The sequence below is a fragment of the Bradyrhizobium sp. 1200_D9_N1_1 genome (assembly GCF_052075915.1).
Lineage (GTDB): Bacteria > Pseudomonadota > Alphaproteobacteria > Rhizobiales > Xanthobacteraceae > Bradyrhizobium > Bradyrhizobium diazoefficiens.
The window spans coordinates 7178707-7290843 of sequence record NZ_CP197226.1 but is presented as its reverse complement, the minus strand read 5'-3'; the positions used below and the strand labels follow the sequence as shown (position 1 = coordinate 7290843).

The window sequence follows — 112137 nt, the reverse complement described above, 5'->3', positions numbered from 1 at the left end:
AGCTCGTGGCCCAGTACCGCCTCGATCTCCTTGTCGTTCAGGGCGTTGAGGAGGCCGGTGGTGACGGTGATCGAATATTGCCGCGGGTTGAGGCCGGTCGCGAACGCGTTCAGCGCCGGGCTTTCCATGATCTTCAGCTTCGGCATGGTGATGCCGCGCGAGATGCAGAGGTTTTCGAGCAGATTGTAGAGCCGCGGCTCCTCCTTCCGGGTGACGTCGTGTCCGCCGGTCACGGCATCGATCATCGACTGGTGGAAGAAATAGGCGATCACGACCCAGACCGCCGTCACGACCGTCGCAACCGGCGCGGCGACTTTCAGGTCTAGGAAGGCGTGGCTCAGGTAGAAGGCGACGGTCTCATTGCCGTTGATGACGACTTCGGCGACCAGCGCGCCGGCATAGACCAGCACATAGACCAGCGCGAACAGGCCGGCGAGCAGCAGCATCGAACGTAACTTGTTCGAGGCGATGTGCGTGTAGAGACCATACGCGGCCATGGCTGCTTCCGTTAGCTCCCGTCATTCCGGGGCAGGCCGCAGGCCTGAACCCGGAATCCAGAGCTTAGTGTCTCAGGCGAGGTTCCGGGTTCGCGTCTTCGACGCGCCCCGGAACGACAAAGATGAGAAACCGGTCACGCGACAATCAGAACTTCACCTGAGGCGCGGCCTCGACCTCGGTGCGGCTGGCGCCGAGATCGAAGAAGTCCTTCTTGGTGAAGCCGAACATGCCGGCGAACAATGCGGCCGGCATCTGCTGGATGCCGGTGTTGTATTCCTGGACCGCGCTGTTGAAGAAGCGGCGGCTCGCCGCGATCTTGTTCTCGAGGTCGGAGAGCTCGCTGGCGAGCTGCTGGAAGTTGGCGTTGGCCTTGAGGTCGGGATAGGCCTCCGACAGCGCGATCAGCCGGCCGAGCGCGCCGGAGAGCTGGTTCTCGGCGGCGGACACCTGCGCCGGGCCTTGCGCCGACATCGCCGAATTGCGTGCCTTGATGACGTCGTCGAGGGTGCCGCGCTCATGCGAGGCGTAGCCCTTCACCGTCTCGACTAGGTTCGGGACCAGGTCGTGGCGTTGCTTGAGCTGCACGTCGATATCGGCAAAGGCCTGGCCCACGCGCTGGCCCAGCGCCACCAGGCGGTTGTAGGCGCTGAAGGCCAAGAACACGAGGACGACGATGACGCCGAGAACGATCCAGCCGGTCGACATGGAGAACTCCTGAAGGGGATTTAAGGCGGGCGCAGCCTAGACCAAAATGGCGCAGGGCGAGAGCCCCGGCGCAGAGGGGAGGTAAGGCTTGGTCGGATCAGGAACCATCCGAGTTCAAGGCAAAAGCGCCGATCGAGGTTAACTTTCGGCAATGACGGCGTCGCCCCAGCGCCAGCGCCGGGCACTTGCATAGGCGGCCTTGTCGCGCCGTGGGATCTTGGCGAGTCCGACATCGTCCCCGGTGCAAAGCTTCGCCGTGATTTCGGCCTTGCCGACATCCGGCGGCGCCAGCACGCGGGCGGCGCGCGTCGCGGGCGGCGTGCGGGTCAGGGCGACGTAGATGAAGCGCTCGTCCTCGAACGGCACGTCGGCGCCCTTGATCTGGCGGTGGGCCTGGGAGCGCGGCAGGCGCTGGGAGAAATGGCACCAGTCGGGCGCAATCAGCGGGCATGGCCTTTCGTGCGGGCAGGGCGCGGCGACGTAAGCGCCGGCTGCGATCATCTGCTGGCGCAGCGCGAGGATGCGCGCGTAGCCGGCCGGCGTGCCGGGCTCGATCACGACCAGCGCATGGCGCGCTTTCGCCCACATCGTTTCCGCGAGTTTGCGTTGATCGGCCTCACCGAGCTCGCCGATGATGTAGCTTGCGACGACGAGATCGGCTGGCGAGACCTCGGCAAGGTTGCCGCCGGCATCGCCGGGCAAATAGCGGCAGCCCGCCAGACGCGTGCTGTCATGCGCGAGTTCGAGGGCAAGCCGGCTCAGGGTGGCGTTGGCGTCGAGCAGGGTGAAGTCCTGCAGCGAGGGAAACGCCTCCGCGGCGGCCCAGCTTGCGGTGCCTGGACCTGCGCCGACGTCGAGCAGCGTCACCGGGGCGAAGTCCGGCGCGATCTCGGTCAGCGCATTCAGGCTCGCCGCCACCGCCGCGTAGGTGGCCGGCATCCGCGCCAGCGCATAGGCGAGCGCATCGGCTTCGGACTTGATCGTGCCGGAGCCGCCGCCGGCGCGATAGGTGTTCGAGATCTTCTGGGAGCGCTGTGCCGCGTCGCTGCGCGAAAAGCCCTGGAGCTTGCCGTCGAGGGCGGCCTTTAGCTCAGCGGGAAGCGTGGGCGAGATCATTTTCATTCGCCGTCATTCCGGGGCGCGCGGAGCGCGAACCCGGAATCTAGAGATGGTGGCGCCAGATTCCGGGTTGCTGCGCAGCGCCCCGGAATGACGGCCAAAAACGTCACGCCACGTTCTGGTCGAGAATGTCCACCGCCTCTGAGAGGCTCACCGACACGAGTTGCGAGACGCCGCGCTCGGCCATGGTGACGCCGAACAGGCGGTTCATCCGCGCCATCGTGATCGGGTTGTGCGTGATGATGATGAAGCGCGTGTCGGTCGAGCCGGTCATCTCGTGCAGCAGGTTGCAGTACCGTTCGACGTTGTGGTCGTCGAGCGGTGCGTCGACTTCGTCCAGCACGCAGATCGGCGAAGGATTGGTGAGGAACACGGCGAAGATCAGCGCCATCGCGGTCAGTGCCTGCTCGCCGCCCGAGAGCAGCGACAGTGTCTGCGGCTTCTTGCCCGGGGGCTTGGCGATGATTTCGAGGCCGGCCTCCAGCGGGTCGTCGCTCTCGATCAGGTGCAGTGCGGCCTCGCCGCCGCCGAACAGCTCGACGAACAGGCGCTTGAAGTGGTTGTTGACGACCTCGAACGAGGTCAGGAGGCGCTCGCGCGCTTCCTTGTTGAGGCTCTGGATGCCCTGGCGCAGCCGCTTGATGGCTTCGACGAGGTCGTCGCGCTCGGTGACGAGGCCGGTGTGCTGGGTCTCGACCTCGCGCAGCTCTTCCTCGGCGCGCAGGTTGACTGCGCCGAGGCGCTCGCGGTCGCGGCGCATCTTTTCGAGGTCTTCCTCGATGTCGTGCAGCGGCGGCAGCTCCGCGCCGGGCTCGATCTCGGCAAGGCCGGCGACGGCCTGCGGCTCGACCTCCAGCATGTCGCGGATCTCGCGCTCGATGTCCTCGAGCCGGCGCCGCGCGCCTTCCATGCGCTCCTCGGCGCGGGCGGTGGCCTCGCGGGAGCTGGAGAGCGCCTCGAGCGTCAGCTTCGCGACGCGGTCGGTCTCCGCCATCGCGCTTTCCGCGGTGGCGAGCGCGTCGGCGGCCATGCGGCGGTCGTTTTCCGCGTATTCGATCTCGGTGATCAGTGCGCTGCGCTTCTCTGCGAACACGGCGGGGGCGTTTTCGAGCTCGCTGCGCTCGATCGTGAGTTCGGCGATGCGGGCCTGGATGGTGTCGATGTGGGAGGCCGCGCTCTCCTTGCGGTTCTGCCACTCGGTGCGCTCGGCGAGGATTGCCTGCACGCGGCGGTCGGCCAGCTCGGCCTCGCGCGCCAGCGCCTGCGCCTCGGCGCGGACCTGGGCGGCCATGCGGCGATGGGCTTCGATGTCGCTGCGGACGGCGGCGAGACGGGTCTCGGTGTCTTCGCTCGACGGCAGCTCGCTGATGCCGGCCTCGGCGTATTCGTAGGCGGCTTCGGCCTCGGCGCGGTCGGCGGCGAGACGGCTGTGCGCTTCCGACAGCGTCGCCTTGCGCGCGGCGTGGCGGCTGATCTCGCGCTCGGCCGTGGCATGGCGCTCGCGCGCGACGTTCAGCTCGCGCTGCGCGGCGCGCCAGGCTTCGCGGCTCGCGCCTTCGGTGCTGGCCGCAATCTGCAGTTCGGACTCGGCATTCTCCAGCGCCTGGCGCTTGATCTGCGCGTCGATGCGGGCCTGCTCCAGCTCGTTCTCGATGTCGACGAGGCGCGCGCGCTCGGCAAGGCGGCGTGCGGCGCCGGTCGGGGCGTGGGCCGCCGCGACGAAGCCGTCCCAGCGCCAGACGTCGCCCTCGGGCGAGACCAGCCGCTGGCCGGTCTTGAGCTGCGAGACCAGCTCGGCGCCGCGCTCGCGCGGCACCACGCCGATCTGCGCCAGGCGGCGGGCCAGCTCGGCCGGGGCCTGCACATGGTTCGCGAGCGGCACCACGCCTTCGGGCAGCTCCGGATCGCCGTCGGTCTCGCCGACATTGGTCCAGCGCATCGGCGCCGACGGGTCGATCGGCGCATCGAGATCGTCGCCGAGCGCGGCGCCGATGGCCTTTTCAAACCCCTTGTCGACGGTGATGCCGTCGATGATCGGCGGCCACAGGTTCTTGGTTTCGCCGTTGACGATCTTGGAGATCGTGCGCGCCTCGGTCTCGAGCCGCTGCACGCGCTTGTCGGCTTCGTTCAGCGGCGAGCGCGAGGATTCCAGCGTCTGGCGCGCGGCGACGTGCGCGGCTTCGCTCGCCTGCGCCGCGGCCTCCGAGGCCGCCAGCGTCTGCTCGGCGGTCTCGACCGTCGCGGTCAGCTCGTCGAGGTCGCCGAAGCCGCCCGTTTCATCGGCAAGCTTCTGCTCCTCGGCGGTGACGTTCGCGATCTCCTGGTCGAGCCGGGCGAGCTTGTCGCGGTGGGTGCGGACATTGGCTTCGAGCTGGTTGCGCTTGGCGGTGAGGTCGGCGAGCGCCGTGGTGAGCTCGGCGAACTGCTGCTCGGTTTCGGTCAGCACCGCCTCGGCTTCGCCGACGCGCTCGTCGACGCCGGAGCGCTTCTCGACGCGCGACTTGATCTCTTCCTTCAGCTCGGCGTCTTCGCTGTCGAGGCGCTGGAGCGCGACGTCGGCGTCCATGGTTTGTTGCTGAGCACGGGAAATGTCGCCTTCGAACTGGGCGAGGCGGCGTTCGAGCTCGGCGACGCGCTCCTTGGCGCGCTCTTCCTCGCGGTCGAGCAGTTCGCGGGCATTGGTCAGGCGCTGGAGCCCGGCCGCGGCGCGCGCCTCGGCATCGCGCAGCGCCGGCATCTCGGCGGCGCGGATCGCCTGGATGCGGGCGGCTTCGGCCTGGTGCTGGGTGCGCTCGGCCATCTCGCGCACGGCAAGATCGTGGGTCTGGCCGGATTCGTTGACGTCGGCATGGGCGCCGATCCAGCGCAGATGGAACAGGGTGGCTTCGGCCTTGCGGACCTTGGCGGCGACCTCGCGATAGCGCACGGCCTGGCGGGCCTGCTTCTTCAGGCCTTCCATCTGGCCGGAGAGCTGGCCGATCACGTCCTCGACGCGGGTGAGGTTGGTTTCGGCGGCCTTCAGCCGCAGCTCGGCTTCGTGGCGGCGGGCATGGAGACCCGCGACACCGGCGGCGTCTTCCAGCACGCGGCGGCGCTGCTCCGGCTTGGCCTGGATGATCTCGCCGATCTTGCCCTGGTGGACGAGGGCGGGCGAGCGCGCGCCGGTGGCGGCGTCGGCGAACAGGATCTGCACGTCGCGGGCGCGCACGTCGCGGCCGTTGATGCGATAGACCGAGCCGGCCTCGCGCTCGATGCGGCGGGAGATCTCCAGAAGCTGGCTGTCGTTCATCGCCGCCGGCGCGGTGCGATCGGCGTTGTCGATCGTCATCGTCACTTCGGCGTGGTTGCGCGCCGGACGGTTGCCGGATCCGGCGAAGATCACCGCGTCCATGTCGGCGGCGCGCAGCGATTTGTACGAGGTCTCACCCATCGCCCAGCGCAGCGCTTCGACGAGATTCGACTTGCCGCAACCGTTGGGTCCGACCACGCCGGTCAGGCCGGGCTCGATGACGAAGTCCGTGGGCTCAACGAAGGACTTGAAGCCGTGAAGGCGCAGGCGGGTGATTTTCATAAGCACGCATCTCTGTTGGCAGGCGCGAATCCCCCTGCCGGGACAATACCATGGAAGGCAATGTCGCTATCCGGGCGAGTCGCGCGAGGCGCCTCATGCGGCTGGACAATGGCCGCGGTGCGCCGCGAGGGCAACCGGCGAAAGCCGCTTTTCCCAAGGGATTTATCCCGGGAATGATACGGCTTTCGAGATGCGAATCAGGCGTTGAGGGCGAAGAATCAGCTCTTCAGCAGCGGATTGATCTTCTTGGCGAATTCCTCGAACGAGGCCTCGCCCTTGATCTTCTCGCCGTTGATAAAGAAGGTCGGCGTCGAATCCACCTTCAAAACGTCGCTGGCGTATTTCTGGTCGGCGGCGATCTTGTCGAGCAGCGCCTGGTCCTTCAGGCAGGCTTCGACCTGCTGCTGGGTGAGGCCGGCCTGCTTGCCGATCCGCGTCAGGGTCTCGGTGGTGTTCTTCATCACCCAGTCGTTCTGCTGCCGGAACAGCATGTCGGTGACAGCGAAGTATTTCGGCGCATCGCCATTGGCGATGCAGCGCGACAGCATCGAGCCGGCGGCGGCTTTGATGTCGAGCGGGAACTCGCGGAAGACGTAACGGATCTTGCCGGTGTCGATGTATTCCGCCTTGATCTTGGGGAACACCTGCTCGTTGAAGGCCGCGCAATGCGGGCAGGTCATCGAGGCGAATTCGGTGATGGTGACGGCGGCGTCCTTCGGGCCGAGCGCCATGTCGGGCAGCGACACGGGCTTGGCCACGTCACCGGCGGCCTGCGCCATGGCGTCGGAGATGAACCGCAATGGGGAGAACCCGGCGACCGCGGCAAGCCCGGTCAGCGACAGCATCGTGGTGAAGGCGCGGCGGGTGATGATCAAGGTCGGCTCCCGGATTGGCGTGGTCTTGCCCGAAGTTCCCATTTGGGCGGCCTGTCGCTAGCTTGAAACGTCGTTTGAGGCAATGGCGGGCCGCGGGAACGGGTCCAGATTGACCGCGAAATGAGGCTCAATTTCGCTTGATGGCCGCCCCGAGCCGCGCCAGCGCCGACTTGAGCTGTTCATCTTCGATGTCCCCGAGGGTCTCCTCCACCTTGGCGACACTCTTGGGGTCCGGCGGGCCCGGCCGGACCGGCCGCTTGGCGCGCGACAGGGGGGCCTGGCGGAAGGCGAGCTTGCCGACCGCGCTCCAGCCGAAGAAGCGGTTGACCCGTTCCAGGATCACATCCGCGGAATGCTGGATCTCCAGCGCCATCGGCCCCTCGACCCGCAGCACGAGCGTGGCCGGCTCCTGCGGCTGGCCCTCGACCGGTCGCGGCCATTGCATCTTGAGGGGCTCGGCATGCGCCGCGATCTCCGCCCCGGCAATCTGCGCCCACCGCGTCACCAACTCGCGCGCGGCAAAGCCCTGTTTGGCGTACGCCTCGGCAAAGACGTCGTTGAGCAGCAGCGAGAGCGGCTTGGCGCTGATGGGGCCCGGCTTGGGCGGGAATTTGGACATGGACCCTTATAGCACTGCGGCGTGAGAGCCACAGGCTCTTCGCCGTCATGGCCGGGGCTCGCCCCGGCCATCCACGTTCTCTTGCGAAGAAAGACGTGGATGCCCGCGACAAGCGCGGGCATGGCGTGGAGAGGTCGGTGCGTTGTCGTTACAGTGGGAGCATGAGCCCCAAATCCGCCCTGAAGGCGAAATCGGAACCCAGTCAGCCGGAGACCGCATCGCGCCCCTTGGCGCTGCTCGCCTGGTATGACCGCCACCGCCGCCACCTGCCGTGGCGGGCGGCGTCTGGTGAGGCATCGGACCCTTACCGCGTGTGGTTGTCCGAGATCATGCTCCAGCAGACCACGGTAAAGGCGGTCGGCCCTTACTTCGAAAAATTCGTCGCGCGCTGGCCGGATGTCACCGCGTTGGGACAGGCTTCGCAGGACGACGTGCTGCGGATGTGGGCGGGGCTCGGCTATTATTCCCGTGCGCGCAATCTCCATGCCTGCGCGGTCGCGGTGACGCGCGAGCATGGCGGCGTCTTTCCCGACACGGAGGAGAGGCTGCGCGCGCTGCCGGGCATCGGGCCTTACACTGCGGCCGCGATCGCCGCGATCGCCTTCGATCGCCGCACCATGCCGGTCGACGGCAATATCGAGCGGGTGGTGTCGCGCTTGTTCGCGGTCGAGGAGGAACTGCCGCAATCAAAACCGCTGATCCAGCAACTGGCGGCGACGCTCCTTGCCGACGCCCGCGCCGGTGATAGCGCACAGGCATTGATGGATCTCGGCTCTTCGATTTGCACGCCGAAGAAGCCGGCCTGCTCGCTGTGTCCGCTGAACGATGATTGCATCGCACGCGCGCAAGGCACGCAGGAGAGTTTTCCGCGCAAGACGCCGAAGAAGAGCGGGACGCTGCGGCGCGGCGCTGCCTTCGTCGTGACGCGCGGCGACGAACTGCTGGTCCGCAGCCGGCCCGAAAAGGGCCTGCTCGGGGGCATGACGGAGGTGCCGGGCTCGGACTGGCTCGCCGGTCAGGAGGACGCGACGGCGAAGCAGCAGGCGCCTGCGCTGAAGGGCCTGTCGCGCTGGCAACGCAGGGTGGGCGTCGTCACCCACGTCTTCACGCATTTTCCGCTGGAACTGGTGGTCTATACCGCCAAGGCAGAAGCTCGCACGCGGGCACCCGCGGGCATGCGCTGGGTGCCGATCGCGACGCTGGCCGGCGAAGCGCTGCCCAACGTCATGCGCAAGGTGATCGCGCACGGATTGCGCCTCCCGCCGGCCCCATCCTCCTGACACCACGCTGGCAGCAGGGCCGCGTTAACAGGGGCGACACGGAGGCTCCCCAATGGTCAAGACCGCGCTCGACAACTTTCCCAGGCCGCCCTGTGCCGAGCTGCTGGGATGGCGCCTGCTCGATGCCCGTCCGGAGGACGGCTGGATCAAGCTCGGCTTCGAGGGCAAGCCCGAATTCTGCAATCCGGCCGGCTTCATCCAGGGCGGAATGCTCTCGGCCATGCTCGACGACACCATGGGCCCGGCCGTGCTGGTGATGAGCGAGGGCCGGCTCTACACCACCACCATCAGCATGACCGTGAACTTCCTGAGCCCCGCAAAGCCCGGCCCGATCATCGGCGAGGCGACGGTGACGCAACTCGGCAAGACCATTGCCTTCGTCGAGGCCAGGCTGATGACCGAGGACGGCACCGTGCTTGCCACCGCGACCGCGAGCGAGCGGCTGCTGGAAGCGGCGAGAGTGGTTCGCTGATCCAGGTGCGGCGGGCCCATTCTGCTCGAATAGGAGGGGATGCCTCGCGCAGCGCGGAAGCGGACAGAGATCTACCCGCGCGTGCAATCGCAGAATTTGCTCGCGAATTCCTTGCGCACGCAATGAGCGTGCGGCTCGTTGTCGGCTCTAGCAACGCGAGCATTTGACTCGCGCATATTGTCGCAGCCCGCAGAGAAAACAGGTGGATCCGCGCAATCCGCAGGCGAATCGCGACGGTCGAGGCGCCATCGACGTGACTTGCGGCAAATTGACCAATTCATATTTTTGGCGGAAACTTTGAATGTTGCTGCCCCGATAAAAATTTCACAAACCTGAACGGGATGATTGTCAAGCTGCGCGTTATTTGAGGCCTTGAGGTGAGTCATGGCGCTTGCGCTTATTGAGACCGGTCACACCAACGTCGATCTTAAACCGTCCCCGATTGAGCCATCCTGGATCATTGAAGGAAATCCGGAAGCGCGCTCGCACCTGCTGTCAACCAGCGCGTGCGGCACCGCCACGACCCTGATCTGGTCCTGCACCATGGGCAAGTTCAACTGGTACTACGATCTCGACGAGACGATCATGATCCTTGAAGGATCAACGGTGATCGAGAGCGATGGCATGCCACCGAAGCGCTACGGTGTCGGCGACGTTGTCTTTTTCCGCGAGGGCGCGCACGCCAAATGGCACATCGAAGACTATGTGAAAAAGGTCGCCTTCCTGCGCCAGACCAATCCCGTCGGGCTCGGTTACGCTATCCGTGCCATCAACAAGCTTAAGCGCATGTCGTCAACCTTGGGCGGTCGTCGCTCCACCTAACTCGCACCCGTCAACGGCATTGCGGAGTGTGAAGCAACGACCTAGGTGCTCGCGCCTCTCGCATCGGCGCGCCGCGGCACGATCGGCGGCTTGGCATTCAGCGCCTCGACCTGGAACCCCGCGACGCGCTTGTAGTTCGCGGCGATGTCTTCCAGCTCGTGCTGCGACAGCACGTCGGTGACGACCTCAAAGCCGTCGGGCGCGCGCTCTTCGACCAGTTGCATCACCTGCTCGGGTCCGTTCTTGCGGTTGAGCAGGACGAGGTCGGTGGTCGCCGGCCTCCGCTCGGCCTCGTAGGCGAGCAGCGCTGCCTGCGTCGGGCCATGCGCCAGGATCTCGCGGGCGATGACGCGGGCATCGAGGATCGCCTGCGAGGCGCCGTTCGATCCGATCGGGTACATCGGATGCGCGGCATCCCCCATCAGCGTGACGCGGCCGAACGTCCACTGTGACACCGGATCGCGGTCGACCAGCGGATATTCGTAGGCGTGCGGGCAGTTCCGGATCAGGCCGGGCACGTCGAGCCAGTCGAACTGCCAGCTCTCGAACCACGGCAAGAACTCCTCCAGCCGCGCGGTGCGGTTATAGTCCTCGCGTCGCCACTGGTAGGTCGGCGGCATGTGGCGCTCGGCGACCCAGTTGATCAGATGGTTGCCCGCCGCATCCGGCACCTTGCTGATCGGATAGCAGACGAATTTCAGGATCTCGTGCCCGGCCATGATCATGGTGCGGCCGGTGAGGAATGCCTTTGCCGGCGTCACGCCGCGCCAGAGGATGCGGCCGTTCCAGATCGGCGGGCCTTCATCGGGATAGAGCTTTTCTCGTGCGGCGGAATGGATGCCGTCGGCGGCGATCATGATCGCGCCTTCGTAGGTGCCTGCGGCCTTGCCGGTCGCCTTGTCGATGAAATCGGCGCGGACGCCGTCCGCTGTCTCGGTCCAGCCGGTCAGATGATGGCTGGTGAGGATGCTGTCGCGGCCGAGCCGCTCGATTGCGGTGTCGAGCAGGAGCTGCTGCAGCGTGCCGCGATGGATCGAGAATTGCGGCCATTTGTAGCCGGCCTCCAGCCCGCGCGGCTCACTCCAGATCGGCTTGCCGTGCTTCGAGAAGTAGGCGAGCTCGCTTGTGCGCACGCCGCTGGCATCGAGCTTGTCGATCAGCCCGAGCTCGATCAGCTCGCGCACGGCATGCGGCAGCACGTTGATGCCGACGCCGAGTGGTTTCAGCTCCGCGACGCTCTCGAACACTTTTACGGGAACGCCGATTCCGTGCAGGCTGAGCGCAAGCGTTAGCCCGCCGATGCCGCCGCCGGCGATGAGTACCGTCATGACAAAGCCCCTCCGATTGCGGGCGTCTTGGCACAGGCGGGCGGATGTGGGCAACTGCGAAGAGGATGTCGTGCTATGGACCTCGGGGCCGACAGTCGTTAATTTCCAATTTTCCCATGAGGTCCGACATGCTCAAGCTCTACTACGCCACCGGCACCTGCGCGCTCGCTACCTACATCACCCTGGAGGAGGCCGGCGCCGACTACACGGCTGAACGGCTGAGCTTCAAGGACAATCAGCAGAACAGCCCGGACTATCTCGCCATCAACCCGAAGGGCCGCGTGCCCGCGCTGGTGACCGACCGCGGCGTCCTGACCGAGACGCCGGCGATGCTGGCCTATATCGCGCAGACCTTTCCCAAGGCGAAGCTCGCGCCGCTCGACGATCCCTTCGACTTCGCCCAGGTGCAGTCGTTCAATTCCTATCTCTGCTCGACCGTGCACATCAACCATGCGCACAAGATGCGCGGCGCGCGCTGGGCGACACAGGAGAGCTCGTTCGCCGACATGAAGGCGATGGTGCCGAAGACCATGGGCGCCTGCTTCGCCCTGATCGAGCAGAAGATGTTTAGGGGGCCGTGGGTGATGGGCGATCAGTTCACGATCTGCGATCCCTATCTTTACACCCTGTCGACCTGGCTCGAAGGCGACAGCGTCGACATCAACGCCACGCCGAAGATCGCCGATCATTTCAAGCGGATGTCGGAACGGCCTGCCGTGCGCAAGGTGATGGACGCGCAGAAGGCGTAAGAACGGCCACATATTCCCCTGTCGTCCCGGGCAAGCGAAGCGCAGACCCGGGACCCATAACCCCAGGGAGAGGTTTCGGCGCGAGCTGACAGCCACGAGTCTTCGCCAAACAGCGCCCTGGGGTTATGGGTCCCGGATCGGCGCGCGCTTGGGGCGCGCTTGTCCGGGACGACACCGTGCTTGTTGAAGCTGCATCCTATCCGGCCCTCCGCTTCTCCAACTCCCGTCCCGTCTCCAGCATCAGCCGCCGCAGCCAGATCGAGCCGGAATCCATCTGCGCGCGGGTCGGATAGAACATGAACTGCTCGTCGATGCCGGGGTCGAGCGGTGGGGTCACGGTGTCGAGGCCGAGCTGCCTCGACAGCGCCGCGATCAGCCGGCGCGGCACGAAGGCGACAAGGTCGGTGCGGGCGGCGACGTGCAGCGCTTCGAGATAGCCTGACACGACGAGTGCAATGTGCCGCTCGATGCCCTTGGCTCGCAGCCAGGTGTCGATCAGATCCTCACTATTGCCCCGGATGATCACGCCGACATGGCGCGCGGCGAGGAACGTCTCGCGCCGCTTCAGCTTGGCTCCCATGGGATGGCCGCGCCGCACCGCCAGCGCGTCGCTGTCGGTGTAGAGCAGCTGGCGGTGAAAGCCCTTGAAGGCGTTGCCGATCGAGATCACGAGGTCGATGGTGCGGGCGAACTCGGCGTGGAAGATCGCAGGCCCCCGCCACGGCACGACATCGACGCGAACGTTGGGCGCGGCCCGCGTCACTTTCTCCATCAAGGGCGGCATCAACAGCTCGACCGCGAGGTCCGGCATCATCAGGCGGAATTGCCGTTCGCTGCGCGCGGCGTCGAATTCATCCGGCACGAACAGCCCGCGCACCTGATCGAGCGCCTGTGCCAGCGGCGCGCGCAGGGCCTGTGCCCGCGGCGTCAGCTCCATGCGCGCGCCGGTGCGCACCAGCAGCGGGGCGCCGAAGATGTCGCGCAGGCGTTGCAACGCGTGGCTCGTCGCCGGCTGTGACAGGCCGATCCTCATGGCCGCGCGGCTGACATTGGCTTCGCGCAGCAGCGCGTCGAGTGCGGTCAAGAGGTTCAGGTCAAGCGAATTCAAATTCATGAGGCGAATAGATATCATATTGGCTATCGATTTGAAGAATGCTGATCGGCGGACGATGATCTCCCCGACGCCACCACACGGAGATGCCGCCATGAGCGCTGCCGCCAACAAGAAACTGATGCAGGATATTTTCGCCGCCGCCGCCAACCCCGATCCGGGCGCGCGCGACCGCGCCCTGTTCACCGCAAGCCTCGCCGACGATGCCAGATGGGTCGTGACCGGCCAGTATTCCTGGTCGCGCACCTTCACCGGCAAGGAAGCGATCCTCAACGATCTGCACGGCTATGTGCGCACCCGCCTGCGCGACCGGACGCGCACCGTTGCCCACCGCTTTATCGCCGATGGCGACATCGTCGTGGTCGAAGCCAAGGGCGACAACGTCACGCCGGAAGGCGTGCGCTACGACAACGATTACTGCCTGGTGTTTCGCCTGGAGGGCGGCAGGATCAAGGAGATCCGGGAATATTGCGACTCGGTCCTGACCGAGAAGGCGCTCGGCCCGTTTCCGCAAACACCCGCGAGGGCCGCGAGCTGACCGGATTGATCGACGTCGCGCCGACCGACCGACCCGGTCCGTTACGGCCGTCAATGGTCGTGCGGGCCTGGCGGACGCTGGTGGAGATCATGCGGATCGGGCGGGAGCGGTCCCGGGCCCGGTGCCAGCTCGCTGCCATGACCGAGCGGGAGCTGCAGGACTGCGGGATGACCCGGTCGGAGATTGCGTACGAGCTGCATAAGCCCCGCCGGCGAAGTTAAGATCGGAAGGCGTTGCCTCGCCCCCGCTGGAAGCGGTCGAGAACGCGCTTGGCAAAATGACGCAGGGGCGGCCTGACGAACGTCCATCGGGACGCTCCATGCAGCGATCTGCATGCGCCTGCGGGCCTTGCGCCAAAACCTTGCGCAACTGCCGATAAAATCAGCAGTTCTGCTGCGATCCTTCGCGCGCACGCGCGAAGGATTAGAAGGTTCAATTAACGAGTGTCCCCCATTGTGTCGCGGTGCAGCGTGGGTCGCCGAGCAACGACCCACGGCTGCCAGGGTGGCCGGTGACGATCGCCGGACGTTCGGCCGCTCGAATTCACATGCATCTGGGTGGACAGTGGGAATGCCGAAATTTCGTTTGCGGATCAGGGGACGCCTGTACGCAGGCTTCATGGCCTTGGTGGCGGTCGGTCTCGTGATGGCGGTGGTCGCCATCTGGAACTTGCGGGCCGTGCAGGATCAGGTCGCAAAACTCTCGGCGTTCTCGGACAGCACGGCGCGGGTTCTGGAGATCTCGACCCATCTCCAGGCGATCCAGCGGGCCAATCTGCGCTACATCTACGACGCCAGCGAACCTGCGATGAAGGAAGCTTCTGAACGGGAAGCCGCGGCGACCGAGCTGTTGAAGGTCGGAGCGCAGGGGACGGCCTCCGAGGAGCGGCGTAAGCTCTACGAAGATCTCATCACCGACATCGCCAGGATGCGGAGCCTGCGTGACAATCTCGGCGACGCCGTCAACGAGGCGCGAACCGGCAAGGCGACGCTGTTGCCGAGCGGCGACGAACTGACCGTCAAGATGGGCAAGCTGGTCGATACGGCGCGCGCAGCCGTTGACGAAGACACCGCGGCCCTCGTTGCGGACCTCGAATCCAGGCTCCTTCTCGTCCAGATCGCGAACTGGCGTTTCTTGGCCCTGCGCGACACCAAGGGGCCGGCCAACTTCAGGACGAATGTCGACAGGGCCATGCAGCGGCTCACGGCGCTCGAAAAGAGCCCGCAGGCGACGGAATTGCGCGCCACGCTCGCGCCGGTGAAGACCTCGCTCGGAATCTACAAATCCGCGTTCGAGACGACGTCGGCCGCGATGCTCCAGGCCGACGAGATCTATCACAAGAACCTCGCCCCGCTCATCGTCGAGAGCATCGGCAAGCTCAAGGTCGCCGAAACCACCCTGAAGAAGGACTACAAGGATTCGCGTACCACCGCCGAAGCCGTGATCGAGGGCACGACGTCCGTGCAGGCGATCGCGGGCGGCCTCGCCGTTCTGTTCGGGTTGATCGTCGCCTTCCTGATCGCCCGCAGCATCGTCGGTCCCCTGACCTCGATGACGCGCGCGATGGGGCTGCTCGCCGGTGGCAATCTCGAGGTCGAGATTCCCGGCCGCGGCAAGGCCGACGAGATCGGCGACATGGCCAAGGCGATCGAGGTGTTCAAGAACAACATGGTCGACACCGAGCGCATGCGCGCGGAGCAGGTGGAGGTCGAGGCGCGGCAGGCCGAGGGCCGCAAGAAAGACATGGTCCGGCTCGCCGACCAGTTCGAGCAGGCGGTCGGCGAGATCGTCGACACCGTGTCGTCGGCATCGAACGAGTTGGAGGCCTCGGCCGGCACGTTGACCACGACCGCCTCGCGGGCCCAGGACCTGTCCACGGAAGTCGCCAGCGCCTCACAAGAGGCCTCGGCCAACGTACAGGCGGTTGCCTCCGCGACCGAGGAGCTGTCCTCCTCGGTTTCGGAGATCGCCCGCCAGGTGCAGGAATCCGCCCGCATCGCCAGCGAGGCGGTGGGGCAGGCGAGCAGGACCAACGACCGGGTCGGCGAGCTCTCCAAGGCCGCCGCCCGCATCGGCGACGTGGTCGAGCTGATCAGCACCATCGCCGGCCAGACCAATCTGCTGGCGCTGAACGCCACCATCGAGGCGGCGCGCGCGGGCGAGGCCGGCCGCGGCTTTGCCGTGGTTGCCTCCGAGGTCAAGGCGCTGGCCGAGCAGACCGCGAAAGCGACCGGTGAGATCGGCCAGCAGATTTCCAACATCCAGGCCGCTACCGAGCAATCCGTCGGCGCCATCAGGGAGATCAGCGGCACGATCGAGCGGCTGTCGGAGATCTCGTCGACGGTCGCGGCGGCCGTGGAGCAGCAGGGCGCGGCGACGCAGGAAATCTCCCGCAACGTCCAGCAGGCGGCCCACGGCACCCAGCGCGTCTCGACCAATATCGGCGACGTGCAGCGCGGCGCCTCCGAGACCGGTTCGGCCTCCTCGCAGGTGCTCTCGGCGGCGCGCTCGCTGTCGGCCGACAGCAACCGGCTGAAGCAGGAAGTCGCGAGGTTCCTGAACTCGGTCCACGCCGCCTGATCGGCGCGGGCGTCTCAAGAGCAAAGGTCCACGCGCATGCGCGTGGACCTGCGCGGCGCGGGTGGATCCTTCAGCTCGATCGCGCGGGCAGCTGCTCGATGCCCGGATAAATTCGTCGATACAATTTTGCTGGGCGTGCGACTCGCACTGCGCCCTGGCGCAAACCGCGTCGGACAGTTTCGATTGCCACATTCCTGTTCAGATGATTGCAGACCTGGCGGTGCCCGCCATCTCCGCGGGCATTCTTTCGTGCGATCCTCCGTAGTCGACGCGTGGCAAATGCAGCATTGAATTAAGAAGTATTCTTCATGGTGTCGCGGTGCAGCGCGAATCTCCGAAAGGTGATTGCGGCTGGGCGGGGGGCCGCTGCGACGTCGGGGAGTCGTTCGGTTACTCCATCTCTCTTGCTATGGATGGACGGTGCAGATGCCGAGCTTGCGTTTCAGAATCCGGGGGCGTCTCTACGCCGGATTTTCGGTTCTCGTTGTCGTTGGCTTGATCATGGCCGCGGTCGCGATCTGGAATTTGTGGGCGGTCCAGGGCCAGATGGCGCGGCTATCCGCACTCTCGGACAACACGGCCCGCGTCCAGGAAATCTCGATCAACCTCCAGGCGCTGCGGCGCGCCAATCTCCGCTACATCTATGACGCCAACGAGCCGGCCTTCAAGGAGGCTGCGGAGCGGGAGGGGGCGACGGTGGAGCTGCTGAAGGACGCGGCCAAGTCGACGGTCTCCGAGGAGCGGCTCAAGATCTACAATGGCCTGATCGGTGACGTCGAAAAGATGAAGTCCCTGCGCGAGAGCATGGGCACCGCCGTCAACGAGACGGCGAAAGGCAAGGCTGTTCTGCTCGCCGGCGGGGATGAGCTGACCGCCAATAGCGGCAAGCTCGTCGACGCCGCGCGTGAAACTGGCGATACCAGCGTGACCGCCCCTGTCGCCGATCTCGAATCCAAGATCCTGCTGGTTCGTGTCGCAAACTGGCGCTTCCTCGCCGTCCGGGACGCAAAGGGGCCGGCGACCTTCAGGACCAATGTCGATCGGGCGCAGCAAGCGCTCAAGTCACTGCAGGAGGCCGGTCTGCCGGACGAGGTCAAGGTCGCGTTCGGACCGATCAAGAGCTCGCTTTCGGCCTACAAGGCGGCGTTCGAGACGACCTCCGCCGCAATCCTCCAGGCCGATGAAATCTACCGCAACAGTATCGCTCCCCTGATCGGCGAAAGCGTCGACAAGCTCAAGATGGCGGAGACCGGATTGAAGGCCGACTACCAGAAGTCGCGCGCGGCCGCCGATGGCGTCATTGCCAATACGACCTGGATCCAGGAAGTCGCCGGCGGCCTTGCGATCCTGTTCGGCAGCCTCGTCGCCTTCCTGATCGCGCGCAGCATCGTCGGACCGCTGACCACGATGACCCGGGCGATGGGAGCCCTCGCCGGTGGCGATCTCAAGGTCGAGATTCCGGGCCGTGGCAATCGCGACGAGATCGGCGACATGGCCAAGGCGATCCAGGTGTTCAAGGAGAGCATGGTCGAGACCGAGCGCCTGCGTCACGAGCAGGTCGAGGTCGAGGCGCGGCAGGCCGAGGGCCGCAAGAAAGACATGGTCCGGCTCGCCGACCAGTTCGAGCAGGCGGTCGGCGAGATCGTCGACACCGTGTCGTCGGCATCGAACGAGTTGGAGGCCTCGGCCGGCACGTTGACCACGACCGCCTCGCGGGCCCAGGACCTGTCCACGGAAGTCGCCAGCGCCTCACAAGAGGCCTCGGCCAACGTACAGGCGGTTGCCTCCGCGACCGAGGAGCTGTCCTCCTCGGTTTCGGAGATCGCCCGCCAGGTGCAGGAATCCGCCCGCATCGCCAGCGAGGCGGTGGGGCAGGCGAGCAGGACCAACGACCGGGTCGGCGAGCTCTCCAAGGCGGCCGCCCGCATCGGCGACGTGGTCGAGCTGATCAGCACCATCGCGGGCCAGACCAATCTGCTGGCGCTGAACGCCACCATCGAGGCGGCGCGCGCGGGCGAGGCCGGCCGCGGCTTTGCCGTGGTCGCCTCCGAGGTCAAGGCGCTGGCCGAGCAGACCGCGAAAGCGACCGGTGAGATCGGCCAGCAGATTTCCAACATCCAGGCCGCTACCGAGCAATCCGTCGGCGCCATCAGGGAGATCAGCGGCACCATCGAGCGGCTGTCGGAGATTTCCTCGACGGTCGCGGCGGCCGTGGAGCAGCAGGGCGCGGCGACGCAGGAGATCTCCCGCAACGTCCAGCAGGCGGCCCACGGCACCCAGCGCGTTTCCACCAATATCGGCGACGTGCAGCGCGGTGCCTCCGAGACCGGTTCGGCCTCCTCGCAGGTGCTCTCGGCGGCGCGCTCGCTGTCGGCCGACAGCAACCGGCTGAAGCAGGAGGTCGCCAGGTTCCTGAACTCGGTCCACGCCGCCTGATCGGCGCTGGCGTTTCAAAAGCAAAGGTCCACGCGCATGCGCGTGGACCCGGGTTGAAGGCGTGGCGCGATCAGGCGACCTTGGTCATCATGTGCTTGAACATGTTGGCGCGCGCTTCGTCGTCCATCTCGGCCTTGAAGGTGAACTTGTCCTTCAGCCCGATCGCGCGCACAGCCGCAGGGCGCGCCGAGATCTCGTCGACCAGGCGCTTTACGTTCGGATATCGTGCAAAGGCGTCGTCGCCGAGCTTGAATGGCACCATCCGCGCCCAGCCCCACAGCGCCATGTCGACGATCGAATAGCTGTCGCCGACCATGTAGCGGTGGTCTTTGAGGTGGCCGTGGAGAATCTTGTAGTGGCGATCGGTCTCGTACTGATAGCGGTTATGGGCGTAGTCGTGGTTCTGATCCTTCGGCGCGAAATGCTTGAAGTGCACGGCCTGGCCCGAATACGGGCCGACGCCGGTGGCGATGAACATCAGCCATGACAGCGTCTCGCCGCGCAACGACGCGGCGGGCAGGAATTTTCCGGTCTTCTCGGCGAGATAGAGCAGGATGGCGTTCGAGTCGAACACGATCGTGCCGCCGTCGTCGATCGCCGGCACCTTGCCGTTCGGATTGATCTTGAGGAAATCCGGCGTGAACTGCTCGCCCTTGCGGGTGTCGATCTTCACCGGCTCGAAAGGAAGGCCGGACTCTTCGAGATAAAGCGCGACCTTGGTCGGGTTCGGCGAACCGTTGAAATAGAATTTGAGCATCACACATCTCCCCAGTGTTTCTTGCCGAGAGTGAACGCAGCGTCATCGCCGCGGGGTCGGCCTGTCTTGCCTGAAGCTCGTCGGGGAGGGCAACCGGCGAGTTTGCCGGGCGGTACCTGCGCGCCGCGCAGATCAGCCGGCGTAACAAAGGCCGATCGCCGCCGTAATAATCATCCCGGCGCCGACGGCTTCCAGCCGCAGCCCGAGCCGCGCGGCAAGATGCATGTCGGAGGCCCGTGCCGATCGCTCCGATCCGCGCGAGTAGCCGTGCACGATGACGTCGTGATTGAAATCGTCGTGCGCCTCGTTGCTGCTGGCGAGCCCGACGCAGACCACGAGCACGCCGAACAGAGCGAGGCCGAAAAATCCCAGCAGCGCGATCAGGAACATCGGAAACATGCCGAGCAGGAAGATCGGCAGCAGCGGCACCAGCAGCAAGGTCTCGGACTGTCGTCGCATGAGAGCCAACCGGTCAGGACGGGGCTGATCGGTCGAATCTAGTCCTGGTTCCGCTGGCTTTCAACCACCGCTGTCACTCCGGGCGCGCCTCTTGGCGCGAGCTATGATGCGCAATTGCGCATCTGAGAGTCCATTGGGCGGCGTGTGCTTGGGTTCGATGGATTCCGGTTCTCGCTTCGCGAGCCCCGGAATGACGGAGGAGAGGGAGGACTACTCCGCCGCCATGCCGGAGCGGATCTCGGCGCGGAGCTCGTCGATCAGCTTGAGACCCTTCTTGGTCTCGACGTGCCAGAAGGTCCAGCCGTTGCAGGCCTGCGCGCCCTGCGCCACCGCGCCGATGCGGTGGATCGAGCCGACCTTGTCGCCGAACATGATGGCGCCGTCGGCGCGGACCAGTGCGCCGAGCTTCTTCTTGGCGTCGAACAGCTTCGTGCCGGGCATGATCATGCCGCGCTCGATCAGCTCGGAGAACGCGACCCGCGGCGCCTCGCGCGCGGTCATGAACGGGGCAAGGCTTGCCTCCGGCAGCGGCTCGACCGCGGCGATGCGGGCCTCGGCGGCCTTGGCGTAGGTCTTGTCGCGCTCGAAGCCGATATAGGAGCGGCCGAGACGTTTGGCGACGGCGCCGGTGGTGCCGGTGCCGTTGAAGGGGTCGATCACGAGATCGCCGGGCTTCGATGACGACAGCAGCACGCGCGCGAGCAGGCCTTCCGGCTTCTGCGTCGGATGCACTTTCTTGCCGTCGGCGCCCTTGAGGCGCTCCTCGCCGGTGCAGAGCGGGATCAGCCAGTCGGAACGTGCCTGCACGTCCTCGTTGGCGGCCTTCAGCGCTTCGTAGTTGAAGGTGTAGCCCTTGGCCTTCTCGTCGCGCGCGGCCCAGATCATGGTCTCGTGCGCGTTGGTGAAGCGGCGGCCGCGGAAGTTCGGCATCGGGTTGGTCTTGCGCCAGACGATGTCGTTCAGGAGCCAGAAACCGAGGTCCTGCATGATCGCGCCGACGCGGAAGATGTTGTGATAGGAGCCGATCACCCAGATCGTCGCCGACGGCTTCATCGCGCGGCGGGCGGCAAGCAGCCAGGCGCGGGTGAAATCGTCATAGGCGGAGAATGAATCGAACTTGTCCCAGTCGTCGTTGACGGCATCGACATGGGATTCGTCGGGGCGCTTCAGATCGCCCTTGAGCTGGAGATTGTACGGCGGATCTGCGAACACCAGATCGACCGAACCAGCCTGAAGCTTCGACATCTCGGCGACGCAATCACCGAGGATGATGCGATGCGACGAAGACTCAAAATTTGTGCGGGGCGCCCTTGCAGACGCCCCGCGACGCGACTCTACCATGACTCAAGAACTCTGACTCAGGCGACGCTGTCGGCGACGCGGGACCAAACAACCGACTGACCGTTACATTGAAGGGGCAAAGTAAAAATCGACTTAATCCGCCGCTTTCGTGTGCAGGCCTCGCATCGCGCGTCGTGCGTGGTTCGCTGTTCGCATTCGCCGAGTTTTACAGTGTATTTCTCGTTTCTTCGCGCTGCGGGAGCCGCTGGAGCTGCGAAACGACTCCAAATTTCTCTCGGAAAAAATTGCTCAACCCTCGGAAAAAATTGCTGGCATCGGCATGCTGTCGCACTAGGCAATAATTGCCGAGCGGGATATTGATAAAGGCAACGGAAATTTTACGTATGTGGCGCGTTGAGCTTTGTCGCATTTGCGCCCAATTGACGCCATCAAGGACTTAAGGGAAGCCCGCCATGCGCTACGATGATTTCCGCCGCAGCGACGACATCGAGGATCGTCGCGACGAAGGCGGCGGCGGGTTTGGCGGCGGCGGAGGCGGCGGGTTTGGCCTGCCCATGGGCGGCGGCGGGCTCGGCATCGGCACCATCATCGTGCTCGGCCTGATCGGCTACGCCTTCGGCATCGATCCGCGCATCCTGATCGGCGGCGCCGAGATCCTCACCGGCGGCGGCCAGGCGCCGAGCTACCAGACCGATCGCCAGTCGACGTCGGCCAAGCGCGGCGCGCCGACCGACGAGATGGGCAGCATGATCTCCGGCATCCTCGGCGAGATCGACGACCGCTGGAGCGAGATCTTCCAGGCCAGCGGCCAGTCCTACACCGGTCCGAAGATCGTGCTGTTCCGCAACGCCACCAATGGCGGCCGCTGCGGCATGGCGCAGTCGGCGATGGGCCCCTTCTACTGTCCGCCGGATCGCACCATCTTCCTCGACACCGGCTTCTTCCGCGAGGTCGAGACGCGCTTCCGCGGCTGCTCCGGCAAGTCGGCCTGCAATTTCACCACCGCCTACATCATCGCGCATGAAGCCGGCCACCACATCCAGAACCTGCTCGGCATCATTCCGCGCGTGACGCGGCTTCAGCAGCAGGCCGGCAGCAAGGCCGAGGCCAACGCGCTCCAGGTCAAGGTGGAGTTGCAGGCGGACTGTCTGTCCGGCGTCTGGGTCAACCGCGAGGCGAAGAAGCGTCCGAACTTCCTGGAAGCCGGCGACATCGACGCCGCGCTGACCACGGCCAGTGCGATCGGCGACGACACGCTCCAGCGTCAGGCCACCGGACGCGTCGTGCCCGATTCCTTCACCCATGGCTCGGCCGCGCAGCGCAAGCAATGGTTCATGACCGGCTACCAGCAGGGCACGGTCCAGGCCTGCAACACGTTCGGCGGCGGGTCGTAGTACACTGGACTTCGTGCCCCGGACGTAGCGCAGCACGAACTATGATGCCCAATTGCGCATCCGGGAATGCAGGAGTAGTGGCGTCATCCTGAGGTGCTCGCCTCTTCGGCGAGCCTCGAAGGATGGCGAGCTCCCGGCCCATCCTTCGAGGTGCGCCCTTGCGGTGCGCTTGCGCCGCAAGAGCGCGCACCTCCCGAGCGAACGCAAATGCGTTCGTCCGGGGATGACGGCGGTGGCCGGGGAAACAGGAGTGAAGTCGTGGCCTCGATCGACGAAGCAAAACAGTTCATCCCGCTCAACATCGCGGTGCTGACCGTCTCCGACACGCGCGCGCTCGCCGACGACAAGTCCGGCCAGACGCTGGCCGACCGCCTCACCGGCGCGGGCCATCATCTTGCCGCGCGCGAGATCGTCACCGACGACGTCGAGGCGATCCGCGCCGTCATCCGCCGCTGGATTGCGGATAGCGGCGTCGACGTCGTCATCACCACCGGCGGCACCGGCTTCACCGGGCGCGACGTCACGCCGGAGGCGATCGAGCCCTTGTTCGAGAAACGCATGGACGGTTTCTCGATCGCATTCCACATGCTGAGCCACGCCAAGATCGGCACCTCGACGATCCAGAGCCGCGCCACCGCGGGCGTTGCCGGGGCAACCTACATCTTCTGCCTGCCCGGCTCTCCCGGCGCCTGCCGCGACGGCTGGGACGGCATTCTCGCCGCTCAGCTCGACTACCGCACGCGCCCCTGCAATTTCGTCGAGATCATGCCGCGCCTCGACGAGCATCTGCGCCGGCCGAAGGCGCAAGGCGCGACTGCGTAGTTGCCGGCGTTGACGCTTTCTTCCCTTCTCCCCCTTGTGGGAGAAGGTGGCGCGAAGCGCCGGATGAGGGGTTCCCTCCGCGGAGACCTGTGCTCGCGGAGACATACCCCTCACCCAACTGAGCCCGCGTCTACCGGCGTCGCTGCCCTCTCCCACAAGGGGCGAGGGCATCGCGATGCGCATCTCGCTCTTTGCGACACTCGTTCTCGACTAGAATTTGTTGGTCAGCGAACTCCACACCATCAGCCACATCTGCCGGCACGCCTCCGCGTGCAGGCGTCGCGCCCGGCGCTTGTAGAGATCGACGAGCTCTCCGGTGATGCGGTGCGCGGATTGGTGCCGCTGGTGCATCAGAGATCGCGCTCCCAGGTTTCGCCGACGAGGTTCTGGCCGAAGCTGCGGTGCGGCTCGGTGGCGACCAGCTTGAAGCCGGCATCCTGATAGATTTTTCGCGCGGCTGTGAGATTGCTCTGCGTCCACAGTGTCATCCGCCGATAGCCGCAGGCCCGTGCGAACGAGACGCATTCGGCGACCAGCCGCTGGCCGAGACCCTGTCCGCGTGCGGCGGGGTCGAGCAGCAGCAGCCGCAGCTTGGCGACGTCGTCGCTGGCCTTCACCAGGAACACCGAGCCGACCGGGCGGCCCTCGATGTCGGCGATCCAGCAGCGCTCGCGCGAGGCATCGTAGGAGGTCATGTATTTGGCGACGATCTCGGCCACCAGCGCCTCGAAGCCGGAATCGAAGCCGTATTCGCCGGCATAGAGCGCGCCGTGGCTCTGCACCACCCAGCCCATGTCGCCGGGGCGGGGATCGCGCAGGATCGCGCGCGGCGCCGGCGCGCGCGGCAAAGCGAGCAGCCGCTCGATCGTCTCCATCGCTCCGGTGAGCCGCCTGCGCTCCTCGTCCGGCAGCGGCCGCAGCATCGCGGCGACGTCCTCCTGGGACGAGCGCTCCAGCTTGGCGAAGGCCTGGCGGCCCTTTGCGGTCAGGCTGAGCTGAACCTGCCGGCGGTCGCTGGCAAGCGGCTTGCGCGCGATCAGGCCGCTCTCGTCGAAATTCTGCACGATGCGGCTGAGATAGCCGGCGTCGAGCCCGAGCGCGATGCCGATCTCCTTGGCCGATTGCTCGCCTCCATGGGCGAGCTCGTAGAGCACGCGGGCCTCGCTCAGCGAGAACGGGCTCTTCAGGAGCTGCTGGTCGAGAACGCCGAGCTTGTGGGTGTAGAAGCGGTTGAAGGCGCGGACCGCCTGAACCTGGTCGTCGGCGACCTGTCCGGCCGCAGCGCTTGATGACGACGAGCTTGATGGCAGAGGGCTTGACGGCATGGGTCACCTCAATATTTGCCATTGTCAAACAATTATTTGACGTTGGCAAGTATCAAGGGCGAGTCTAAAAAGTGACTTCAGCCGACCATGACGATCCGGCTGCGCAGCATGGTTCGGGACGAGCGGCCGAGCCGGCGCAGCAGCCGCGCCTCGGAGCGGCGGGCCTGGGGCGGGTAGCCGCCGATCCGGTCGTAATGGTCACGCGCGATCAAAAGTCCCTGATCGCCGAGCGGGCCGACCAGCTTGCGGGCCACGGCGCGGAGCATGTCGCGGAATCCGGTGTCGGCGTAGGGCGAGCGGGCGTAGCGGAACACCGCCGCGCGGTCCCGGCCGCTGCTCGCGACGGCCTGGATGAATTGGGTGGTCTCCTCGATCCAGCCGGTTTCCAGCACCGCGCCTGCGGGCAGGAACATCAGCCAGGCCGACCGGGCCTGGAGCGCACCGGCGGCCAGCGCCGCGCCCTGCGAGGATCCCTCGAAGCCGATGAAACGGCAGCCGGCGACGTCGGCCACGCGCTCGATGACGCCGTTGCGGGTGCCGTCGACCAGGAGCACTTCCCGGACGATGCCCGCGGCGGCGCCGGGGACCAGCGCGGCCAGAGTTGCGACCGCCGTCTGCTCGACGCCCTCGGTCGGAATGATGACGCTCAGCATGGTTGAGGCTTCGATGTCCGCACTTCGGGAGAAGCGTAACTTGTTATGATGTTGTCATAAACACGCGGCAATGCCGAGTGCAACTTTTCGGCGGGGGCTCCGCCGTTCGATGGTAAACTGCCAGAGCCATCGCATCCAAAGATGTCCCGCGCGGGATGGCAATGTTGCTGAATATTTCGGCGCAGCTTTGTCTTGACCGTATTAACCCGGAGTTTCGTTCCGATCTTGCGCGCCACGCAGGCGGATCGCAATCCTACGAGAGGAGGATGCGAGCGGAACGACGCCCGGGAACGGGAAAAGCAGGCAATCCATTGTGCTGAAGAGGGCTTCGTATGACTGCCGATCAACTTGCTGTTAGCGCGCCGTCGACATCTCCCAGGCCGGCCGCCGCGCCGACCTTGCGGATCCGGGCGCTGATGCTGGGCGACCGCATCAATGCTTCGGGCCTCGAGCTCGGCGCGCTGGTGTCGTCGACGCCGGCCGCCTTCCGCGTCCATGCCGGCCTTGCCGTGATCTTCCGCTACGGCGTCGTGGTGCTGATCGGCCTGTTGCCTTCGGAGGAGAAGGTGCTGATCGACAGCCTGAAGCCGCGCGTGATCGGCGAGCTCAGCCCCTATGAGGAAGAGACCGCGCAGGCGCAGCTCTGCAACGACGAGAACGCCGAGGTGATCCAGCCGGGCGGGCCGATCTGCCTCGCCAAATTCTCCGACGACCGGTTGCTTCTGGTTGCCGACGCGCTCGCCAAGAGCACGTCGCTGGCGCGCGACGAACGGCGTGTCGCGGCCGTGTTCGACGTCATCGAGCCGTTCGCGCGCGAGCTCGCCGAGCGCGGCCGCACGCCGCGCCGGCGCAGGGCCATTCTGCAACTGATCGGCAACGCGCTGCTGGTGCAGCAGCGCGTCGCCGGCCGCGTCGCCGTCGCCGAGAAGCCCGACGTGCTCTGGGAGAAGCCCGAGCTCGACCGGCTCTATGCCCGCCTCGAAGACGAGTACGAATTGAAGGAGCGCCTCGACACGCTCGAGCGCAAGCTCACCGCCGTGTCCGAGACGGCCAATGCGCTGACAGACATCATCGACACCGAGCGCTCGTTGCGTCTCGAGATCGCCGTGGTGGTGCTGATCCTGATCGAGGTCGCGATCGGGTGTATCCAGATCTTCGCCGGCATTCACTGAGCCGCGGCGGCGCGTGCCGGCGGATCGAGGTCGCCGGCCTGCGATTGCCATTTCGCGATCTCGGCGAGTTCGGCGTCGGGGCGCGTCTCCACCGTGCGGCAGCGTCCGAGATAGAGTTGTCCCGCATCGCCCTCGATCGTGATCCAGTCGCCCTCCGACAATGTCGCGTCGGCAAGCTGGGCCTGCCGCGAGACAGGATCGATCTTCAGCGCGTGACAGCCGACCACGCAGGGCTTGCCCATCTGCCGCGCCACCAGCGCCGCATGCGAGGTCCGCGCGCCGACCGCCGTGACGATGCCGGCCGCCACCGCGAAGCCTGCGACGTCCGCGGTGCTGGTGTCGGGACGCAGCAGGATGACCGGATCGCCTGTGGCCGACAGGCGCTGGGCGCTTTCGGCGTCGAAGACCGCGCGGCCGACGCCGATGCCCCCGGACGCGCCGATGCCGATCGCCGCCGGCTCGCCCGCGCAGACCAGTGCGGTCGCGGCGAGCGAGGCGAGGTCGATCCCGGCGATCCGCTCCAGCGCCTCGTCCTGCGTGATCAGCCCCTCATGCACGAGGTCGATCGCGATCCTGACCGCCGCACGCGGCGTTCGCTTGGCCGCGCGCGTCTGGAGGATCCACAGCCTGCCATCTTCGACGGTGAACTCGACGTCCTGCACGTCGCAAAATTCACGCTCGAGCCGCTTCAGGATATCGCCAAGCTCGGCTTCGGTCCGCGGCAGTGCGCGCACGATCGCATCCTCGGCGTCGGGGGAGCGGCGCCCGGACACGACGTCCTCGCCCTGCGCATCGAGCACGAGATCGATCATCGGGCGCGGTGCGCCGGTCGAAGGATCGCGCGAGAAGGCCACCCCGGCACCCGATGCCAGCCCGCCATTGCCGAACACCATCGCCTGCACCGTGACGGCGGTGCCCTGGAGCCCTTCGAGTTGCTGGAGTTTCCGATAGGTCTTCGCCCGCTCGCTCGTCCAGGACCGGTAGACGGCTTGCGCCGCGGCCTCGAGCTGCGCGACCGCATCCTCGAGCCACCCATCGGCGTGATCCTCGACCAGCGCCTGTTCGTCGCCGGCAAGCCGCTCCAGCGCTTCGCTGTCGAGCGCACGATCGTTCTCGGCACCTTCGGCCTCGACCAGTTCCGAGATGCGGGCCGCGAATGCGGCGGCGTCCAGCCCGAGCACCGTCTCGCCAAAACTCTCCAGGAAGCGCCGCCGGCAGTCCCAGGCGAGCCGCGGCCGGCCGGTCGCACGGATCAGGCCGTGCACGGCATCCGACGTGCAGCCGACATTGAGCACGGTGTCGAGCATGCCCGGCATCGATCGGGCGGCGCCCGAGCGCACCGAGACCAGCAGCGGCAGCCGCCGGTCGCCGAACCGCCTTCCGGTCGCGCTCTCCAGGAAGGCAATTCCTTCCTTGAGCCCGTCGCTCAGATGACGCTCCGCATGCGCGTGCCCCGCGATGATGTCGGCGCAGAGCTTGACCGGCAGCACGAAAGCCGGCGGCACCGGCAGGCCCAGCGCCGCCATCCGGGCGAGGTTGGCGGCCTTGGCGCCGATCTCCTCGGCGGGACGCAATTCGGTCGCCTCGGCGCCGATACGCACGATATGCATGGTGCTTCCCCCTAGGCTGCGAGATCGATCATGATGTGCCGGCGCAACAGATGCCCGAAGCCGGCGAAACGGTCGGTGGCGCGCTCGATGGCGCGGGCAAGCTCGAGCACCGAGAGCGAGGTCGCGACGTCGAAGCCGCCGCCGAAGACCAGCGCGGTCGTCGCACGCTCGTGGCCGTCCGCGGCATGTTCGGCATCGATCAGGCGGCTCACGGCGGACAGCGCATCCTCGGAATCGGCGCGCCGCCCTTCCGGCACGTCGGTGGCCGCGGCGACGCCGCTGGCCGCGACCTCGGTCGCGGTCATCGCCACCACACAGAGTTCGGCGAGTGCGGTCAGCAGCGACGGATCGGTTCGCTCCGGCATCAGCGAGGCGATGAAGGCCGCCTGCTCCAGTTCGTCGACGGCCTCTTCGGCGCGATCGATCAACTGGGCGATCGTTGGCCGGGCGTTGAGCCGGTCGACTTCCTTGCGCGTTTCGAGCGCAATGCGATCGGCCTTCTGTTCGATCGCGCCGCAGCGTACCGCCAGCAGCTTGCGATCGGCCGGCTGGCCGGCCCGAAGCGTTGCAATATGGCGGGAGATCGCCGCAACGAGATCATGGGCAAGCCCGATCTGGCGCAGCACCGCGGCGAGCAGGGTGCCGTCAACGCGCTCCAGATGCCGCACCAGGTCGGCTTCGATCTGGTCGCGGACCGTCCTGACGGAGCGACCTGCGAGCAGCGCCTCGGTGGAGGCGCGCAGTGCCGCCTTCAGAAAATCGATCGCGGCGGCGCGGCCGAGCGCCTGGTCGAGCGCGCTCGCCGAAGCCGATGCGCGCGGGGGCGGCGTTGCGCACCGCCGACCCCAACAGCTCGTTGCCGCCGAGCTCGAGAAAGCCGCGATGGCCGATCCGCTGTCGCGCCGCCCATTCCAGGATTCGTGTGGCGTCGTCCTTGGCAACCCAGGTCCGCAGCAGCTTGCGCGCCTTGTTCCAGTCGATCAGGAACACCAGCGCGGCGCCCACGGCCGCGAGGAATTCGTTGCGATCCGCGGCGTGAGCCGGCTGATACTGGCCGGTGACGAGATAGAATGAATTGTCTTCGCCGAGGCCCGCGGCGGTGTGACGGTCGAGCCCGCTCCAACTCGCCTCGAACTTGTCGAACAGCGAGATGAAGAATTTTGCCCGCGCCAGGTGTACGTCGGTGTAGGTGACAGTGACCGCGTTCTTCTTGACCGCGATCACCACCACATGGGCGTCCGTGGTGCCGATGTCGTTCTGGATCAGCAGCCGGCCGCCCGAGCGGGTCGCCATGGTGTCGAGACCGGGGTGGTTGAACTTCAGCCTTCGCGTCTGGTTCAGGCCTTTCATGAAGGCCTCCACCGCGCCGCGATCTTCGCCGTGCAGGCCGAACACATGGGCACCGTCGAGCGTTTCCTCCGAACAGTTCACCGCAAGCTTGTTCAGCGCCTTGTGCAGATCCATCACCAGCCGATGGAGGCTGTCGCCGGCCGTCTCGGCAACGCCGGTCAGGCGCGCAATGCGGGAAAGATCGATTTCGTTGGTGGCATCGAGCAGACCCGCGCTTCGGACGGCCGTCAGCCGCGCGTTCGCCTTGTCGCCGTCCGACGGCGCGCCGGCGCTGACGGCGCGGATCATGGCCGCAGCGTCGTCCTGGATCTCCTTCATCAGCTTGGCGAGGTTCGGCGCCGCGAGCCGGGACGGTCCGACCAGATGGGCGCCGCCGATCAGCGTTGCGATCGCGGCTGGTGCAATGCCGGCGGCGTGACTCTCGACCGCAAGCTCGCTGGCGGGACGATCGGGATCTTGCGCATGCCGAGCCGCCGCCTGGAGCGCACTCATCCGCACCTTGATGCGGTCATTGGCGGCAAGCCCTTCCGCCACCAGCGCGGGCAACAGGATGTCGCCCTGTCCGAGTTCTTCGATGATCTGGGTTTTCATGGTCTGTCCGCGCAACGGTTGATGCCGTCCTTATGCCGCGAAGTTGCGACGGCCTCATTGCGACAGATCATTCATAAAACCGTCACGCAGCGTGTCGTTCGCGCAGAAGCGCGGCGCAATGGCGCGCGATCGCGATCTCTTCGTTGGTGGGAATGATGAAAATATCGACCGCACTGTCGCCGGTGCCGATCCGCTCGCGTCCCTCGCTATTCGCCGCTGCATCGATGCGCACGCCGAGCCAGGCGAGACGCTCGCCGATCGCGCTGCGGATCTCGCTGGCATGCTCGCCGATGCCGCCAGTGAAGACCAGACAGTCCAGCCCCTGAAGCGTGGTCGCCATCATCGCGATCTCCTGCGCCGCACGGAAGGTGAAGAGATCGATCGCGTCCCGTGCCGCAGCCTCGCGGCTCGCAAGCAGCGTGCGCATGTCCGCGGACATGCCGGAGACGCCGAGCAGGCCCGACTCGTGATAGAGCAGGTGCTGGACGTCTTCGACCGACATCCCCTCGTGCTGCTGCAGATAGAGCAGCACGCCGGGGTCGATCGTGCCGCTTCGCGTCCCCATCACGAGGCCGTCGAGCGGCGTCAGTCCCATCGTGGTGTCGACGCTGCGGCCGTTGCGGAGTGCGCAGAGACTTGCGCCATTGCCGAGATGCGCGATGACGGTGCGCTTCGCAACGAGCTGCGGCGCGATTCCGGCGAGGCGGCCCGCGACATATTCGAACGACAGCCCGTGAAAGCCGTAGCGCCTGACGCCGCGCTCTTCATAGCGCCTCGGAATCGCAAAGCGGCTCGCAGGCGGTGCAAGTCCGTGATGGAAGGCGGTGTCGAAGCAGGCGATCTGGGTCAGCGCGCGACGGATCGCGGAGAGGGTGCGGACCGGCGCGAGGCAGCGCGGCTGGTGCAGCGGCGCCAGCGGCGTCAGGGCCTCCAGCTTCGCGGTGATATCGTCCGTCAATTCGACCGGGCCTGAATGATCCGGCCCGCCGTGGACGATACGGTGGCCAACTGCGCGCAAGCTGTCTTGGCCGAACCGGTCGTCGATGAAGGCGAGCGCGTCGGCGAACAGGTGGCCGCCGTCGGCATCGGCCTCGTCCCGCCGCTTCTCGAACAGGTCTTCGCCCGCGGGGCCTTTCACGACGAGCCGGGGCCTGGCCTCGTGCTCGTCGAGCAGGCCCTTGCAGAGCAGCGCAGGCTCGGCCGCCGAGATCTCGAACAGGCCGAACTTGATGCTCGACGAGCCCGAGTTGAGGACGAGAACCGCCTCTGGCGCCGGCATGGCGTCAGCCCGGCTTGCCCGGCCAGACCCAGTCGCGGATCTCGGGCATGTCCTCGCCGTGTTCGCGTACGTAACGTGAGTGCTCGAGCAGCTTGTCGCGGAGCTGCTGCTTCACCTGCGCGGCCCTGGTCGCAAGACCCGGCACGCGTTCGATCGCCTCGATCGCGAGGTGGTAGCGGTCGAGCTCGTTGAGCACGACCATGTCGAACGGCGTCGTCGTGGTGCCTTCCTCGGCGAAGCCGCGCACATGCAGGCCGGCATGGTTGGTGCGGTTATAGGTCAGCCGGTGGATCAGATGGGGATAGCCGTGATAGGCGAAGATCACCGGCTTGTCGCGCGTGAACAGGCTGTCGAAGTCGCGGTCGGACAGGCCGTGCGGATGCTGGTCCTGCGGCTGCAGCGTCATCAGGTCGACGACGTTGACGACGCGGATATTCAGATCCGGCAGCGCCTTGCGCAGCAGGTCGACGGCGGCAAGCGTCTCCAATGTCGGCACGTCGCCGGCACAGGCCATCACCACATCGGGCTCGCCACCCGCGTCTTCCGTGCCCGCCCAGGTCCAGATGCCGATGCCGACATCGCAATGCGTGGCGGCGTCCTGCATCGACAGCCATTGCGGCGCCGGCTGCTTGCCGGCGACGATCACGTTGATGCGGTTGTACGTCCGCAGGCAATGGTCGGCGATCCACAGCAGCGTGTTGGCATCGGGCGGGAAGTAGATGCGAACGATGTCGGCCTTCTTGTTGGCGACGAGGTCGACGAAGCCGGGGTCCTGATGACTGAAGCCGTTATGGTCCTGGCGCCAGACATGCGAGGTCAACAGATAATTGAGCGAGGCGATCGGCCGCCGCCACGGCAGATGCCGCGTCACCTTCAGCCATTTGGCGTGCTGGTTGAACATGGAATCCACGATGTGGATGAAGGCCTCGTAGCAGGAGAAGAAGCCGTGGCGTCCGGTGAGCAGATAGCCCTCCAACCAGCCCTGGCAGAGATGCTCGCTCAACACCTCCATCACGCGGCCGTCCTGCGCAAGATGCACGTCGTAAGGCTCGATCGGCTCCATCCAGACACGTTCGGTCGTCTCGAACACCGCATCTAGCCGATTTGATGCCGTCTCGTCCGGGCCCATGATGCGGAAATTGCGCTCTTGCGCGTTGAGGCGAATGACGTCGCGCAAAAATCTGCCGAGCTCGCGCGTCGCTTCTCCCGTGACGGCGCCGGGCTGCGGCACTTCGACGGCAAAGCTGCGGAAGTCCGGCAGCTTCAGCTCCTTCTTCAGCAACCCGCCATTGGCATGCGGATTGGCGCCCATGCGGCGATTGCCCTCGGGTGCCAGCGCCTGGAGCTCGGGGACGAGCGCGCCGCTCGCGTCGAACAGTTTCTCCGGCTCGTAGCTGCGCATCCAGTCTTCGAGCACCTTCAGATGCGCAGGGTTCTCGCGGCAGCTTGCGACCGGCACCTGATGCGCGCGCCAAAAACCTTCGACCTTCTTGCCGTCGACTTCCTTCGGACCGGTCCAGCCCTTCGGGCTGCGCAGCACGATCATCGGCCAGCGTGGCCGCTCGATATTTTTGCGCCCGTCGCGGGCGTGCTGCTGGATCGAGCGGATGCTGGCGAATGCGACGTCGAGCGCATCCGCCATGATCCGGTGCATCAATTTGGGATCGTCGCCCTCGACGAACAGGGGCTCGTGGCCGAACCCGCGGAAGAGATCGCGGATCTCGCTGTCAGACATTCGTCCGAGCACGGTCGGGTTGGCAATCTTGTAGCCGTTCAGGTGCAGGATCGGCAGCACCGCGCCGTCATGCGCCGGGTTCAGGAACTTGTTGGAGTGCCAGGACGCCGCGAGCGGGCCGGTTTCGGCCTCGCCGTCGCCGACGACGCAGGCGACGACCAGGTCGGGATTGTCGAGCGCCGCGCCATAGGCGTGCACCAGCGCGTAGCCGAGCTCGCCGCCTTCGTGGATCGAGCCGGGCGTCTCCGGCGCGGCGTGGCTCGGGATGCCGCCGGGGAAGGAGAACTGCCGGAATAGCTTGCGCAATCCGTCCGCATCGCGCGCGATGTTAGGATAGATCTCGCTGTAGCTGCCTTCGAGATAAGTGTTGGCGACCATGCCCGGGCCGCCATGGCCGGGACCACAGACATAGAGCACGTTGAGGTCCAGCGCTCGGATGACGCGGTTGAGATGGGCGTAGATGAAGTTCAAGCCGGGCGTCGTGCCCCAATGGCCGAGCAAACGCGGCTTGATGTGCTCGGCCCGCAGCGGTTCGCGCAGCAGGGGGTTGTCGAGCAGGTAGATCTGCCCGACGGAGAGGTAGTTGGCGGCGCGCCAGTAGCGATCAAGGAGATCGAGGTCGCTGCTCGCGGCGGCCGATTGTTGTTGATTTGTCATGTTCCTGCCGACCTTCACCCGGGATCGTCACCAACCGAGTTCCGGCGCGATCGATCCTTCGCGGCATCAAACGAGATCGTGGTGACGGCGATGTTGCGTGAGGTCAAAGGCAGGCGCCCGAAGTTTGGGCGCCTCTACTGTGCATGGGGTTGTTTTCACGTTTTTTGTTCTTGTTCTTGATTTGTTCCTTTGGCGTGCTATCTTGGCTTCATGAGTCCAGCATCCTCTCATGCTCTCAAGCACCCGCCGGTCACGGCGCCCTCCGAGCCGGCGGGTGCGCCTTCTGATTTCCCCGAGCTCGCTGTCGCCATCGACAAGCAGCGCAGGCGGGGGCGGGGCGCGCAGTCCAACGCCAGCGGCCGCTATGAGGCCGAGGCGCGCGTCGCCTTCGACGACGGCTGGCAGAGCCTGGAAGAGCTGCCGCCGTTCAAGACCACGGTCGCGGTCGACACCTCGCGCAAGGTGATCACCCGCAACGATTCGCCCGATATCGGCTTCGACCGCTCGATCAACCCCTATCGCGGCTGCGAGCACGGCTGCGTCTACTGCTTCGCGCGGCCGACCCATGCCTATCTCGGCCTGTCGCCCGGGCTCGACTTCGAGTCAAAACTGTTCGTCAAGCCGGAGGCCCCGGCGCTGCTCGAGAAGGAGCTCGCAGCAGCAGGCTATGAGCCGCGGATGATCGCGATCGGCACCAACACCGATCCCTATCAGCCGATCGAGCGCGAGCGCAAAATCATGCGCGGCATCCTGGAGGTGCTGGAGCGCGCTGGTCATCCCGTCGGCATCGTCACCAAATCGGCGCTGGTGGTGCGTGACATCGACATTCTCTCGCGCATGGCCAAGCGCAACCTCGCCAAGGTCGCGATCTCGGTGACTTCGCTCGATCCAAAGCTGGCGCGCACCATGGAGCCGCGGGCCTCGACGCCGCCGAAGCGGTTGGAGGCGCTGAAGCAGCTCTCCGATGCCGGCATTCCCACCACCGTGATGGTCGCGCCAGTGATTCCCGCGCTGAACGATTCCGAGATCGAGCGAATTCTCGATGCGGCCGCCCATGCCGGCGTCAAGGAAGCCTCCTACGTGCTGCTGCGGCTGCCGCTGGAGGTGCGCGACCTCTTCCGCGAATGGCTGATGGCGAACTATCCGGACCGCTATCGCCACGTCTTCACGTTGATCCGCGACATGCGCGGCGGCCGCGACTACGACGCGAAATGGGGCGAGCGCATGAAGGGCACCGGCCCGATGGCCTGGACCATCGGCCGCCGCTTCGAGATCGCCTGCGACAGGCTGGGGCTCAACAAGCGTCGCGCAAAACTGACGATGGATCACTTCGCGCGGCCGAAGCGGAACGGCGATCAGCTCAGCCTGTTCTAGGAGCCGAGGCGAACGAGGTGTGTCATGAGTAAGGAACTGCCGCCCCCGGTGCCGCGGCTCACGGTCATCACGCTGGGTGTGAGCGACATCCGCGCCAGCATCGCGTTCTATGATACCCTCGGCTTTTCGCGCCGGCTGAAGGCGACCGGCGAGGCCGTCGCCTTCTACGATACCGGCGGTCCGGTGCTCGCCCTGTTTCACTGGGGCCAGCTCGCGGCCGACGCGGTCTTGCCGGATAAGCCCAGGCCGACGAATTTCCGCGGCATCACGCTCGCCTGGAACTGCGCCACGCGCGAGGAGGTCGATGCGGTGCTGGCCTTCGCTGTCGACAAGGGCGCCGCGCTGCTGAAAGCGGCGCACGAGACCGACTATGGCGGTTATTCCGGCTATTTCGCCGACCCCGACGGCCATCCCTGGGAGGTCGTGGTCGCGCCGGGCATCGAGGTCGGTGAGGACCGGCGGGTGCATCTGGCCGAGTAGGCGGCTCGCCTGAATAACGGGAATTGCGAGGGGTTCCCGGTTGCGCAAGCAGGGCCGCTTGCGCACGATCCCCGCCATGATTCGGGATAAATCCGCCAAAAGACCGGCCAAGGACGCGCCAAAGAAGGCTGCTGTAAAGGAGGCCGCGCCCGTCAAGGCGAGCTTCCGCCGCGAGCGCGCGCTGATCAAGCGCGGCATCTGGCCGGTTGCGGGCTGCGACGAGGCCGGCCGCGGGCCGCTCGCAGGTCCCGTGGTGGCGGCCGCAGTGATTCTCGACCCCGACCGCATTCCCCGTGGCATCGACGATTCCAAGCGCCTGACGGCGGAGCAGCGCGAAAAGCTGTTCGACAAGATCTGCGCCACCGCGCAGGTCTCGGTCGCGGTCGCCTCGCCCGCGCGGATCGACCGCGACAACATCCTGCGCGCCTCGCTGTGGGCGCTGAAGCGCGCCGTGGTGGCGCTGCCCGAGGCGCCCCGCCACGTCTTCGTCGACGGCCGCGACCGGCTCGATACGGCATGCGACTGCGAGGCCGTGATCGGCGGCGACGGCATCGTCCTGTCGATCGCGGCGGCGTCCATTGTCGCCAAGGTGACGCGCGACCGGCTGATGTGCGCGCTGGCGCAGGACTGCCCGGGCTATGGCTTCGAGCAGCACAAGGGCTACGGCGTCCCCGAGCATCTCGACGCGCTGAACCGCCTCGGCCCGACCGTCCACCACCGCAGCTTCTTCGCCCCCGTCGCCGCCGCCCGCGCCAAGCACATGCCCTGGACAGTCGAGCCGGTGCGCGACTTGTTCGCGGCGACCGAGGTCGAGGTGCAGCTGGAAGCAAGCGTTGAGATCGACGCGTCGGCGAATCTCTAGGGTTTAGTCCCGCAACCTCCACATCGTCATGGCCGGGCCTAGCCGTCCGAAGAATGGCGTCGCTTCCGCTCGCCTATGTCTCGGCCATCCACGTCTTTGCCGAGGTACGAAGAACGTGGATGCCCGGGACAAGCCCGGGCATGACGAGCAGACGGTCGTTGCCACAACGCGTAGCGCCCTTTATCAAAACACTCGTGAGCGAATAGGGCCGGCTGGACGGGTTGGCTGCATCTTTCGGGCGTTGCATGCGGTTTACCTCCCTGGTCATCGAGCTCATTCGCGCCCGGCCGCGGCTGATCGTGTGGATCGTCGTGCTGCTCCAGGCCGCGATGTGGCTGTTCGTGGCGCTGGCGTTCTATCGCAGCCCGCCCGGCACCCTTGCGACCCTCCTGGCCTTCGGCAGGGAATACCAGGTCGGCACCGATCTCGGCCCGCCGCTGCCGGTCTGGCTCGCCGACATCGCCTATCGCGCCGCGGGCGGCCACATGTTCGGCGTCTATGTGCTGGCCGAGGTCTGCGAGATCGCGACCTTCATCGCGCTCTATCATCTCTCCCGCGCCGTGGTCGGCTCGCAGCAGGCGGTGCTGGCCGTGCTGCTGACGATGACGGTGCTGGCCTTCTCCTCGCCCGCGCTCGATTTCGGCCCGCTGGTGCTGGCGCGACCGCTGTGGGCGCTGCTGCTGCTGCATTCCTGGCAGATCATCGGCCAGCGCCGCGGCAACGCCTGGTTCGCCTGGTCGATCGAGGCCGGGCTCTTGCTGCTGACGACGCCCGCGGCGGTCTTCCTGCTCCTGCTGCTCGTCGTCTTCGCGTTTGCGACCGCCGGCGGCCGCCGCACGCTGCTCGCGCTCGACCCGCTGTTCGCGCTGATCGTCGTCGCCGTGCTCGCGCTGCCCTATGCCGTCTGGCTGATGCGCGCCGAGACGCTGGTCCTGCCGGCCCTGCCTGCGGTCGCCGAGCTGAGCACCCGCGCGATCCACGCGGCCTGGCTGCTCGGCGGGCTCGTGCTTGGCGCGGCGGCGATCCCGGCGCTGACTTTCCTCAACACCGGCCTGTTCCTCGCCAAGGGCGAGGAGGCGCCGATCATCTACCGCCCGCCGGTCGAGCCGCTGGCGCGCAACTTCGTCTATTTCTTCGCGCTGGCGCCGGCGCTCGGTGCGGTGCTGATCTCCGGCCTGTTCGGGCTCGAGTCCGTCGTCGGCGGTGCCGGCGTGGTACTGGTGATGTCGGGGCTCGCCGTGGTGGTGGGTGCCGGCGATCTCATCGCGATGCGCCGCGCGCGGATGCTGCGGACGGTGTGGGCCGCCGCCGTCGTGGCGCCCGCCGCCGGCGTCGTGCTCGCCGTCCTGTTCCTGCCCTGGACCGGCGCCAATGAGATCGCGACCTCGATGCCGGCGCGTGCGATCTCGGATTTTTTCGATGACAGCTTTGCCCGCCGCACCAACCATCGCCTGCGTGCGGTGGCCGGCGAGACCCAGCTTGCGAGCCTGATCGCGCTGCATTCCGGCCGCCCACATCTGTTCATCGATGCCGAGCCCGCGCGCACGCCGTGGATCAATCAGGCCAAGTTCAGCGAGACCGGCGGCGTCGTGGTCTGGCGCGCCGCCGACACCGCGGGCACGCCGCCGCCGGACATCCTCAAGCGCTTTCCCGGCATAGTGCCGGAAGTGCCGCGCGCCTTCGAATGGCTGGTGACCGGCCGCCAGCAGCTGCTGCGCATCGGCTGGGCCATCGTGCGGCCGAAGGGGGCCTAACCCGTCATTCCGGGGCGCGGCAAAGCCGCGAACCCGGAATCCATTCATCCACCAACTCTGCCGCTCGATGGATTCCGGGCTCTCGCTTCGCGAGCCCCGGAATGACGGTGTGTGTGGTTACACCGTGCCTTGCCCCAGCACCTTCGCGATCGCCCGCAGATCCTGCCAGGCCAGCCGCTTGTAGGACGGCGAGCGGAGCAGATAGGCCGGGTGGAAGGTCGGCAGCGCGCGGATGGTGCGCCCAGCGGTCTCGTAGTCGAACCAGCGGCCGCGGGTGCGCATGATGCCTTCGCGCGTTCCGAGCAGCGTCTGCGTCGAGGGATTGCCGAGCGTCACCAGCACGTCGGGGTTCACCAGCTCGATCTGGCGCTGGATGAAGGGCAGGCACACTTGCGTTTCCTGCGGCGTCGGCGTGCGGTTGCCGGGCGGCCGCCACGGAATCACGTTGGCGATGTAGGCCGTGGTGCGGTTGAGGCCTATGGCCCCTATCATCAGATCGAGCAGCTTGCCGCTGCGCCCGACGAAGGGCAGTCCCTCGATGTCCTCGTCGCGGCCCGGCGCCTCGCCGACGAACATGATGCGCGCCTGCGGATTGCCGTCGGCGAACACCAGCCTTGTTGCGGTGTGCTTCAGCGCGCAGCCCTCGAAGCCCTGCATCAGCTCGCGTAGCGCCTCGAGCGTCGGCGCGGTGCGCGCAGCCTCGCGTGCCGAGGCGATCGCGACGTCGGGCGCGGGTGCGGCCTCGCCTCGGATCACCGCAGGCGCGGCGACCGGCCGCGGCGCCTCGACCGGCGCTGCTGCGCGCGGGACCGGCGGCGGGGCGGCGATTTCCGCCAGGCGGTCTATCGGCTCCTCCGTAAGCGCGCAGTCGACACCGGCCTCCAGATAGAAGGCGAGAAGCTCTCGGACGGTGGGGGCGGGTTCGGGGATCATGCGAAAGTCAGACTTTTATATCAGTTTGGGGCGCCATGCATCCCACTGGAACGCATTTCCGTGGTTGTCCTATCCGGAAAAATCGGAAACAAGAGGGCGCAAACGACCGAGGACCGTCTCAAGGGCTGAGATCAGATGAGCACCGAAGAACTTCCCCCGCGCGAATCCATGGAATTCGACGTCGTCATTGTCGGCGCCGGCCCCTCGGGCCTGTCGGCCGCGATCCGGCTGAAGCAGCTCAACGCCGATCTCAACGTCGTCGTGGTGGAGAAGGGCTCCGAGGTCGGCGCGCATATTCTCTCCGGCGCCGTGATCGATCCGGCCGGGCTCGACAAGCTTGTTCCCGACTGGCGCGAGGATTCCGACTGTCCGCTGAAGACGCAGGTGAAGGACGACCGCTTCTACTGGATGACGGGCGGCGGCGCGATCAAGCTGCCGAACTTCATGATGCCGCCCCTGATGGACAACCATCACTGCTACATCGGTTCGCTCGGCAATGTCTGCCGCTGGCTGGCGCGCAAGGCCGAGGCGCTCGGCGTCGAGATCTATCCGGGCTTCGCCGCGGCCGAGGTGCTCTATGACGAGGAGGGCAGGGTCAGGGGTATCGCCACCGGCGACATGGGCATCGGCCGCGACGGCAAGCCGAAGGACTCCTTTACCCGCGGCATGGAATTGCTAGGAAAATACACGCTGTTCGCCGAAGGCGCCCGAGGCAGCCTGACCAAGCAGCTGATTGCGAAGTTCGCGCTCGACGCCAAGAGCGAGCCGGCGAAGTTCGGTATCGGGTTGAAGGAAGTCTGGCAGATCGATCCCGCCAAGCACCAGAAGGGTATGATCCAGCATTCATTCGGCTGGCCGCTCGACCTGAAGACCGGCGGTGGTTCGTTCCTCTATCACTACGACGACAATCTCGTCGCCGTCGGCTTCGTCGTGCATCTGAACTACGACGATCCCTATTTGTCGCCGTTCGACGAGTTCCAGCGCTTCAAGACCCATCCGTCGATCCGCGGCACCTTCGAGGGCGGCAAGCGGCTCGCCTATGGCGCGCGCGCCATCACCGAGGGCGGCTATCAGTCAGTGCCGAAACTGAGCTTCCCCGGCGGCGCGCTGATCGGCTGCGCGGCCGGCTTCGTCAACGTCCCGCGCATCAAGGGCGTGCACAATGCGATGGGCACCGGCATGCTGGCCGCCGAGCATGTCGCAGCAGCGCTTGCGGCCGATCGCGCCAATGACGAGATCGTCGAGTACGAGAACGCGTGGCGTTCCTCCTCCGTGGGCAAGGACCTCTTTCTGGTCCGCAACGTCAAACCGCTGTGGTCGAAGTTCGGCACCGTGCTCGGCGTCGCGCTCGGCGGACTCGACATGTGGTGCAACACGCTGTTCGGCGCCTCGCTGTTCGGTACCCAGTCGCATTCCAAGCCCGATCGCGCGACGCTCGATCCGGCCAAGAGCCACGCGCCGAGGAACTACCCGAAGCCGGACGGCAAGATCTCGTTCGACAAGCTGTCGTCGGTATTCCTGTCCAACACCAATCACGAGGAGGACCAGCCGGTCCATCTCCGGGTTGCCGACATGAACCTCCAGAAGACCTCCGAGCACGACGTGTTCGCCGGTCCCTCGAATCGCTATTGCCCGGCCGGCGTCTACGAGTGGGTCGAGGAGGGTGCGAGCCCGCGCTACCAGATCAACGCCCAGAACTGCGTCCACTGCAAAACCTGCGACGTGAAGGACCCCAACGGCAACATCACCTGGGTTCCCCCGGAGGGCGGCGGCGGTCCGAACTACGAGGCGATGTAAGGGCGGTCCAATCAGCGCGGACCTGGTCACAAAGGGTGATCTGCCGCACGTTCGCGTGAGAACCGGGCCGCGGCCACCTGTCGCGGCCACGATAAGGCCATAGTGGCGGCGTCTTGGGGCGCTCTTGTCCGATTTGGGGCGTTCGGAGGCGATCGCCCGGTCCGAATCCTTGCGGTAAACCGCCAAAAGCGGCATTGTCCGACCTGACGGTTCCGGGTCCCGATGCCACCGGCCGCGTTCGCATGCGAGACGGCTTTCTGCTGCAAACCCAGGCACTACCAACTCAAGGCGAGCCCTGATGCTTTCAAATCGTTTCAACCGCTGGACTGTCGCCGCCATCGCCCTCATGGGCACAGCGATCGCGACGGTCCCCGGCAGGGTCCTGGCGCAGACGCCGGATCATCCGTCCGATACGGCGGCGCAGTTTCCGACCCGGAACGATCTGAAGTCGCTCACGACCTCCGGCAGCTATCTCGCCGCCCGCCACGCCAGCGTCGAGCGCGACGCAACCTCGGCCGCCGCATTCTACCGCTCGGCGCTCCGCACCGATCCGAAGAACAACGAGCTGCTCGACCGTGCCTTCATCTCCTCGGTCGCCGACGGCGACATCGACGAAGCGGTCAAGCTCGCCGAGCGTGTCCTCACCATCGACAAGACCAACCGCGTCGCGCGCCTCGTCGTCGGTGTGCACGATCTCAAGATGAAGAAATACGCGACTGCGCAGACCAACATCAACCAGTCGATCCGCGGCCCCATCACCGATCTCGTCGCCACGCTGCTGTCGGGCTGGGCGGCCTATGGCGCCGGCGATTCCAAGGGTGCTGTCGCCACCATCGACAAGCTCGCCGGTCCGGAATGGTATCCGCTGTTCAAGGATCTCCACGCCGGCATGATCCTCGAACTCGCCGGCAAGGAGAAGGACGCCGGCACGCGCTTCGAGCGCGCCTACAAGCTCGACGATTCCATGCTGCGCGTCACCGAGGCCTATGCGCGCTGGCTGTCGCGCAACAAGGATGCGGCCGCCGCGACCACCGTCTACCAGGCCTTCGACAAGAAGCTCGCCCGCCATCCGCTGATCGTGGAAGGGCTGCGCGACACCAAGGCCGGCAAGAAGCTGCCGCCGCTGGTCGATTCCGCGCAGGCCGGCGCTGCCGAGGCCCTCTACGGCATCGGCGCCACGCTGACCCGCCGCGGCGGCGAGGATCTGGCACTGGTCTATCTCCAGCTCTCGCTCTACCTCCAGCCGACCCATCCGCTGGCGCTGCTCTCGCTCGCCGATCTCTATGAATCGGTGAAGCGGCCGCAGATGGCGATCAAGGTCTATGAGCGCGTGCCGTCGACCTCGCCGCTGAAGCGCAACGCGCAGATCCAGCTCGCCATCGATCTGGATTCCGCCGACCGCACCGATGAGGCGATCAAGATCCTCAAGGGCGTCACGTCAGAGGATTCCAAGGATCTCGAAGCCATCATGGCGCTCGGCAACATCGAGCGCGGCCGCAAGAAGTTCGGCGACTGCGGCGCGACCTATTCGCAGGGCGTCGACGTGCTGCCGGCCGGCAACGACAAGGCCAACAGCGTCTGGTACTATTATCGCGGCATCTGCGAGGAGCGCTCCAAGCAGTGGGCCAAGGCCGAAGCCGACATGAAGAAGGCGCTCGAGCTGCAGCCCGACCAGCCGCATGTCCTCAACTATCTCGGCTATTCCTGGATCGACCAGGGCGTGAACCTCGACGAAGGCATGAAGATGATCAAGCGCGCCGTCGAGCAGCGTCCCGACGACGGCTACATCGTCGACTCGCTCGGCTGGGCTTACTACCGCATCGGCAACTACGAAGAGGCGGTGAAGAACCTCGAGCGCGCGATCGATCTCAAGCCCGAGGATCCCACCATCAACGATCACCTTGGCGATGCCTATTGGCGCGTCGGCCGCACGCTGGAAGCCAAATTCCAGTGGTCGCACGCCCGCGATCTCAAGCCCGAGCCGGATGAGCTTCCGAAGATCGAGGCCAAGATCGCCAACGGCCTCACCGAGGACAATTCGAACTCTTCGGCCGCGCAGGCGGAGAAGAAGAAGGACGACGGCAAGGGCGGCTAAGCTGAGTGAAGTTGGGGGCGTGTCGCCGATGCCGGCGTTGATTGAAGAGGGGCGCGCGAAGGTCAATCTGAGCCTTCGCGTGGTCGGCCGTCGTGCCGACGGCTATCATGATCTCGAAAGCGTGGTGGCGTTTGCCGATTGCGCCGACCGGCTCACGTTGGAGCCGGGCGGCGAGCTGAAGCTCGCCACCACCGGGCCGCTGGCCGCAGCATGCGGCGATACTGCCGACAATCTCGTGTTCAAGGCCGCAAAGCTTCTGGCCGAGGCCGTGCCGAACCTGAAGCTGGGCGCCTTTGCGCTCGACAAGGTGCTGCCCGTCGCGGCCGGCATCGGCGGTGGCTCGGCGGATGCAGCGGCAGCGCTGCGGCTGCTGGCGCGTCTCAACAACCTGTCGCTCGATGATCCCCGCCTCCAGAAGGTCGCGCTCGCGACCGGCGCCGACGTGCCGGTGTGCCTGTATTCGCGCGCCTGCGACATGACCGGCGTCGGCGAGCAGCTGCTGCCGCTCGCGCTGCCGAGCATGCCCTGCGTGATGGTCAATCCGCGCGTGCCGGTCGCGACCAAGGACGTGTTCCAGGCGCTGGGCCTGCGCAACGGCGAGCTGCTGGTCGGCGCCACCTCCGTCATCGGAGCCCCGGCCTGGCCGGAGGAGGGCGCCTCGATTGCCGACTGGGTCGAGGTTCTCGAAACCGTCGCCAACGACCTCGAAGCCCCCGCGATGCGCATCGAACCTGTCATCGGCGAGGTGCTGGAGGCGCTACGCGACTCCGCCGGCGTCAAGCTCGCCCGCATGTCCGGCTCGGGCGCGACCTGCTTTGCGATCTATGGCGCGCCGGCCGAGGCACATGCTGCCGCGGAAAAGATCCGGCGCGATCACCCCGGCTGGTGGGTGCATGCGGGGACGTTGAGCTAATTTAGGTATTTCTCCGACGACACTGCCGTAGGGTGGGCAAAGGCGCGATAGCGCCGTGCCCAACATGCATCCAAGTGACGCGATCGAAGTGGTGGGCACGCTTCGCTTTGCCCACCCTACGGCAGTGGAGCTAACCCGCGCCGTCCTCGGCCAGCCCGAGAAACCGCCGGATCTCACCCAACACCTCCTGCGGCTTGTCATGCTGCAGCCAGTGCCCCGCGCCGGCGATGGTCTCGACACGCGCCTGCGGGAAATAGCGCTCCAGGCCTGCGGCCCTGGCACCCGCCAGAAAGCTTTCGCCGGCATTCAGCAACAGCGTCGGGCAGGCGATGCGCGACCAGAGTTCGACGTGATCGTCCGGCCAGAGCCGGTGCGGCGCAGAGGCGCGCTGGTAGGGATCGAACTTCCAGCTATAGGTGCCGTCCTCGTTCCGTCGCGCGCCGTGCGTTGCAAGATGCAGCGCGAGGTCGCGGGAGAGCCGCCTGTTGTGAAGCACCATCTGCGCTGCGGCATCCGCGAGGGTGGAATAGCGGCGCGGCGTGCGGTCGTGCAGCTTGTCGAGCTGGCCGACCCATTTGCTGATGCGCTCGTGCGCCGGCGGCTTCGGCGCGTCCGGCAACATGGTCACGCCGTCGAGCACGACCAGCTTCGCGACCTGCTCGGGGAACGATCCTGTAAAGATCAGGCTCACCATGCCGCCCATCGAATGGCCGACGAGAGTCACTTGAGGCGCTGCGACGCCGCGGACGAGCTGGGCGAGATCGTACACATATTCCGTCAGCGCGTAGCTGCCGCCCTTGGTCCAGTCGGAATCGCCGTGGCCGCGCAGGTCGGGCGCCAGCACGTGAAAATGCGGTTGCAGCGATCTGGCGATGACGTCCCAGCTGCGGCAATGATCGCGGCCGCCGTGGACCAGGATGAGCGGCGGCGCGCCCTCGTTGCCCCAATCGGCATAATGCAGCCGCAGGCCGTGCGATTCATAGAAGCGGCTTTGCGGGGCGCTAGCCATTTGCCGGCCGCCGCGCCAGCGCGAGCGAGAGTCCGAGGCCCGCGATGAAGACGCCGGAGCCCTGGGTGAGGCGCCGCATCAGGTGCGGCCGTCCGATCAGTTGCGTGCGCGTCGCGGACGCCATCAGCACCACGACGACATCGGCGAGCGTGTTTAGCGTCACCGAGATCGCGCCGAGCACGATGAATTGCAGCGTGGGGTTCGATCCCATGGGATCGAGGAATTGCGGAATGAAGGCGAGGAAGAACGCCGCGGTCTTCGGGTTCAGCGCCTCGACCAGCACGCCGTCGCGGAATGCGCGCCTGTCGCCGACGGGCTCGCTTTCGAGCGACAGTGCGCGGCCGGCGCTACGAAACGTCTTGATGCCGAGCCAGACCAGATAGAGCGCGCCGACGAATTTGACGGCGCCAAACAGCTCGGCGCTGGCGAGAATGATGGCGGAGATGCCGAGACTGCCGGCGACGACATGAACCAGCCCGCCCAGCGCCGTGCCTGCGGTCGAGGCAAAGCCGCTGCCGCGCCCCTCGGACAAGGTCCGCGCCGCCACGTAGAAAATGCCGGGGCCGGGAATGGCGGCAATGAGAGATGCCGCGGCAAGGAACAGCCAGAAATTCGTGTCGGTCATCCTGCTGTCGTAGCGATGCTTGGGGCGATTGCAAGGCCCGTCGTTTAGTCCATCCGGCGGAAGATCACGCAGGCATTCACCCCGCCGAAGCCAAATCCGTTGGAGATGGCGTGCCGCATCGGCATCGGCCGCGCGCTACCTGAGACGATGTCGATGCCATCAGCGCTCGCGTCGGGGTTCTCGAAATTGAGCGTCGGCGGCGCGACCTGATCGCGCAAGGCGAGCACGGTGAAGATCGCCTCCAGCCCGCCGGCGGCGCCGAGCAGATGGCCGGTGGCCGATTTGGTCGCGCTCACCGCGATGCTGCGGCTACGGCCGAACAGCGCGCCGATCGCGCCAAGCTCGCTTTCGTCACCGGCGGGCGTCGACGTCGCATGCGCGTTCAGGTGCTGCAATTCGCCGGGCTCAAGCCGCGCCTGCCGCAGTGTGATCTCCATGGCGCGGCGCGCGCCGTCGCCATCGGGCGGCCCCGACGTCATGTGGTAGGCGTCCGCCGTCGTGCCGTATCCGACGATCTCCGCGATCGGTGTCGCGCCGCGCGCCAGCGCATGCTCGAGCGTCTCGATCACCAGGATGCCGGCGCCTTCGCCCATGACGAAGCCGTCGCGGTCGCGATCGAACGGGCGCGAGGCGCGCCTCGGCTCCTCGTTGAAGGAGCTCGACAGCGCGCGCGCCGCGGCGAAGCCGCCGAGGCTGACGATGTCGATGCAGGCCTCCGCGCCGCCGCAGATCGCCACATCGGCCTCGCCGGCGCGGATCATGCGCGCGGCATCGCCGATCGCCTGGACGCTGGCGGCGCAGGCCGTGACCGGCGTTCCCAGCGGTCCCTTGTAGCCGTATTTGATCGAGACGTGGCCGGCGGCGAGATTGGCGAGGAACGAGGGGATCGTGAATGGCGAGAGCCGGCGCACGCCGCGCTGCTCGGTGATGCGCACTGCCTCCGCCATCGCCGGAAAGCCGCCGACGCCGGAGCCGATGACCGTCGCGGTCCGTTCCAGCGCGCTCGCGTCCTGCGGTGTCCATCCGGCCTGTGCGACCGCTTCGGCGGTGGCGAGCAGCGCGAACAGGATGAAGCGGTCCATCTTGCGCTGGTCTTTCGGCGCGGCGGCCTGCGCGGGATCGAAGCCGCCGTCCGCATCGCCGGCCTTGTCGGGCACGAGGCCCGCGATGCGCGCGGGGAGCGCCTGCGCCCATTCGGGCAGGGGACGCAGCCCGCTTTGGCCTGCCAGCAGCCGGCGCCAGGACAGTTCGACACCGCAGGCGAGCGGCGACACCGCGCCCATTCCCGTCACGACGATACGACGCATATCAGTCTCCAGCCGGCGCAATGGCCGGGTTCATGGCCTTGAGCGAAGCGAGCCGTTTGCGCATCCCGCGGCTGGCGCGCGGCCCAGCGATGATGACCGCATTGTCGAGCGTGATCGGCTGCATGTCGGCGGCATCGACCACGACCGGGTCGAACGGACGGCGATCGGCCCGGCTCGCCAGCAGAATGGATTCACCCTTCGGTGCGAGATGCCTGTTGCCCCAGGCGAGCAGCGCGGCGACCACGGGGAAGAAATCCCGCGCCTTGTCCGTCAGCACATATTCGTAACGCGGTGGCCGCTCGCTGTAACGGCGGCGGACGAACATGCCTGACGCGGTGAGATGGGCGAGACGCCGCGACAGGATGTTCGGCGCGATCCCGAGATTTTGCGAGAACTCGTCGAACTTCGTCGCGCCCTGGAACGCATCCCGCAGGATCAATATGCTCCACCATTCGCCGACCGTCTCCACGGCGCGGCCGACCGGGCATTCCAGGATGGAGGGGGATTTGGGCTGCATGGCGGGAGGATAGGAGAGTAACTTGCAAAATGCAAGTTACTAGGTGAGCAGCTTCATCGCGCGCGGGCGAGTTGTGCGATTGCGAACCTGTCTCTGTGATTTGAAAATGCGAATTGGCGAGCAGGGCTTGCGCGCCTTGCTCCGTCGTTGCGAGCGCAGCGAAGCAATCCAGACCGTTTCCGCGGAGGGACTCTGGATTGCTTCGCTGCGCTCGCAATGACGATCTGGGGGCAATGCGCACTGATCGAACACCGTCACCCTGAGGTGCTCGCCTCTTCGGCGAGCCTCGAAGGGCGACGGCCCGGGCCGTGCAGGCTCCCGGCGCGATGCTTCGCATCGCGCCACTCGCGCCTCAGGATGACGGGGTTGATAGCAGAAGCAGAAAGACCCTCAGGCCGCTAATGCGACCGCGCCAGGCAGAACGCCACGACCTGCTCCAGCGCGCTCTTCATCGGCGACGACGGGAACAGCGCCAGCGCGTCCACCGCCATGGCGCCGTAGTGCTGGGCGCGGCTCAGCGTGTCCTCGAGCGCGCGGTGCTTGTTCATCAGGCCGATGGCGTGGTCGAGGTCGGTATCGCCGATCTCGCCGCGCTCCAGCGCCTTGATCCAGAAGGCGCGCTCGGTGTCGTTGCCGCGGCGGAAGGCGAGCACGACCGGCAGCGTGATCTTGCCCTCGCGGAAATCGTCGCCGGTGTTCTTGCCGAGCTTGGCGCTCTTGCCGCCATAGTCGAGCACGTCATCGACGAGCTGGAAGGCGATGCCGAGATTCATGCCGACCGAGCGGCAGGCGGTCTGCTCCGCCTTCGGGCGGTTCGCGATCACGGGGCCGACCTCGCAGGCGGCCGCGAACAGCTCGGCGGTCTTGCCGCGGATCACGGCGAGATATTCGTCCTCGGTGGTCGCGGTGTTCTTGGCGGCCGCAAGCTGCATCACCTCGCCCTCGGCGATGGTGGCGGCCGCCGCGGAAAGAATGTCGAGCGCGCGGAGCGAGCCGACCTCGACCATCATGCGAAACGCCTGGCCGAGCAGGAAGTCGCCGACCAGCACGCTCGCCTCATTGCCCCAGAGCATGCGCGCCGACAGCTTGCCGCGGCGCATCTCGCTCTCGTCCACGACGTCGTCATGGAGCAGGGTGGCGGTGTGCATGAACTCGACGGAGGCCGCCAGCTTGATGTGGCCGTCGCCGGTGTAGCCGGCAAGGTTCGCCATGGCGAGCGTCAGCATCGGCCGCAGGCGTTTGCCCCCGGAGGAGATCAGATGGTTGGCGACCTCCGGGATCATGGTTACGTCGGAACCGGTCCGCGACAGGATCGTGGCGTTGACGCGCTCCATGTCACCGGCGACAAGGGCAACCAGCTCTTCGATCGACGCGCCGGGAGTTTCGAAAGGTACGATGACGGCCACGCCGGTCTCCAATATTTGCCCCGGAAGGGCTATTCTGATGGAAATACAATAGAAACTGGAGGCGGACGCGGCAAGTGCCGCGGAACCATTGACATTTGCCGCTTAACCCCTTTCAGGCAGGAGACCTGCGTTTTGCGTGAACTGGTTCGGACCAACGATATGGTGCTGGTGTCGGCGATCGGCGCGCTGCTCGACGGCGCCAATATCCATCATCTGGTGCTGGACCAGAACATGAGCATCATCGAGGGCTCGCTCGGCATTTTGCCGCGGCGGATCCTGGTCCATGAGGACGACGCCCAGGAGGCCCGGCAGCTCCTGACCGAGGCGGGGCTCAGCCACGAACTGCGCGGCGATGATTGAGGCCGACATCACCGAGGACGCCTTTCTCGGCGGCCAGTTGCGGCTGAAGCAGAAGCGGTCCGGGCATCGCGCCGGGCATGACGCCATCCTGCTCGCGGCGGCGACGGAGGCGAGAGCGGGCGACCGCGTGGTCGATCTCGGCGCCGGCATCGGCACGGCCGGGCTGGCGCTTGGCCGGCGCGTGGCGGGGATCAGGCTCAGCCTGGTCGAGATCGATCCGGAACTGGCGGAGCTCGCGCGCGCCAATGCGGCGGCGAACGCGATTGCCGCCGAGACGATCGTGCTCGACGTCACGGCCGATGCGCAGGCTTTCGTGGCACATGGGCTCGTGCCCGACAGCGTCGATAGTGTGCTGATGAACCCGCCCTTCAACGATCCGGTGCGCCATCGCGGCTCGCCGGACCAGGCGCGCCATATCGCGCATGTGGCGACGGAGGAGACGCTGCATGCGTGGGTGCATGCAGCGCGGCGTATCCTCCGGTCGAACGGTGTGCTGACGTTGATCTGGCGCGCGGATGGAATCGCCGAGATTTTGGCAGCGCTGTCACGCGGCTTCGGCAGCCTTGCGATCCTGCCGGTTCATGGCGAAGCGGGACGGCCCGCGATCCGCGTGCTGGTGCGCGCGATCAAAGGCGGCAGGGCGCCGACGCGCCTGCTGCCGGGCCTCATGCTTAACGAAGAGTCACACGTGCCTAAAAAAGAGGTGACGGATATTCTGGAGGGAAGGGCAGTCTTGCCGCTGGCGGAGCTGTGACGGCCTACTGCGGCAGCGATTCCGACTGCTGTTCTTGCGGGGACGTAAAGCGAATCGCCGTGAAAAGCGCACCGATCAGCATCAACAGCAGATAGATCTTCATGGCGTTTCCTCCGCTGCTTCATTGCAGCTTCCCGACGGGAATTCTGCAAAACACGTTCCAGGCACTTTCAATGACAGTCGCGTGATAAAAAATGGTTAAACAGAGGTAACGGCATGGCCGAACAATTGAACGATCGTGAGAGTTCCGGCCTGGCCGACAAGCTCATGCAATATCTGCCGGCGCGCTTCCGCCCCGGCACGGCGGTGGTGCCGGTGGTGCGGCTGTCAGGCGTGATCGGTGCAGTGACGCCGCTGCGTCCGGGCATGACGCTCGCAGGCGTCGCGCGGGTGCTGGAGCGGGCCTTCTCGATGCGGAACGCCAAGGCGGTGGCGCTGGTGATCAATTCGCCCGGCGGCTCGCCGGTGCAGTCGCGCCAGATCTATCTGCGCATCAAGCAGCTCGCGGCGGAGAAGAAGCTGCCGGTGCTGGTGTTCGTCGAGGACGTCGCGGCGTCGGGCGGCTACATGATCGCCTGTGCGGGCGACGAGATCTTCTGCGATCCGTCCTCGATCCTCGGCTCGATCGGCGTGGTCGGCGGCAGCTTCGGTTTCCAGGACGCGATCAAGCGGCTCGGCATCGAGCGGAGGCTCTATACCGCCGGCGCGCACAAGGCGATGCTCGATCCGTTCCTGCCCGAAAACCCCGACGACGTCGCCAAGCTCAAGGCGCTCCAGCGCGAGATCCACCAGATCTTCATTGCGCTGGTGAGGGAGAGCCGCGGCGCGCGGCTCAAGGGCGAGGACGACACCTTGTTCACCGGCGAATACTGGGCCGGCGCGAGTTCGATCGCGCTGGGGCTGGCCGACGGCATCGGCGATCTCCGCTCAACTCTTCGTGCCCGCTATGGCGAGAAGGTTCTCACCCCCGTGATCGCGCAGCCGACCGGGCTGCTGTCCGGCCTTCTGGGGCGCAAATCGCCCGGCGCAGGCCAGCTTTCGGCCCTGGAATCAATGGCCGGGCTGCCGGACGAGCTGATCTCGGCGGTCGAAACGCGGGCGATTTGGGCGAAATTCGGGTTCTAGGGCGCGGTCTTCCGCGCCATTTGGTCCCAAGGAGACTTGAAGCCGGGCCAATTGCGGCGCGGCCCGGTCTGCGCAAGAATGTGCGTGGGGGCTGAGCACTAGACAAGGATCGACCGATGCCGCCGTTCGTCGCTTTCGCGGGCGTCCTGGGCGGGCTTGCCGTGGTCCGCTGGGCCTACAAGACCGCTGTCCGGATCAACCAGGAGCTGGAGGAGATGCGCCTCGCGCGCGTCGCCGAGGCCGCCCATATGGGGGACATCCAGACGCTGAAGCGTGACCCCGTGACCGGGGCGTATCGCCCGGGTTAGCTGCACCTTCCACACGGCGTCATTCCGGGGCGGTCCGCAGGACCGAACCCGGAATCTCGAGCTTCCGGGTTCGCCCTTCGGGCGCCCCGGAATGACGGCCATTTCCACCCCCTTTGCCTTGATTCCCATCCCTGCCGTCGATACGGTCCCGCGCGATTCAAAACCCCCCGCGAGAGCCTGATCTGACGATGGACGCCTCCTTGCCCGCCCATATGCGCCCGGAACGCTCGTTCCAGGGCTTCATCCTCGCGCTCCAGCGGTTCTGGGCCGAGCAGGGCTGCGTGATCCTGCAGCCCTACGACATGGAGATGGGCGCGGGTACCTTCCATCCGGCGACCACCCTGCGCGCGCTCGGGCCGAAACCCTGGAACGCGGCCTATGTGCAGCCCTCGCGCCGGCCCAAGGACGGCCGCTACGGCGAGAATCCGAACCGGATGCAGCACTACTACCAGTTCCAGGTGATCATGAAGCCGTCGCCGCCGAACCTTCAGGAGCTGTACCTGAAGTCGCTCGCCGCGATCGGCATCGATTCCGCCGTGCACGACATCCGCTTCGTCGAGGACGATTGGGAGAGCCCGACGCTGGGCGCCTGGGGCCTTGGCTGGGAATGCTGGTGCGACGGCATGGAAGTCTCCCAGTTCACCTATTTCCAGCAGGTCGCGGGCTTCGAATGCGCGCCGGTCGCGGGTGAGCTCACCTACGGGCTCGAGCGCCTCGCGATGTATGTGCAGGGCGTCGACCGCGTCTACGACCTCAATTTCAACGGCCGCGATGGCGACGCCAAGGTCACCTATGGCGACGTCTTCCTCCAGGCCGAGCGGGAATATTCGAAGCACAACTTCGAAGTCGCCGACACCGCGATGCTGTTCGAGCAGTTCAAGATGGCGGAAGCGGCCTGCCGGAAATATCTCGACGCGGGCTGGCGCGAGGGAAACCGGAAAGAGCACCTGATGGCGCTGCCGGCCTATGACCAGTGCATCAAGGCGAGCCATGTCTTCAACCTGCTCGACGCGCGCGGCGTGATCTCCGTGACGGAGCGGCAGAGCTACATTCTTCGCGTGCGCGAGCTGGCAAAGGCCTGCGGCGAGGCCTGGATCCATACTGAAGCGGGCGGAGCGGCCTGATGCCCGATCTTTTGCTTGAACTGTTCTCGGAAGAAATCCCCGCGCGCATGCAGGCGAAGGCGGCCGACGATCTGCGCCGCATGGTCACCGACAAGCTGGTCGCCGAAGGCCTCGTCTACGAGGGTGCGAAAGCCTTCGCGACGCCGCGCCGCCTTGCGCTCACCGTGCACGGAATCCCTGCGCGCCAGCCCGACCTGAAGACCGAACGCCGCGGACCGAAAATGGGCGCGCCCGATGCGGCCGTGCAGGGCTTTCTGAAAGCGACAGGTTTGAAGTCGCTGGACGAGGCCAAGATCCAGCGCGATCCGAAGGGCGACTTCTACATCGCGCTGATCGAAAAACCCGGCCGCGACGCGATCGACGTGCTTGCGGAGATCCTGCCCGTCATCATCCGCACCTTCCCCTGGCCGAAATCGATGCGCTGGGGCGCGCGTTCGGGCAAGCCGGGCTCGCTGAACTGGGTGCGTCCGCTGCACGCGATTACCGCGACGTTTGGGCTCGAGACCGAAGAGCCCGATGTCGTGAAGTTTGCGGTGGACGGCATCGAAGCCGGCCAGACCACCTACGGCCATCGCTTCCTGGCGCCCGCCGCGATCAACGTGCGCCGCTTCGAGGACTATGAAGCGAAGCTGCTGGACGCGAAGGTCGTGCTCGATCCCGAGCGCCGCAAGGACGCGATCCTCACCGACGCCAAGCAGCTTGCGTTCGCGCAGGGTTTCGATCTCGTCGAGGACCAGAACCTGCTCGACGAGGTCGCCGGCCTCGTCGAATGGCCGGTCGTGCTGATGGGCTCGTTCGAGGAGGAATTTCTGGCGACGCCCGCGGAAGTAATCCGCGCCACGATTCGCAACAACCAGAAGTGCTTTGTCGTGAGCGATGCCAAGACGGGCAAGCTCGCCAACAAGTTCATCCTGGTCGCCAACATCGAAGCCACCGACGGCGGCAAGACGATCATCGCCGGCAACGAGCGCGTCATCCGCGCGCGGCTCTCCGATGCGAAGTTCTTCTACGAGACGGACCTCAAAACCAAGCTCGAGGACCGCTTGCCGAAGTTCGAGCAGATCGTGTTCCACGAGGAGCTCGGGACGCAGGCCGCGCGCATCACGCGCATCGAGCGGCTCGCCGCCGAGATCGCGCCGCTTGTCGGCGCCGATGTTGCCAAGACGGCGCGTGCCGCGCATCTGGCGAAGGCGGATTTGCTGACCGAAGTCGTCGGCGAATTCCCGGAGGTGCAGGGCCTGATGGGCAAGTACTACGCGCTGGCCCAGGGCGAGGATGCCTCCGTCGCGGCGGCGTGCGAGGAGCACTACAAGCCGCAGGGCCCCGCCGATCGCGTGCCGACCGACCCGGTCAGCGTCGCGGTGGCACTCGCCGACAAGCTCGACACCCTCGTCGGATTCTGGGCGATCGACGAGAAGCCGACGGGCAGCAAGGACCCGTATGCGCTGCGTCGCGCGGCGCTCGGCGTGATCCGGTTGATTGCCGAGAACACGTTGCGGCTGTCGCTCATGAAGGTGGCTGCGTCCGCACTCGCCGGCTTGTCGGTGAAGCCAGCCGATGTGCAGAAGCTTCCGGGTGACCTGCTTACCTTCTTCGCCGACCGCCTGAAGGTCCAGCTCCGCGAGCAGGGCGCGCGGCACGATCTCGTTGACGCCGTGTTCGCCCTCGGTGGCCAGGACGACCTGCTGATGATCGTTCGCCGCGTCGATGCACTCGGCAAATTCCTCGAATCCGACGACGGCAAGAACCTGCTGGCCGGCACCAAGCGCGCCAGCAACATCCTCTCGATCGAGGAGAAGAAGGACAAGCGCACGTTCGATGGTGCGCCGGATGCTGCGCTCTACAGCCTCGGCGAGGAGAAGGCGCTGGCGAAGGCGATCAGTGAGGTGCAGGCGGAAGCAAGCGCCTCCGTCGCCAAGGAAGACTTTGCCGCCGCGATGAGCGCGATGGCGAAGCTGCGTCCGCCGGTCGATGCGTTCTTCGACAAGGTCCGCGTCAATGACGATGATCCAAAGGTGCGCGAGAACCGCCTGAAGCTGCTGAACGAGATCCGCAGCGCCACGCGTGCGGTCGCGGACTTCTCGAAGATCCAGGATTGAGGCGCGGCCGAGCGGCAAACACTACTGTCATTCCGGGGCGCGCGAAGCGCGAACCCGGAATCCATCGTGCCGCGCGTGATGCAGAGAAATGGATTCCGGGCTCGCACCAAATGGCGCGCCCCGGAATGACGAAGCGCAAAAAAGCCCCACCCGGCGGGGGAAACCGGGCGGGGCCTGATGTCCGATTCTAACACTGCACGCGTCAGCCTGATTTGACGCGCCGGACATCGAGTTGAACGATGCGTTTTCGAGCGAAGTGGATACCGGTTCGCTCGAAAGGAACGTGTCCGTCGAGGATCTAGTCCAGCACCTCGACGATGCGCCGCGAGCGCGGCTCGACCAGCACGGTCTCGCCGTTCACGACGGTGTAGCGATAGGTGGTGGCGCCGAAACGTTGCGGCACGTCATAATAGGTCACGCCGCTCTCGGGTAAGGTGGCGCCAACCACCACGCGATCCGGAATGCGAAAGGCCGGTACACGTTGTTCGACCACATAGTCGCGGAATGCTGGCCGCTGCTCGACCGCAATCGTCGGGCCGCCGTCGACCACGACGGGCGCGCGTCCAACCGTAATGCCTGTTTGCGCCTGTGCCGCAATCGGCGCACCGAGCGCGACGCCAAGCGCTGCGAGAGCGAGAATCCTGTTCCGCATGGGCAACTCCTTCGACATGATTTCAGCCGGCGCCAGTGGCGCGACCGGTTGCCAATGCTGCGACGCGCGCGATGTTCCGGAAAATGCCTTGCCGCATTCGCGGCATTTTTGGGCAGTTTTCGCGAAGGGGGGAACTCGTGCGACCCCTAGTGCGTCTCTACCCGCGGAACCGGGTCCGCTATGATCCGCCCGCGATTCGCCCCACCACCACGGAAAGATAATTCATGCACATCACTGTCGCCCACATTTCGCCGATCCTGTCGTTGATTGCGGGCGTGCTCATCCTGATCATGCCGCGGCTTCTCAACCTCATCGTCGCGATCTTTCTCATCATAAATGGTGCGATAGGGCTCGGATTGTTGAAGTGGCTCCATCTCTAGGCCTTCATTTTCCGGAACTCTTCGACTTGCGCGGGCCTGCCCAAAGTGGTGTAAGGCGCGCGATTTCCCTTTCCTCTCGCAGGTTGTGTGCAAGCTATGGCCAAAGCCGCCTCGAAGCCTAAGAAAATACCAGCGAAATCAAAGTCCTCCGTCAAGGCGAAAGCCGCGCCGGCGGCTCGCAAGGCGCTTTCCAAGAGCGCCCCGAAGCCGATTGCCAAGCCCGCGGCCAAGTCGGCTGCGAAGTCCGCCGTCAAGGCGGTTTCAAAGGCTGCGACCAAGCCGGTTGCGCCGAAGGCCGCTGCCAAGGTCGCTCTGAAGCCGACACCGAGCAAGCCTGCGCCAGCTGCGGCCAAGGCCGGCAAATGGGTGTTCACGTTCGGCGACGGCAAGGCCGAGGGCCGGACGGAGATGCGCGACCTGCTCGGCGGCAAGGGCGCCAACCTCGCCGAGATGGCCAATCTCGGCCTGCCGGTGCCTCCCGGCTTCACCATCCCGACCTCGGTCTGCACCTACTTCTACGCACACGGCAAGACCTATCCGAAGGAGTTGCAGTCGCAGGTTGAGAAGGCGCTCGACCATGTCGGCAAGTTGACCGGCAAGGTGTTCGGCGACACCAAGAACCCGCTGCTCGTCTCCGTGCGCTCCGGCGCGCGCGCCTCGATGCCGGGCATGATGGATACCGTGCTCAATCTCGGCCTCAACGACGAGACCGTGGAAGCGCTCTCGGAACTGTCGGGCGACCGCCGCTTCGCCTATGACAGCTACCGCCGCTTCATCACCATGTATTCCGACGTGGTGCTCGGTTTCGAACACCATCACTTCGAGGAAATCCTCGACACCTTCAAGGACAGCCAAGGCTACACGCTCGACACCGACCTGTCGGCTGAGGACTGGGTCGAGCTGGTCGGCAAGTACAAGGACGCGGTCGCGCGCGAGACCGGGAAGAATTTCCCGCAGGATCCGCACGACCAGCTCTGGGGCGCGATTGGAGCGGTGTTTTCATCCTGGATGAACGCACGCGCGGTGACCTATCGCAAGCTGCACGACATTCCGGAATCCTGGGGCACCGCGGTCAACGTGCAGGCCATGGTGTTCGGCAACATGGGCGAGACGTCGGCGACCGGCGTCGCCTTCACCCGCAACCCCTCGACCGGCGAGAGCAAGCTCTACGGCGAGTTCCTGATCAACGCGCAGGGCGAGGACGTGGTGGCGGGCATCCGCACGCCGCAGGACATCACCGAGGAAGCGCGGAAGGAATCCGGCTCCGACAAGGCGTCGATGGAAGCGGCGATGCCCGAGGCCTTCAAGGAGCTGACGCGGATCTACACGCTGCTCGAGAAGCACTACCGCGACATGCAGGACATGGAGTTCACGGTCGAGCAGGGCAAGCTCTGGATGCTTCAGACCCGCGGCGGCAAGCGTACCGCCAAGGCGGCGCTGCGCATCGCGGTCGAGCTCGCCAATGAGGGCCTGATCACCAAGAAGGAAGCGGTGACGCGGATCGATCCGGCTTCGCTCGACCAGCTGCTGCATCCGACCATCGATCCCAACGCCAAGCGCGACGTGATCGCGACCGGCCTGCCGGCTTCGCCCGGTGCGGCCTCCGGCGAGATCGTGTTCTCCTCGGACGAAGCGGCCAAGCTTCAGGCCGACGGGCGCAAAGTGATTCTGGTCCGCATCGAGACCAGCCCCGAGGACATCCACGGCATGCACGCCGCCGAAGGCATCCTCACCACCCGCGGCGGCATGACCTCGCATGCGGCGGTGGTCGCGCGCGGCATGGGCAAGCCCTGCGTCTCCGGCTGCGGCACCATCCGCGTCGACTACGGCCGCGGCACCATGAGCATCGGCTCGCGCACCTTCAAGACCGGCGACGTCATCACCATCGACGGCTCGCTCGGCCAGGTACTCGCCGGCCGCATGCCGATGATCGAGCCGGAGCTGTCCGGCGAGTTCGGCACGCTGATGAAGTGGGCCGACCAGGTCCGGAAGATCGGCGTTCGCGTCAACGGAGATACGCCGGACGATGCCCGCACAGCGATCAAGTTCGGCGCGGAAGGCATCGGCCTGTGCCGCACCGAGCACATGTTCTTCGAGGAGACCCGCATCCGCACGGTGCGCGAGATGATCCTCTCGGAGGACGAGCAGTCACGCCGCGCAGCGCTCGCCAAGCTGCTGCCGATGCAGCGTGCCGACTTCGTCGAGCTGTTCGAGATCATGAAGGGCCTGCCCGTCACGATCCGGCTTTTGGATCCTCCCCTCCATGAATTCCTGCCGCATACCCATGCCGAGGTCGAGGAAGTGGCGCGCGCCATGAACACCGACCCGCGGCGCTTGGCCGACCGCGCGCGCGAGCTGTCGGAGTTCAACCCGATGCTCGGCTTCCGCGGCTGCCGTATCGCGATCGCTTACCCCGAGATCGCCGAGATGCAGGCGCGCGCGATCTTCGAGGCCGCGGTCGAGGCCGAGAAGCGCACCGGCAAGGCCGTGGGCCTCGAGGTGATGGTGCCGCTGATCGCCACCAAGATGGAGCTCGACCTCGTCAAGGCGCGCATCGACGCCACCGCACAGGCCGTGATGCGCGACACCAACACCAAGCTCGCCTATCAGGTCGGCACCATGATCGAGCTGCCGCGCGCCTGTCTGCTCGCGGCCGAGATCGCGGAGAGCGCCGAGTTCTTCTCGTTCGGCACCAACGATCTGACGCAGACCACCTACGGCATCAGCCGCGACGATGCCGCGAGCTTCCTCGGCACCTACGTGTCCAAGGGCATCCTTCCGATCGATCCCTTCGTCGCGCTCGATCAGGAGGGCGTCGGCGAACTGGTCAAGATCGGCGTCGCGCGCGGCCGCAAGACCCGCCCGAAGCTCAAGGTCGGCATCTGCGGCGAGCATGGCGGCGATCCCGCTTCCGTCGCCTTCTGCCACAATATCGGCCTCGACTACGTCTCCTGCTCGCCCTACCGCGTGCCGATCGCCCGCCTCGCCGCGGCGCAAGCCGCACTCGGCAAGGCAGTCGCGAGCCAGGCGTAAGGCGATTTGAAATGTTGAATGCGAAGAGGCGGGGCCCAACCCCGCCTCTTTCATTTTGAGCGGCACTCTTGCCACGCCGTCATTGCGAGCGCAGCGAAGCAATCCAGAATCCCTCCGCGGCGGCAGTCTGGATTGCTTCGCTCCGCTCGCAATGACGAGACTGTTGAACGCGCATGCCGCCACACTCTCGGTGTCATCGCCCGCGGGGCATGACTGCTGTGGTGTGGAAGCGCTGTGTGCAAACGCCAACGCCGGGAACTCGTCGCGCGTCCCGTAATGATACGTGCGCGCAAGAGTTCCTTCACCATTCGCGTTGACCAGATGTTTACCGCTTCGCGTGAGGCGGCATTTACCAAGGCGCATCATTGCCCCGTGAAAACACCTGCAATCGCTTGAGTGTGCCGCGCGCGCAACGCCGATTAACGCCCCGGCAACCTAAATTGGATACTTACGAAAAAGATCGAATTGCACGGATGTACTGCGGTTCGATTTGTCTGGCGTTAGCGTAGCGTGAGCGTATCGATGTCAGTGTTGCGTAACCATCCGAAGGGCGCGCGGTTCGCGTCCTTCGGCATCGGTCTCTGCATCTTCGCATTGATGCCGAGAGAGACCGGCTATCAGGATATTGCCTCGCTGCTGGCGCGTCAGCCCGGCGTCGCCGAGCGTTGGCAGAAGCAGGTGTATTCCGCGGCGTCCTCGATCCAGCTCGCCACCTACAGTTTTTCCCGCCCCATCGGCACCTCGGTTCCGCAGAGCGCGATGGTTCGCCTCGCAAGCCTCGATGGCCGTGACGTCACCGGCGCGATCAGCCGCAATCCGGCGCTTCAGGCGCCGCCGCGCTACCAGGCCGCCGACTTTCCCAAGGTCGATCGCTCCATGAAGGGTGATCGCCTCGCTATCGTACCACCGACGACGTCTCCCGACGCTGCCGCACCGACCGCAACCCCCGCGCAGGAAGATCCCGCGACGTCGAACAGCTCGGTGTTCGGCGCCAAGACTGCCGCGTTGCCGCAAGCGATGTCGCCGGAGTCCGCAGCCGCGCTCGACCCCGAGCTCCAGGAAGCGCTTCGCGCGCCGCCGTTGCCGCAATATGCCAATCCGCCGAAGGCCAGCGACCTTGCGCGCTCGTTCGCGGTTCAGCCGCTGGAGGCGCTGAAGCGGGCCACGGCGCCCGCCGCGCCGGCGCGCGATCCCTTCAGCGTCAAGACCGCGAACCTGTTCTTCGGCAGCTCCTCGCTCGGCGGCAATCTCGAGAGCATCGAGAGCTGGCAGCCCGGCGCCGAGCCGCTGATCGTGATGCCCGACCCCGACATGAAGGTGACGGCCTCGCTGACGCCGCCGTCGGAGGAGATCGCCAAGGACATCGAGAGCGGCGAGAGCGTCGCGCCGAAGGGCGAGGTCAATGCCGACAACCAGCGCGCCAGGTCGCCGGCGGAGCGGCTCGCACTCGACGACAAGTCGCGCGCGAAATCCGAGAAGTGCCTCGCGGAAGCGGTCTACTTCGAGTCCCGCGGCGAGGCCGTGCGCGGCCAGATGGCGGTCGCGCAGGTTGTGATGAACCGCGTGTTCTCCGGCAAATATCCCGACACGGTGTGCGGAGCAGTCTATCAGAACAAGCACCGCCATTTCGCCTGCCAGTTCACCTTTGCCTGCGACAACAATCCCGACGTGATCCGCGAGCCCGAGATGTGGGAGCGCGCCAAGAAGATCGCGAAAGCGATGCTCGACGGCCAGATCTGGCTGCCCGAGGTCGGCAAGTCCACGCATTACCACGCCTATTGGGTGCGCCCGTCCTGGGTCGCCGAGATGAAGAAGATGTACAAGACCGGCGTGCACACCTTCTATCGCCCGCGCGCCTGGGGCGACGGCAGCGAGGAACCGAGCTGGGGCTCTCCGGCCCAGACTGCCGCACTCTCCGCCGAGCTCACGCAGGAAGCCAAGAGCTCCGCCGAGATGGGTGTGAGCGAGCGGCGCTGAGATAGCTTACGGCTGTCGCCGTAAGCGCAGCCGTGCTCCCTCGCCCCGCTTGCGGGGAGAGGGTTGGGGTGAGGGGGACTCTCCACGGGGACGGTGAGAGTTAGACTCGCGGAGACTCCCCCTAACCCGGAATCCGCGCTTTCAGCGCGAATTCCGGCCTCTCCCCGCAAGCGGGGAGAGGCAAAGAAATCACGCCTCGATATCCAGTGCACAATCGAAATTCGGCGCCGAATGCGTCAGCGCGCCGGACGAGGCGTAGTCGACGCCGGTCGCTGCGATTGCGGCGATCGAGTCCAGCGTGACGCCGCCGGATGCTTCCAGCTTGAGCCGTCCCTCGCTCATCCGCACCGCCTCACGCAGCGTCGCAAGGTCCATGTTATCGAGCAGTACGGCGTCAGCCATCCCCGTGTCCAGCACCTCGCGCAGTTGCGCCAGCGTATCCACCTCGATCTCGATCTTGATGAGATGGCCGGCGTGGGCGCGTGCGCGCTCCAGCACGGGGCGGATGCCGCCGGCGACCGCGATGTGGTTGTCCTTGATCAGGATCGCGTCGTCGAGGCCGAAGCGGTGGTTGAAGCCGCCGCCGCAGCGCACCGCGTATTTCTCCAGTGCGCGCAAGCCCGGCGTGGTTTTTCGCGTGCAGCAGATCCGCATCCTGCTGCCTTCGGTGCGCGCGACATAGTCCGCCGTCAGCGTCGCGACGCCCGACAGCCGCCCGACGAAGTTCAGCGCGGTCCGCTCCGCGGTGAGAATGGCGCGCGCGGGACCGGAGATCGTCAGCACGTGCTGCCCGCGGGCCATGCGCGCGGCGTCGCGAACATGCGCGCGCACCTCGATGTCGGACGACAGCTCTTGCAGCGTCGCCAGCGCCAGCGGCAGGCCGGCGATCACGCCGGACTGGCGTGCGACCAGGATCGCCTTTGCTTTTGTCGCCTCCGGGATCGTCGCGAGCGAGGTGATGTCGCCGGCGCGGCCGAGATCTTCGTCGAGCGCGCGGTGCACGGACTCGTCGATCGCGAGCGGCGAGAGGAAGGCGTCGGGATAGAGCAGGGATGTCGGGGTGATCATAGAGGACTCCGTCAGGCGATCATGGGTTGCGCGATGCGCGGCATTGGGCGTTCGGTGAGGTTTTCTGCGACCTCGCGCGCTGCTGCGAGGGTGGTCATCGTTCTCTTCGCCTGCGCGGGGAGATCAGCCGGATGATCGGAGCGGAAATGCGCGCCGCGGCTCTCGCACCGCGTCCAGGCCGCAGCGGCGACGAGCAGGGCTGTTGTCGCCATGTTGCGGACAGCGATGCTCGTTGCGTCACGTTCGAGCGCAGCGAAGCTGTGCACGGCCTCCGCAAGACCGTCACCGTGACGGATCACGCCGACATGCGCGCTCATCGTCGCGCGCAGCCGCTTCACGACCGCGGCATCCGGTGCGCCGCCGCGCGGCGCCACCAATGCGTCGGGAAGGCGGGCAGCCGAGGGGATGGCGCGGCCGGCGATGTCGTCGGCGATGCGTGCGGCGTAGATCACGGCCTCCAGCAGCGAATTCGAGGCGAGGCGGTTGGCGCCATGCGCACCGGTGGAGGACACTTCGCCGCCGGCCCATAGCCCGTCGATCGAGCTGCGGCCGCGCCCGTCCACCGCGATGCCGCCCATGTGGTAGTGCGCGGCGGGCGCGATCGGGATGGCCTGCGTGGCGGGATCGATGCCGGCGGCGATGCAGCTCGCATGCACGGTCGGGAATTTGTCGGCGAAGCGTGCGCCCAGCGCCTGCCGTGCGTCGAGGAATGCGCCGCGCCCGGCCGCGATCTCGGCGAACACGCCGCGGGCCACGATGTCGCGCGGCGCGAGCTCGGCGAGCGGATGACGCGCCAGCATGAAACGCTCGCCATCGGCGTTGATCAGCGTCGCCCCTTCGCCGCGCAGCGCCTCCGTCGCCAGCGGTGCCGGATCGCGGCCGACCATGATGGCGGTGGGGTGAAACTGCACGAATTCAGGATCGGCGATCACGGCGCCGGCGCGCGCGGCGATCGCAAGGCCCGATCCGCTTGCTTCAAGCGGATTGGTGGTGACGGCATAGAGATGGCCGAGGCCGCCGGTCGCGAGCACCACCGCGCGTGAGGCGAGCAGGACCGGCGGGGCGGCAGGATTGCCGGCCTCGCGCAGCTGAAGGCCGGAGACGGCGCCGTCTTCCGTCAACAGCGCTTCGGCGACGAAACCCTCGATCAGCCGGATCGACGGCGTCCGGCGCGCGGCCTCGCCCAGCGCCGCGATGATCGCTGCGCCCGCACCGTCGCCGCGCACATGCACGATGCGGCGCGCCGAATGCGCAGCTTCCCGCCCCACCGCGAGCCTGCCTTCGAGATCGCGGTCGAACGGCACGCCATAGGCGAGCAGGTCGTGGATGCGCGGCGCGGCCTCGCGGGCGATCCCGAGCGCGACCGCTTCGTCGACAAGGCCGCCGCCGACGGCAACCGTATCTGCGGCATGTGCTTCCGGAGTATCGCCCTCGGCCACCGCCGCGGCGATGCCGCCTTGCGCCCATGCGGACGAAGCGCCCTGTCCGAGCGGTGCCGCCGAGATCAGCGTCACCGGCCGCGGCGCGAGCTTCAGCGCACAGAACAGTCCGGCAAGGCCGCCGCCGACGATGACGACATCGTCGGTGCTGCGAGTGAGGTTGTGGATGTTGTTTGTTGTCATGGCTTTCTCCAAGCTCTCAACCGTCGTCCCGGCGAAGGCCGGGACCCATACTCCGCAGCAGTAGTTGTTTGGCTAAGCTGCTTGACGTCGTTCTCTGCAACCACACCTTCCTGTGGTTATGGGTCCCGGCCTTCGCCGGGACGACACTGTGGGTGTTGCTGCTGTTTGATGCTCAATTCTTCAGATTGATCATCCGCTCGACCGAGCGTCGCGCGCGCACCGCAAGCGCGGGATCGATCGTCACCTCCTCGCGTAGCGTCAGCAGGCTCTCCAGAATGTTGGCGAGCGTGATGCGCTTCATGTGCGGGCAGAGATTGCAGGGGCGGAGCATCTCCACGTCAGGCAGCTCGGCGCGTACATTGTCGGCCATCGAGCATTCGGTGATCATCACGAGCCGCCGCGGCCGCTTCGCGCGCACCCAGTTGATCATGTGTGCGGTCGAGCCGGTAAAGTCGGCCTCGGCCAGCACGTCGGGCGGGCATTCGGGATGGGCGATGATCTGCACCGAGGGATCGGCCTCGCGAAGCTCACGCAGCTCTCCGCCGGTGAAGCGCTCGTGCACCTCGCAGGCGCCCTTCCAGGCGATGATCTTCACGTCGGTCTTCGAGGCCACGTAGGTCGCGAGATAGCGGTCGGGCAGGAAGATCACACTCGGCGCATTGAGGCTCTCGACTACCTGCACCGCGTTCGACGAAGTGCAGCAGATGTCCACCTCGGCCTTAACCTCCGCCGAGGTGTTGACATAGGCGACGACGGGAACGCCGGGAAATTTTTCCCGGAGCAGGCGAACGTCGGCGCCAGTGATGCTGGCGGCAAGCGAGCAGCCGGCGCGCGAATCCGGAATCAGCACCGTCTTGTCCGGGTTGAGCAGTTTCGAGGTCTCCGCCATGAAGTGCACGCCGCACTGGACGATGATGCCGGCCTTCACCTTGGTGGCTTCGACGGCGAGCTGGAGCGAGTCGCCGCCGATGTCGGCAACGCAGTGGAAGATCTCCGGGGCCTGGTAATTGTGCGCGAGGATCACTGCGCCTCGCGCCTGCTTCAGCTCGTTGATCGCCTTGATGGTCGGCGCCATCAGCGGCCACTCGATCGGCGGGATCACGTGCTTCACGCGCTCATAGAGCGGCGCGGTGGCGCGCTCGACCTCGTCAGTCCATTCCAGCGAGGGCATCGGCAGTATCGATCCCGTTCGTGCCGGCGCGGCGCGTGGGAAGGGCGTGATCTGGTTCGTGGCTTGGCCCTGCGGCCGGTTGGCAAAGTCGTCGGGGCCGTAAAGTCCAGTGATCGGCATCAAAGCCTCCCGCTCGTGTTATTATGCTCAATGTGAGTATATTCGGGGCCCGAGAAATCCGGCCGAGAGGCCGGGTCGCACGTCGTCATCGCCCTAATATGCTCAATCTGAGTAAATCAAAGATATCACGCATGGCCGGGAGTTGCTAGGTCTGCTCGCACACATTCCCGTCAAGTCGCGCTCCGCGGCGCCGGACCAGGTCTGGTTGAAACGCAATGCTCGCGCAGCAGCCCTTCGGAGAACGCAATCATTTTTGACTTGGGATGTTCATGCATTTGCATTAAACGAGCTGACCTGTGGCTGCCTATTTCGGATCCGCCAACGACAAGATGAGGAACACCATGTCGACACAAGTGGGCGAACTCGGTCCGGTCTCGCGTTCCTCCACCTGGCGCACGCCGGCAATCATCATCCTCTGCGGCTGCGCCATCGGCATGCTCGGCTTCGGCCCGCGCTCGGCGCTCGGCTTCTTCGTGCAGCCGATGAGCCATGAGTTCGCCTGGGGGCGTGACGTGTTCGGCCTCGCCATCGCCGTGCAGAACCTGTTGTGGGGATTGGGCCAGCCGGTCGCCGGCGCGGTCGCCGATCGATTCGGCCTGTTCCGGGTGATGTGCGTCGGCGCGCTGCTCTATGCCGGCGGCCTGCTCCTGATGCGCTACTCCTCGACGCCGCTGTCGCTGAACTTAGGGGCGGGCGTGATGGTCGGCTTTGGTCTTGCCGGCTGCTCGTTCAACCTGGTGCTGTCGGCGTTCAGCAAGCTGTTGCCGCCCGAGAAGCGCGGCCTGGCGCTCGGCGCCGGTACTGCGGCGGGCTCGTTCGGTCAGTTCCTGTTCGCGCCGATCGGCGTCGCGCTGATCGACAATTTCGGCTGGCAGCAGGCGCTCACTGTGTTCGGCTTCCTGATGCTGCTGATCATTCCGCTGTCGCTGGCGCTCTCGACGCCGCCGGTCGCAAGCACGGCAAGCGCGGCGCCTGCGGATGAGCAGACCTTCATGAAGGCGCTCGCGGAAGCCTTTGGCCACCGCTCCTATGTGCTGTTGGTGCTCGGCTTCTTCACCTGCGGCTTCCAGCTTGCTTTCATCACGGTGCATCTGCCGGCGTTCCTGGTCGATCGCGGCATCTCGACACAAACCGGCGGCTGGGTGATCGCGGCGATCGGCCTGTTCAACATCATGGGATCGCTCAGCGTCGGTTATCTCCAGAACTCGCTGCCCAAGCGCTACATCCTCTCGACCATCTATTTCACCCGCGCGCTTGCGACGCTGGCCTTCATCTCGTTCCCGATCACGCCGTTCTCGGCGATCGCGTTCGGTGCGATCTCCGGCCTGACCTGGCTGTCGACGGTGCCGCCGACCTCGGCGCTGGTCGCGCTGATGTTCGGCACGCGCTGGCTCGCGACGCTCTATGGCTTCGCCTTCGTCAGCCATCAGGTCGGGGGCTTCCTCGGCGTCTGGCTCGGCGGCATCGTGTTCGAGCGGTTCGGTTCCTACACGCCGATCTGGTGGCTCTCGATCCTGTTCGGCGTGCTCTCGGCGCTGATCAATCTTCCGATCGTGGAGAAACCCGTCGCGAGAGCGGTTGCGCAGCCTGCCTGATCGGCTAAACATCCCCGTCAAACAAGTCAGGGAGTTCAGCTGTGGCCACGTTCAAGGCGATCCGGATCGACAAGGCGGACAAGGGCACCACCGCGCAGCTTACGCAGTTCGACGAAGCCGAGCTGATGGAGGGCGACGTCACCGTCCGCGTGGAATGGTCGACGCTGAACTACAAGGATGGCCTCGCGCTCACCGGCAAGGCGCCGGTGGTGCGCCGCTTCCCGATGATCGCCGGCATCGACTTCGCCGGCACGGTCGAGCAATCCTCGCATCCGCAGTGGAAGGCGGGCGACAAGGTCGTCTGCACCGGCTGGGGCATGGGCGAGACCCATCTCGGCGCTTATGCCGAGAAAGCGCGGGTGAAGGGCGACTGGCTGGTCGCCCTGCCGCAGGGCCTGTCGGCGCGCGACGCCATGGCGATCGGCACTGCCGGCTTCACCGCAATGCTCTCGGTGCTGGCACTGGAGAAGCACGGCCTGTCGCCGAAGAGCGGCCCCGTGGTGGTGACGGGCGCGGCCGGCGGCGTCGGCTCGGTCGCGACCGCCGTGCTGTCCAAGCTCGGCTATCACGTCATCGCCTCGACCGGCCGCACCTCGGAAGCGGATTACCTGAAGCACCTCGGCGCCGCCGAGATCATCGACCGCAACGAATTGTCGGCGCCGGCCAAGCCCCTCGCCAAGGAACGCTGGGCGGGTGGTGTCGACAGCGTCGGCTCGACCACGCTGGCCAACCTCCTGTCGATGACGAAGTACGGCGGCGCGATCGCGGCGTGCGGCCTTGCCGCCGGCATGGACCTGCCGTCTTCTGTCGCACCTTTCATTTTGCGCGGAGTGTGCCTTCTCGGCATCGATTCCGTGATGTGCCCGATCGAGCCCAGGAAGGCCGCATGGCAGCGTCTGGCGTCCGATCTGGACCGGTCTAAACTATCTGAAATTACTCACGAAATTCCGCTCGCTGAGGTTTCCGAATGGGGCGCGAAAATCCTGTCCGGCCAGGTCCGCGGCCGGATCGTGGTAAAAATTGTCTAACGGCGTTCAGACTTTACCAACCAAGCTGCTTCAATGTCGCCATGGTTAGTATGGTAAGCAGCGGGTAAAGAGATAAGGCATCGCCCGCTGCGGGGGTCGGTTCGGAGTTGAGCATGCTTGCGCGTATTGTGTTGGGGGCTGTCACGGCTGCGGCGACGATTGCGCCGGCCATTGCTGGAGGCATGAACGCCGACGAGGCACGTCGCTTCGTCGCCGGCAAGGTGTTCGCCTTCACCTGTTTCGACGGCACCCGCGGCGCGGGCCGAATCCTGGATGACCTCGGCGCCGCCGGCGCCGTGCAGTTCTCGGGCGCGGGCCCGGTCCGCCATCTCCGCCTGCCCGGCAACACGCTCCAGATCCGTGGCCAGAACGTCTGCGCCTCGATCAAGGGCATTCCGTTCGAGCCCTGTTTCAACCTGGAAAAGACCGACGATCGCAGCTTCCGCGGCTCGGTGTCGGGCATGGGCTTCGCCTATTGCGACTTCCACCACCAGGGCGGCAACCAGATGCTGATGGCGCGCGCCGTCGCGCGGCCGCGCTCGCTGCGCTCTTCTGAGCACACGGGGTCGGTCGCTACGCCGAACACCGAGGTCGCCGCGCGCGTCGAGACCCCGCGTGTTGAGAGCAGCCGGCTTGAGCCGGTGAAATCGGAAAGCAAACCGGAGCCCGCGAAGAACGAAGGCCCGCTGGAGCTGCGCCGCTCGACCCAGTGAGCGGCTGCGCGGGACCGTCCGCGCACTTTCTCGTTGAAGACGTCCATCGAACACGAAGCCGCCGCGCCGTAGTCATACGGACGGCGGCTTTCATGCGTTGGTAGCTGTTCGCGTCCCAGTTTGCGTACGGCCGGGGGGCGCGGCCCGATAAAAGGGTTCAACGATGTCGCTGTACTTCTTCCGCATCAGTACCGGTCGCTATTCCGGCGCCGCCGATCAGCCGTATGAGTTCGAGGATCGCGCGGCCGCGTGGACCGAGATGACCGAGGTCTGCGCCAATCTGCTCGGCGGCATCTCGCGCACCCTGAAGCCGAATGCCGAGTGGTGCATGGAGCTGCTCGACGAGAACAAGAAGCCGGTGTTTCGCATCAGCCTCGTCGGGGAGACGGTGAACTGACACCGCCGCGAATGACGGCGCGGGCGTTAACGAACGCGAAGCATGCAAATCCGAGAAGCTTCATTTCGCTGCGCGTGAAACGTGTGGAAGTCCACAGATTTAAGCCGCGTTTTCCGTACTTCTACCTAAGACGCGAGGGTCCCGCTTAACGTTAATGAGTAACCTGCCGGTTAGCCTTCCCGGGATGTTCACGCGCTTCGTCGCGGCAATGCGTATCCCGGGGAAAAGTTCGATGATGGTCATTCAGAATCTGCGAATCGGCACCAAGCTCGCCATCACCTCCGCGCTGACAATCGGGCTCGTCGCGCTGATGATCTTCCTCCAGATGAGCGGCAGCACCGAGGTTCAGAGGCTCGGCAACGGAGTATCGGGACAGCAGACGATCGCGCAAAACGCCGCGGAAGCGAAGGCCTCGGTGCGAGGGATGCAAATCGGCATTCGCGACATCCTGACCTCGTCCTCGCCCGCGGAGATGCAGAAGGCGGTCACCTATTTCAACGACCGGCAGACGGCGGCCCTGAAATACTCCGGCGAAATGGCCAAGCTCTCGCGCTCGGCGGAAAATCGCAAGCGGATCGATCGCCTGACCGTGCTGATCGGCGAATTCGGCAAGGGTGAGCTGCAGATCGAAGCCATCCGCAAGCAGGAGCTCGCGCTCGATGGGAAGAAGGACGGCGAAGCGGCGGCGCAACTCGCAAAGCTCGTTGCCGAGGTCGATCGCATCCGCAAGGGGACGCTGGCGCCGATCAACGAAGAGATCTCCGAGCTGGCCAATCAGATCACCGACTTCGCCAAGCAGAGGAGCGTCGAGACGCGCACCGAGGCAGAGGCCGAAGCCGCGTCGGTTGCGCGGACGTCGCTCGTCACCGGCGTGCTGGTCGCGCTGGTTCTGATCGGTGCCTGCATCTTCTCCGTCTTCAGCATTGCGCGGCCGATGCGCGCACTCACGGCCGCGATGGAGAAGCTCGCTGGCGGCGACTTTTCCGTGGTGCTGCCAGGCCTCGGCCGCAAGGACGAGGTTGGCGAGGTCGCCGGTGCCGTCGAGAAATTCAAGATCGTGTCCGAGCAGAAGGCGCGCGAGGAAGCGGAGGCCAAGATGCGGCAGGATCAGATCGCGGCCGAGCAGCGCAAGGCCGAGATGCGCAGGCTCGCCGACAGCTTTGAAGGCGCCGTCGGTGAGATCGTTGGCACGGTGTCGTCGGCCTCGACCGAGCTCGAGGCATCCGCGACGACGCTGACCTCGACCGCCGAACGCACGCAGCAGCTCACCACCGTGGTTGCAGCAGCCTCGGAGGAAGCTTCCACCAACGTGCAGTCGGTAGCGTCCGCGACGGAGGAACTGTCGTCCTCGATCACCGAGATCAGCCGGCAGGTGCAGGAATCCGCGCGCGTGGCGAGCGAGGCCGTCGGCCAGGCCCGCACCACGACCGAGCGCGTCAGCGAGCTGTCCAAGGCGGCGACGCGGATCGGTGACGTCGTCGAGCTGATCAACACCATCGCGGGCCAGACCAACCTCCTGGCACTCAATGCCACGATCGAGGCGGCGCGCGCCGGCGAAGCCGGCCGCGGCTTCGCTGTCGTTGCCTCCGAGGTCAAGGCACTCGCCGAGCAGACTGCGAAGGCGACGGGCGAGATTGGCCAGCAGATCGCCAGTATCCAGACCGCGACCGAGCATTCGGTCGGCGCGATCAGGGACATCAGCGACACCATCGAGAAGCTGTCGGAGATTTCCTCGACCATCGCAGCGGCCGTGGAGGAGCAGGGCGCGGCGACGCAGGAGATCTCCCGCAATGTGCAGCAGGCCGCGCAAGGCACACATCAGGTCTCGTCCAATATTACGGACGTGCAGCGTGGCGCGAGCGAGACCGGATCGGCCTCCTCGCAGGTGCTGTCCGCCGCGCAGATGCTGTCCGGCGACAGCAATCGCCTCAAGCTCGAGGTCGGCAGATTCCTGGAGACGGTGCGCGCCGCCTGAGGGCGGCCGTCCTCACTGGTCACCCGACGGCTGCAACCGTCGCGCGAGGACGTGCGGTGGTTCGCATGCGTTCGCGGCTGGATGCGCGATCAGAAGAGCTGCACGGTTAACCTTCCGGAAAAGCGATGCAGGCATCATCTCCGCAATATTCCGCGCGCCCAGCCGCCCTCCCTGCATTGCGTATCAATCGTCTTGGAGCACATTCCATGAGTGGCCTTTCCATTCGCCTCACCCACAAGGTCATGGCGATCGGACTGTTCGGACTGTTGGGTCTCGTCGCCTTCGGCGCGATCTACGAGATCGGCAGCCTTTCCCAGGACGCATCGCGCGACATTGCCAATCGTGCCCGCGCGATCGCTGATCTCGACAAGCAGCTCTCGATCGAGATGCTGGAGGCACGCCGCAACGAGAAGAACTTCTTGCAGCGCCGGGCCGAGAGCTACGCCAAGGCGCATGCCGAGCTGATCGGGCCGATCAACCGCGATTTCGATGAGGTGCAGCGGCTGATGGCGGCGGGCGGCATGAGCGTGCTGTCCGACAAGATGAAGCAGGCCCAGGACGGCTTCAAGCGATACGCGTCGGACTTCGGCGCATTGGTGGCCGCCGAGACCAGGCTCGGTCTGAACGAGACGGTCGGCCTGTCCGGTTCGCTCCGCGCCGCGGTGCACGACATCGAGGCCAAGCTGAAGGAGATCGACGATCCCAGGACGACGACCTGGATGCTGATGATGCGCCGGCACGAGAAGGACTTCATGCTACGGCGCGACCCCAAGTACATCGCCGAGGTGAAGAAGGCCGCGGTTGAATTCTCCAAGGCGATAGAGGTCGTCGCAATCCCGACGGCGGCGATGAACGACATCATGGCCAAGCTCCAGAAATACCAGTCCGAGTTCACGGCCTGGGCCGAGACCGCGCAGCAGAGCGCGGCCCTTGACGCCAGCATGATGAAGACCTTCCGCGAGGTCGAGCCTGTCATGGCGGAGGTGCGGACCGCGGTCGATGCGATGTCCAGGCGGGCGGACGCCGCCGAAGCTGCCACGCGCGAGGCCGTGCGTCTTTGGATGGTCGTCGCCTTCGGCGTCACCGTCATCGTGCTTGCCGCCGTCGGCTTCCTGCTGGGACGCTCGATCTCGAAGGCACTCGGTGCGATGATCGGTGCGATGACCCGGCTTGCGCGCGGCGAGCTCTCGATTTCCGTTCCCGGCGTCGGCCGCAGGGACGAGATCGGCGAGATGGCCGGTGCGGTCGAGGTGTTCAGGACCAACATGGCGGAAGCCGAGCGGCTGCGCGCCGAACAGGCGGAAGCGGACGCGCGCGGGCGCGAACAGCGCAAGGCCGACATGCAGCGGCTCGCCGACAGGTTCGAAGGCGCGGTCGGCGAGATCATCGAGACCGTGTCGTCGGCGGCAACCGAGCTCGAGGCCTCCTCCAACACGCTGACGCAGGCCGCCGAGCGCGGCAACGGGCTTGCCACCGCCGTGGCGGCGGCCTCGGAAGAGGCGTCCGCCAACGTGCAGTCGGTGTCATCCGCGAGCGAGGAGATGACCTCCTCGATCTCCGAGATCAGCCGCCAGGTGCAGGAATCGGCGCGCGTCGCCGACGTCGCGGTCGGGCAGGCCCAGCGCACCAATGCGCGCGTCGCCGAATTGACCAAGGCGGCCTCCCGGATCGGCGACGTGGTGGAGCTGATCAACACCATCGCCGCCCAGACCAACCTGCTGGCGCTCAACGCGACGATCGAGGCGGCGCGGGCGGGCGAGGCCGGCAAGGGCTTTGCGGTGGTCGCAACCGAAGTGAAGGCGCTCGCCGAGCAGACCGCGAAGGCCACGGGCGAGATCGGCCAGCACATCGGTGCGATCCAGGCCGCGACGGACGACTCCGTCGGCGCGATCAAGGAGATCGGCGACACCATCGCGCGGATGTCGGAGATCTCGTCGACCATCGCGGCCGCGGTGGAGGAGCAGGGCGCCGCGACGCAGGAGATCTCCCGCAACATCCAGCATGCCGCGCACGGCACCTCCGAAGTCTCGGCGAATATCGCCGACGTCCAGCGCGGTGCCGGCGAGACCGGAGCCGCCTCGGCGCAGGTGCATTCGGCCGCGCATTCGCTGTCTCAGGAGAGCAACCGGCTGAAGAGCGAGGTCGCGCGCTTCCTGGAGTCGGTGCGGGCGGCGTGACGGCGTTCCGTTCGATGTTGTGCTGCGTCGACCGCATCGCAACACGAGATATCAGTGCTGCCGCAACAGATAGTTGCAGGGAAAATAACGACGACGCGGGCGGTCCCGTAATTTTACGTAGGTTCCTGTTAACGCCTGTTTGCGACTATTAGGCGCAATCTCATGGGATAAGAACCAGCCAGCATCGATGAATTGACTTCCGCCCTGTCGCCCGTCGCGACGATTGCGGCGCAGGCGATTCACGCGTTGCCGGGTATCATCGGGATTTGTCGTGATGTCGAAGTTGTCGATCGTCTTCAAGCTTCTGGCCGTGTTGTCGGTCCTCGTGCTGTCACTCGCCGGCGTCGGCGTGACCGCGATCGGCACCATGCAGAACATCAATGCGCATACGGTCGAGATCGCGGAGAGCTGGCTGCCGAGCGTGCGCGCGCTCGGTTCGCTTCGCGCCGACATCAATGAGCTGCGCGTCGCGCTCCGTCTGCATCTGATGCAGGACAGCGCGGAAGGCAAGGATGCGGCCGAGAAGCGCCTCGCCTCGCTGCAGGGGCGCATCGACCAGACGCGCAAGGTCTACGAGCCGCTGATCACGACCGCCGAGGAGCGCTCGCTCTACGGGCAATGGACCAAGGCGTGGGCCGAGTATCTGAACGGCGTGCAGGACGTGATGGCGCTGTCGCGCAAGAGCGTCGGTCGTTTCCCGATCGAGGCCAACGAGCTGTTGCAGACCAAGGTCGCCAAGATGGCCCAGGCGGCCGATCCGTTGCTCCAGAAGGGCATCGAGCTCAACAACCGGGGTGCAGAGCTGGAGACCAAGCAGGCGGCCGACAGCTACGCCATGATCTTCCGCGTGCTGGTCGGCATCATCGTGTTCTCGGTCGTGATTGCGATCGCCGCCGCCTATTATCTCGTGCGCGACGTTTCGCGTGGTATTGCCTCGATCATCCGTCCGATGCAGTCGCTCGGCGAGGGCGACCTTTCGGCCGAGGTGCCGCATCGCGGCGAGAAGACCGAGATCGGCTCGATGGCGGATGCGCTCCAGATCTTCAAGGAAGCGCTGATCGCCAAGAAGGCTGCCGACGAGGCCGCCGCCGACGACGCCGAAGCCAAGATCGAGCGCGGCCGCCGTGTCGATGCCATTACCCGCAAGTTCGAAGCCATGATCGGCGAAGTCGTCGGCACTGTCTCCTCGGCCTCGACCGAGCTCGAGGCGTCGGCGTCGACGTTGACCAGCACCGCGCGGCGTGGGCAGGAGCTCGCGACCGTCGTGGCGGCAGCCTCCGAGGAAGCCTCCACCAACGTCCAGGCCGTGGCCTCCGCCTCGGAGGAGCTGTCGTCCTCGATCACCGAGATCAGCCGCCGCGTGCAGGATTCGGCGCGGATGGCGGCGGAAGCCGTCGAGCAGGCGGCGCGGACCAACGAGCGCGTCAACGCGCTGTCGCAGGCCGCCTCCCGCATCGGCGACGTCGTCGAGCTCATCAACACGATCGCAGGCCAGACCAATTTGCTGGCGCTGAACGCGACCATCGAGGCGGCGCGCGCCGGCGAGGCCGGCCGCGGCTTTGCGGTCGTCGCCTCCGAGGTCAAGGCATTGGCCGAGCAGACCGCGAAGGCGACCGGCGAGATCGGGGCCCAGGTTTCGGGCATCCAGGCTGCAACGCAGGAATCCGTCAGCGCTATCCAGGAGATCGGCGGCACCATCGAGCGGCTGTCCGAAGTGTCCGCGGCGATCGCCGCGGCCGTCGAGGAGCAGGGCGCCGCCACGCAGGAGATCTCGCGCAACGTCCAGCAGGCCTCGGTCGGCACGCAGGAGGTCTCGGCGAACATCACCGACGTGCAGCGCGGTGCGATCGAGACCGGCGAGGCCTCGACCGAAGTGCTGTCGGCGGCGAAATCGCTGGCGACCGACAGCACGCGCCTCAAGGTCGAGGTCGCGCAGTTCCTGGATTCGGTCCGCGCGGCCTGATCTTCAACTTCCCGTCTGTGGAGCCGGCGGCGGAGCCTGCCGCCGGAACAGGATGCGCTGGTAGAGCCATCCGATCGCGACCAGCACGACGCCGAGGCACATGAACGACAGCGCGCGGTAAACGCCTGTCAGCGTCGACATGTCGATCACGAAGGCCTTCAGGATCGTCAGCGCGATGACGGCGGCGGACGCAAGCCGCGCGCGCTCCGAGTTGACGAGGATGCCGACGCCGAGCAGCACCACGCCGAAGGCGAGCCAGCCGATCGAGTAGGTGTATTGCTCGGCCCCCGTCGTCTCGCCGCTGGACAGGATCGGGCCGTGATAGAAGCGGCGGATCTCCAGCGTGACATAGGCGAGCGCGAACACGAGCGCGCCGCCAGCGATGGTGTTGGCATAGGCCTTGCCACGCTCGCCGACCACCGCATAGGACAGCAGCAGCATCAGCACCGCCGGCAGCGCGTAGCCGAGCAGCAGCAGGTTGAACACGGCGCCGCCGACGTCGATATGCCACAGCAGCGGGTTCTCCAGGATCAGTAGGCCGAACACGCTGATGAGCCCGCCGATGGCCGTGAGCACCACCGCGCCGACATTGTGCACGATACTGCGGCTGCGCAGCCTCAGCCGTTCCAGCCCGATCGCCATGGCGAACGCGACGCAGACTTGCAGCGCGCATTCGAGCAGCGACGGCGCAGACGTCATCTGGCCTCCAGTCGCAAAGTGCCGGATCTCCATGAAGGCGAGCAGCGCGGTGAACAGGATCGCGGCGGCTTCCACCATGCGCAGCGGCGCATCGTCGCCGCGGCGGCGCAGGAAGATGCTCGCGCCCCAGAACGAGACTGCCGGCAGGCCGTAGCCCCACAGCAGCCAATTGAAGATCGGCGTCGTGCCGACGGCATCGCCGACGATGCGCGGATCATAGACGATGCGCGCGGTGACGATCGCGGCGAAAATGGCCGCGAGCCGGCGCAGGACCGGGATCGGGCGCTGCAGCGAGATCCAGGCGGTGCCGAGCGACATCAGCGCCAGTGCAATCGTGAGCCAGCCCTTCTCGAGCGCGAAGGTCAGCGCCAGCGCCAGCGCGCCGAGCGTGCCGGTCGCGAACAGCGCGACGGAGGTCGCAGCGCCCGGCCGATCTTCGCGGCGCGCAAGCGCTTCGGTGGCGGCGGCAAAGGCCGCGGCAAGCAGCACCGCGAGGATCGCGAACGGGATCGAGCGATCCAGATGGGCAATGCGTGCATAGAGCGCAACGAGGATCGCAATGGGCGTGGCGACACCCGCCGCCGACCACACCACCGGAATGATCGCCGAGTTCGAGCGGCCCTGCGCGAAAAAGCCGGCCATGCCGAAGCCGGCGGCGAAGATCGCGGCCGTCACCAGATGCAGCGTCACGGAGCTGTCGGTCGCGACCGGTCCGATGCCGGGCAAGGGGCCGCCGGGCAGCACCAGCATGTCGGGATTGGCGCGCACCGCCCACTCGGCGAACACGATGAAGACGGTCGCCGCGGCCGCGCCCAGCGCGCCGGTCGCTGCCGGCGCGCGCCAGGCGACGAACAGCGTCGCACCGACGAGAAGCGTGAAGGCGATCAGCGCCAGATCCGCATGCGCGCTCGACAGCACGATCAGCATCGCGCCGAACAGATAGGCGCCGAGCGAGCTCGACGACACCGGCTCGATCTCGCCGTCCTCGATGCTGGGCCCGAACATGAAGCCGCAGACGACGAGCAGCGCAGCCAGCACGAATCCCGCGATCGCATGGAAGGCGTGCGGCGCGACCTGCACGTCACTGGTGTCCAGACCCGGGAAGATCCAGAGCACAGCGAAGGCGATCGTGGTCACCGCAAGCCAGCGCCACAGCCGGATGCGGGCAAGGCCGAAGCTCGCGGCGGTGACGATCGCAAGATAGATGTAGAGCGCCCAATAGTCCGGCTTGCCGCTGGAGACGAGGAGCGGGGTCACGAACGCGCCGACCACGCCGAGGCCGGCGAGCGCGGGCCCGTGCAGCAGGGCGGCGGCAAGCGTGCCGAGTGCGACGAGGCCGAGCAGCACGAAGGCGGTCGCAGGCACGAGGAAGCCATAGAGCGCGTAGGCGGCATAGATGGTCGCGAACGCGACGGCCGTGCCGGCCGCGGTGAGGATCGCGGGAATATTGGCGATCGGCAGCGCCGCGATGTTGGAGATGCTCTCCTTGCGCCGCGACCATTCGCCGGCGCCGAGCAGCGCGGCTGCGAACAGGCCGCCGAGGAACACGCGCACGCCGGGGCCGACGAGGCCGGCCTCGATCGAATAGCGCACCATGAAGAAGCCGCCGAGCGCGAGCGCAAGGCCGCCGATCCACACCACCCAGCGCGTGCCGAGACGCTCCTCGAAGCCAGGCTCTCTAATATCAAGCGCCGGCAGCGGAGGCGGTGCATCGGCTCCGGTGCCCGCTTCGAGCGGTGGCGGCGCAGCCACTTCGGTGACGAGCGGCGGCGGCGCCTCGGCCTCGGGCGCGAGCGGCGGTGGCTCGGCCGGAGTTGTCGCGGGCGCTTCAGCCTGCACCGGTGCGGGCATCAGCGGCGGCGGCTGCACTCGCCGTTGCGTGTAAACCATCTCTTCGAGCGAGCTCAGCCGGCGGCGCAGCTCGGCCGCCTGGTTGGAGGCCTTGATCGCGATCAGGAAGGCGATGATCGCAATGATCAGCGCAAAGACGTCAAACGGGCCGTCGAACATGAAGCCTCCAGGCAACCGGCGGGCAGGGGCCGATCGCGCAAATGTCGTATCTAGCGCCGGGAGCGCATGCGCAAGCCCGGCGCGGGCCGCTCCTGGAGCACGTCGCGGCGGAAGCGGTAGAGCGCCGCCGGCCGTCCGCCAGTCTGTGTCGACATCACGCCGGTCGGTTCGACCAGGGCTTCCGTTTCGACCAGGCGGCGGAAATTCTGCTTGTGCAGGTGCCGGCCGGAGATCGCCTCCACCGTATGCTGCAATTCGGTGAGTGTGAACTCGGCGGGCAAAAGTTCAAAGACCACAGGACGATACTTCAGTTTTGCGCGCAGCCGCGCGATCGCGGTGGCGAGGATCCGGCGATGATCGAACCGCATGGAGGTGCCGAGTGCGGGAAGCGCCTTGCGTGCTAATGCCGCAGGTCGGCCGTCGCGCCGCGCCTCCTCGATCAGCCCGGCCTCATAGAGCAGCTCGTAGCGGTCGAGCACGCGCTCCTCGTCCCAGGGCGCGCCATCGAGGCCGAAATAGAACCGCACGCGGTCCCTGCGCGGCAATGCGCGCGTCGTCTCCGGCGTCTCCTGTTCCGCCCATGTCGTCAGCGCCGGGATGATGTCGCGGGCGATGATCGCCGGCGGCTCCTCGCGCCAGTCCTCCCAGGGGAGGAAGCGATACCACGGCTCGAAGCTCGCCCCGGTTGCTGCGAGTTCGCCGTCGACGGCGCGGGTGAGTGCGAGATATCCGATCGACACCATATGCGCGCCGGTGTCGCCGGCCTCCGCATGACGGCCGCGATCGCCGAACGTATAGAGCTGCTCGACATAGCCGAGCCGCAAGCCCGCCTGCTCCTCGACCCAGGCGCGCAGGCCGATCTCGAAGGTCCGATGGCTCAGCGCATCGAACGGGCCGAACGGCAGGCCCGCCAGGCCGTCGCTGCCGCGCGCGGTGAGGATCAGCGGTTCATGGTCTTCGATCGCGACGATCGCGGCGGTCAGGCCGATCTCGATCGGCGTCAGCAGCGTCTCGCTCATGCGGCTCACTTCGCTGCTGTCATTCGAGCTCGATCACGAAGGGGCGACCCTCGACCATCATCGCGCCCGGGCCCATCTCGTCGAGCGCGCGCAGCATGCGGCCCTCGCGTCCCAGCGCGCGGTCGGCGAGGCCGACGATGCGCCGGTTCGGCGATGCGATCGGCGAGGCCGCGCGGATCTTCTTCGCGATCTCGATCTCGTCGCGATGCGGATTGAGGGCGCAGGCCGCGGCGAAGGCGCTCGCGGTGGAGCGGCTGATGCCGGCGTAGCAATGCACCACCAGCGGCGCGCTGCGTTCCCAGCGGCGCACGAAGTTCAGCACCTGGTCGATATGGGCCTCCGACGGCGCGACAAAGCCGTCCATCTCCTCGGTGATGTCGTCCATCGACACCTTGAGATGGTTGGCCGGCAGCACCGACACCGGCCGCGCCACCTGCTCGACATTGGCCATCACGGTCAGCACGTGGCTGGCCCCGGTGAGGCGGACGGTTTCGGGAAGCGCGGCGAGGGAACAGACGTGGATCATGGCGGACCTTTTCGTTGATTATAGCCGCGGCCGTAGGGTGGGCAAAGGCGCATCGCGCCGTGCCCACCATTTCGCAACTGCGCTCATCTCGCCTTGTTTGGTGGGCACGCTTCGCTTTGCCCACCCTACGAAGGGATGATGCTACGCAAACACCGCGCCAAACCGCTCCAGGAACTGCTTCTCAGCCCGCGCCGCCGTCCAGGGCGTGAGATAGTCGCGCCGGACGCTGTCGGGCAGGCCGGGATCCTTGCCGAACAGGCGCCTCGCCTCGGCATCGCTGAAGCCGGCGAGCTCGGTCGCCTCGAGGTAAGCCGCGCCGCGATCGGCGGCCTTGATGGCCAGCGTGATCTCGTCGGGCAGCACCGGCGGCAGGCCGAAGCGGATGTGGATGGCGCCGAGCAGGCGCTTCTCGACCGCCTTGTAATGGCCGTCAAGCACGGCCTTGAACGGCGAGATCATGTCGCCGATCACGTATTCGGGCGCGTCGTGCAGCAGGGCTGCGAGCCGCACGCGCTGGTCCACGCGCGGCGTTTCGTGCCGCATCACGGTCTCCACCAGCAGCGTGTGCTGCGCGACCGAGAAGATGTGCGCGCCTGTCGTCTGCCCGTTCCAGCGCGCCACGCGCGCCAGCCCATGCGCGATGTCGGCGATCTCGATGTCGAGCGGAGAGGGATCGAGCAGATCGAGCCGCCGGCCCGACAGCATGCGCTGCCAGGCGCGGGACTCCGCGCCGCGTGCCGACTTCTTCGCGCTCATTTGACCTTGAGGCGCGGCTTGCGCTGCGTCTTGCCGCAGCTGGCGTGACAATGGCAGTCGACGAGATGGTCGTTGACCATGCCGGTCGCCTGCATGAAGGCGTAGACGATGGTCGGGCCGACGAACTTGAAGCCGCGCGAGGACAGCTCCTTGGAGATCTGCACCGACAGCGGCGTGGAGGCCGGCACGCTCGCCGTGGTCTTGAAGTTGTTGACCTTGGGCCTTCCGTCCATGAAGTCCCACAGCAGCTTCGAGAAGCCCGGCCCCTTCTCCATGATGTCCAGATAGGACTTCGCACTCAGGATCGCGCCGTCGATCTTGGCGCGGTTGCGCACGATGCCGGCATCGTTCATCAGCGCGTGCACCTTCTTGGCATTGTAGCGCGCGATCTTCTCCGGCTGGAAATCGTCGAAGGCTTTGCGGAAATTGTCGCGCTTGCGCAAAATCGTGATCCAGGACAGGCCGGCCTGGAAGCCATCGAGGATCAGCTTCTCGTACAACGCGCGGTCGTCATATTCAGGCACGCCCCACTCGGTGTCGTGATAGGCGACATAGAGCGGATCTTCGCCCGGCCAGGGGCAGCGGGTCAGGCCGTCGGGATGCAGGCGAGGGGCGCGGCTCATGCGGTGGGCTGCTTGGCTGGAATGCGTACGACTTCAGGTTCGGCGAGCGTCAAGGCAAGTCCGCCAGCCGTGAGCGGCTGGCCGGCATCGAGCGCGTCGGCGACGCGGTCGATGCGCACCAGCGCGATGCCCTTGCCATCGGCAGAAGAGCCAATGGTGCCGACCGGCTTGTCGCCGGCGAGAATGGCAGCACCAATCTCGGGCGAGGGTCCGTCGAGCAGCACCTTGACGCTGCGGGTGCGCGCGGTGCCGCGATGCTGCATGCGCGAGACGACCTCCTGGCCGACATAGCAGCCCTTGTCGAAATCGACGCCGGCGAGGCGGTCCATATTGGTCTCGTGCGGGAATGCATCGCTGTACATGAAGTCGAGCCCGCCGCGCGGCACGCCAAGCGCGATGCGATGTGCCTCATAGGCGGCCGCGTCGACCAGCTCGGCGCCGATGAGGTCGGACAGCTTCTGCTTGAGATCCTCGGGGATCAGGATGCGGGTGCCGAGCCCGTCATGGCGCGGATCGGCGAAGGCAAGGTCCGGCTGGGCCGCGAGCGCGCCGTCCCAGGCGGCGAGCACGCCGAGATCGTCGGAGAGGTTTTCCACGGTGGCCTTGGCGCGCAGCTTGTAGAATTTCAGCTTGGTCGCGAGGCCCTCGGCCAGCGCTTTGGGGCAGTCGATCAGGAACCCGCCGCCATGGCCGGCCGGCACCTCCGTGATCAGGAAATCGACGATGATCTTGCCCTGCGGCGTCAGCAGCGCGCCGAATCGCCCCAAGCCCGGCTTCAGCCTGTCGAGGTCGGTCGTGACGAGGCCGTTGAGGAAGTTGCGCGCATCCTCGCCCGCGACCTTGACCACGCCCCGGTCGGGAAGAAACGCTGATTTCATGAGAAAATCTCTTGCGACATGTTGCTCCGGAACGTAAGCCCGCAGCGCATAAACGACAAGACCTCGAGCCCTGCGCTTGGGGATGAGAGGGGCCTTCAGCCATGACCCAGCGTTTCGATGTGATCCTCAGGGGCGGCACTGTCGTCAACCAGGACGGCGAGGGCCTGCGCGACATCGGCATTGCGAGCGGCCGCATCGCCGAGATCGGCGCGCTGTCGCAAGCCTCCGCCGCCGAGGTGATCGACTGCAAGGGCCTGCACATCCTGCCCGGCGTGATGGACACGCAGGTGCATTTTCGCGAGCCCGGGCTGGAGCAGAAGGAAGACCTCGAGACCGGCTCGCGCAGCGCCGTGATGGGCGGCGTCACCGCCGTGTTCGAGATGCCGAACACATCGCCGCTCACCGTGACCGAGGCCAGCTTCACCGACAAGGTGAAGCGCGCCCGTCATCGCATGCATTGCGACTTCGCCTTCTTCATCGGCGGCACCCGCGAGAACGTGCAGGACCTGCCGGTGCTGGAACGCGCGCCCGGCTGCGCGGGCGTCAAAGTGTTCATCGGCTCCTCGACCGGCGCGCTGCTGGTCGAGGACGACGAGAGCCTGCGCCGCATCTTCCAGGTGATCCGCCGCCGCGCCGCGTTCCACGCCGAGGACGAATACCGCCTCAACGAGCGCAAGCCGCTGCGCATCGAGGGCGATCCGCGCTCGCATCCGGTCTGGCGCGACGAGACCGCGGCGCTGATGGCGACGCAGCGCCTGGTCAAGCTCGCGCATGAGACGGGCAAGCGCATCCACGTGCTGCACATCTCGACCAAGGAAGAGATCGAGTTTTTGCGCGACCACAAGGACGTCGCATCCTGCGAGGCGACGCCGCATCATCTCACGCTGGTCGCGCCCGAATGCTACGAGCGGCTCGGCACGCTGGCGCAGATGAACCCGCCTGTGCGCGGGGCCGATCACCGCGCCGGCATCTGGCGCGGCATCGAGCAGGGCATCATCGACGTGCTCGGCTCCGATCACGCCCCGCATACGCTGGAAGAAAAGCAGAAGACCTATCCCGCTTCGCCCTCGGGCATGACCGGCGTGCAGACGCTGGTGCCGCTCATGCTCGATCACGTCAACGCCGGCCGCCTGTCGCTGGCGCGGTTTGTCGATCTCACCAGCGCCGGCCCCGCGCGCCTCTACAACATGGCCTGCAAGGGCCGCATCGCGGCCGGTTACGACGCCGATTTCACCGTCGTCGACTTGAAGCGCAGCGAAACCATCACCAACAAATGGGTGGCGTCCAAGGCCGGTTGGACCCCTTACGACGGCGTCCGCGTCACGGGCTGGCCCGTCGGCACCTTCATCCGCGGCCGCCGCGTGATGTGGCAGGGCGAGCTGGTGACGCCATCGCAAGGCGAGCCGGTGCGGTTTCTGGAGACGCTGAAGGCGTAGGGCTTGGCGCGCCGCGGCACGGTGCGTGCCTCAGACTCGGTGTCATCCTGGCGAAAGCCAGGACCCATAACCCCGACCGGATATTGTTGCGAAGACTGGTGGCCAGATCTGCCCGCAGCCATATAGTGCTGTGGTAATGGGTCCTGGCTTTCGCCAGGACGACGTTGGAGAGGTCATCGCATGCCCCAACCGGCACCCCTCATCTCCACCGAACAACTCGCCGCCATCCTCGGCGATCCCGCCTTACGCCTCTACGACTGCACGACCTATAACGAACCGGTGCCGCCAGGCAGCGACTTGCCGTATCGTGCCGTTCCCGGCGACAAGACCTTCGCGGCGCGCCACATCCCCGGCGCCGATTTCCTCGATCTTCAGGGCGAGTTCTCCGACGCCTCCGCGCAGCAGTTCTTCATGATGCCCGGTGTGGCCCAGCTCGAAGCTGCCTTCGGCCGCCATGGCCTCGATGCGTCCAAGACCATCGTGCTCTACAGCATCGGCACGATGATGTGGGCGACGCGGTTCTGGTGGATGCTGCGCTCGCTCGGCGTCGACGCGCTTGTGCTCGACGGCGGTTTCGACAAATGGAAGGAAGAGGGGCGACCGGTCGAGACCGGCACACCGAAGGGCTACCCCGCCACGACCTTCAAGGCCACACCGCGCGCGGGCTTCTTTGTCGACAAGAATGTCGTGAAGGCGCGGATAGGCGATCCCGCGACCGTGATCGTCAATGCGCTCGGGCCGCAGTTTCATCGCGGCCTCGAGCCGAGCCGCTACGGCCGGCCCGGCCGAGTTCCAGGCAGCGTCAACGTATCAGCCGCAACGCTCACAAATGCGGACAAGACGCTGACGAGCCTTGCCGATGCCGAAGCGAAATTCGCCGCCCAGGGCGTTACGCGCGACAAGACCGTGATCTGTTATTGCGGCGGTGGCATCTCGGCGACGATCGACCTGTTGCTGCTGACGCAGCTCGGCTTCGACAAGCTGACGCTTTACGACGCATCGATGGGCGAATGGGCGAGGGATCCGTCGCTGCCGATCGAGACCGACTAGGGGAAGGTAAGAAAGTTGGGAACCTTTCCCTTGGGCCGGCATCCAATGTCTGGAACCAATGGAGACAAGCAGGTGACCGCAATGCAACGGACCGCAGCCGGCCTGTCCGCCGGCGCCAAGACTTCAGAATTCAGGGCCTCGGAGGCGGAACTGGTCGATCGTGCGCGAGGCCGCGACGAGTCCGCGCTGCGCGAGATCATGCAGGCCAACAACCGCAGGCTCTACCGCCTCGCGCGCGGCATTCTGCGCAGCGACAGCGAAGCCGAAGATGTGGTGCAGGAAACCTATGTCCGCGCCTTTACCCATCTCGATGGCTTCCGCGGGGAATCCGGGTTGTCGACCTGGCTGTCGCGCATCGCCATCAACGAAGCGCTCGGCCGGGCGCGAAGTGCCAGGCCCCATGTCGAGCTCAGCTCGGTGCCCGAAGCCGCGCTCGAGGCGCAGATCATCAAATTTCCCGTCTCACCCGCAGGCGATCCGGAAAGGACCATGGCCCAACGTGAAATCCAGCGCGTCGTCGAACGCGCAATCGACGAGTTGCCGGATGTCTTCCGCATGGTCTTCATCGCACGCGTCATGGAGGGCATGAACATCGAGGAGACCGCCGATCTGCTCGGCGTGAAGCCCGAAACCGTGAAGACGCGGTTGCACCGCGCCCGCACCATGCTGCGCGAGAACGTCGAGAAGGAGATCGGTCCGGTGATGATGGATGCGTTCCCGTTCGCGGGCTGGCGCTGCGAGCGCCTGACCGTGTCGGTGCTGAAGCGGCTCGGCGTCGGCGGCTGAAGTTTTTCGGGAACGTTTGCGCGAAATTCCCATCCAACACCTGTGAAGCAACGCGCCGGCGGACCCCGTCCGGCAGCACAGGAGTGTCAAACCATGTTCATTCGACGGAGCGCGGCTGTTGCCGCAGCAATCTTGTTGTCGAGCCCCGCGCTGCTGCAAGGCGCCGGCGCAGCCGACAAGCCGACCGATCCGCAGATCGCCCATATCGCCTACACCGCGGGCGTGATCGACATCAACGCCGCCAAGCAGGCGCAGAAACAGGCGCAGAACAAGGACGTCAAGGCGTTTGCCGAGGACATGCTGCGCGACCACGAGGCCGTCAACAAGCAGGCGCTCGCGCTGGTCAAGAAGCTGAACGTCACGCCCGAGGACAACGACACCAGCAAGGCGCTGTCGAAGCAGGCGAGTGACAAGCTGGCTGAGCTCGACAAGCTGAGCGGCGCGGCCTTCGACAAGGCCTATGTCGTCAACGAGGTCGCCTACCACAAGGCGGTCAACGGTGCGCTGGAGACCCAGCTGATTCCGTCGGCGAACAATGCCGAGCTGAAGAGCCTGTTGCAGACCGGCCTGAAGATTTTCCAGGGCCATCAGCAGCACGCCGAGCACGTCGCGGCCGAGCTGAAATAGGGAGCGTGGGATGAAGCCGGGACGCCTCGCTTCGATCGCGCTTGCGATCATCTTCCTGCCGATGGCCGTCCCGGCGCACGCGGCGACCATCGAGATCACGATGGAGAATCTCGTGATCTCACCGACTGAGGTGTCGGCGAAGGTCGGGGACACCATCAGGTGGGTCAACAAGGACGTCTTCGCCCACACCGCCACCGCGAAGAACGGCGATTTCGACGTGACGTTACAGCCCGAGAAATCGGCGACGTTCGTTCTGAAGAAGGCGGGAGCGGTCGACTATTACTGCCGCTATCATCCCAACATGAAAGCGACGCTCAAGGTCGAGCCGTGAGGGAGGAGGGAGTGCATTCCCAATCGTGGCGGGAATATCTCCCGGTCATCGCGAGACTAATGCTTGTCCGGGGGAGCCGGCTTCCGTGCGATAAACGCAGCAGACTTCGCGAACCTGTTCACCAGATCCCGTTCGCCAAGTCATTCATCCGTCAACTGGCCCCGCCCGCGTGGCGGGGTCATTTTCGAAAAGGCGCTTACTGCCGGGAGATGTCGACGGAGAATTCGCCGTTGCGGATCCGGCCGGGAAAGCCCTCGACGAACTTCGCTACCGCGTCCTCGCCATAGGTGCCGACGAGCTCGGCAAAGGCCGCAAACAGGCTCGCCTGCGCCAGGCAGTCGCCGTCGACGCCGTCATGGCGCGCTTCGGCCCAGGCCTCGTTGAGATAGCTCAGTGCGGCCTGTTTCTGCTCGTGGTCGGGCAGCGGCGCGCGGGCGGGGGCGTAGGAAATCGGCTGGCTCATGAAACTCGATCAGGGCTGGGGCGCGATCCACGGCGATGCGCTGTGCGAGTGGTGTAGCACGCGTATTAACGCCCGCTAGGCCACATCTTTAAGAACGGTTAATGGCTGTGAACAAAGACGATGACAGGGTTCCCGTCGCCGTCATTCCGGGCTCGTACTACGCGCGCCCCGGAATGACGGCGAGATCAGTTCGCGTAGCGCGCCGTGAGATCGCGCGAGATCTTCGAGCCTTCCTCGATGTAGCGGCGGATCGCGACGGTGGCGGCCGGCGTGCAGCTCCGGTAGGTCTGCTGGAAGCCGTTATAGCCGCGGTTGAAGCCGGCGATCATGCGGGTGCGGCGCTCTCCGGAGGGGGTTTCGGCATCGATCAGCGCCTGCATCTCGCTGCGCCATTTGTTGCCCTCGTTGGACCCGCAAATGCCGCGCAGATAGTGCAGGCCGCCGAGGATCTCCGCCAGCCGCTGCAAATCGGCGTCAAACGGCGCCGCCACGTCCTGGGCCCTCGTGGGCACCGAGGCGCAGGCGAGGATCAGGGCAAAAATGGCCAGAAATCGCGTCGACATCGGCGGGGTGTATGCCCCCTCAGGGCGGCGGGCGCAAGGCGGGCTGCGCGAGCGGTGTGCTCCCTCCCCCGCTTGCGGGGGAGGGTTGGGGAGAGGGTGCCTCCGCTAGCGAGAACCCCCCAGAGGAGAAAGCCCTCACCCGCGCCTTCGGCGCGACCTCTCCCGCAAGCGGGAGAGGTATAGCGGCGCCCGCGGCTCGGCCTATGCCTCAATCAAGCGCGCGGCGGATTGAATGACCTCCTCCAGCCCCCCGGTCAGCTTGATGTCGCCGAGGCTCGCCAGGGCATCGGGGGCGATCCAGCGGTAGTCGTCGAGCTCGTCGTTCAAAACCGGCTCCCGGGCCGCCCAGCGGGCGGCAAAGGACATGATCAGGTAGTGGCCGGCGCCGGCCGTGGCCGGCAGCACCTCGCGCCAGCCGGCAAGGCCAATGATCTCGATGGCGAGCCCGGTCTCCTCGTCCACCTCGCGCACCAGGGCCTGGTGCAGCGATTCGCCGAACTCGACCCGGCCGCCGGGCAGCGAATAGAACCCCTTGGCGGGCGATCGGGCGCGGCGGGTCAGAAGCACCTTGCCATCACGAAAAATCGCGGCGCTGACCGCAATCTGGGGATGGGTGGGCTGGACGACCGCAGACACGGCTCAGTTTGCCATGATGGTGTCGACGTCGGCTTCCGCCCCGCCATTGATGATGCCGCCGCAGGCAGCGATCAGCGGCTTGACCCAGAGGGTGGCCTGCTCGGCCAGGCGGACGCGGGTGGTGTCCTTCTCGACCTCGCGCATGGCCGAGCCGACCGCGGTCAGAATCGAGGTCATCGTGTCGGTGAGGTGGTCGAACTGGGCGCGCACGTTGGGATCGGCCTTCTCATAGGCTTCGATGGCGAGGTCGCGTGCCTTGAAGTTCGACGCCGTGAAATGCTCGGCATAGGACAGCGGCGACCAGGTCAGAAAGTCTTCGGCGCATTCCGGCATGTCCGGGACCATTTCGAGCAGCATCACCGCTTCATTGAAATGGTTGAGATAGTCGGTGGCAAGCCCGGTCCGCGGGTTGATGTTGGCCACGCGCAGCCGTTCGGCCCAGGCCGCTGCCTCGGGGCCCGTCTGTACATGCGTCCGCGCGGGTTGGGAGGCCATTGAGCTCATTCGCCGCAGTGTTAACGTTCGGGGTTAAAAGGACCTGAACGGACCCTATATAGACGCCCAAGGATGTGTGGACGCTTCGTCATAACTTCGGCCCCCGCGGCTTTGCGGCAACTGTTCGGCTATGTCGAGCAGCCGAATTTCCCGCCCCGGTACAATGTCGCCCCGACGCAACCGATTCCGGTCGTGCTGGTCGAGAACGGCGCGCGCCATTTCCGCCTGATGCGCTGGGGTCTGCTGCCGGGCTGGGTCAAGGATCCCAAAGGCTTTACGCTCCTGATCAACGCCCGCTCGGAGACGGTGCTGGAGAAGCCCGCCTTCAAACGCGCGATTCGCCGGCGGCGCGGCCTGATCCCGGCCGACGGGTACTACGAATGGAAGGCGGTGGATGGCCGCAAGCAGCCGTTCTTCATCCATCGGGCCGACGGCGCGCCGCTCGGCTTTGCCGCGGTGTTCGAGACCTGGGCCGGGCCGAACGGCGAGGAGCTCGACACGGTCGCGATCGTCACGGCGGCGGCGGGCGAGGACCTCGCCGCGCTGCATGACCGCGTGCCCGTGACCATCAGCCCGCGTGATTTCGAGCGCTGGCTCGACGTTCGCGGCGACGAGGTTGACGCGATCCTGCCGCTGATGATCGCCCCGCGCATCGGCGAATTCGCCTGGCACCCGGTCTCCACCCGCGTCAATCGCGTCGCCAATGACGACGAGCAACTGCTCTTGCCGATCAGCGCGGAGGAGATGGAGGCGGAGCTGGAGGCGTCGAAGCCGAAGAGGGTCGCGCGGAAGGCGGCGGCCGCGTCATCCGATGACGGGCAGGGGTCGTTGTTTTAGCCAAGCTGGCGCCATTCACTCCGTTGTCGTCCCGGATTTGCGCTGACGCTTGTCCGGGACGACAGCGGAGTTTTTTGCTGGAGAGTCACACAATCTCCCGCGCCCGCAACGCCGCGATCTCCGCCGCATCGAAGCCCAGCTCCTCGAGCACCGCGTCGGTATCCGCGCCCAGCTCCGGCGCCATCCGGTCCAGCTTGCCGCCGCCATGCGCGAGCCTGAATCCGCTGCCGGCAAAACGCAGGCGACCATAGGGCGTATCCAGCTCCTGGATCGCACCGCGTGCCTTCACTTGCGGATGATCGATCACTTCCTCGACCTTCCAGATGCTGGCGCAGGGCGCGCCGGCATCTTCCAGAATCGTCTCCCACTCGCGCGCCGGCTTTTTCGCGAGCGCCTCTTCGATGATGGCGCGCAGGGCCGGCTCGTTCTCGTTGCGCGCGAACCAGTCGGCGAAGCGCGGATCGGACAGCGTATCCTCGCGGCCGAGCGTGCTCATCAGCGCGCGGTACTGTTTCTCGTTGTTGACGGCGAGCAGGATGTGGCCGTCGCCGCATTTGAACAAATTCGCGGTGGTCCGGCGGCTCACCGCCTGGTTGCCCGAGAGCTGCTGGCGATGGCCGGCGACCGACCAGTCCGCGATCTGCCCGGAGAGAAACGCCAGCGTCGCTTCCAGCATCGAGACGTCGATGAGCTGCCCCTTGCCGGTGCGGTCGCGCTGGTATAGCGCGCTCGACACGCCGAACGCGGCCGTGGCGCCCGAGAGCACGTCGCAGACCGCAAAGCCCGCGCGCGTCGGCCCCGTTTCAGGGTGGCCGGTGATCGCCATGATGCCTGACAGCGCCTGCATCTTGCCGTCATAGCCGGGCCGCAGGCGGTCCGGGCCGGTCTGGCCGAAGCCTGAGACGGCGCAATAGATCAGCTTTGGATTGATCGCGGACAGCGCCTCATAGCCGATGCCGAGCTTGTCCATCACGCCCGGCCGGAAATTCTCCATGACGACGTCGACCTGGGCGGCAAGCTTCTTCACGATGGCGATTGCATCGGGCTTCTGCAAATCGAGCGTCAGGCTGCGCTTGTTGCCGTTGATGGCCTGGAACGCCGGCGCGAGCCCGCGCTCGGCCCATTCGCGGCTGAGCGGCGTGCGGCGCATGTCCTCGCCCTCGCGCCGCTCGACCTTGATGACGTCAGCCCCCAGCAGCGCGAGCTGGTAGCTCGCATAGGGGCCGGCCAGCACTTGCGTGAAATCCAGGATCTTCACGCCCTCGAACGGTCGCGTCACGTCGCTCTCCCTTTTTGTTTTGGTTGCCGGAGGACGTCAGGCGGCGCGGTTGCCGCGCGCGATCTCCTTCTGCTTGTCGAATTCGGCGCGGCGGCGCGCCAGCTCTTCAGGCGAGAGCTGCGCGACATTGTTGTAGTCGAGCTTCCAGGAGGCGTCCTCGCTCCAGCGCAGCGGCGACTGCATCGTCGTCTGCGGACCGCTCGCGGTCTCGAGCAGCCTGAGTGCGAGCTCGAGCGTTTGCGCCTGCGAGGTGACGTCGTGCGGCTTGCCGGCGGAATTGCCGAGCGGGAAGTCGGAGAACAGGAAGCGCGGCACGGCGGCGTGCTCGATGATGTCCTTGGCGCAGCCCATGATCACGGTCGGAATGCCGTTCCGCTCCAGATGCCGCGCCACCAGCGCGGTGGTCTGGTGGCAGACCGGGCAGTTCGGCACCAGCACCGCGACATCGACCTTGTCGGCAAGGCAGCGCGCCAGAATCTCCGGCGCGTCGGTGTCGAGGGTGACGCGATGGCTGCGGTTGGTCGGCGCGCCGAAGAAGCGCGGAGCCACTTCGCCGATCCGGCCCGCGGCGGATGCCTTCAACAGCTGCGGCAGCGGAAACCAGGTGCCGCTGTCGGTCGCCGAGGTGTGCTTGCGGTCGTAGCCGATGTGCGAGATGCGCAAATCGTGCGCTTTCGACGTGTCGCCGTCATAGACCTGGTAGAATTTCGCGCTGCCATTGTACGCTGCGCCCGGCCCCTGGTCGCCCTTGGCGGGATCGTACGGCGCAGCCGTGGTGATGATGGTGACGCGCGATTGTGAAAGCGGTTTCTTCAGCGGCTGGAACGGCGCCTCGACATGATGTGCCCAGCGGTACGGCGTGGTGTAGCCGATCGCCGCGTAATAGTCGCGGGTGCGCTGCATGTAGGGGACGGGGGAGTCGTAGTCGGGCGCAAAGCCGAATTCGTCGTCGCGCGAAGCGGACATGGGCGCGTCTCCTGGTTCTTGTTGAGAGCCAGACTAGAGATAGTCGGCTGTGAGCTCAACAGGGGGAGGGGCGGCGCAGGCCAGAATTGCTTGCCGCGATGGCTCGCAGCGCGGCAGGTGCGCTCCCTCGCCCCGCTTGCGGGGCCGCGACGAGCTCCGCTCGCGCTCGGAGGGTTGGGGTGAGGGGGAGCCTCCGCGAGGATGGTGAGAGTTGGATTCGCGGAGGCTCCCCCTCACCCGATCGCTTCGCGATCGACCTCTCCCCGCAAGCGGGGCGAGGTGAAGACAGCACCTACCTGAACAGATGCAGCGCCGCATATTGCAGCAGCATGATCGCCTTGGCGTCGATGATCCGTCCGTCGGCGATCATCGCCAGCGCTTCGTCGATGCCAAGCTCCAGCACCTCGATGTCCTCGCCCTCGTGCTCGAGGCCCCCGCCGTCGCTGACGCGCATCTCCGGTTCGTATTCGGCGACGAAGAAGTGCAGCTTCTCGGTCACCGCGCCCGGGCTCATGAAAGCCTCGAACACCTTGTGGACGTGGTGCAGGCGATAGCCGGTTTCCTCCTCGGCCTCGGCGCGGATGCGCACCTCGGGAGAGGCATCGTCCAGTACGCCGGCCGCGGCCTCGATCAGGAGATCGTCGTAGCCGCGGATGAACACCGGCAGGCGGAACTGGCGCACCAGGATCACGGTGCGCCGCGCGCGATTGTAGGGCAGCACGGCGGCGGCGTTGTCGCGCTCATAGGTTTCCCGGTGCTGCGTCTGCCACTCGCCGTTGGCGCGCCGGTACTCGAACGTCGTGCTCTTCAGGGGAGTCCAGTTATCCGAGAGCACGCGAACGTCCTTGATGCGGACGCGGTCGGAAATGGTCATGGCTGTTTTCCGGGAGCTAGGGAGTCGAAGCGCGGCCGTCGAGCCACTTCTGGAACATCAACGAGGTGGATTCCTCGAAGCCCAGCGACTGGTAGAACGCGTTGGCCTGCGCGTTCTCGCGGCGGACCAGGAGCTGGAGCTTGGCGATGCCGGCCTGGCGCAGCCAGTCCTCGGCCGCCGCCATAATCGCCCGGCCAAAACCGCGCTTGCGGCCATCGGGGTCGACGGCGACGTAATAGACCCAGCCGCGGTGGCCGTCATGGCCGACCATCACGGTGGCGACGATCGCGCCGGACTCACGGCCGATCAGCACGGTCGAGTTGTCGCGCCGCCGCGCCAGCGCGATGTCGGCATGCGGGTCGTTCCAGGGCCGCGTCAGGCCGCAGCGCTGCCACAGCGCGACGACCGGCTCGACGTCGGCGTCGCTGACCGCATCGATCGTAAGTGAGACGCTCACAGCACCTTCCCCGGATTCATGATGCCGAGCGGGTCGAGCATTGCCTTGATGGCGCGCATCAGCTCGATCGCGGTCTTGTCCTTCACCTCGGGCAGCTCGTCGCGCTTGAGCACGCCGATGCCGTGCTCGGCCGAGATCGAGCCGCCCATGCGCAGCACGATCTCGAACACCACCGCGTTCATCTCGTGCCAGCGCGCCAGGTAGTCCGCGGTGTCGGCGCCGATCGGCTGGCTGATATTGTAGTGCAGGTTGCCGTCGCCGAGATGGCCGAACGGCACCGGCCGCGCGCCGGGGATCAGCTTCACCACGGCGGCATTGGCTTCGTCGATGAAGGCGGGCACGGCGGCGACGGGCACCGAGATGTCGTGCTTGATCGAGCCGCCCTCCGGCTTCTGCGCCGACGACATCTCCTCCCGCAGCTTCCAGAAGCCGTTGCGCTGGCTGAGGTTGGCCGCGATCACGGCGTCGTCGACGATCCCCTCCTCCATCGCGCGGGTCAGGATCGTTTCCAGCGGCGTGCGGGCATCGTCGCCCGGCGAAGACAATTCCATCAGCACGTACCAGGGATGCTTCTCTGCAAGCGGATCGCGCACGTCGATGCCGTGGCGGACCGAGAAGTCGACCGCCATCTCCGACAGCAGCTCGAAGCTCGTCAGCGCATTGGCGGCTTCGCCCTGCGCGATCGTCAGCAGCTTGAGCGCCGCGGCCGGCGACTTCAGCCCGACGAAGGCGGTCTCGACCGCCCGCGGCTTCGGAAACAGCTTCAGCGTCGCCGCCGTGATGATGCCGAGCGTGCCTTCCGCACCGATGAAGAGGTTGTGCAGATTGTAGCCGGTGTTGTCCTTCTTCAGCTTCGACAGCACGTTGAGCACGCGCCCGTCCGCGAGCACGACCTCCAGCCCCAGCGCCATCTCGCGCGCGACGCCATAGGCGAGCGCGGCGGTCCCGCCGGCATTGGTCGAGAGATTGCCGCCGATGGTGCAGCTTCCTTCCGCGCCGAGCGAGAGCGGAAACAGTCGGTCCACGTCGGATGCCTTCTGCTGCGCGATCTGCAGCACCACGCCGGCCTCGCAAGTCATGGTGTTGGAGGCGGTATCGACCTCGCGGATCTTGTCCAGCCGACGCAGCGACACCACGACCTCGCCATTGTGCGGGGTCTGGCCGCCGACGAGCCCGGTGTTGCCGCCCTGCGGCACCAGCGCGATTCTGTGCGCGGAGGCGAGCTTGCAGATTTCGGAGACTTCAGCGGTCGAGCCCGGACGCAGCACCAGCGGCGAGCGGCCGTGGAACAGATTGCGCTCCTCGGTGACATAGGCCTCGATGTCGGCCGCATCCGTGATCGCGTGGCGCTCGCCGACGATCTTGCGGAATTGCTCGATCAGCTCGGGCGCAAGCGGAGGAGTGGCAGGCTTGTTGATGTTCATTGTCTCGTCTCTACTTCGCTCTTATCTCTTGCACATGATCTTATCGGAAAACCGCTACACGCTTTGCGCTAACGCGGCCCTTCGGGTCCGGATCATGCGCTATCTCGCCACCGCAGCCCGGCGCAGCCGGTCATTGATCGCTTCGCCCAGATCGTCTTCGGGAATCGTCATCACCGCGATCGCCCGTGGCCCCTTCGCATCGAGGGCGCGAAGATAGCCGAACAGGTTGGCGGCGGCTTCATCGAGATCAGCGGTGGGCGACAAATTCATGACGGCCGCTGCGGCGTCAAGGCCGGGCAGGCGTGAAGGCCCGAACGCCAGCAGCGCCTCGCCCGGCGCCACCTCGCGCGCATTGAGCCGCACATTGGCGCGCGGCGCGTAATGCGAGGCCAGCATGCCCGGCGCCAGCGGCTGGCTGTCGTCGCTCCCGGCCTCGGCCGGCGGCCGCGCCAGGGCTGCGCCGAGCACGGCCTCGATCCGCTCGCGCGACAGTCCGCCGGGCCGGAGCAGCATCGGCGCGTTGAGGCAGCCGACAATGGTGGATTCGACGCCAACCGCGACCGGCCCGCCGTCGACGATCAGGTCGATTCGCCCGGAAAGGTCGCTCTCGACATGGGCGGCCAGCGTCGGCGAGACGTGGCCGGAGATATTGGCGGACGGCGCCACCACGGCCCCGCCAAAGGCGCGCAGGATCGCCTGCGCCACCGGGTGGGCGGGAATCCGGATCGCGACGGTGTCGAGGCCCGCGGTGGCGAGATCCGCCACCGGGCAGCCGTCCGTCTTCGGCACCACCAGCGTCAGCGGCCCCGGCCAGAACGCCTCCGCCAGCTTCAAGGCGCGCGCGTCGAACCGGCCAATGGCCTGCGCGGCGGTAATGTCGGCGACATGGGCGATCAGCGGATTGAAGGCCGGCCGCCCCTTGGCGGCATAGAGATGGGCGATCGCGGTGGCATTGGCGGCGTCCGCGCCGAGCCCGTAGACCGTCTCGGTCGCAAACGCGACCAGCCCCCCGGCGGCCAGCGTCCGGGCGGCGGCCCTGGCGGCGGCATCGCCAGCCGGTAAAATCAGCGTTTCAAGACCCGTTTTCACAGGGATAAAATTCCTCAACTCGGCCGCTTGCGGTGCGCCAAACCCGACGCTATAAGCCGACCTCTTGTCGGAGTGTGGCTCAGCCCGGTAGAGCACTGCGTTCGGGACGCAGGGGTCGCAGGTTCGAATCCTGCCACTCCGACCATTCTTTCAAAAGTTACCGTTTTCCAGAGGCTTGGCGGACCGGCCGCCGGCGCCTCGGGAGCGCCTTTTTGCAACGATTTTCGGGGCGGGTCCACGGCCGATTTGGCCCAAGCAGGGCCGTCTGTGCGCGCGGCATGGCTCGCAAAGCTCGTCCCGCCGGCCAGCGCCTTGATGGCGTGAAGCGCGTCGCAAGGTTCACGAACGCGAATGGTGTCGTTGGAGCAGGATTCGCTCCGGCTTCTTCGGCTGCCGAAAAGTTCAACTTAAGCTGGCATTCATTTTGTAATACACATTACGCATTGTTTTTTTTCTTCTTAAGGCATTGCGCCATGGAATTGACCCCCAACAATTTGGACCAGCTTTCCGGCATTGCCCAATGCCTTGACGATCAGTGGGCCCCGCCGGATATCGCCCAGGAAGCTGCAGAAAGTGAAAAGCCGCTTTCCGACTACGCCAAGCGGATACAGCCGGCGATGAAGATGGAGTTCTTCAAGGCGCTGCTCACGCTGCGTTCGGTGGTGGTCAATCGCGCGTACCTTCTCCACAATGAGGCGGTCAAGGAGCTCTATCTCGGCGGAGATTCGGAGGCGGAATCGTTCGAAAGACTCGTGCAGGAACGCGCAATCATCCCATTCCTCTACGACGAGCGGCAGCTCTCGGACTTCAAGGGCACGGACCTGTCCCGCGATGTCGAGGACTACTGGGTCAAGGCCGAGGCGAAGGGTACCAACAAGCTGCGATTGAGTTGGGACGACAAGCGAAACGGGACCCTGATCACCGATCACATTTCCAAGCGCTTTGGAGGTTTCTTCAAGACGATCGACGATCTCAGGCCTGATCTGCTTCGCAACGACTTCTCGCTTTCGACATTCGATGACGAGAGCATCAGGCAGATGCTCAAGAATATGCGCGACTTTGCCAATCGGGTGCAGGACGAGACCGGCCGCCCGGTCAAACGCAAGGAAATCTATCACGAGTTCGTCTGCGTCGGCGGCCTGCACAAGGACCACCTGGTTTTTGATCTCAAGAAGCCGCTGGCCATGCAGATCAAGGCGCTCGCGGACCTCAAGTACAACGTCAATTTGCCGGATGTTCTCAACCGCTATGTTGTTACGTCCCAGGGGTCGACCAGCCGTGAGTGTTTGCAGGAGATCAAGGAGCTCACGGAGGGTATCAAGGAGGTGGACGAGAAGGAGTTGCAGGATCTCATGATGGCTGTCGCCGGGGTCGGTCTGGACATCGCCAGTAAAGCCGTTCAATTGACCGACATTGGTTCGGTGAGCCTGGACGACATCGTGGCAGTCCGGAACGATCCGATATGGGCGTTGCATCATCAGATCGCTGTCGAGAATCTGCCGGACAACAAGCGGCCGATGTCGGAGCAGAAGTTTGTTCAGGATCCCCTGGAGTCCATTCGGCGCGTCTCCGGTTCGCTGGGCAACGTCGTCGAGCGTTTAGGCCAGATCCAGCGCGACAGTCGCCTCCGCGAAGCCACTGAGCGTTGGGAGGTTCGACTGAGTGCGCTGGGCATTTTCGAAATGGTCGCCTCGGAAGCCGGCCACGCGTTTGGCTTGCCACATCTGCCCGAGGATCCGGTCAGCGAACACTCGCTGTCGCGAGGGATGGTGCCTCTCGTCGCTCACGCGGTCGTCTATCTCGAGGGAGGCGGGTTGAAGTATGAAATCAAGCAGCCGGTCTTTCAGGGTAAAATCTGGGCGGAAACCGCCGCAAAGATCGCTCGGGAGGTTCGTAGCCGGCTGTCGTTCGAGGGGACCGAGATTGCGCCGACGGGCGATCAATTGCGTCCCGACCAGCAGGGCGGCGGACTTGAGGTCAAGGATCGGGACGATTGAATTGCGGCGCGACGCGCGGGAAGGCGGGCGGCGGGCAAGGCATTGCCGCCAAAACGACAAGAAGCGGCTCGACCGTGATCGTGGTTCACTGGCCGGCTGGTGGCAGCGGCAGGCCCGTATCAATCTTTATCGTTGACCAGGGGAAATGATGCTCGATCCAGCAGCCGGCATCGAGGCCTATTTCGAGGCGCTCGCCGAATACCCCCGGCTCTTCGAGCCGCGCCGATATCGGCGGCTCGTGCTCGACCGTGCCCGCCTGGAGAGCTACGCGCGCGAGCATGGTGTCGCGCTCGGGCTTACCTTCTCCAACGACTACGTGCTCGTGCTTGTCGATCTGGTCGAGGTGGGCGAAGGCCCGGCCACGATCGTCCATCCTTATTTTCGGATCGTCTCGCGCGGTCAACTGCTGGGTGGGCACAATGTCGTGGTGGTGGCCACGGTTGCCGACCCGAAGCTTGGGAATGTCGGCGACATCGTGATGGTCGAGCAGGAGCGTCATGCGCTCGGACGGCTCATGCTGGAGCTGCCGCGCGGATTTGCCGAGCCGGGGATCGGGTTGGAGGCCAATGCCTTGAAGGAGTTGGAGGAGGAGACCGGCTATCTCGGTGCCGAGCCTCGGCTGATCGGAACCGTCTTGACGGATACCGGCCTGATGGACAACGAGGTCCACATCGTGCACGCCTCGGTCGTCGGCCGCCGGGAGCGATCTCCCGAGATCCGCGAGGTCATTACCCGAACTCTGTTGATGCCGGCCGATATGATCTGGTCGAAAATCCTGTCGCGTGAGATCAAGGACAGCTACACGCTCGAGGCAATCGGGATCTGGAGCAGGCTGTCGACGCACAGCACTTCTCGATGATGCTCGCTACCGCCGCGCCACCAGCACGCCCACCAGGAACGCCACCATCAGCGACGGCAGCGGCGCCTCGCGCACCATGCTGCGGACGATGTCCGGCCAGTGCTGCTCCGGGACCAGCCTTGGAGACCTGACTTCGGCGATCGGCGTCATGCCCCAATCCGACGCGAGGTCGGCGATCTCGCTCGCGGCCAGACGCGAGCCGTCGCGGACGCGGAAGATGGCGGCCTCCGATCGCTCGCGCGGCGCGAGCGCCATCAGCGTCGCGATCGCCGTGCGCAACGTCATCTCGCCAAAACCTTGCAGCCTCACCGATTCCTCGGGCTCCGACGTCATGCGAGATCCCTCACAGCGCGAAGTGGTGCGCGATGGTGAATGCTGCCGTCGCGCACAGGACCAGCGTGGAAACCGCGCCGGCCACGCCGCGCGCGAGATGGGCTCGCGTCAGGTGCCTGGTCATGATTTTGCTCCATGCTCTGCATGGCAATGGCGGCGGCGGATGTTGGTTCCCAACGCCCCACCGAATCGCCGCTGTCCCGCCTACTTCCGCAGCAATTCGCTCAATGCCGCGGTCGCCTCGGCGCAGCGGATGTCGTCGATCTCGCGCGACAGGCTGAGTGCGCTTGATCTCAGCTCTTCGACCTTCCAGCTCTCAGGATGCTGGCTTTCGAGCTGACTGAGGCGCTTGTTCAGATCGTCCAGTCTGGATTGGAGCTGCCCGATGCTGGCGGCCCCGTTCACTTTCCAAACGCGTTGTGCACGCATCGTAGTTCCCCTGTAGTCTCACGGCGTTGTGAGCGGGGTTCGTGGCTGGAATGGGAGTTTCTTTTGTCCGGCTTCAGACCGTGGGGAACCGTTGCAAAAGGGCAACGCGCGTTCCTGCGCGTCGACCGGCGCGGACAGTGCTACCGCCCATAGCCCGCGCCCTCCTGCATATGCCGTGGCGTTGCCTGGTCGGGCCCGGCACTGTTCGCGTCAGGCGGCGTGCGGCCAGTCGGTTGATCGCTTTTCAATGCGGCTTTCCAGGATCGCGATGCTCACCTGGAGGTTGTCGCGCCGGGCTCTCAGGTTCTGCGCGAGTATCGGGTAGGCGAGATTCTTTGGATCGGAGATTCCGGCCTTCCGCTCTTCCTCCAGAATGTCGGCGTCGAGCAATTGCGCGCGCCAACGCAGATCGGAGATCAGGGCGTGGAGCTGTGTCGGGATAGTCGCTTCGAAACGGGACGTCGGCTGCATATGATCGCCTCACTATGAAACAGGCCCACTGCGGGTCTGAGGGATTGGCGGAAGAGCAGCAAGGAGAGTGCCAGCGCGCCGGCCGAGGGCGAAGGCCTGCCTTGTCGTTGGGCATCGTGCCGGACAGCGAGGCTGTGCGCGTGACGCGTCGCGCGTTAGGGTCTGCCTCGACGTGATTCCGAAAGAGAACGAAGGAACGACGCGTGGCGAGATTTGTGACTATCGCGGCCGGCCAGCTTGGCCCGATTGCCCGAGCTGAGACGAGGACGGAGGTCGTGGCGCGGCTGATGGCGTTGATGCGCCAGGCGCGGGCCAACGGCTGCGACCTGATCGTCTATCCCGAGCTCGCCCTGACCACGTTCTTTCCGCGCTGGTATTTCGAGGACCAGGCGGAGATCGACGCCTTCTTCGAGCGCGAGATGCCGGGGGCGCAGACGCAAGCGCTATTCGACCTCGCGCGCGAGATCGGTATCGGGTTTTACCTCGGCTATGCCGAGCTGACGGTCGAGGCCGGCGTCGCCAGGCGCTACAACACCTCCATTCTGGTGGACAAGAGCGGCGCGATCGTCGCGAAATACCGCAAGGTTCATTTGCCCGGCCATGCCGAGCATGAGCCATGGCGCGAATTTCAGCATCTGGAAAAGCGCTACTTCGAGCCCGGCAGCGGCTTTGGCGTGACCAATGCCTTCGGCGGCGTGATGGGAATGGCGATCTGCAACGACCGCCGCTGGAGCGAGACCTACCGGGTGATGGGCCTGCAGGGCGTCGAGATGGTGATGATCGGCTACAACACGCCGGTGCACAATCCGCCTGCGCCCGAGCACGACGATCTCTCGCTGTTCCACAATCACCTGGTGATGCAGGCCGGCGCCTACCAGAACGGCACCTTCGTGGTCGGCGTCGCCAAGGCCGGCATCGAGGAGGGCGTCGACCACATCGGCGGCAGCTGCATCATCGCACCTTCGGGTGAGATCGTCGCGGCGTGCACGACCAAGGGCGACGAGATCGCGCTGGCGCGCTGCGACCTCGATCTCTGCAACTCCTACAAGCGCACCACCTTCAATTTCGACGTCCACCGCCAGCCCCGCGCCTACGGGATGATCGTCGAACGCAAGGGCGTGACGACGATGGCGGATGGGACACAAGTGCCGACGAAGGGGTGATGCTCCCGCCCGTTGTCTTGCGTTTCCGTCTCTCCCGCGTCGTCCTTGCGAAAGCCAGGACCCATTACCACAGGGAGAAGTTTGGCGAAGACTGGTTGGGCGGGACTAATACTGCCTTAAATCGATAAACCTCGCGGTATGGGTCCTGGCTTTCGCCAGGACGACGGTTGAGTTGAGCGCTTCCCAGATCCGCGGAGCGTCACGGTTGCCCGACGGGCAAAACACCTGCGAAGCTGTCAACCCGCCTTCGCTAAAATATTCCACTTTACCGAAATTCGGAAATGGCGTACGTCTCGCCCATCCCGGCTCATCCTTGAGGGGCGATCTTGTGTCGTCACGTTTCGCGAGCCGGGCTTGCGGTGGACGCGGCAGCGTCGGGTGCGAGGCCAAGGGCAGGGCGGATTGCTCTCCGTGAGCCCAGAACTTCGTGCTGGATGAGCGGCGCTGTCAGGTTCGTCTCGTCTGTAAGTCTCCGGCTCCGTCGACAGGGCTGGGAAAACTGCGGCGAAATGGCGGGCCGTGCGTACGGCAAAACCGTGTGGTCCTGGCCGTCGTTGCTACGGTCAAGCCTTGGCGGATGCGGCAGTCGCGTCAACCGGCGCGGCGCCGGTGAATTTCGCTGGGGTGAGGGAGGCCAGAACGAACTCGGCTCCCGGGAGAGCACGGCATAAGCCGTCCAACCACTGCGCAGGGAAGGCCGAGTGATTGGCTACACCTGTATGCTGCTGTGCGGTTCTTTTGCGCTACATCTTCGCGCAGCGGACCGCGGGTGCCAGCCGGCACCCTGCCTTCCCTGCGCCCTCTTGGCTCAAGAGTGTGGAGCGACGAGGCAAAGCTCGGGCGAAATGCGCCGCGAGGATGCGAAGGCGCGTCTGCGAGTTGAGATGCGAGTTAGAGGATGACGACGATGCCCCTTGCTCCGTCATTGCGAGCGCAGCGAAGCAATCCAGAATCCCTCCGCGGAAAGACTCTGGATTGCTTCGCTGCGCTCGCAATGACGATGTGGAGGCGGACGTGCGCCATTTCATCACTGTCACCCCCGCGCAACAGCGAAGCCGTTGTCGCCGGAGATGCGCGCTCAGTGGCGCAACCGCGCCGTTGAGCAAGCGACTGGTAACGGCACGCGGCAGGTCCCCCCAATCACAACCAGGTGTCTTGATTAGGGAACAACCATTCCCTATTATCCCGCAATGCAAAAATCCGCCCGCCGATCGCAAGCCATTGCTCAACCACCCGGTCGTCCCCGGGAGTTTGACATGGACACCGCCCTGGACGGGGCGGTGCGGGTGTTTTGCGAGCGCGGCTATCATGCCACCTCGATCGGTGACCTCACTGCCGCGATGCGGCTTGCCACCGGCAGCGTCTACAAGGCGTTTCGCGACAAGCACGCCGTGTTCCTTGCCGCCTTCGAGCGCTACGCCACGGTGCGCCGGGAGCAGACCCGCAGCGCGGCCGCGCGCGGTGTGAACGGCCGCGAGCGGCTGCGCCATGTGCTGCTGTCCTATGTCGAGCACTCCCAGGGCAGCGAGGGGCGCCGCGGCTGCATCGTGGTCGGCAGCGCGGTCGAGCTCTCCGCGGTCGATCCTGCGGTCCGCGCCCGCGTCAATGCGCAGCTCGCGACCAACGAGAACTTCATCGCCGGCCTCATTCGCGAGGGGCAGGCCGACGGCTCGATTCCCCGCCATGTAGCGGCCGACGACACCGCGCGGCTGATGATCTGCATCACGCAAGGAATGCGCGTCGTCGGCAAGGCGCGCCTGCCGCTCGACGGGACGCGCCTCGTCGGCGTCGCGATGAAGCTGCTCGCCTGAATTCTTGTCATATTAGGGAATGATCGTTCCCAATCTCTGGAGACCGTGTAAATGACGATGAATGCCACCATCGAGACCGCGCCCGAACCGGATGCGGTGTCGCAGCGCCTGACCTTCGTGCTTGCCGCGGCCTGTGGCATGGTCGCCGCCAACATCTACTATGCCCAGCCGCTGATCGCCCCGATCAGCGCCGCGCTGGGCCTGTCGCACGCCGCCGCCGGGCTGATCGTCACCATGACGCAGATCGGCTACGGCACCGGGCTGCTCTTCATCGTGCCGCTCGGCGATCTCGTCGAGAACCGTACGTTGATTTGCTCCGTCATCACGCTCGGCGCCGTGGCGCTGCTCGCAGCCGCGTTCGCGACGCACGCCCTGCCGTTCCTGATCGCCGCGCTGTTCATCGGGCTCGGCTCGGTCGCGGTGCAGATCATCATTCCTTATGCGGCGCATCTGGCGCCGGAGGCCATCCGCGGCCGCGTCGTCGGCAACGTCTCGACCGGCCTGATGCTCGGCATCATGCTGGCGCGCCCGGTGTCGAGCTTCGTCACGGCGGCCTCGTCATGGCATGCGGTGTTCTTCGCCTCCGCGGCGCTGATGATTGTGCTCGCAGCCGTGCTCTGGATGGTGCTGCCGACGCGCAAGCCGGTGGCGCGCATGCATTACGGCACGCTGCTGCTGTCGATGCCGCATCTGGTGCGCACCATGCCGCTGCTCCGGCGGCGCGCACTCTACCAGGCGAGCCTGTTCGGTTGCTTCACCCTGTTCTGGACGGTCGCACCACTCCAGCTCGCCTCCGAGTTCGGCTTCTCCCAGCGCGGCATCGCGCTGTTCGCGCTGGCCGGTGTCGCCGGCGTGTTCGCCGCGCCAATCGCGGGGAGGCTCGCCGATCGCGGCCATAGCCGCATCGCGACGCTGATTGCGATGTTGCTGGCGGCCGCGGGCTTCCTGGTGACCTATATCGGCGCGGCCGGCTCGATGCTGAACCTCGCCTGCCTGGTCGTGGCCGCGATCGCCATCGATATCGGCGTCCAGGGCAACGTGGTGCTCGGCTTCCGCGCCATCTTCGCGCTCGGGCACGAGCATCGCAGCCGCCTCAACGGCCTCTACATGGCGACGTTCTTCGCGGCCGGCGCGGCCGGCTCCGCGGTCGGCGCCTGGGCCTTCGCGCAAGGCGGCTGGGCGCTCGCATCGGGAATCGGCCTCGCTCTGCCCGTCGCGGGCCTGCTCTATGCGGCCACGGAGTAGCGGCGGGATGGTGCGATGCGGCGTTTACCAAACGCCCGGGCATGCGTTTTCCGCCTCGCGATTTCCCTGCCGCTGTAGTACTTTGGTCGCAAGCGGGCCCGGTTAACGGGCGGCAGGGGGAGGCTGATGAGGCGTGCGGGGCTGTTTGGCGTACCGTGGGTACGGCCATGGTCGTGGCAGGCGTTTCTGCTGGGATTGGTCGTCGTCGGACTATCGGCGGTGTTTCAGGGCATCTGCGTCGCGCTCGGCGCAAAACTCTATTTCGCGGCGTTCCTGCCTGGCCTGTTCGTGCTCGGACTTGTCGCGGGCGCGCCGGCGGCGGCGTTCGCCGCGTTGCTCACCATTCCGCTGGTGTGGTGGGCGTTCATGCCGCCCTTCTTCGAGTTCAATGCGCTGACCAGCGCAAACACCGATTCCATCAACCTGTTCTGCCTCCTCGCCGTGCTCCTGATCGGCCTTGCCGATCTCTGCCGGGAGACGATGACGATCGTCAACCGCGGCGGGCTGAAGCGTTCGGGCGAGAGCGCGGCAACGAATTCGCAATAAATCGGCGATGCGCTCGCGCCCACGTTGCGCGCGCGCAACAGTCCGGCAACCATTCGCAAGCTTGCCGCGCGCCGCTAACTTTTCGAAAAAGATTTGGCCGCAATTTCTCCCCCGGGAATGACGAGGGAGTTTTCGGACATGAACGGCCAGATCAACGGACACGCCATCTTGGAGAACGTGCGCCGCTATCGCGGCATCGCATCGCTCTATCGCCAGACCGCTGCATTCCGCCCGGGCCAGAGCTGGTCGCTGCTGGAGCAGGCGAGGGATTGGGAAGCGCGGGCGCTGTCGGAGCTGGAAGCCTATTTCGCCACGCACATGGATCGCGCCGCTCCGCGCGCGGCCTGATCGTTAACCATCGCCGCAAGCAGACCGGCGACGAACATCGGCGATCGCTGGCTTCATTCGGCAGCGGAACCCGTGGCGACTACGGGGTTACCCCGGCGCCCGCACATGATAGCCAGTCGCCCGGATCTCCTTCACGTCGGCCGGGGGCGAGCGATGACCACCTTCAACCGTATCTTCACGACAGAGCGCCTGCTTCAGATCATCGTCATCCTCGCGGCGACGATCGCAATGAAGCTGATGGGCTGAGCATCGGCGAGCTAGCGCTCGCCGAACTCGGGCACGTCGGGCAGATAGTTCGACCCTTCCGAGCCCAGAAAATCGAACATCGCCTGCGCCGGCGGCAGCAGCACCTTGTCGCTGCGGCGGATCACGTACCATTGCCGCACGATCGGCAGGCCGGCGACGTCAAGCACGATCAGGCGGCCCTCGGCAAGCTCGTGCGCCACGGTGTGGGCCGAGATGAAGGCGATGCCGAGCCCGGCGATCACCGCCTGCTTGATGGTCTCGTTGCTGCTCATCTCCATGCCGATGACCGGCTCGAGGTCCGACTTCTGGAACATGCCCTCCATCAGCGTGCGCGTGCCCGAACCCGGCTCGCGGGTGAGGAAGGTCTCGTGCACGAGGTCGGTCAGGCTGAGGCCGGAATCCTTCTCCAGCCAGTGCCCCTTGCGCGCGACGATGATGTGCGGATTGCGTCCGAGCTGACGGACGTCGACGCTGACGTCGGCCGGTGGCCGACCCATCACCGCGAAATCGAGGTCGTAGCCGTGCATGGCCTCGCGGATCTCCTCGCGATTGCCGATGGTGAGCCTGATCTCGATCTTCGGGTACCGCTTGGTGAAAGCCGCGATCGCATGCGGGACGAAATACTTCGCGGTCGAGACCGCGCCGAGATGCACGGTGCCGCCGGTTCGCCCCGCGAGCAGGTCGAGCGCGCCCTGGCAGTCCATGATCGCGGCCTCGACGCGCTCGGCGAGCGCCAGAACCTCCTTGCCGGCTTCCGTCAGCAGCATGCCGTCGCCGGTCCGCTGCACCAAAGGCAGGCCGGCGAGGTCCTGAAGCTGGCGCAACTGCTGGGTCACAGCCGGCTGCGTCAGGCCGAGATGGCCGGAGGCCGCCGTCACGCTGCCCTTGGCCGAAAGCGCCGCGAGCGAGCGAAGCTGCCGGATCGTCAGATGCCGGAGCTGGGCCGCCGCATGGCTGGGGCCATTATAAGAAAATTCTTTGGCGCTCATTATGAATAGAAATTTTCCTTATTAAGCTTCCCCTGTCAATCTCCTCATGCCGGGACCGACCGCATCGACCTCCACCGGGGAGGGAAATGGATGCGGCGCCGGCCAGGGGATGGACGCAGATGACCGGGCAACTCAGGCTGGACGACCACCTTCAACGGTACTCGGAGACCGCACCCCACGCGCTGGCGGTGGCGACCGCGGTCGATGCCATCGCGGCGGCGGCGATCGAGATCGCCGACCTCATCGGCGCCGGCGATCTCGCGGACGCCTCGGGCCTGACCACGGGCCGCAACAGCGACGGCGACGTCCAGCGCGATCTCGACGTGCAGGCGGACGCGATCCTGCGCCGCTGTCTCGGCAAGCTGTCGATCGCAGCGCTGGCGTCGGAGGAGATGCGCGAGCCGCAGATCGGCGACCGCGCGGCCAGGATCTGCGTTGCGATCGATCCGCTCGACGGCTCCTCCAACATCGACATCAACATGACCGTCGGCACGATCTTCTCGATTCTGCCCGCGCCCGACGATCTCGCGCTCGCCTTCCATCAGCGCGGCTCGGCACAGTTCGCGGCGGGCTTCGTCACCTACGGTCCGCAGACCTCGCTGGTGCTGACGCTCGGCGACGGCGTCGACATCTTCACGCTCGACCGCAAGGCCGGCTGCTTTCGCCTCGCGCGCAGCGCCATCCAGATCTCCGAGGCGGGCGAGGAGTTCGCGATCAACGCGTCGAATCGCCGGCATTGGGATCCTCCGGTGCGTGCCTTCATCGACGAATGCCTCGCCGGCGTCGAAGGCCCCGCCAATCACGATTTCAACATGCGCTGGGTCGGTTCGCTGGTCGCGGAGGCCTATCGCATCCTCACCCGCGGCGGCGTGTTCCTCTATCCCTCGGACGCGCGGCCCGGCTATGGCGACGGCCGCCTGCGCCTCACCTACGAGGCGCATCCGATGGCCTACATCATCGAGCAGGCCGGCGGCTCGGCCTCGACCGGACGCGAGCGCATCCTCGACCTGTCAGCGCAAAGCCTGCACCAGCGCGTGCCGCTGATCATGGGCTCGAGCAACGAGGTGCGGCGCGTCGAGGAGCTGCATTGCGATCCGCTGCTGGTTGCCAGCATCTCAGCGCCGCTGTTCGCGCGGCGCGGCTTCTTCCGGCTGTAAGCGAGGCGTCCCATGTCCAGGAAGCATCCGATCATCTCCATCACCGGCTCCTCCGGCGCGGGCACCACCTCGGTCAAGAAGACCTTCGAGCAGATATTCTTCCGCGAGAAGGTCAATGCCGTCTACATCGAGGGCGACGCCTTCCATCGCTACGACCGCGCCGAGATGCGCACGCAGATGGCGAAGGAGGCCGAGCGCGGCAACAGGCATTTCAGCCATTTCAGCCCCGAGACCAATCTGTTCGAGGAGCTGGAGCGTGCCTTCCGCGACTACGGCGAGACCGGCACGGCGGTGACGCGACACTATGTGCACGATGCCGAGGAATCTGCGCTGCACGGCACGCCTCCCGGCACCTTCACGGAATGGGAGCGGCTGCCGGAGAATTCGGACCTGCTGTTCTACGAAGGCCTGCACGGCGCCGTCGTCACCGACAAGGTCAACGTCGCGCGTTATGCCGACCTCAAGATCGGCGTCGTGCCGGTCATCAATCTCGAATGGATCCAGAAGCTGCACCGCGATCGCAGCGCGCGGGGCTATTCGACCGAGGCCGTCACCGACACCATTCTGCGGCGGATGCCGGATTACATTCACTACATCTGTCCGCAATTCACCGAGACCGACATCAATTTCCAGCGCGTGCCGACCGTGGACACCTCCAATCCGTTCGTCGCGCGCTGGATTCCGACGCCGGACGAATCGATGGTCGTGATCCGCTTCAAGAACCCGCGCGGCATCGACTTTCCCTATCTGCTCTCGATGCTGCCGCACAGCTGGATGTCGCGCGCGAATTCGATCGTGTGTCCCGGCGCCAAGCTTGATCTCGCGATGCAGCTGATCCTGACGCCGCTGATCATGCAGCTGATCGAGCGCAAGCGAAACCTGAAGTGAACAAGGGGAGAATTCGATGAACATCTCCGTCCATGCCGAAGCCGACGTTACGGCTGTCGCGCATAACGATCTCGCCAACGCCGTCCGCTTCCTCGCGGTCGATGCCATCGAGACATCGCAGTCCGGCCATCCCGGCCTGCCAATGGGCATGGCCGATGTCGCGACCGTATTGTTCTCGCGTTTCCTGAAGTTCGACTCGGCGCACCCGAGCTGGCCGGACCGCGATCGCTTCGTGCTTTCCGCGGGCCATGGCTCAATGCTGCTTTATGCGCTGCTCCATCTCACCGGCGGCGCTGTCAGCCTCGACGACATCAAGGCGTTCCGGCAGTGGGGCTCGAAGACGCCGGGCCACCCCGAATATGGTCACACGCCGGGCGTCGAGACCACGACGGGGCCACTGGGGCAGGGGATTGCCACTGCCGTCGGCATGGCGCTCGCCGAGCGCATGGCCAATGCGCGGTATGGCGATGGGCTCGTTGACCACTTCACCTATGTCATCGCGGGTGACGGCTGCCTGATGGAAGGCATCAGCCAGGAGGCGATCTCGCTTGCCGGCCATCTCCGGCTTGGCCGCCTGATCGTGCTGTTCGACGACAACGGCATCTCCATCGACGGGCCGACGTCGCTTGCGACATCGGACGACCAGCTCGCGCGCTTCGCCGCCTCCGGCTGGTCGGTGCGCCGCGTCGATGGGCACGATCCCGAAGCCGTTGCGCAGGCGATCGCCGAAGAGCGCGAGACCGCAAAACCGTCGCTGATCGCCTGCCGCACCGTCATCGGTTATGGCGCCCCGGACCGGCAGGGCACCGAGAAGGCCCATGGCGCGCCGCTCGGCACCGAGCAGACGGCGGCGGCGCGCCGAACGCTCGGCTGGGATTATCAGCCGTTCGTGGTGCCGATCCCGATCCTCAAGGCGTGGCGCATGATCGGACAGCGCGGGCAGGTCGAACGTCTCGCCTGGCTCGATCGTTACGAGAGTGCGACGCCCGAGCAGCGCGATTTGTTCGTCGAAGGCAAGGTCGTCGCTCTGCCGGCCGCCTATGCGCTGGCCGCGGCGAAGTTACGCGAACGCTTTGCGAGCGAGCGGCCGAAGCTCGCGACGCGGCAGGCCTCGCAACAGGTGCTCGACGGCATCGCCGGGACAATTCCGGGCCTCGTCGGCGGCTCGGCGGACCTGACCCATTCGAACCTGACCCATGCCAAGCCGCAGACTCCGGTCACGCGCGGCGCGTTCGCCGGCGACTATATCCACTACGGCATCCGCGAGCACGGCATGGCCGCTGCGATGAACGGCCTCGCGCTGCACGGTGGCTTCATTCCCTATGGCGGCACGTTCCTGGCGTTCTCCGACTATAGCCGGCCGGCGATCCGCCTTGCCGCCTTGATGCGGCTGCGCGTCATCCACGTGATGACGCACGACTCCATCGGTCTCGGAGAGGACGGCCCGACGCACCAGCCGGTCGAGCATCTCGCCGCGCTGCGCGTGATCCCGAACCTCCTGGTGTTCCGCCCGGCCGACGCGGTGGAGACGCTCGAGGCCTGGGACTGCGCCCTAGCGGCGGAGCATCGTCCCTCCGTGCTCTGCCTGTCGCGGCAAGCCTTGCCGACGTTCCGCAGCGATGCGCGCGGCAGAAACCGAGTTGCGCGCGGTGCCTATCTCGTGGTCTCGCCGGACGGCGGCCGCGATGTGACGCTGATGGCGACCGGCTCGGAAGTCTCGATCGCGCTGGAAGCCGCCCGCCTGCTCGCGACCGAGCACATTCGCGCGGCCGTCGTCTCGGCGCCCTGCCTCGCGCTGTTCGAGGAGCAGCCGGAGGATTATCGCGCCACCGTGCTCGGCACCGCGCCGCGTGTCGGGATCGAGGCGGCCGTGCTCGGCGACTGGCCGCGCTGGATCGGCGCCGACGGTGAATTCGTCGGCATGCGCGGCTTCGGCGCCTCGGCGCCGGCGCCGGTGCTGTATCGCGAATTCGGCATCACCCCGCAAAGCATTGCGGAAGCCGCCCGCCGGGCGATCGCCCGCAAGAGCCAATAAGGAGGACGACCCTTGGCCCGTATCACCCTTCGCCAACTGCTCGATCACGCCGCTACCTGCGGCTACGCGGTGCCGGCGTTCAACATCAACAACATGGAGCAGGGCATCGCGATCATGCAGGCGGCCGCCGAGGTCGATGCGCCCGTGATCATCCAGGCCTCGCGCGGCGCGCGCAGCTATGCCGGCGATCTCATGCTTTCGCACATGATCGACGCGCTGGAGCGGACCTACCCGGACATCCCGCTCTGCATGCACCAGGACCACGGCAATGACGAGGCGACCTGCGCGTCCGCCATCGCGCACGGCTTCACCTCGGTGATGATGGACGGCTCGCTGAAAGCCGACGCCAAGACCGCGGCCGACTACGACTACAACGTCGCGATCACCCGCCGCGTCGTCGATCTCGCCCATTGGGTCGGCGCCTCGGTCGAAGGCGAGCTCGGCGTGCTCGGCTCGCTCGAGCATGGCGGCGGCGAGCAGGAGGATGGTCACGGCGTCGAGGGCAAGGTCAGCCACGACCAGCTGCTGACCGATCCCGACCAGGCCGTCGATTTCGTCCGCGCCACCAAAGTGGACGCGCTGGCCATCGCGATGGGTACCTCGCACGGCGCCTACAAGTTCAGCCGCAAGCCCGATGGCGATATCCTGGCGATGCGGGTGGTCGAGGAGATTCACCGCCGGCTGCCGAACACGCATCTCGTCATGCACGGCTCGTCCTCGGTGCCGCAGCCGCTCCAGGACATGTTCAACCAGTTCGGCGGCGAGATGCCGCAGACCTGGGGCGTGCCGGTCGAGGAGATCGTGCGCGGCATCAAGAGCGGTGTGCGCAAGGTCAATATCGACACCGACTGTCGCCTGGCGATGACTGCCGTGTTCCGCAAGGTCGCGGCGCAAAGTCGCAATGAGTTCGATCCGCGAAAATTCCTCAAACCCGCGATGGACGCGATGCGCGACCTCTGCCGCGAGCGCTTCGAACAGTTCGGCACCGCGGGCCACGCCGGCAGGATCAAGGTCGTTCCCCTGAGCGAGATGGCGCGGCGTTATCGCGCCGGCGAGCTCGATCCGCGCGTCGATGCCCGAGAGTCAGTCGCCGCCTAGTCATTCAGAGAGAGAAGAACAGGAGAGAGTCATGAATGCACATACCGGCACGGTTCGCGGCAAGGAGCGTTATCGCTCGGGCGTCATGGAATACAAGCGCATGGGCTATTGGGAGCCCGACTACACGCCAAAGGACACCGACGTCATCGCGCTGTTCCGCGTCACGCCTCAGGAGGGCGTCGATCCGATCGAGGCGTCCGCTGCGGTTGCCGGCGAGTCCTCGACCGCGACCTGGACGGTGGTGTGGACAGATCGCCTGACGGCCGCGGAGAAATATCGCGCGAAATGCTATCGCGTCGATCCGGTGCCGGGCACGCCGGGCTCGTATTTCGCCTACATCGCCTACGACCTCGACCTGTTCGAGCCGGGCTCGATCGCCAACCTCTCGGCCTCGATCATCGGCAACGTGTTCGGCTTCAAGCCGTTGAAGGCGCTGCGGCTCGAGGACATGCGATTCCCCGTCGCCTATGTGAAGACGTTCCAGGGGCCGGCGACCGGCATCGTGGTCGAGCGCGAGCGACTCGACAAGTTCGGCCGGCCGCTGCTCGGCGCAACCGTGAAGCCGAAGCTCGGGCTTTCGGGGCGTAACTATGGCCGCGTGGTCTACGAGGCGCTGAAGGGCGGGCTCGACTTCACCAAGGACGACGAGAACATCAACTCGCAGCCCTTCATGCATTGGCGCGACCGCTTCCTCTATTGCATTGAGGCCGTGAACCGCGCACAGGCGGCGTCGGGCGAGGTGAAGGGCACGTACCTCAACATCACCGCGGGAACGATGGAGGACATGTACGAGCGTGCGGAGTTCGCGAAGGAGCTCGGATCCTGCATCGTCATGATCGACCTCGTGATCGGCTACACCGCGATCCAGTCGATGGCCAAGTGGGCCCGGCGCAATGACATGATCCTGCATCTGCATCGCGCCGGCCACTCGACCTATACGCGGCAGAAGAGCCATGGCGTGTCGTTCCGTGTCATCGCCAAATGGATGCGGCTCGCCGGGGTAGATCACATCCATGCCGGCACGGTGGTCGGCAAGCTCGAAGGCGATCCCAACACCACGCGTGGCTACTACGATGTCTGCCGCGAGGATTTCAATCCGACCAAGCTCGAGCACGGCCTGTTCTTCGACCAGTCCTGGGCGAGCCTGAACAAGATGATGCCGGTGGCCTCCGGCGGCATCCATGCCGGCCAGATGCACCAGCTGCTCGATCTGTTGGGCGAGGACGTCGTGCTGCAATTCGGCGGTGGCACGATCGGCCATCCCATGGGGATCGCGGCCGGCGCGATCGCCAACCGCGTGGCGCTGGAAGCGATGATCCTCGCCCGCAACGAGGGGCGCGACTACGTCCACGAAGGCCCGGAGATCCTGGCCAAGGCGGCCCAGACCTGCACGCCGCTCAAGTCCGCGCTCGAGGTCTGGAAGGACGTGACCTTCAACTACCAGTCCACCGACACGCCGGACTTCGTGCCAACGGCGCTGGAAACCGTTTGAGGAGATGAGACATGAAACTGACCCAGGGCTGCTTCTCGTTCCTACCCGATCTGACCGACGACCAGATCTATAAGCAGGTGCAGTATTGCCTCGCCAAGGGCTGGGCGGTGAACATCGAGTTCACTGACGATCCGCATCCCCGCAACACCTATTGGGAGATGTGGGGCCTGCCGATGTTCGACCTCCAGGACGCCGCCGGCGTGATGATGGAGCTCGCGGAGTGCCGCAGGGTGTATGGCGACCGCTACATCCGCATCAGTGGCTTCGATTCCAGCCCTGGCTGGGAGTCGGTGCGAATCTCCTTCCTCGTCAACCGGCCGCCGCAGGAAGCCGAATTCGAGCTGGTGCGCCAGGAAGTGGGGGGACGCGCAATCCGCTACACCACCGTGCGAAAGGCTCCCGCACACGTGTCCTGATCATCCGTTTCCGCGCGGAGCTCTCCCTGCTCCGTTTCCTTGGCGGACCACTGCTTCGCCGCCTCCCCGCGGCGAAGCTCTTTTCTTCGAGGTGCCGATGCTTGACGTGCCCCATGCTACGACCGCCGAAGGCGGCGAGACCAATTTCGATCTCCGCAAGGAAGCCGAAGCGGCCGGGATTACGGATACGCTGCAGCAGCTCGAGCAGGAGCTGGTCGGCCTCCGGCCGGTCAAGAACCGTGTGCGCCAGATCGCTTCGCTTCTGCTG

At 66.0% G+C, this 112137-nt stretch carries 104 protein-coding genes and 1 tRNA gene (2 of these 105 cut by a window edge); 55 read left to right on the top strand and 50 right to left on the bottom strand.

The features are described from left to right. From AB5K84_RS34800 to AB5K84_RS34775, 6 genes are all read right to left on the bottom strand, one after another. Positions 1–497, bottom strand: the beginning of a protein-coding gene (locus AB5K84_RS34800; RefSeq protein ID WP_011085280.1) for a M48 family metallopeptidase. Its footprint begins 718 nt before the window's first position; only the first 497 of its 1215 coding nucleotides appear in the window; it begins with the start codon at positions 495–497; its stop codon lies off the left edge, out of view. 145 nt (positions 498–642) lie between these two features. Beyond that, positions 643–1203 (bottom strand): LemA family protein, encoded by a 561-nt coding sequence (locus AB5K84_RS34795; RefSeq protein ID WP_011085281.1) that lies wholly within the window; start codon positions 1201–1203, stop codon positions 643–645. A gap of 138 nt (positions 1204–1341) precedes the next feature. After that, positions 1342–2319, bottom strand: coding sequence for a small ribosomal subunit Rsm22 family protein (locus tag AB5K84_RS34790; RefSeq protein ID WP_038967972.1), 978 nt, complete (start codon positions 2317–2319; stop codon positions 1342–1344). Positions 2320–2428: 109 nt separating this feature from the next. Beyond that, positions 2429–5893 (bottom strand): chromosome segregation protein SMC, encoded by a 3465-nt coding sequence (smc, locus tag AB5K84_RS34785; protein WP_011085283.1) that lies wholly within the window; start codon positions 5891–5893, stop codon positions 2429–2431. Positions 5894–6111: 218 nt separating this feature from the next. Next, positions 6112–6768, bottom strand: a complete 657-nt coding sequence (locus AB5K84_RS34780) for a DsbA family protein (RefSeq protein WP_038967973.1) — start codon at positions 6766–6768, stop codon at positions 6112–6114. 127 nt (positions 6769–6895) lie between these two features. Next, on the bottom strand, positions 6896–7387 hold the full coding sequence (locus AB5K84_RS34775) for a DUF721 domain-containing protein (RefSeq protein ID WP_011085285.1): 492 nt from the start codon (positions 7385–7387) through the stop codon (positions 6896–6898). Positions 7388–7548: 161 nt separating this feature from the next. Between AB5K84_RS34775 and mutY the strand changes: the two genes are divergently transcribed. The 3 genes from mutY (at position 7549) to AB5K84_RS34760 (ending at position 9961) form a co-directional block, all read left to right on the top strand. Beyond that, positions 7549–8667, top strand: a complete 1119-nt coding sequence (gene mutY / locus AB5K84_RS34770; RefSeq protein WP_063921414.1) for an A/G-specific adenine glycosylase — start codon at positions 7549–7551, stop codon at positions 8665–8667. 52 nt (positions 8668–8719) lie between these two features. Further along, complete coding sequence (locus tag AB5K84_RS34765; protein ID WP_011085287.1) at positions 8720–9139, top strand: PaaI family thioesterase; 420 nt, start codon at positions 8720–8722, stop codon at positions 9137–9139. Positions 9140–9523: 384 nt separating this feature from the next. Next, on the top strand, positions 9524–9961 hold the full coding sequence (locus tag AB5K84_RS34760) for a cupin domain-containing protein (protein ID WP_011085288.1): 438 nt from the start codon (positions 9524–9526) through the stop codon (positions 9959–9961). A 41-nt stretch (positions 9962–10002) separates the two neighbouring features. On the opposite strand, the gene AB5K84_RS34755 is transcribed toward AB5K84_RS34760, so the two are convergent. Beyond that, complete coding sequence (locus tag AB5K84_RS34755) at positions 10003–11289, bottom strand: flavin-dependent oxidoreductase (RefSeq protein WP_011085289.1); 1287 nt, start codon at positions 11287–11289, stop codon at positions 10003–10005. Positions 11290–11417: 128 nt separating this feature from the next. Between AB5K84_RS34755 and AB5K84_RS34750 the strand changes: the two genes are divergently transcribed. Then, positions 11418–12038, top strand: a complete 621-nt coding sequence (locus tag AB5K84_RS34750) for a glutathione S-transferase family protein (RefSeq protein ID WP_011085290.1) — start codon at positions 11418–11420, stop codon at positions 12036–12038. A 196-nt stretch (positions 12039–12234) separates the two neighbouring features. On the opposite strand, the gene AB5K84_RS34745 is transcribed toward AB5K84_RS34750, so the two are convergent. Next, positions 12235–13152 (bottom strand): LysR family transcriptional regulator, encoded by a 918-nt coding sequence (locus AB5K84_RS34745; protein ID WP_441232721.1) that lies wholly within the window; start codon positions 13150–13152, stop codon positions 12235–12237. A gap of 91 nt (positions 13153–13243) precedes the next feature. Between AB5K84_RS34745 and AB5K84_RS34740 the strand changes: the two genes are divergently transcribed. From AB5K84_RS34740 to AB5K84_RS34725, 4 genes are all read left to right on the top strand, one after another. Continuing rightward, entirely contained in the window at positions 13244–13687 is a 444-nt protein-coding gene (locus AB5K84_RS34740) for a nuclear transport factor 2 family protein (RefSeq protein WP_038967975.1), read from the top strand. A gap of 53 nt (positions 13688–13740) precedes the next feature. After that, positions 13741–13908: a DUF1127 domain-containing protein gene (locus AB5K84_RS34735; protein ID WP_082901080.1), complete on the top strand. Its 168-nt coding sequence runs from the start codon at positions 13741–13743 to the stop codon at positions 13906–13908. 349 nt (positions 13909–14257) lie between these two features. Further along, positions 14258–16267, top strand: coding sequence for a HAMP domain-containing methyl-accepting chemotaxis protein (locus AB5K84_RS34730; protein ID WP_063921416.1), 2010 nt, complete (start codon positions 14258–14260; stop codon positions 16265–16267). Positions 16268–16693: 426 nt separating this feature from the next. Next, positions 16694–18703 carry a methyl-accepting chemotaxis protein gene (locus AB5K84_RS34725; protein WP_063921417.1) on the top strand — a complete coding sequence of 670 codons (2010 nt, stop codon included), beginning with the start codon at positions 16694–16696 and terminating at the stop codon, positions 18701–18703. Positions 18704–18773: 70 nt separating this feature from the next. Here the strand turns inward: AB5K84_RS34725 and AB5K84_RS34720 are convergent, their stop codons facing one another. The 3 genes from AB5K84_RS34720 to AB5K84_RS34710 form a co-directional block, all read right to left on the bottom strand. Further along, positions 18774–19460, bottom strand: coding sequence for a glutathione S-transferase family protein (locus AB5K84_RS34720; protein ID WP_063921418.1), 687 nt, complete (start codon positions 19458–19460; stop codon positions 18774–18776). Positions 19461–19592: 132 nt separating this feature from the next. Further along, positions 19593–19919 carry a hypothetical protein gene (locus AB5K84_RS34715; protein ID WP_028175588.1) on the bottom strand — a complete coding sequence of 109 codons (327 nt, stop codon included), beginning with the start codon at positions 19917–19919 and terminating at the stop codon, positions 19593–19595. A gap of 210 nt (positions 19920–20129) precedes the next feature. Further along, positions 20130–21260, bottom strand: a complete 1131-nt coding sequence (locus tag AB5K84_RS34710; RefSeq protein ID WP_011085296.1) for a site-specific DNA-methyltransferase — start codon at positions 21258–21260, stop codon at positions 20130–20132. 413 nt (positions 21261–21673) lie between these two features. On the opposite strand from AB5K84_RS34710, the gene ypfJ reads away from it, so the two are divergent. Next, positions 21674–22615, top strand: coding sequence for a KPN_02809 family neutral zinc metallopeptidase (ypfJ, locus tag AB5K84_RS34705; protein WP_011085297.1), 942 nt, complete (start codon positions 21674–21676; stop codon positions 22613–22615). Positions 22616–22873: 258 nt separating this feature from the next. Continuing rightward, positions 22874–23437 (top strand): molybdenum cofactor biosynthesis protein B, encoded by a 564-nt coding sequence (gene moaB, locus AB5K84_RS34700; protein ID WP_038965931.1) that lies wholly within the window; start codon positions 22874–22876, stop codon positions 23435–23437. A gap of 210 nt (positions 23438–23647) precedes the next feature. Here moaB and AB5K84_RS34695 read toward each other — a convergent pair whose 3' ends face one another. From AB5K84_RS34695 to AB5K84_RS34685, 3 genes are all read right to left on the bottom strand, one after another. After that, the gene (locus AB5K84_RS34695; RefSeq protein WP_157839392.1) at positions 23648–23788 is read right to left on the bottom strand and encodes a hypothetical protein; all 141 of its coding nucleotides are present in this window, start codon (positions 23786–23788) and stop codon (positions 23648–23650) included. Next, positions 23788–24762 carry a bifunctional helix-turn-helix transcriptional regulator/GNAT family N-acetyltransferase gene (locus AB5K84_RS34690; RefSeq protein WP_011085299.1) on the bottom strand — a complete coding sequence of 325 codons (975 nt, stop codon included), beginning with the start codon at positions 24760–24762 and terminating at the stop codon, positions 23788–23790. The genes AB5K84_RS34695 and AB5K84_RS34690 overlap by 1 nt, the downstream gene beginning before the upstream one ends. 77 nt (positions 24763–24839) lie before the next feature. Next, entirely contained in the window at positions 24840–25415 is a 576-nt protein-coding gene (locus tag AB5K84_RS34685) for a glycosyl transferase (protein ID WP_011085300.1), read from the bottom strand. 332 nt (positions 25416–25747) lie between these two features. On the opposite strand from AB5K84_RS34685, the gene AB5K84_RS34680 reads away from it, so the two are divergent. Beyond that, positions 25748–26587, top strand: a complete 840-nt coding sequence (locus AB5K84_RS34680) for an RMD1 family protein (RefSeq protein WP_028175591.1) — start codon at positions 25748–25750, stop codon at positions 26585–26587. On the opposite strand, the gene AB5K84_RS34675 is transcribed toward AB5K84_RS34680, so the two are convergent. From AB5K84_RS34675 to AB5K84_RS34655, 5 genes are all read right to left on the bottom strand, one after another. Beyond that, positions 26581–28197, bottom strand: a complete 1617-nt coding sequence (locus AB5K84_RS34675; RefSeq protein WP_011085302.1) for a PEP/pyruvate-binding domain-containing protein — start codon at positions 28195–28197, stop codon at positions 26581–26583. The genes AB5K84_RS34680 and AB5K84_RS34675 overlap by 7 nt on opposite strands. Before the next feature lie 11 nt (positions 28198–28208). Further along, positions 28209–28865: a hypothetical protein gene (locus AB5K84_RS34670; RefSeq protein ID WP_441232720.1), complete on the bottom strand. Its 657-nt coding sequence runs from the start codon at positions 28863–28865 to the stop codon at positions 28209–28211. Beyond that, positions 28843–30138, bottom strand: coding sequence for a hypothetical protein (locus tag AB5K84_RS34665; RefSeq protein WP_441232719.1), 1296 nt, complete (start codon positions 30136–30138; stop codon positions 28843–28845). Before AB5K84_RS34665 ends, AB5K84_RS34670 begins: the two co-directional genes overlap by 23 nt. A gap of 82 nt (positions 30139–30220) precedes the next feature. Continuing rightward, the gene (locus AB5K84_RS34660; protein WP_011085304.1) at positions 30221–31417 is read right to left on the bottom strand and encodes an acetate/propionate family kinase; all 1197 of its coding nucleotides are present in this window, start codon (positions 31415–31417) and stop codon (positions 30221–30223) included. 4 nt (positions 31418–31421) lie between these two features. Then, the gene (locus tag AB5K84_RS34655) at positions 31422–33809 is read right to left on the bottom strand and encodes a phosphoketolase family protein (RefSeq protein WP_038965926.1); all 2388 of its coding nucleotides are present in this window, start codon (positions 33807–33809) and stop codon (positions 31422–31424) included. A 210-nt stretch (positions 33810–34019) separates the two neighbouring features. Between AB5K84_RS34655 and AB5K84_RS34650 the strand changes: the two genes are divergently transcribed. From AB5K84_RS34650 to AB5K84_RS34635, 4 genes are all read left to right on the top strand, one after another. Continuing rightward, on the top strand, positions 34020–35183 hold the full coding sequence (locus tag AB5K84_RS34650; protein WP_097531883.1) for a PA0069 family radical SAM protein: 1164 nt from the start codon (positions 34020–34022) through the stop codon (positions 35181–35183). A gap of 24 nt (positions 35184–35207) precedes the next feature. Further along, positions 35208–35663: a VOC family protein gene (locus AB5K84_RS34645; RefSeq protein ID WP_011085307.1), complete on the top strand. Its 456-nt coding sequence runs from the start codon at positions 35208–35210 to the stop codon at positions 35661–35663. Between the two features lie 76 nt (positions 35664–35739). Beyond that, positions 35740–36525, top strand: a complete 786-nt coding sequence (locus AB5K84_RS34640) for a ribonuclease HII (RefSeq protein WP_011085308.1) — start codon at positions 35740–35742, stop codon at positions 36523–36525. A 245-nt stretch (positions 36526–36770) separates the two neighbouring features. Beyond that, on the top strand, positions 36771–38279 hold the full coding sequence (locus tag AB5K84_RS34635; RefSeq protein WP_011085309.1) for a glycosyltransferase family 39 protein: 1509 nt from the start codon (positions 36771–36773) through the stop codon (positions 38277–38279). 117 nt (positions 38280–38396) lie between these two features. On the opposite strand, the gene AB5K84_RS34630 is transcribed toward AB5K84_RS34635, so the two are convergent. Then, on the bottom strand, positions 38397–39212 hold the full coding sequence (locus tag AB5K84_RS34630; protein WP_011085310.1) for a uracil-DNA glycosylase: 816 nt from the start codon (positions 39210–39212) through the stop codon (positions 38397–38399). Between the two features lie 135 nt (positions 39213–39347). Here AB5K84_RS34630 and AB5K84_RS34625 point away from each other — a divergent pair, with 135 nt between their 5' ends. From AB5K84_RS34625 to AB5K84_RS34615, 3 genes are all read left to right on the top strand, one after another. Next, on the top strand, positions 39348–41009 hold the full coding sequence (locus AB5K84_RS34625) for an electron transfer flavoprotein-ubiquinone oxidoreductase (protein ID WP_011085311.1): 1662 nt from the start codon (positions 39348–39350) through the stop codon (positions 41007–41009). 298 nt (positions 41010–41307) lie between these two features. Then, positions 41308–43104: a tetratricopeptide repeat protein gene (locus AB5K84_RS34620; RefSeq protein WP_011085312.1), complete on the top strand. Its 1797-nt coding sequence runs from the start codon at positions 41308–41310 to the stop codon at positions 43102–43104. 28 nt (positions 43105–43132) lie between these two features. Beyond that, the gene (locus AB5K84_RS34615) at positions 43133–44017 is read left to right on the top strand and encodes a 4-(cytidine 5'-diphospho)-2-C-methyl-D-erythritol kinase (RefSeq protein ID WP_038965922.1); all 885 of its coding nucleotides are present in this window, start codon (positions 43133–43135) and stop codon (positions 44015–44017) included. 130 nt (positions 44018–44147) lie between these two features. Here the strand turns inward: AB5K84_RS34615 and AB5K84_RS34610 are convergent, their stop codons facing one another. The 5 genes from AB5K84_RS34610 to AB5K84_RS34590 all read right to left on the bottom strand — a co-directional run bounded on the left by AB5K84_RS34610 (position 44148) and on the right by AB5K84_RS34590 (position 48881). After that, entirely contained in the window at positions 44148–45026 is an 879-nt protein-coding gene (locus AB5K84_RS34610; RefSeq protein WP_011085314.1) for an alpha/beta fold hydrolase, read from the bottom strand. Further along, positions 45019–45651 carry a LysE family translocator gene (locus tag AB5K84_RS34605; RefSeq protein WP_011085315.1) on the bottom strand — a complete coding sequence of 211 codons (633 nt, stop codon included), beginning with the start codon at positions 45649–45651 and terminating at the stop codon, positions 45019–45021. Before AB5K84_RS34605 ends, AB5K84_RS34610 begins: the two co-directional genes overlap by 8 nt. Positions 45652–45695: 44 nt before the next feature. Then, complete coding sequence (gene fabF, locus AB5K84_RS34600; protein WP_011085316.1) at positions 45696–46958, bottom strand: beta-ketoacyl-ACP synthase II; 1263 nt, start codon at positions 46956–46958, stop codon at positions 45696–45698. 1 nt (position 46959) lies between these two features. Further along, positions 46960–47475, bottom strand: a complete 516-nt coding sequence (locus tag AB5K84_RS34595; RefSeq protein WP_011085317.1) for a winged helix-turn-helix transcriptional regulator — start codon at positions 47473–47475, stop codon at positions 46960–46962. A 398-nt stretch (positions 47476–47873) separates the two neighbouring features. Further along, the gene (locus AB5K84_RS34590; RefSeq protein WP_011085318.1) at positions 47874–48881 is read right to left on the bottom strand and encodes a polyprenyl synthetase family protein; all 1008 of its coding nucleotides are present in this window, start codon (positions 48879–48881) and stop codon (positions 47874–47876) included. A 132-nt stretch (positions 48882–49013) separates the two neighbouring features. On the opposite strand from AB5K84_RS34590, the gene AB5K84_RS34585 reads away from it, so the two are divergent. The 6 genes from AB5K84_RS34585 (at position 49014) to glyS (ending at position 54651) form a co-directional block, all read left to right on the top strand. After that, complete coding sequence (locus AB5K84_RS34585; protein ID WP_011085319.1) at positions 49014–49241, top strand: putative signal transducing protein; 228 nt, start codon at positions 49014–49016, stop codon at positions 49239–49241. Then, the gene (locus tag AB5K84_RS34580) at positions 49234–49995 is read left to right on the top strand and encodes a tRNA1(Val) (adenine(37)-N6)-methyltransferase (protein WP_011085320.1); all 762 of its coding nucleotides are present in this window, start codon (positions 49234–49236) and stop codon (positions 49993–49995) included. Before AB5K84_RS34585 ends, AB5K84_RS34580 begins: the two co-directional genes overlap by 8 nt. Before the next feature lie 216 nt (positions 49996–50211). After that, a complete protein-coding gene (locus AB5K84_RS34575) occupies positions 50212–51120 on the top strand; it encodes a S49 family peptidase (protein WP_011085321.1) in 909 nt (302 codons plus the stop codon). A 116-nt stretch (positions 51121–51236) separates the two neighbouring features. After that, entirely contained in the window at positions 51237–51428 is a 192-nt protein-coding gene (locus tag AB5K84_RS34570) for a hypothetical protein (RefSeq protein ID WP_028175609.1), read from the top strand. A 188-nt stretch (positions 51429–51616) separates the two neighbouring features. Beyond that, complete coding sequence (locus AB5K84_RS34565) at positions 51617–52552, top strand: glycine--tRNA ligase subunit alpha (protein ID WP_011085322.1); 936 nt, start codon at positions 51617–51619, stop codon at positions 52550–52552. Then, positions 52552–54651: a glycine--tRNA ligase subunit beta gene (gene glyS / locus AB5K84_RS34560; protein WP_011085323.1), complete on the top strand. Its 2100-nt coding sequence runs from the start codon at positions 52552–52554 to the stop codon at positions 54649–54651. Before AB5K84_RS34565 ends, glyS begins: the two co-directional genes overlap by 1 nt. Before the next feature lie 298 nt (positions 54652–54949). Here glyS and AB5K84_RS34555 read toward each other — a convergent pair whose 3' ends face one another. Then, entirely contained in the window at positions 54950–55303 is a 354-nt protein-coding gene (locus AB5K84_RS34555; RefSeq protein ID WP_038965925.1) for a DUF1236 domain-containing protein, read from the bottom strand. A 224-nt stretch (positions 55304–55527) separates the two neighbouring features. On the opposite strand from AB5K84_RS34555, the gene AB5K84_RS34550 reads away from it, so the two are divergent. From AB5K84_RS34550 to AB5K84_RS34540, 3 genes are all read left to right on the top strand, one after another. Continuing rightward, positions 55528–55683, top strand: coding sequence for a DUF3096 domain-containing protein (locus tag AB5K84_RS34550; RefSeq protein WP_074077234.1), 156 nt, complete (start codon positions 55528–55530; stop codon positions 55681–55683). 96 nt (positions 55684–55779) lie between these two features. Next, positions 55780–58716, top strand: coding sequence for a pyruvate, phosphate dikinase (ppdK, locus tag AB5K84_RS34545; RefSeq protein ID WP_063921419.1), 2937 nt, complete (start codon positions 55780–55782; stop codon positions 58714–58716). A gap of 522 nt (positions 58717–59238) precedes the next feature. Further along, positions 59239–60693: a cell wall hydrolase gene (locus AB5K84_RS34540; RefSeq protein ID WP_038965917.1), complete on the top strand. Its 1455-nt coding sequence runs from the start codon at positions 59239–59241 to the stop codon at positions 60691–60693. Positions 60694–60882: 189 nt separating this feature from the next. Here the strand turns inward: AB5K84_RS34540 and nadC are convergent, their stop codons facing one another. The 3 genes from nadC to nadA form a co-directional block, all read right to left on the bottom strand. Then, positions 60883–61761 (bottom strand): carboxylating nicotinate-nucleotide diphosphorylase, encoded by an 879-nt coding sequence (gene nadC, locus AB5K84_RS34535; RefSeq protein ID WP_011085327.1) that lies wholly within the window; start codon positions 61759–61761, stop codon positions 60883–60885. An 11-nt stretch (positions 61762–61772) separates the two neighbouring features. Continuing rightward, complete coding sequence (locus tag AB5K84_RS34530) at positions 61773–63383, bottom strand: L-aspartate oxidase (protein WP_011085328.1); 1611 nt, start codon at positions 63381–63383, stop codon at positions 61773–61775. 172 nt (positions 63384–63555) lie between these two features. Continuing rightward, positions 63556–64674, bottom strand: coding sequence for a quinolinate synthase NadA (gene nadA, locus AB5K84_RS34525; protein WP_011085329.1), 1119 nt, complete (start codon positions 64672–64674; stop codon positions 63556–63558). 341 nt (positions 64675–65015) lie between these two features. Here nadA and AB5K84_RS34520 point away from each other — a divergent pair, with 341 nt between their 5' ends. The 6 genes from AB5K84_RS34520 to AB5K84_RS34495 all read left to right on the top strand — a co-directional run bounded on the left by AB5K84_RS34520 (position 65016) and on the right by AB5K84_RS34495 (position 72559). Continuing rightward, entirely contained in the window at positions 65016–66269 is a 1254-nt protein-coding gene (locus AB5K84_RS34520) for an MFS transporter (protein ID WP_038965920.1), read from the top strand. Between the two features lie 41 nt (positions 66270–66310). Then, positions 66311–67297: an acrylyl-CoA reductase (NADPH) gene (gene acuI / locus AB5K84_RS34515; protein ID WP_011085331.1), complete on the top strand. Its 987-nt coding sequence runs from the start codon at positions 66311–66313 to the stop codon at positions 67295–67297. Positions 67298–67410: 113 nt separating this feature from the next. After that, positions 67411–68010 carry a hypothetical protein gene (locus AB5K84_RS34510; protein WP_011085332.1) on the top strand — a complete coding sequence of 200 codons (600 nt, stop codon included), beginning with the start codon at positions 67411–67413 and terminating at the stop codon, positions 68008–68010. Positions 68011–68173: 163 nt separating this feature from the next. Further along, positions 68174–68407 carry a DUF6894 family protein gene (locus AB5K84_RS34505; protein ID WP_028175619.1) on the top strand — a complete coding sequence of 78 codons (234 nt, stop codon included), beginning with the start codon at positions 68174–68176 and terminating at the stop codon, positions 68405–68407. Positions 68408–68639: 232 nt separating this feature from the next. Further along, the gene (locus AB5K84_RS34500) at positions 68640–70382 is read left to right on the top strand and encodes a methyl-accepting chemotaxis protein (protein WP_028175620.1); all 1743 of its coding nucleotides are present in this window, start codon (positions 68640–68642) and stop codon (positions 70380–70382) included. A gap of 206 nt (positions 70383–70588) precedes the next feature. Then, positions 70589–72559, top strand: a complete 1971-nt coding sequence (locus AB5K84_RS34495) for a methyl-accepting chemotaxis protein (RefSeq protein WP_038965916.1) — start codon at positions 70589–70591, stop codon at positions 72557–72559. A 51-nt stretch (positions 72560–72610) separates the two neighbouring features. Here AB5K84_RS34495 and AB5K84_RS34490 read toward each other — a convergent pair whose 3' ends face one another. Then, positions 72611–72859, bottom strand: coding sequence for a hypothetical protein (locus tag AB5K84_RS34490; RefSeq protein WP_133415007.1), 249 nt, complete (start codon positions 72857–72859; stop codon positions 72611–72613). On the opposite strand from AB5K84_RS34490, the gene AB5K84_RS34485 reads away from it, so the two are divergent. Then, positions 72834–74522, top strand: a complete 1689-nt coding sequence (locus AB5K84_RS34485) for a methyl-accepting chemotaxis protein (RefSeq protein WP_441232718.1) — start codon at positions 72834–72836, stop codon at positions 74520–74522. The two genes, AB5K84_RS34490 and AB5K84_RS34485, sit on opposite strands and share 26 nt — an antisense overlap. A gap of 3 nt (positions 74523–74525) precedes the next feature. Here AB5K84_RS34485 and AB5K84_RS34480 read toward each other — a convergent pair whose 3' ends face one another. The 6 genes from AB5K84_RS34480 to ygfZ all read right to left on the bottom strand — a co-directional run bounded on the left by AB5K84_RS34480 (position 74526) and on the right by ygfZ (position 81033). Next, positions 74526–77231, bottom strand: coding sequence for a DUF2339 domain-containing protein (locus AB5K84_RS34480; protein WP_011085336.1), 2706 nt, complete (start codon positions 77229–77231; stop codon positions 74526–74528). Positions 77232–77281: 50 nt separating this feature from the next. Further along, on the bottom strand, positions 77282–78250 hold the full coding sequence (locus AB5K84_RS34475; RefSeq protein WP_028175624.1) for an NUDIX hydrolase: 969 nt from the start codon (positions 78248–78250) through the stop codon (positions 77282–77284). 19 nt (positions 78251–78269) lie between these two features. After that, positions 78270–78776 (bottom strand): tyrosine phosphatase family protein, encoded by a 507-nt coding sequence (locus AB5K84_RS34470; RefSeq protein WP_011085338.1) that lies wholly within the window; start codon positions 78774–78776, stop codon positions 78270–78272. A 141-nt stretch (positions 78777–78917) separates the two neighbouring features. Continuing rightward, the gene (locus AB5K84_RS34465; RefSeq protein WP_011085339.1) at positions 78918–79532 is read right to left on the bottom strand and encodes a YfbR-like 5'-deoxynucleotidase; all 615 of its coding nucleotides are present in this window, start codon (positions 79530–79532) and stop codon (positions 78918–78920) included. After that, a complete protein-coding gene (locus AB5K84_RS34460; protein ID WP_011085340.1) occupies positions 79529–80155 on the bottom strand; it encodes a DNA-3-methyladenine glycosylase I in 627 nt (208 codons plus the stop codon). Before AB5K84_RS34460 ends, AB5K84_RS34465 begins: the two co-directional genes overlap by 4 nt. Then, the gene (ygfZ, locus tag AB5K84_RS34455; RefSeq protein ID WP_011085341.1) at positions 80152–81033 is read right to left on the bottom strand and encodes a CAF17-like 4Fe-4S cluster assembly/insertion protein YgfZ; all 882 of its coding nucleotides are present in this window, start codon (positions 81031–81033) and stop codon (positions 80152–80154) included. The genes AB5K84_RS34460 and ygfZ overlap by 4 nt, the downstream gene beginning before the upstream one ends. Positions 81034–81134: 101 nt before the next feature. Between ygfZ and AB5K84_RS34450 the strand changes: the two genes are divergently transcribed. The 5 genes from AB5K84_RS34450 to AB5K84_RS34430 all read left to right on the top strand — a co-directional run bounded on the left by AB5K84_RS34450 (position 81135) and on the right by AB5K84_RS34430 (position 85263). Further along, positions 81135–82469, top strand: coding sequence for a dihydroorotase (locus tag AB5K84_RS34450; RefSeq protein WP_038965914.1), 1335 nt, complete (start codon positions 81135–81137; stop codon positions 82467–82469). Between the two features lie 180 nt (positions 82470–82649). Next, positions 82650–83519 (top strand): sulfurtransferase, encoded by an 870-nt coding sequence (locus AB5K84_RS34445; protein WP_011085343.1) that lies wholly within the window; start codon positions 82650–82652, stop codon positions 83517–83519. A gap of 81 nt (positions 83520–83600) precedes the next feature. Beyond that, positions 83601–84305, top strand: a complete 705-nt coding sequence (locus AB5K84_RS34440; protein WP_038965913.1) for an RNA polymerase sigma factor — start codon at positions 83601–83603, stop codon at positions 84303–84305. Between the two features lie 93 nt (positions 84306–84398). Next, positions 84399–84932 carry a DUF4142 domain-containing protein gene (locus AB5K84_RS34435; RefSeq protein ID WP_038965912.1) on the top strand — a complete coding sequence of 178 codons (534 nt, stop codon included), beginning with the start codon at positions 84399–84401 and terminating at the stop codon, positions 84930–84932. Between the two features lie 10 nt (positions 84933–84942). Then, positions 84943–85263 carry a cupredoxin domain-containing protein gene (locus AB5K84_RS34430; protein ID WP_011085346.1) on the top strand — a complete coding sequence of 107 codons (321 nt, stop codon included), beginning with the start codon at positions 84943–84945 and terminating at the stop codon, positions 85261–85263. A gap of 196 nt (positions 85264–85459) precedes the next feature. Here AB5K84_RS34430 and AB5K84_RS34425 read toward each other — a convergent pair whose 3' ends face one another. The 4 genes from AB5K84_RS34425 to AB5K84_RS34410 all read right to left on the bottom strand — a co-directional run bounded on the left by AB5K84_RS34425 (position 85460) and on the right by AB5K84_RS34410 (position 87429). After that, positions 85460–85726, bottom strand: a complete 267-nt coding sequence (locus AB5K84_RS34425; protein WP_008135624.1) for a hypothetical protein — start codon at positions 85724–85726, stop codon at positions 85460–85462. Positions 85727–85911: 185 nt separating this feature from the next. Next, positions 85912–86289 carry a TIGR02301 family protein gene (locus AB5K84_RS34420; protein ID WP_011085347.1) on the bottom strand — a complete coding sequence of 126 codons (378 nt, stop codon included), beginning with the start codon at positions 86287–86289 and terminating at the stop codon, positions 85912–85914. A gap of 201 nt (positions 86290–86490) precedes the next feature. Beyond that, the gene (locus AB5K84_RS34415; protein ID WP_011085348.1) at positions 86491–86925 is read right to left on the bottom strand and encodes an NUDIX hydrolase; all 435 of its coding nucleotides are present in this window, start codon (positions 86923–86925) and stop codon (positions 86491–86493) included. Positions 86926–86928: 3 nt separating this feature from the next. Further along, positions 86929–87429, bottom strand: a complete 501-nt coding sequence (locus tag AB5K84_RS34410; protein WP_011085349.1) for a hypothetical protein — start codon at positions 87427–87429, stop codon at positions 86929–86931. A gap of 63 nt (positions 87430–87492) precedes the next feature. Between AB5K84_RS34410 and AB5K84_RS34405 the strand changes: the two genes are divergently transcribed. Further along, positions 87493–88257 carry an SOS response-associated peptidase gene (locus tag AB5K84_RS34405; protein ID WP_011085350.1) on the top strand — a complete coding sequence of 255 codons (765 nt, stop codon included), beginning with the start codon at positions 87493–87495 and terminating at the stop codon, positions 88255–88257. 85 nt (positions 88258–88342) lie between these two features. On the opposite strand, the gene AB5K84_RS34400 is transcribed toward AB5K84_RS34405, so the two are convergent. The 6 genes from AB5K84_RS34400 to AB5K84_RS34375 form a co-directional block, all read right to left on the bottom strand. Further along, positions 88343–89536: a CaiB/BaiF CoA transferase family protein gene (locus tag AB5K84_RS34400; protein WP_011085351.1), complete on the bottom strand. Its 1194-nt coding sequence runs from the start codon at positions 89534–89536 to the stop codon at positions 88343–88345. Positions 89537–89572: 36 nt separating this feature from the next. Then, the gene (locus AB5K84_RS34395; protein WP_011085352.1) at positions 89573–90502 is read right to left on the bottom strand and encodes a glycine reductase; all 930 of its coding nucleotides are present in this window, start codon (positions 90500–90502) and stop codon (positions 89573–89575) included. A 292-nt stretch (positions 90503–90794) separates the two neighbouring features. After that, a complete protein-coding gene (locus tag AB5K84_RS34390; RefSeq protein WP_038965911.1) occupies positions 90795–91376 on the bottom strand; it encodes an NUDIX domain-containing protein in 582 nt (193 codons plus the stop codon). A 16-nt stretch (positions 91377–91392) separates the two neighbouring features. Further along, positions 91393–91833, bottom strand: a complete 441-nt coding sequence (locus AB5K84_RS34385; RefSeq protein ID WP_011085354.1) for a GNAT family acetyltransferase — start codon at positions 91831–91833, stop codon at positions 91393–91395. Next, complete coding sequence (locus AB5K84_RS34380) at positions 91830–93257, bottom strand: FAD-binding oxidoreductase (protein WP_011085355.1); 1428 nt, start codon at positions 93255–93257, stop codon at positions 91830–91832. The genes AB5K84_RS34385 and AB5K84_RS34380 overlap by 4 nt, the downstream gene beginning before the upstream one ends. A gap of 99 nt (positions 93258–93356) precedes the next feature. Then, positions 93357–94346, bottom strand: a complete 990-nt coding sequence (locus AB5K84_RS34375; protein ID WP_011085356.1) for an L-threonylcarbamoyladenylate synthase — start codon at positions 94344–94346, stop codon at positions 93357–93359. Between the two features lie 68 nt (positions 94347–94414). Between AB5K84_RS34375 and AB5K84_RS34370 the strand changes: the two genes are divergently transcribed. The 3 genes from AB5K84_RS34370 to AB5K84_RS34360 all read left to right on the top strand — a co-directional run bounded on the left by AB5K84_RS34370 (position 94415) and on the right by AB5K84_RS34360 (position 97202). Beyond that, positions 94415–94491: transfer RNA gene (locus AB5K84_RS34370), tRNA-Pro, on the top strand. 133 nt (positions 94492–94624) lie between these two features. Next, entirely contained in the window at positions 94625–96343 is a 1719-nt protein-coding gene (locus AB5K84_RS34365) for a hypothetical protein (RefSeq protein WP_157839391.1), read from the top strand. Positions 96344–96491: 148 nt separating this feature from the next. Beyond that, the gene (locus AB5K84_RS34360; RefSeq protein ID WP_162494067.1) at positions 96492–97202 is read left to right on the top strand and encodes an NUDIX hydrolase; all 711 of its coding nucleotides are present in this window, start codon (positions 96492–96494) and stop codon (positions 97200–97202) included. 6 nt (positions 97203–97208) lie between these two features. Here the strand turns inward: AB5K84_RS34360 and AB5K84_RS34355 are convergent, their stop codons facing one another. The 3 genes from AB5K84_RS34355 to AB5K84_RS34345 form a co-directional block, all read right to left on the bottom strand. After that, entirely contained in the window at positions 97209–97535 is a 327-nt protein-coding gene (locus AB5K84_RS34355; RefSeq protein WP_028175643.1) for a hypothetical protein, read from the bottom strand. A 204-nt stretch (positions 97536–97739) separates the two neighbouring features. Further along, positions 97740–97964, bottom strand: coding sequence for a hypothetical protein (locus tag AB5K84_RS34350; protein WP_011085360.1), 225 nt, complete (start codon positions 97962–97964; stop codon positions 97740–97742). A gap of 210 nt (positions 97965–98174) precedes the next feature. Beyond that, positions 98175–98435 carry a hypothetical protein gene (locus AB5K84_RS34345; RefSeq protein WP_011085361.1) on the bottom strand — a complete coding sequence of 87 codons (261 nt, stop codon included), beginning with the start codon at positions 98433–98435 and terminating at the stop codon, positions 98175–98177. A gap of 203 nt (positions 98436–98638) precedes the next feature. On the opposite strand from AB5K84_RS34345, the gene AB5K84_RS34340 reads away from it, so the two are divergent. The 5 genes from AB5K84_RS34340 to AB5K84_RS34320 all read left to right on the top strand — a co-directional run bounded on the left by AB5K84_RS34340 (position 98639) and on the right by AB5K84_RS34320 (position 103548). Further along, complete coding sequence (locus AB5K84_RS34340) at positions 98639–99598, top strand: N-carbamoyl-D-amino-acid hydrolase (protein ID WP_011085362.1); 960 nt, start codon at positions 98639–98641, stop codon at positions 99596–99598. A 1256-nt stretch (positions 99599–100854) separates the two neighbouring features. Next, positions 100855–101409 (top strand): TetR/AcrR family transcriptional regulator, encoded by a 555-nt coding sequence (locus tag AB5K84_RS34335; protein WP_236842199.1) that lies wholly within the window; start codon positions 100855–100857, stop codon positions 101407–101409. A gap of 51 nt (positions 101410–101460) precedes the next feature. Beyond that, entirely contained in the window at positions 101461–102654 is a 1194-nt protein-coding gene (locus tag AB5K84_RS34330; protein WP_011085364.1) for an MFS transporter, read from the top strand. Positions 102655–102780: 126 nt separating this feature from the next. After that, positions 102781–103200: a hypothetical protein gene (locus tag AB5K84_RS34325; protein ID WP_011085365.1), complete on the top strand. Its 420-nt coding sequence runs from the start codon at positions 102781–102783 to the stop codon at positions 103198–103200. 138 nt (positions 103201–103338) lie between these two features. Then, positions 103339–103548, top strand: a complete 210-nt coding sequence (locus tag AB5K84_RS34320) for a hypothetical protein (RefSeq protein ID WP_038965910.1) — start codon at positions 103339–103341, stop codon at positions 103546–103548. Positions 103549–103805: 257 nt separating this feature from the next. On the opposite strand, the gene AB5K84_RS34315 is transcribed toward AB5K84_RS34320, so the two are convergent. Beyond that, positions 103806–104783: a LysR family transcriptional regulator gene (locus AB5K84_RS34315; protein WP_011085366.1), complete on the bottom strand. Its 978-nt coding sequence runs from the start codon at positions 104781–104783 to the stop codon at positions 103806–103808. Positions 104784–104902: 119 nt separating this feature from the next. Between AB5K84_RS34315 and AB5K84_RS34310 the strand changes: the two genes are divergently transcribed. From AB5K84_RS34310 to cbbX, 7 genes are all read left to right on the top strand, one after another. Next, the gene (locus AB5K84_RS34310) at positions 104903–105940 is read left to right on the top strand and encodes a class 1 fructose-bisphosphatase (protein WP_011085367.1); all 1038 of its coding nucleotides are present in this window, start codon (positions 104903–104905) and stop codon (positions 105938–105940) included. 12 nt (positions 105941–105952) lie between these two features. Continuing rightward, positions 105953–106828 carry a phosphoribulokinase gene (locus AB5K84_RS34305; RefSeq protein WP_011085368.1) on the top strand — a complete coding sequence of 292 codons (876 nt, stop codon included), beginning with the start codon at positions 105953–105955 and terminating at the stop codon, positions 106826–106828. A gap of 16 nt (positions 106829–106844) precedes the next feature. Then, positions 106845–108863, top strand: coding sequence for a transketolase (tkt, locus tag AB5K84_RS34300; RefSeq protein ID WP_011085369.1), 2019 nt, complete (start codon positions 106845–106847; stop codon positions 108861–108863). A 12-nt stretch (positions 108864–108875) separates the two neighbouring features. Beyond that, positions 108876–109961 (top strand): class II fructose-bisphosphate aldolase, encoded by a 1086-nt coding sequence (fba, locus tag AB5K84_RS34295; RefSeq protein WP_011085370.1) that lies wholly within the window; start codon positions 108876–108878, stop codon positions 109959–109961. 31 nt (positions 109962–109992) lie between these two features. Further along, on the top strand, positions 109993–111453 hold the full coding sequence (locus AB5K84_RS34290; RefSeq protein ID WP_011085371.1) for a form I ribulose bisphosphate carboxylase large subunit: 1461 nt from the start codon (positions 109993–109995) through the stop codon (positions 111451–111453). Between the two features lie 11 nt (positions 111454–111464). Further along, the gene (locus AB5K84_RS34285; protein ID WP_011085372.1) at positions 111465–111869 is read left to right on the top strand and encodes a ribulose bisphosphate carboxylase small subunit; all 405 of its coding nucleotides are present in this window, start codon (positions 111465–111467) and stop codon (positions 111867–111869) included. 97 nt (positions 111870–111966) lie between these two features. Then, a protein-coding gene (gene cbbX / locus AB5K84_RS34280) for a CbbX protein (RefSeq protein ID WP_038965909.1) crosses the window boundary here: on the top strand, positions 111967–112137 show its start. 762 nt of this gene lie beyond the right edge of the window; the window shows 171 of its 933 coding nt (coding positions 1–171); the start codon lies at positions 111967–111969; its stop codon lies beyond the right edge, outside the window.

Excerpts from the sequence above, each read along its gene's own strand:
- mutY (WP_063921414.1), top strand. The coding sequence starts at position 7,549 with ATGAGCCCCAAATCCGCCCTGAAGGCGAAATCGGAACCCAGTCAGCCG.
- AB5K84_RS34760 (WP_011085288.1), top strand. The coding sequence starts at position 9,524 with ATGGCGCTTGCGCTTATTGAGACCGGTCACACCAACGTCGATCTTAAA.
- AB5K84_RS34605 (WP_011085315.1), bottom strand. The coding sequence starts at position 45,651 with ATGACCGACACGAATTTCTGGCTGTTCCTTGCCGCGGCATCTCTCATT.
- nadC (WP_011085327.1), bottom strand. The coding sequence starts at position 61,761 with ATGATCACCCCGACATCCCTGCTCTATCCCGACGCCTTCCTCTCGCCG.
- AB5K84_RS34355 (WP_028175643.1), bottom strand. The coding sequence starts at position 97,535 with ATGACGTCGGAGCCCGAGGAATCGGTGAGGCTGCAAGGTTTTGGCGAG.
- tkt (WP_011085369.1), top strand. The coding sequence starts at position 106,845 with ATGAACATCTCCGTCCATGCCGAAGCCGACGTTACGGCTGTCGCGCAT.
- AB5K84_RS34750 (WP_011085290.1), top strand. The coding sequence starts at position 11,418 with ATGCTCAAGCTCTACTACGCCACCGGCACCTGCGCGCTCGCTACCTAC.
- AB5K84_RS34500 (WP_028175620.1), top strand. The coding sequence starts at position 68,640 with ATGATGGTCATTCAGAATCTGCGAATCGGCACCAAGCTCGCCATCACC.
- AB5K84_RS34290 (WP_011085371.1), top strand. The coding sequence starts at position 109,993 with ATGAATGCACATACCGGCACGGTTCGCGGCAAGGAGCGTTATCGCTCG.
- AB5K84_RS34410 (WP_011085349.1), bottom strand. The coding sequence starts at position 87,429 with ATGAGCTCAATGGCCTCCCAACCCGCGCGGACGCATGTACAGACGGGC.
- AB5K84_RS34625 (WP_011085311.1), top strand. The coding sequence starts at position 39,348 with ATGAGCACCGAAGAACTTCCCCCGCGCGAATCCATGGAATTCGACGTC.
- AB5K84_RS34755 (WP_011085289.1), bottom strand. The coding sequence starts at position 11,289 with ATGACGGTACTCATCGCCGGCGGCGGCATCGGCGGGCTAACGCTTGCG.
- AB5K84_RS34435 (WP_038965912.1), top strand. The coding sequence starts at position 84,399 with ATGTTCATTCGACGGAGCGCGGCTGTTGCCGCAGCAATCTTGTTGTCG.
- AB5K84_RS34430 (WP_011085346.1), top strand. The coding sequence starts at position 84,943 with ATGAAGCCGGGACGCCTCGCTTCGATCGCGCTTGCGATCATCTTCCTG.
- AB5K84_RS34285 (WP_011085372.1), top strand. The coding sequence starts at position 111,465 with ATGAAACTGACCCAGGGCTGCTTCTCGTTCCTACCCGATCTGACCGAC.
- glyS (WP_011085323.1), top strand. The coding sequence starts at position 52,552 with ATGCCCGATCTTTTGCTTGAACTGTTCTCGGAAGAAATCCCCGCGCGC.
- AB5K84_RS34630 (WP_011085310.1), bottom strand. The coding sequence starts at position 39,212 with ATGATCCCCGAACCCGCCCCCACCGTCCGAGAGCTTCTCGCCTTCTAT.
- AB5K84_RS34395 (WP_011085352.1), bottom strand. The coding sequence starts at position 90,502 with ATGTCCGCTTCGCGCGACGACGAATTCGGCTTTGCGCCCGACTACGAC.
- AB5K84_RS34565 (WP_011085322.1), top strand. The coding sequence starts at position 51,617 with ATGGACGCCTCCTTGCCCGCCCATATGCGCCCGGAACGCTCGTTCCAG.
- AB5K84_RS34365 (WP_157839391.1), top strand. The coding sequence starts at position 94,625 with ATGGCTCGCAAAGCTCGTCCCGCCGGCCAGCGCCTTGATGGCGTGAAG.
- AB5K84_RS34305 (WP_011085368.1), top strand. The coding sequence starts at position 105,953 with ATGTCCAGGAAGCATCCGATCATCTCCATCACCGGCTCCTCCGGCGCG.
- AB5K84_RS34495 (WP_038965916.1), top strand. The coding sequence starts at position 70,589 with ATGAGTGGCCTTTCCATTCGCCTCACCCACAAGGTCATGGCGATCGGA.
- AB5K84_RS34530 (WP_011085328.1), bottom strand. The coding sequence starts at position 63,383 with ATGACAACAAACAACATCCACAACCTCACTCGCAGCACCGACGATGTC.
- AB5K84_RS34775 (WP_011085285.1), bottom strand. The coding sequence starts at position 7,387 with ATGTCCAAATTCCCGCCCAAGCCGGGCCCCATCAGCGCCAAGCCGCTC.
- AB5K84_RS34685 (WP_011085300.1), bottom strand. The coding sequence starts at position 25,415 with ATGCTGAGCGTCATCATTCCGACCGAGGGCGTCGAGCAGACGGCGGTC.
- AB5K84_RS34445 (WP_011085343.1), top strand. The coding sequence starts at position 82,650 with ATGCCCCAACCGGCACCCCTCATCTCCACCGAACAACTCGCCGCCATC.
- AB5K84_RS34795 (WP_011085281.1), bottom strand. The coding sequence starts at position 1,203 with ATGTCGACCGGCTGGATCGTTCTCGGCGTCATCGTCGTCCTCGTGTTC.
- ygfZ (WP_011085341.1), bottom strand. The coding sequence starts at position 81,033 with ATGAAATCAGCGTTTCTTCCCGACCGGGGCGTGGTCAAGGTCGCGGGC.
- AB5K84_RS34690 (WP_011085299.1), bottom strand. The coding sequence starts at position 24,762 with ATGCCGTCAAGCCCTCTGCCATCAAGCTCGTCGTCATCAAGCGCTGCG.
- AB5K84_RS34570 (WP_028175609.1), top strand. The coding sequence starts at position 51,237 with ATGCCGCCGTTCGTCGCTTTCGCGGGCGTCCTGGGCGGGCTTGCCGTG.
- AB5K84_RS34505 (WP_028175619.1), top strand. The coding sequence starts at position 68,174 with ATGTCGCTGTACTTCTTCCGCATCAGTACCGGTCGCTATTCCGGCGCC.
- AB5K84_RS34660 (WP_011085304.1), bottom strand. The coding sequence starts at position 31,417 with ATGCCGGCGCCAGAGGCGGTTCTCGTCCTCAACTCGGGCTCGTCGAGC.
- AB5K84_RS34735 (WP_082901080.1), top strand. The coding sequence starts at position 13,741 with ATGGTCGTGCGGGCCTGGCGGACGCTGGTGGAGATCATGCGGATCGGG.
- AB5K84_RS34680 (WP_028175591.1), top strand. The coding sequence starts at position 25,748 with ATGACTGCCGATCAACTTGCTGTTAGCGCGCCGTCGACATCTCCCAGG.
- AB5K84_RS34725 (WP_063921417.1), top strand. The coding sequence starts at position 16,694 with ATGCCGAGCTTGCGTTTCAGAATCCGGGGGCGTCTCTACGCCGGATTT.
- AB5K84_RS34325 (WP_011085365.1), top strand. The coding sequence starts at position 102,781 with ATGAGGCGTGCGGGGCTGTTTGGCGTACCGTGGGTACGGCCATGGTCG.
- ppdK (WP_063921419.1), top strand. The coding sequence starts at position 55,780 with ATGGCCAAAGCCGCCTCGAAGCCTAAGAAAATACCAGCGAAATCAAAG.
- AB5K84_RS34650 (WP_097531883.1), top strand. The coding sequence starts at position 34,020 with ATGAGTCCAGCATCCTCTCATGCTCTCAAGCACCCGCCGGTCACGGCG.
- AB5K84_RS34595 (WP_011085317.1), bottom strand. The coding sequence starts at position 47,475 with ATGCAGCCCAAATCCCCCTCCATCCTGGAATGCCCGGTCGGCCGCGCC.
- smc (WP_011085283.1), bottom strand. The coding sequence starts at position 5,893 with ATGAAAATCACCCGCCTGCGCCTTCACGGCTTCAAGTCCTTCGTTGAG.
- AB5K84_RS34540 (WP_038965917.1), top strand. The coding sequence starts at position 59,239 with ATGTCAGTGTTGCGTAACCATCCGAAGGGCGCGCGGTTCGCGTCCTTC.
- AB5K84_RS34405 (WP_011085350.1), top strand. The coding sequence starts at position 87,493 with ATGTGTGGACGCTTCGTCATAACTTCGGCCCCCGCGGCTTTGCGGCAA.
- AB5K84_RS34645 (WP_011085307.1), top strand. The coding sequence starts at position 35,208 with ATGAGTAAGGAACTGCCGCCCCCGGTGCCGCGGCTCACGGTCATCACG.
- AB5K84_RS34425 (WP_008135624.1), bottom strand. The coding sequence starts at position 85,726 with ATGAGCCAGCCGATTTCCTACGCCCCCGCCCGCGCGCCGCTGCCCGAC.
- AB5K84_RS34555 (WP_038965925.1), bottom strand. The coding sequence starts at position 55,303 with ATGCGGAACAGGATTCTCGCTCTCGCAGCGCTTGGCGTCGCGCTCGGT.
- AB5K84_RS34580 (WP_011085320.1), top strand. The coding sequence starts at position 49,234 with ATGATTGAGGCCGACATCACCGAGGACGCCTTTCTCGGCGGCCAGTTG.
- AB5K84_RS34390 (WP_038965911.1), bottom strand. The coding sequence starts at position 91,376 with ATGACCATTTCCGACCGCGTCCGCATCAAGGACGTTCGCGTGCTCTCG.
- AB5K84_RS34665 (WP_441232719.1), bottom strand. The coding sequence starts at position 30,138 with ATGAAAACCCAGATCATCGAAGAACTCGGACAGGGCGACATCCTGTTG.
- AB5K84_RS34675 (WP_011085302.1), bottom strand. The coding sequence starts at position 28,197 with ATGCATATCGTGCGTATCGGCGCCGAGGCGACCGAATTGCGTCCCGCC.
- AB5K84_RS34635 (WP_011085309.1), top strand. The coding sequence starts at position 36,771 with ATGCGGTTTACCTCCCTGGTCATCGAGCTCATTCGCGCCCGGCCGCGG.
- AB5K84_RS34310 (WP_011085367.1), top strand. The coding sequence starts at position 104,903 with ATGACCGGGCAACTCAGGCTGGACGACCACCTTCAACGGTACTCGGAG.
- AB5K84_RS34745 (WP_441232721.1), bottom strand. The coding sequence starts at position 13,152 with ATGAATTTGAATTCGCTTGACCTGAACCTCTTGACCGCACTCGACGCG.
- AB5K84_RS34730 (WP_063921416.1), top strand. The coding sequence starts at position 14,258 with ATGCCGAAATTTCGTTTGCGGATCAGGGGACGCCTGTACGCAGGCTTC.
- AB5K84_RS34465 (WP_011085339.1), bottom strand. The coding sequence starts at position 79,532 with ATGAGCGCGAAGAAGTCGGCACGCGGCGCGGAGTCCCGCGCCTGGCAG.
- AB5K84_RS34510 (WP_011085332.1), top strand. The coding sequence starts at position 67,411 with ATGCTTGCGCGTATTGTGTTGGGGGCTGTCACGGCTGCGGCGACGATT.
- AB5K84_RS34720 (WP_063921418.1), bottom strand. The coding sequence starts at position 19,460 with ATGCTCAAATTCTATTTCAACGGTTCGCCGAACCCGACCAAGGTCGCG.
- AB5K84_RS34345 (WP_011085361.1), bottom strand. The coding sequence starts at position 98,435 with ATGCAGCCGACGTCCCGTTTCGAAGCGACTATCCCGACACAGCTCCAC.
- AB5K84_RS34550 (WP_074077234.1), top strand. The coding sequence starts at position 55,528 with ATGCACATCACTGTCGCCCACATTTCGCCGATCCTGTCGTTGATTGCG.
- AB5K84_RS34420 (WP_011085347.1), bottom strand. The coding sequence starts at position 86,289 with ATGTCGACGCGATTTCTGGCCATTTTTGCCCTGATCCTCGCCTGCGCC.
- nadA (WP_011085329.1), bottom strand. The coding sequence starts at position 64,674 with ATGCCGATCACTGGACTTTACGGCCCCGACGACTTTGCCAACCGGCCG.
- AB5K84_RS34380 (WP_011085355.1), bottom strand. The coding sequence starts at position 93,257 with ATGAACATCAACAAGCCTGCCACTCCTCCGCTTGCGCCCGAGCTGATC.
- AB5K84_RS34640 (WP_011085308.1), top strand. The coding sequence starts at position 35,740 with ATGATTCGGGATAAATCCGCCAAAAGACCGGCCAAGGACGCGCCAAAG.
- AB5K84_RS34520 (WP_038965920.1), top strand. The coding sequence starts at position 65,016 with ATGTCGACACAAGTGGGCGAACTCGGTCCGGTCTCGCGTTCCTCCACC.
- AB5K84_RS34740 (WP_038967975.1), top strand. The coding sequence starts at position 13,244 with ATGAGCGCTGCCGCCAACAAGAAACTGATGCAGGATATTTTCGCCGCC.
- AB5K84_RS34620 (WP_011085312.1), top strand. The coding sequence starts at position 41,308 with ATGCTTTCAAATCGTTTCAACCGCTGGACTGTCGCCGCCATCGCCCTC.
- AB5K84_RS34360 (WP_162494067.1), top strand. The coding sequence starts at position 96,492 with ATGCTCGATCCAGCAGCCGGCATCGAGGCCTATTTCGAGGCGCTCGCC.
- AB5K84_RS34610 (WP_011085314.1), bottom strand. The coding sequence starts at position 45,026 with ATGGCTAGCGCCCCGCAAAGCCGCTTCTATGAATCGCACGGCCTGCGG.
- fabF (WP_011085316.1), bottom strand. The coding sequence starts at position 46,958 with ATGCGTCGTATCGTCGTGACGGGAATGGGCGCGGTGTCGCCGCTCGCC.
- AB5K84_RS34315 (WP_011085366.1), bottom strand. The coding sequence starts at position 104,783 with ATGAGCGCCAAAGAATTTTCTTATAATGGCCCCAGCCATGCGGCGGCC.
- AB5K84_RS34575 (WP_011085321.1), top strand. The coding sequence starts at position 50,212 with ATGGCCGAACAATTGAACGATCGTGAGAGTTCCGGCCTGGCCGACAAG.
- AB5K84_RS34710 (WP_011085296.1), bottom strand. The coding sequence starts at position 21,260 with ATGGTAGAGTCGCGTCGCGGGGCGTCTGCAAGGGCGCCCCGCACAAAT.
- ypfJ (WP_011085297.1), top strand. The coding sequence starts at position 21,674 with ATGCGCTACGATGATTTCCGCCGCAGCGACGACATCGAGGATCGTCGC.
- AB5K84_RS34480 (WP_011085336.1), bottom strand. The coding sequence starts at position 77,231 with ATGTTCGACGGCCCGTTTGACGTCTTTGCGCTGATCATTGCGATCATC.
- AB5K84_RS34655 (WP_038965926.1), bottom strand. The coding sequence starts at position 33,809 with ATGACAAATCAACAACAATCGGCCGCCGCGAGCAGCGACCTCGATCTC.
- AB5K84_RS34695 (WP_157839392.1), bottom strand. The coding sequence starts at position 23,788 with ATGCACCAGCGGCACCAATCCGCGCACCGCATCACCGGAGAGCTCGTC.
- AB5K84_RS34440 (WP_038965913.1), top strand. The coding sequence starts at position 83,601 with ATGCAACGGACCGCAGCCGGCCTGTCCGCCGGCGCCAAGACTTCAGAA.
- AB5K84_RS34765 (WP_011085287.1), top strand. The coding sequence starts at position 8,720 with ATGGTCAAGACCGCGCTCGACAACTTTCCCAGGCCGCCCTGTGCCGAG.
- AB5K84_RS34320 (WP_038965910.1), top strand. The coding sequence starts at position 103,339 with ATGAACGGCCAGATCAACGGACACGCCATCTTGGAGAACGTGCGCCGC.
- AB5K84_RS34475 (WP_028175624.1), bottom strand. The coding sequence starts at position 78,250 with ATGAGCGAGACGCTGCTGACGCCGATCGAGATCGGCCTGACCGCCGCG.
- AB5K84_RS34460 (WP_011085340.1), bottom strand. The coding sequence starts at position 80,155 with ATGAGCCGCGCCCCTCGCCTGCATCCCGACGGCCTGACCCGCTGCCCC.
- AB5K84_RS34450 (WP_038965914.1), top strand. The coding sequence starts at position 81,135 with ATGACCCAGCGTTTCGATGTGATCCTCAGGGGCGGCACTGTCGTCAAC.
- AB5K84_RS34335 (WP_236842199.1), top strand. The coding sequence starts at position 100,855 with ATGGACACCGCCCTGGACGGGGCGGTGCGGGTGTTTTGCGAGCGCGGC.
- AB5K84_RS34485 (WP_441232718.1), top strand. The coding sequence starts at position 72,834 with ATGTCGAAGTTGTCGATCGTCTTCAAGCTTCTGGCCGTGTTGTCGGTC.
- AB5K84_RS34330 (WP_011085364.1), top strand. The coding sequence starts at position 101,461 with ATGACGATGAATGCCACCATCGAGACCGCGCCCGAACCGGATGCGGTG.
- AB5K84_RS34470 (WP_011085338.1), bottom strand. The coding sequence starts at position 78,776 with ATGATCCACGTCTGTTCCCTCGCCGCGCTTCCCGAAACCGTCCGCCTC.
- AB5K84_RS34350 (WP_011085360.1), bottom strand. The coding sequence starts at position 97,964 with ATGCGTGCACAACGCGTTTGGAAAGTGAACGGGGCCGCCAGCATCGGG.
- AB5K84_RS34615 (WP_038965922.1), top strand. The coding sequence starts at position 43,133 with ATGCCGGCGTTGATTGAAGAGGGGCGCGCGAAGGTCAATCTGAGCCTT.
- AB5K84_RS34790 (WP_038967972.1), bottom strand. The coding sequence starts at position 2,319 with ATGATCTCGCCCACGCTTCCCGCTGAGCTAAAGGCCGCCCTCGACGGC.
- AB5K84_RS34715 (WP_028175588.1), bottom strand. The coding sequence starts at position 19,919 with ATGCGACGACAGTCCGAGACCTTGCTGCTGGTGCCGCTGCTGCCGATC.